This is a genomic window from Pseudomonas sp. DG56-2, assembly GCF_004803755.1.
In the GTDB taxonomy this organism is placed as follows: domain Bacteria; phylum Pseudomonadota; class Gammaproteobacteria; order Pseudomonadales; family Pseudomonadaceae; genus Aquipseudomonas; species Aquipseudomonas auratipiscis.
This window is the reverse complement of sequence record NZ_CP032311.1, coordinates 408,789-524,131: the sequence shown is the minus strand read 5'-3', so window position 1 is coordinate 524,131 and position 115,343 is coordinate 408,789. Positions and strand designations below refer to the sequence as shown.

Annotated in this window: 98 protein-coding genes, 7 tRNA genes and 3 rRNA genes (2 of these 108 cut by a window edge); 48 read left to right on the top strand and 60 right to left on the bottom strand. The window is 57.3% G+C overall.

Features of this window, described 5'->3' with window-relative positions; genetic code table 11:
• The 21 genes from rpoB to tyrS all read right to left on the bottom strand — a co-directional run.
• Positions 1-3,476: the 5' portion of a DNA-directed RNA polymerase subunit beta gene (rpoB, locus tag D3Z90_RS02395; protein ID WP_136474252.1), read on the bottom strand. It extends 598 nt beyond the left edge of the window; the window shows 3,476 of its 4,074 coding nt (coding positions 1-3,476); its start codon is at positions 3,474-3,476; the stop codon falls past the left edge of the window.
• A 219-nt stretch (positions 3,477-3,695) separates the two neighbouring features.
• On the bottom strand, positions 3,696-4,061 hold the full coding sequence (gene rplL, locus D3Z90_RS02390) for a 50S ribosomal protein L7/L12 (RefSeq protein ID WP_043861936.1): 366 nt from the start codon (positions 4,059-4,061) through the stop codon (positions 3,696-3,698).
• 78 nt (positions 4,062-4,139) lie between these two features.
• The gene (rplJ, locus tag D3Z90_RS02385; RefSeq protein ID WP_045190247.1) at positions 4,140-4,640 is read right to left on the bottom strand and encodes a 50S ribosomal protein L10; all 501 of its coding nucleotides are present in this window, start codon (positions 4,638-4,640) and stop codon (positions 4,140-4,142) included.
• A 199-nt stretch (positions 4,641-4,839) separates the two neighbouring features.
• Positions 4,840-5,535, bottom strand: a complete 696-nt coding sequence (gene rplA, locus D3Z90_RS02380) for a 50S ribosomal protein L1 (protein ID WP_136474251.1) — start codon at positions 5,533-5,535, stop codon at positions 4,840-4,842.
• Entirely contained in the window at positions 5,535-5,966 is a 432-nt protein-coding gene (gene rplK, locus D3Z90_RS02375; protein WP_028944937.1) for a 50S ribosomal protein L11, read from the bottom strand. Before rplK ends, rplA begins: the two co-directional genes overlap by 1 nt.
• A 121-nt stretch (positions 5,967-6,087) precedes the next feature.
• Positions 6,088-6,621 carry a transcription termination/antitermination protein NusG gene (gene nusG / locus D3Z90_RS02370; protein ID WP_136474250.1) on the bottom strand — a complete coding sequence of 178 codons (534 nt, stop codon included), beginning with the start codon at positions 6,619-6,621 and terminating at the stop codon, positions 6,088-6,090.
• A 9-nt stretch (positions 6,622-6,630) separates the two neighbouring features.
• A complete protein-coding gene (gene secE / locus D3Z90_RS02365) occupies positions 6,631-6,999 on the bottom strand; it encodes a preprotein translocase subunit SecE (RefSeq protein WP_136474249.1) in 369 nt (122 codons plus the stop codon).
• A gap of 45 nt (positions 7,000-7,044) precedes the next feature.
• A tRNA-Trp gene (locus D3Z90_RS02360) sits at positions 7,045-7,120 on the bottom strand.
• 53 nt (positions 7,121-7,173) lie between these two features.
• Positions 7,174-8,367, bottom strand: coding sequence for an elongation factor Tu (gene tuf / locus D3Z90_RS02355; protein WP_105642145.1), 1,194 nt, complete (start codon positions 8,365-8,367; stop codon positions 7,174-7,176).
• An 85-nt stretch (positions 8,368-8,452) separates the two neighbouring features.
• Positions 8,453-8,528, bottom strand: a tRNA-Thr gene (locus tag D3Z90_RS02350).
• A 26-nt stretch (positions 8,529-8,554) separates the two neighbouring features.
• Positions 8,555-8,628 (bottom strand) — tRNA-Gly (locus D3Z90_RS02345).
• 23 nt (positions 8,629-8,651) lie between these two features.
• A tRNA-Tyr gene (locus D3Z90_RS02340) sits at positions 8,652-8,736 on the bottom strand.
• Positions 8,737-8,879: 143 nt separating this feature from the next.
• Positions 8,880-9,308 (bottom strand): hypothetical protein, encoded by a 429-nt coding sequence (locus D3Z90_RS02335; protein WP_136474248.1) that lies wholly within the window; start codon positions 9,306-9,308, stop codon positions 8,880-8,882.
• A 7-nt stretch (positions 9,309-9,315) separates the two neighbouring features.
• On the bottom strand, positions 9,316-10,062 hold the full coding sequence (locus D3Z90_RS02330) for a pantothenate kinase (RefSeq protein ID WP_136474247.1): 747 nt from the start codon (positions 10,060-10,062) through the stop codon (positions 9,316-9,318).
• Complete coding sequence (gene birA / locus D3Z90_RS02325; protein WP_136474246.1) at positions 10,052-11,011, bottom strand: bifunctional biotin--[acetyl-CoA-carboxylase] ligase/biotin operon repressor BirA; 960 nt, start codon at positions 11,009-11,011, stop codon at positions 10,052-10,054. Before birA ends, D3Z90_RS02330 begins: the two co-directional genes overlap by 11 nt.
• Before the next feature lie 190 nt (positions 11,012-11,201).
• A 5S ribosomal RNA gene (gene rrf, locus D3Z90_RS02320) occupies positions 11,202-11,317 on the bottom strand.
• A 138-nt stretch (positions 11,318-11,455) separates the two neighbouring features.
• Positions 11,456-14,345, bottom strand: a 23S ribosomal RNA gene (locus tag D3Z90_RS02315).
• 235 nt (positions 14,346-14,580) lie between these two features.
• A tRNA-Ala gene (locus D3Z90_RS02310) sits at positions 14,581-14,656 on the bottom strand.
• Positions 14,657-14,666: 10 nt separating this feature from the next.
• Positions 14,667-14,743 (bottom strand) — tRNA-Ile (locus D3Z90_RS02305).
• An 84-nt stretch (positions 14,744-14,827) separates the two neighbouring features.
• Positions 14,828-16,364, bottom strand: a 16S ribosomal RNA gene (locus D3Z90_RS02300).
• Together the 16S, 23S and 5S rRNA genes with 2 tRNA genes alongside form the textbook arrangement of a ribosomal RNA operon.
• A 589-nt stretch (positions 16,365-16,953) precedes the next feature.
• Positions 16,954-18,153, bottom strand: a complete 1,200-nt coding sequence (tyrS, locus tag D3Z90_RS02290; protein ID WP_136474245.1) for a tyrosine--tRNA ligase — start codon at positions 18,151-18,153, stop codon at positions 16,954-16,956.
• A 209-nt stretch (positions 18,154-18,362) separates the two neighbouring features.
• On the opposite strand from tyrS, the gene D3Z90_RS02280 reads away from it, so the two are divergent.
• Both D3Z90_RS02280 and D3Z90_RS02275 read left to right on the top strand, forming a co-directional pair.
• The gene (locus D3Z90_RS02280) at positions 18,363-19,787 is read left to right on the top strand and encodes a peptidoglycan DD-metalloendopeptidase family protein (protein WP_136474244.1); all 1,425 of its coding nucleotides are present in this window, start codon (positions 18,363-18,365) and stop codon (positions 19,785-19,787) included.
• Positions 19,788-19,790: 3 nt separating this feature from the next.
• Positions 19,791-20,882: an anhydro-N-acetylmuramic acid kinase gene (locus tag D3Z90_RS02275; RefSeq protein ID WP_136474243.1), complete on the top strand. Its 1,092-nt coding sequence runs from the start codon at positions 19,791-19,793 to the stop codon at positions 20,880-20,882.
• A gap of 60 nt (positions 20,883-20,942) precedes the next feature.
• Here D3Z90_RS02275 and erpA read toward each other — a convergent pair whose 3' ends face one another.
• Together erpA and argC are read right to left on the bottom strand one after the other, a co-directional pair.
• On the bottom strand, positions 20,943-21,293 hold the full coding sequence (erpA, locus tag D3Z90_RS02270; protein WP_028942121.1) for an iron-sulfur cluster insertion protein ErpA: 351 nt from the start codon (positions 21,291-21,293) through the stop codon (positions 20,943-20,945).
• Between the two features lie 156 nt (positions 21,294-21,449).
• Positions 21,450-22,484, bottom strand: coding sequence for an N-acetyl-gamma-glutamyl-phosphate reductase (argC, locus tag D3Z90_RS02265; protein WP_136474242.1), 1,035 nt, complete (start codon positions 22,482-22,484; stop codon positions 21,450-21,452).
• A gap of 142 nt (positions 22,485-22,626) precedes the next feature.
• On the opposite strand from argC, the gene hemJ reads away from it, so the two are divergent.
• The 6 genes from hemJ to D3Z90_RS02235 all read left to right on the top strand — a co-directional run bounded on the left by hemJ (position 22,627) and on the right by D3Z90_RS02235 (position 27,033).
• Positions 22,627-23,052, top strand: a complete 426-nt coding sequence (gene hemJ / locus D3Z90_RS02260) for a protoporphyrinogen oxidase HemJ (RefSeq protein ID WP_136474241.1) — start codon at positions 22,627-22,629, stop codon at positions 23,050-23,052.
• A gap of 33 nt (positions 23,053-23,085) precedes the next feature.
• Positions 23,086-24,051 (top strand): nitronate monooxygenase family protein, encoded by a 966-nt coding sequence (locus D3Z90_RS02255; RefSeq protein ID WP_136474240.1) that lies wholly within the window; start codon positions 23,086-23,088, stop codon positions 24,049-24,051.
• Positions 24,052-24,087: 36 nt separating this feature from the next.
• Positions 24,088-24,861 (top strand): SDR family oxidoreductase, encoded by a 774-nt coding sequence (locus D3Z90_RS02250; RefSeq protein ID WP_136474239.1) that lies wholly within the window; start codon positions 24,088-24,090, stop codon positions 24,859-24,861.
• A 71-nt stretch (positions 24,862-24,932) separates the two neighbouring features.
• Positions 24,933-25,271, top strand: a complete 339-nt coding sequence (locus D3Z90_RS02245) for a histidine triad nucleotide-binding protein (RefSeq protein ID WP_136474238.1) — start codon at positions 24,933-24,935, stop codon at positions 25,269-25,271.
• A gap of 65 nt (positions 25,272-25,336) precedes the next feature.
• Positions 25,337-25,984: a 2-polyprenyl-3-methyl-6-methoxy-1,4-benzoquinone monooxygenase gene (gene coq7, locus D3Z90_RS02240; protein ID WP_136474237.1), complete on the top strand. Its 648-nt coding sequence runs from the start codon at positions 25,337-25,339 to the stop codon at positions 25,982-25,984.
• An 8-nt stretch (positions 25,985-25,992) separates the two neighbouring features.
• A complete protein-coding gene (locus D3Z90_RS02235) occupies positions 25,993-27,033 on the top strand; it encodes a DUF2157 domain-containing protein (protein ID WP_136474236.1) in 1,041 nt (346 codons plus the stop codon).
• 101 nt (positions 27,034-27,134) lie between these two features.
• Here D3Z90_RS02235 and D3Z90_RS02230 read toward each other — a convergent pair whose 3' ends face one another.
• Positions 27,135-27,557, bottom strand: coding sequence for an OsmC family protein (locus tag D3Z90_RS02230; protein ID WP_038616192.1), 423 nt, complete (start codon positions 27,555-27,557; stop codon positions 27,135-27,137).
• A 190-nt stretch (positions 27,558-27,747) separates the two neighbouring features.
• Here D3Z90_RS02230 and crp point away from each other — a divergent pair, with 190 nt between their 5' ends.
• Positions 27,748-28,392, top strand: coding sequence for a cAMP-activated global transcriptional regulator CRP (crp, locus tag D3Z90_RS02225; RefSeq protein WP_136474235.1), 645 nt, complete (start codon positions 27,748-27,750; stop codon positions 28,390-28,392).
• Here the strand turns inward: crp and D3Z90_RS02220 are convergent.
• The 13 genes from D3Z90_RS02220 to D3Z90_RS02160 form a co-directional block, all read right to left on the bottom strand.
• Complete coding sequence (locus tag D3Z90_RS02220) at positions 28,389-29,093, bottom strand: lipoate--protein ligase family protein (protein ID WP_136474234.1); 705 nt, start codon at positions 29,091-29,093, stop codon at positions 28,389-28,391. The two genes, crp and D3Z90_RS02220, sit on opposite strands and share 4 nt — an antisense overlap.
• A gap of 54 nt (positions 29,094-29,147) precedes the next feature.
• Positions 29,148-29,984: an indole-3-glycerol phosphate synthase TrpC gene (gene trpC / locus D3Z90_RS02215; protein WP_136474233.1), complete on the bottom strand. Its 837-nt coding sequence runs from the start codon at positions 29,982-29,984 to the stop codon at positions 29,148-29,150.
• The gene (gene trpD, locus D3Z90_RS02210) at positions 29,981-31,030 is read right to left on the bottom strand and encodes an anthranilate phosphoribosyltransferase (RefSeq protein WP_136474232.1); all 1,050 of its coding nucleotides are present in this window, start codon (positions 31,028-31,030) and stop codon (positions 29,981-29,983) included. Before trpD ends, trpC begins: the two co-directional genes overlap by 4 nt.
• A gap of 9 nt (positions 31,031-31,039) precedes the next feature.
• Positions 31,040-31,633, bottom strand: a complete 594-nt coding sequence (locus D3Z90_RS02205; protein ID WP_136474231.1) for an aminodeoxychorismate/anthranilate synthase component II — start codon at positions 31,631-31,633, stop codon at positions 31,040-31,042.
• A gap of 76 nt (positions 31,634-31,709) precedes the next feature.
• Positions 31,710-33,191, bottom strand: coding sequence for an anthranilate synthase component I (trpE, locus tag D3Z90_RS02200; RefSeq protein ID WP_136474230.1), 1,482 nt, complete (start codon positions 33,189-33,191; stop codon positions 31,710-31,712).
• Positions 33,192-33,260: 69 nt separating this feature from the next.
• Positions 33,261-34,079 carry a phosphoglycolate phosphatase gene (locus tag D3Z90_RS02195; protein WP_136474229.1) on the bottom strand — a complete coding sequence of 273 codons (819 nt, stop codon included), beginning with the start codon at positions 34,077-34,079 and terminating at the stop codon, positions 33,261-33,263.
• Positions 34,076-34,750, bottom strand: coding sequence for a ribulose-phosphate 3-epimerase (gene rpe / locus D3Z90_RS02190; protein ID WP_136474228.1), 675 nt, complete (start codon positions 34,748-34,750; stop codon positions 34,076-34,078). Before rpe ends, D3Z90_RS02195 begins: the two co-directional genes overlap by 4 nt.
• A gap of 133 nt (positions 34,751-34,883) precedes the next feature.
• A complete protein-coding gene (locus tag D3Z90_RS02185; protein WP_136474227.1) occupies positions 34,884-35,711 on the bottom strand; it encodes an ABC transporter permease in 828 nt (275 codons plus the stop codon).
• An 11-nt stretch (positions 35,712-35,722) separates the two neighbouring features.
• Positions 35,723-36,970 carry an ABC transporter permease gene (locus D3Z90_RS02180; protein ID WP_136474226.1) on the bottom strand — a complete coding sequence of 416 codons (1,248 nt, stop codon included), beginning with the start codon at positions 36,968-36,970 and terminating at the stop codon, positions 35,723-35,725.
• A 64-nt stretch (positions 36,971-37,034) separates the two neighbouring features.
• A complete protein-coding gene (locus tag D3Z90_RS02175) occupies positions 37,035-38,069 on the bottom strand; it encodes an ABC transporter substrate-binding protein (protein ID WP_136474225.1) in 1,035 nt (344 codons plus the stop codon).
• A gap of 40 nt (positions 38,070-38,109) precedes the next feature.
• Complete coding sequence (locus tag D3Z90_RS02170; protein WP_136474224.1) at positions 38,110-39,234, bottom strand: ABC transporter ATP-binding protein; 1,125 nt, start codon at positions 39,232-39,234, stop codon at positions 38,110-38,112.
• 257 nt (positions 39,235-39,491) lie between these two features.
• Positions 39,492-40,121 (bottom strand): response regulator transcription factor, encoded by a 630-nt coding sequence (locus tag D3Z90_RS02165; protein ID WP_136474223.1) that lies wholly within the window; start codon positions 40,119-40,121, stop codon positions 39,492-39,494.
• Position 40,122: 1 nt separating this feature from the next.
• Positions 40,123-42,522 (bottom strand): PAS domain S-box protein, encoded by a 2,400-nt coding sequence (locus D3Z90_RS02160; RefSeq protein ID WP_136474222.1) that lies wholly within the window; start codon positions 42,520-42,522, stop codon positions 40,123-40,125.
• Positions 42,523-42,616: 94 nt separating this feature from the next.
• On the opposite strand from D3Z90_RS02160, the gene D3Z90_RS02155 reads away from it, so the two are divergent.
• Positions 42,617-43,621 (top strand): alpha/beta hydrolase family protein, encoded by a 1,005-nt coding sequence (locus D3Z90_RS02155; protein WP_136474221.1) that lies wholly within the window; start codon positions 42,617-42,619, stop codon positions 43,619-43,621.
• Here the strand turns inward: D3Z90_RS02155 and D3Z90_RS02150 are convergent.
• From D3Z90_RS02150 to D3Z90_RS02140, 3 genes are read right to left on the bottom strand one after another with little or no spacing between them, the layout of a single operon-like run.
• Entirely contained in the window at positions 43,618-44,382 is a 765-nt protein-coding gene (locus D3Z90_RS02150; RefSeq protein WP_136474220.1) for a TerB family tellurite resistance protein, read from the bottom strand. The genes D3Z90_RS02155 and D3Z90_RS02150 overlap by 4 nt on opposite strands.
• A gap of 1 nt (position 44,383) precedes the next feature.
• Complete coding sequence (gene murU / locus D3Z90_RS02145) at positions 44,384-45,055, bottom strand: N-acetylmuramate alpha-1-phosphate uridylyltransferase MurU (protein ID WP_136474219.1); 672 nt, start codon at positions 45,053-45,055, stop codon at positions 44,384-44,386.
• Positions 45,052-46,077 (bottom strand): aminoglycoside phosphotransferase family protein, encoded by a 1,026-nt coding sequence (locus D3Z90_RS02140; RefSeq protein ID WP_136474218.1) that lies wholly within the window; start codon positions 46,075-46,077, stop codon positions 45,052-45,054. Before D3Z90_RS02140 ends, murU begins: the two co-directional genes overlap by 4 nt.
• A gap of 130 nt (positions 46,078-46,207) precedes the next feature.
• Between D3Z90_RS02140 and D3Z90_RS02135 the strand changes: the two genes are divergently transcribed.
• The 11 genes from D3Z90_RS02135 to D3Z90_RS02085 all read left to right on the top strand — a co-directional run bounded on the left by D3Z90_RS02135 (position 46,208) and on the right by D3Z90_RS02085 (position 60,229).
• On the top strand, positions 46,208-48,985 hold the full coding sequence (locus tag D3Z90_RS02135; protein ID WP_136474217.1) for an LPS-assembly protein LptD: 2,778 nt from the start codon (positions 46,208-46,210) through the stop codon (positions 48,983-48,985).
• Positions 48,966-50,282, top strand: a complete 1,317-nt coding sequence (locus D3Z90_RS02130; RefSeq protein WP_136474216.1) for a peptidylprolyl isomerase — start codon at positions 48,966-48,968, stop codon at positions 50,280-50,282. The genes D3Z90_RS02135 and D3Z90_RS02130 overlap by 20 nt, the downstream gene beginning before the upstream one ends.
• Positions 50,279-51,268, top strand: a complete 990-nt coding sequence (pdxA, locus tag D3Z90_RS02125; protein WP_136474215.1) for a 4-hydroxythreonine-4-phosphate dehydrogenase PdxA — start codon at positions 50,279-50,281, stop codon at positions 51,266-51,268. The genes D3Z90_RS02130 and pdxA overlap by 4 nt, the downstream gene beginning before the upstream one ends.
• Positions 51,265-52,068 carry a 16S rRNA (adenine(1518)-N(6)/adenine(1519)-N(6))-dimethyltransferase RsmA gene (rsmA, locus tag D3Z90_RS02120; RefSeq protein ID WP_136474214.1) on the top strand — a complete coding sequence of 268 codons (804 nt, stop codon included), beginning with the start codon at positions 51,265-51,267 and terminating at the stop codon, positions 52,066-52,068. Before pdxA ends, rsmA begins: the two co-directional genes overlap by 4 nt.
• Before the next feature lie 107 nt (positions 52,069-52,175).
• On the top strand, positions 52,176-52,556 hold the full coding sequence (apaG, locus tag D3Z90_RS02115) for a Co2+/Mg2+ efflux protein ApaG (protein ID WP_136474213.1): 381 nt from the start codon (positions 52,176-52,178) through the stop codon (positions 52,554-52,556).
• A complete protein-coding gene (locus D3Z90_RS02110; protein ID WP_136474212.1) occupies positions 52,556-53,431 on the top strand; it encodes a symmetrical bis(5'-nucleosyl)-tetraphosphatase in 876 nt (291 codons plus the stop codon). The genes apaG and D3Z90_RS02110 overlap by 1 nt, the downstream gene beginning before the upstream one ends.
• 14 nt (positions 53,432-53,445) lie before the next feature.
• Positions 53,446-53,775: a thiosulfate sulfurtransferase GlpE gene (glpE, locus tag D3Z90_RS02105; RefSeq protein ID WP_136474211.1), complete on the top strand. Its 330-nt coding sequence runs from the start codon at positions 53,446-53,448 to the stop codon at positions 53,773-53,775.
• Between the two features lie 282 nt (positions 53,776-54,057).
• Entirely contained in the window at positions 54,058-55,980 is a 1,923-nt protein-coding gene (locus tag D3Z90_RS02100) for a PrkA family serine protein kinase (protein WP_136474210.1), read from the top strand.
• Positions 55,981-56,115: 135 nt separating this feature from the next.
• Positions 56,116-57,387, top strand: a complete 1,272-nt coding sequence (locus tag D3Z90_RS02095) for a YeaH/YhbH family protein (RefSeq protein WP_136474209.1) — start codon at positions 56,116-56,118, stop codon at positions 57,385-57,387.
• Positions 57,384-58,946, top strand: coding sequence for a SpoVR family protein (locus D3Z90_RS02090; RefSeq protein WP_136474208.1), 1,563 nt, complete (start codon positions 57,384-57,386; stop codon positions 58,944-58,946). Before D3Z90_RS02095 ends, D3Z90_RS02090 begins: the two co-directional genes overlap by 4 nt.
• A 56-nt stretch (positions 58,947-59,002) precedes the next feature.
• The gene (locus D3Z90_RS02085) at positions 59,003-60,229 is read left to right on the top strand and encodes a multifunctional CCA addition/repair protein (RefSeq protein WP_136474207.1); all 1,227 of its coding nucleotides are present in this window, start codon (positions 59,003-59,005) and stop codon (positions 60,227-60,229) included.
• 68 nt (positions 60,230-60,297) lie between these two features.
• Here D3Z90_RS02085 and folK read toward each other — a convergent pair whose 3' ends face one another.
• Complete coding sequence (folK, locus tag D3Z90_RS02080; protein WP_136474206.1) at positions 60,298-60,807, bottom strand: 2-amino-4-hydroxy-6-hydroxymethyldihydropteridine diphosphokinase; 510 nt, start codon at positions 60,805-60,807, stop codon at positions 60,298-60,300.
• Complete coding sequence (gene folB, locus D3Z90_RS02075; protein ID WP_136474205.1) at positions 60,798-61,151, bottom strand: dihydroneopterin aldolase; 354 nt, start codon at positions 61,149-61,151, stop codon at positions 60,798-60,800. Before folB ends, folK begins: the two co-directional genes overlap by 10 nt.
• A 74-nt stretch (positions 61,152-61,225) precedes the next feature.
• On the opposite strand from folB, the gene plsY reads away from it, so the two are divergent.
• The gene (gene plsY / locus D3Z90_RS02070; protein ID WP_136474204.1) at positions 61,226-61,795 is read left to right on the top strand and encodes a glycerol-3-phosphate 1-O-acyltransferase PlsY; all 570 of its coding nucleotides are present in this window, start codon (positions 61,226-61,228) and stop codon (positions 61,793-61,795) included.
• Between the two features lie 23 nt (positions 61,796-61,818).
• On the opposite strand, the gene tsaD is transcribed toward plsY, so the two are convergent.
• Positions 61,819-62,844: a tRNA (adenosine(37)-N6)-threonylcarbamoyltransferase complex transferase subunit TsaD gene (tsaD, locus tag D3Z90_RS02065; protein ID WP_136474203.1), complete on the bottom strand. Its 1,026-nt coding sequence runs from the start codon at positions 62,842-62,844 to the stop codon at positions 61,819-61,821.
• 202 nt (positions 62,845-63,046) lie between these two features.
• On the opposite strand from tsaD, the gene rpsU reads away from it, so the two are divergent.
• The 5 genes from rpsU (at position 63,047) to D3Z90_RS02040 (ending at position 71,412) form a co-directional block, all read left to right on the top strand.
• Positions 63,047-63,262 (top strand): 30S ribosomal protein S21, encoded by a 216-nt coding sequence (gene rpsU, locus D3Z90_RS02060; protein WP_002551877.1) that lies wholly within the window; start codon positions 63,047-63,049, stop codon positions 63,260-63,262.
• Positions 63,263-63,565: 303 nt separating this feature from the next.
• Entirely contained in the window at positions 63,566-65,536 is a 1,971-nt protein-coding gene (dnaG, locus tag D3Z90_RS02055; RefSeq protein WP_136474202.1) for a DNA primase, read from the top strand.
• Positions 65,537-65,603: 67 nt separating this feature from the next.
• Positions 65,604-67,451 (top strand): RNA polymerase sigma factor RpoD, encoded by a 1,848-nt coding sequence (rpoD, locus tag D3Z90_RS02050; RefSeq protein ID WP_136474201.1) that lies wholly within the window; start codon positions 65,604-65,606, stop codon positions 67,449-67,451.
• A gap of 127 nt (positions 67,452-67,578) precedes the next feature.
• On the top strand, positions 67,579-71,322 hold the full coding sequence (locus tag D3Z90_RS02045) for an EAL domain-containing protein (RefSeq protein ID WP_136474200.1): 3,744 nt from the start codon (positions 67,579-67,581) through the stop codon (positions 71,320-71,322).
• 13 nt (positions 71,323-71,335) lie between these two features.
• Positions 71,336-71,412, top strand: a tRNA-Ile gene (locus D3Z90_RS02040).
• A 285-nt stretch (positions 71,413-71,697) separates the two neighbouring features.
• Here D3Z90_RS02040 and D3Z90_RS02035 read toward each other — a convergent pair.
• Positions 71,698-72,330, bottom strand: coding sequence for a tyrosine-type recombinase/integrase (locus tag D3Z90_RS02035; RefSeq protein ID WP_256658309.1), 633 nt, complete (start codon positions 72,328-72,330; stop codon positions 71,698-71,700).
• 40 nt (positions 72,331-72,370) lie between these two features.
• Here D3Z90_RS02035 and D3Z90_RS02030 point away from each other — a divergent pair, with 40 nt between their 5' ends.
• The gene (locus D3Z90_RS02030) at positions 72,371-73,174 is read left to right on the top strand and encodes a hypothetical protein (RefSeq protein ID WP_256658308.1); all 804 of its coding nucleotides are present in this window, start codon (positions 72,371-72,373) and stop codon (positions 73,172-73,174) included.
• A 17-nt stretch (positions 73,175-73,191) separates the two neighbouring features.
• Here D3Z90_RS02030 and D3Z90_RS02025 read toward each other — a convergent pair whose 3' ends face one another.
• Together D3Z90_RS02025 and D3Z90_RS02020 are read right to left on the bottom strand one after the other, a co-directional pair.
• Positions 73,192-73,812 (bottom strand): hypothetical protein, encoded by a 621-nt coding sequence (locus tag D3Z90_RS02025; protein WP_136474197.1) that lies wholly within the window; start codon positions 73,810-73,812, stop codon positions 73,192-73,194.
• 12 nt (positions 73,813-73,824) lie between these two features.
• Positions 73,825-75,606 carry a DUF4209 domain-containing protein gene (locus D3Z90_RS02020; RefSeq protein WP_136474196.1) on the bottom strand — a complete coding sequence of 594 codons (1,782 nt, stop codon included), beginning with the start codon at positions 75,604-75,606 and terminating at the stop codon, positions 73,825-73,827.
• Positions 75,607-76,196: 590 nt separating this feature from the next.
• Here D3Z90_RS02020 and D3Z90_RS02015 point away from each other — a divergent pair.
• Entirely contained in the window at positions 76,197-76,823 is a 627-nt protein-coding gene (locus tag D3Z90_RS02015) for a hypothetical protein (protein WP_136474195.1), read from the top strand.
• A 616-nt stretch (positions 76,824-77,439) separates the two neighbouring features.
• Positions 77,440-78,360 carry a glycosyltransferase gene (locus tag D3Z90_RS02010; protein ID WP_136474194.1) on the top strand — a complete coding sequence of 307 codons (921 nt, stop codon included), beginning with the start codon at positions 77,440-77,442 and terminating at the stop codon, positions 78,358-78,360.
• On the opposite strand, the gene D3Z90_RS02005 is transcribed toward D3Z90_RS02010, so the two are convergent.
• The gene (locus D3Z90_RS02005) at positions 78,320-79,522 is read right to left on the bottom strand and encodes an O-antigen ligase family protein (RefSeq protein ID WP_136474193.1); all 1,203 of its coding nucleotides are present in this window, start codon (positions 79,520-79,522) and stop codon (positions 78,320-78,322) included. The genes D3Z90_RS02010 and D3Z90_RS02005 overlap by 41 nt on opposite strands.
• A 189-nt stretch (positions 79,523-79,711) precedes the next feature.
• Here D3Z90_RS02005 and D3Z90_RS02000 point away from each other — a divergent pair, with 189 nt between their 5' ends.
• From D3Z90_RS02000 to D3Z90_RS01955, 10 genes are all read left to right on the top strand, one after another.
• The gene (locus D3Z90_RS02000) at positions 79,712-80,170 is read left to right on the top strand and encodes an Lrp/AsnC family transcriptional regulator (protein ID WP_136474192.1); all 459 of its coding nucleotides are present in this window, start codon (positions 79,712-79,714) and stop codon (positions 80,168-80,170) included.
• 185 nt (positions 80,171-80,355) lie between these two features.
• Positions 80,356-82,038, top strand: coding sequence for an NAD(P)/FAD-dependent oxidoreductase (locus tag D3Z90_RS01995; protein WP_136474191.1), 1,683 nt, complete (start codon positions 80,356-80,358; stop codon positions 82,036-82,038).
• Positions 82,039-82,051: 13 nt separating this feature from the next.
• A complete protein-coding gene (locus D3Z90_RS01990; RefSeq protein ID WP_136474190.1) occupies positions 82,052-82,855 on the top strand; it encodes a carbon-nitrogen hydrolase family protein in 804 nt (267 codons plus the stop codon).
• Positions 82,856-82,893: 38 nt separating this feature from the next.
• On the top strand, positions 82,894-85,245 hold the full coding sequence (gene pqqF / locus D3Z90_RS01985) for a pyrroloquinoline quinone biosynthesis protein PqqF (protein ID WP_136474189.1): 2,352 nt from the start codon (positions 82,894-82,896) through the stop codon (positions 85,243-85,245).
• A 159-nt stretch (positions 85,246-85,404) separates the two neighbouring features.
• Positions 85,405-85,476: a pyrroloquinoline quinone precursor peptide PqqA gene (pqqA, locus tag D3Z90_RS01980; RefSeq protein ID WP_008365141.1), complete on the top strand. Its 72-nt coding sequence runs from the start codon at positions 85,405-85,407 to the stop codon at positions 85,474-85,476.
• 67 nt (positions 85,477-85,543) lie between these two features.
• Positions 85,544-86,455 carry a pyrroloquinoline quinone biosynthesis protein PqqB gene (gene pqqB / locus D3Z90_RS01975; protein WP_136474188.1) on the top strand — a complete coding sequence of 304 codons (912 nt, stop codon included), beginning with the start codon at positions 85,544-85,546 and terminating at the stop codon, positions 86,453-86,455.
• Positions 86,456-86,466: 11 nt separating this feature from the next.
• A complete protein-coding gene (gene pqqC / locus D3Z90_RS01970) occupies positions 86,467-87,222 on the top strand; it encodes a pyrroloquinoline-quinone synthase PqqC (RefSeq protein ID WP_136474187.1) in 756 nt (251 codons plus the stop codon).
• Positions 87,219-87,494 (top strand): pyrroloquinoline quinone biosynthesis peptide chaperone PqqD, encoded by a 276-nt coding sequence (gene pqqD, locus D3Z90_RS01965; RefSeq protein WP_136474186.1) that lies wholly within the window; start codon positions 87,219-87,221, stop codon positions 87,492-87,494. The genes pqqC and pqqD overlap by 4 nt, the downstream gene beginning before the upstream one ends.
• Positions 87,466-88,626, top strand: coding sequence for a pyrroloquinoline quinone biosynthesis protein PqqE (pqqE, locus tag D3Z90_RS01960; protein WP_136474185.1), 1,161 nt, complete (start codon positions 87,466-87,468; stop codon positions 88,624-88,626). The genes pqqD and pqqE overlap by 29 nt, the downstream gene beginning before the upstream one ends.
• Entirely contained in the window at positions 88,592-90,430 is a 1,839-nt protein-coding gene (locus tag D3Z90_RS01955; protein ID WP_136474184.1) for a S9 family peptidase, read from the top strand. Before pqqE ends, D3Z90_RS01955 begins: the two co-directional genes overlap by 35 nt.
• Positions 90,431-90,473: 43 nt before the next feature.
• Here D3Z90_RS01955 and D3Z90_RS01950 read toward each other — a convergent pair whose 3' ends face one another.
• Both D3Z90_RS01950 and D3Z90_RS01945 read right to left on the bottom strand, forming a co-directional pair.
• Complete coding sequence (locus D3Z90_RS01950) at positions 90,474-90,632, bottom strand: YqaE/Pmp3 family membrane protein (protein ID WP_003177654.1); 159 nt, start codon at positions 90,630-90,632, stop codon at positions 90,474-90,476.
• Between the two features lie 161 nt (positions 90,633-90,793).
• Positions 90,794-92,071 carry an aspartate aminotransferase family protein gene (locus D3Z90_RS01945; protein WP_136474183.1) on the bottom strand — a complete coding sequence of 426 codons (1,278 nt, stop codon included), beginning with the start codon at positions 92,069-92,071 and terminating at the stop codon, positions 90,794-90,796.
• Between the two features lie 158 nt (positions 92,072-92,229).
• Here D3Z90_RS01945 and D3Z90_RS01940 point away from each other — a divergent pair, with 158 nt between their 5' ends.
• Positions 92,230-93,153 (top strand): LysR family transcriptional regulator, encoded by a 924-nt coding sequence (locus D3Z90_RS01940; RefSeq protein WP_136474182.1) that lies wholly within the window; start codon positions 92,230-92,232, stop codon positions 93,151-93,153.
• A 238-nt stretch (positions 93,154-93,391) separates the two neighbouring features.
• On the opposite strand, the gene D3Z90_RS01935 is transcribed toward D3Z90_RS01940, so the two are convergent.
• The 9 genes from D3Z90_RS01935 to bioB all read right to left on the bottom strand — a co-directional run bounded on the left by D3Z90_RS01935 (position 93,392) and on the right by bioB (position 103,741).
• Positions 93,392-95,170 carry an acyl-CoA dehydrogenase C-terminal domain-containing protein gene (locus D3Z90_RS01935; protein ID WP_136474181.1) on the bottom strand — a complete coding sequence of 593 codons (1,779 nt, stop codon included), beginning with the start codon at positions 95,168-95,170 and terminating at the stop codon, positions 93,392-93,394.
• A 123-nt stretch (positions 95,171-95,293) separates the two neighbouring features.
• Positions 95,294-96,577: a GGDEF domain-containing protein gene (locus tag D3Z90_RS01930; protein ID WP_136474180.1), complete on the bottom strand. Its 1,284-nt coding sequence runs from the start codon at positions 96,575-96,577 to the stop codon at positions 95,294-95,296.
• Positions 96,578-96,800: 223 nt separating this feature from the next.
• Positions 96,801-98,606, bottom strand: a complete 1,806-nt coding sequence (locus tag D3Z90_RS01925) for a phenylacyl-CoA dehydrogenase (protein WP_136474179.1) — start codon at positions 98,604-98,606, stop codon at positions 96,801-96,803.
• Between the two features lie 268 nt (positions 98,607-98,874).
• The gene (locus D3Z90_RS01920; protein ID WP_136474178.1) at positions 98,875-99,171 is read right to left on the bottom strand and encodes a pyrroloquinoline quinone biosynthesis protein PqqE; all 297 of its coding nucleotides are present in this window, start codon (positions 99,169-99,171) and stop codon (positions 98,875-98,877) included.
• Positions 99,172-99,279: 108 nt separating this feature from the next.
• Positions 99,280-99,960 (bottom strand): dethiobiotin synthase, encoded by a 681-nt coding sequence (gene bioD, locus D3Z90_RS01915; protein WP_136474177.1) that lies wholly within the window; start codon positions 99,958-99,960, stop codon positions 99,280-99,282.
• Between the two features lies 1 nt (position 99,961).
• Positions 99,962-100,786 (bottom strand): malonyl-ACP O-methyltransferase BioC, encoded by an 825-nt coding sequence (bioC, locus tag D3Z90_RS01910; protein ID WP_136474176.1) that lies wholly within the window; start codon positions 100,784-100,786, stop codon positions 99,962-99,964.
• Positions 100,779-101,510, bottom strand: a complete 732-nt coding sequence (locus D3Z90_RS01905; protein ID WP_136474175.1) for an alpha/beta fold hydrolase — start codon at positions 101,508-101,510, stop codon at positions 100,779-100,781. The genes bioC and D3Z90_RS01905 overlap by 8 nt, the downstream gene beginning before the upstream one ends.
• Entirely contained in the window at positions 101,503-102,675 is a 1,173-nt protein-coding gene (gene bioF / locus D3Z90_RS01900; RefSeq protein ID WP_136474174.1) for an 8-amino-7-oxononanoate synthase, read from the bottom strand. The genes D3Z90_RS01905 and bioF overlap by 8 nt, the downstream gene beginning before the upstream one ends.
• Positions 102,676-102,682: 7 nt before the next feature.
• On the bottom strand, positions 102,683-103,741 hold the full coding sequence (bioB, locus tag D3Z90_RS01895) for a biotin synthase BioB (protein WP_136474173.1): 1,059 nt from the start codon (positions 103,739-103,741) through the stop codon (positions 102,683-102,685).
• 88 nt (positions 103,742-103,829) lie between these two features.
• On the opposite strand from bioB, the gene D3Z90_RS01890 reads away from it, so the two are divergent.
• The 5 genes from D3Z90_RS01890 to rarD all read left to right on the top strand — a co-directional run bounded on the left by D3Z90_RS01890 (position 103,830) and on the right by rarD (position 109,347).
• Complete coding sequence (locus D3Z90_RS01890) at positions 103,830-104,567, top strand: ComF family protein (protein ID WP_136474172.1); 738 nt, start codon at positions 103,830-103,832, stop codon at positions 104,565-104,567.
• 60 nt (positions 104,568-104,627) lie between these two features.
• Positions 104,628-105,392, top strand: coding sequence for a TOBE domain-containing protein (locus D3Z90_RS01885; RefSeq protein WP_136474171.1), 765 nt, complete (start codon positions 104,628-104,630; stop codon positions 105,390-105,392).
• Between the two features lie 64 nt (positions 105,393-105,456).
• The gene (locus D3Z90_RS01880; RefSeq protein WP_136474170.1) at positions 105,457-107,358 is read left to right on the top strand and encodes a PhoX family phosphatase; all 1,902 of its coding nucleotides are present in this window, start codon (positions 105,457-105,459) and stop codon (positions 107,356-107,358) included.
• A 63-nt stretch (positions 107,359-107,421) separates the two neighbouring features.
• Entirely contained in the window at positions 107,422-108,396 is a 975-nt protein-coding gene (locus D3Z90_RS01875; protein WP_136474169.1) for a serine/threonine protein kinase, read from the top strand.
• Between the two features lie 63 nt (positions 108,397-108,459).
• Positions 108,460-109,347, top strand: coding sequence for an EamA family transporter RarD (gene rarD, locus D3Z90_RS01870; protein WP_136474168.1), 888 nt, complete (start codon positions 108,460-108,462; stop codon positions 109,345-109,347).
• A gap of 211 nt (positions 109,348-109,558) precedes the next feature.
• Here the strand turns inward: rarD and D3Z90_RS01865 are convergent, their stop codons facing one another.
• The gene (locus D3Z90_RS01865; protein WP_136474167.1) at positions 109,559-110,077 is read right to left on the bottom strand and encodes a glycine cleavage system protein R; all 519 of its coding nucleotides are present in this window, start codon (positions 110,075-110,077) and stop codon (positions 109,559-109,561) included.
• Between the two features lie 438 nt (positions 110,078-110,515).
• On the opposite strand from D3Z90_RS01865, the gene D3Z90_RS01860 reads away from it, so the two are divergent.
• A complete protein-coding gene (locus tag D3Z90_RS01860; protein ID WP_136474166.1) occupies positions 110,516-112,693 on the top strand; it encodes a malate synthase G in 2,178 nt (725 codons plus the stop codon).
• A 65-nt stretch (positions 112,694-112,758) separates the two neighbouring features.
• On the opposite strand, the gene D3Z90_RS01855 is transcribed toward D3Z90_RS01860, so the two are convergent.
• Positions 112,759-113,202, bottom strand: a complete 444-nt coding sequence (locus D3Z90_RS01855; RefSeq protein ID WP_136474165.1) for a response regulator — start codon at positions 113,200-113,202, stop codon at positions 112,759-112,761.
• A gap of 236 nt (positions 113,203-113,438) precedes the next feature.
• On the opposite strand from D3Z90_RS01855, the gene D3Z90_RS01850 reads away from it, so the two are divergent.
• On the top strand, positions 113,439-115,343 hold the 5' portion of the coding sequence (locus D3Z90_RS01850) for a DUF294 nucleotidyltransferase-like domain-containing protein (RefSeq protein ID WP_136474164.1). The gene runs 33 nt beyond the window's last position; the window shows 1,905 of its 1,938 coding nt (coding positions 1-1,905); it begins with the start codon at positions 113,439-113,441; its stop codon lies off the right edge, out of view.

Here is a 115,343-nt window from a genome sequence, read left to right as displayed (position 1 = left end):
CGCAGCTCGATGACCTTGCGCTGCTCTTCGAGCATGCGGTTGATCTTCTCACCCAAGCCTTTGGCAGCGAGGCCAAGGTGGGTTTCGAGGATCTGACCGACGTTCATACGCGATGGTACACCCAGCGGGTTGAGCACCACGTCGACCGGGGTACCGTTGGCATCGTGCGGCATGTCTTCTACCGGCATGATCACCGAGACAACACCCTTGTTACCGTGACGACCGGCCATCTTGTCACCCGGCTGGATGCGACGGCGGATTGCCAGGTAAACCTTGACGATCTTCAGTACGCCCGGAGCCAGGTCATCGCCCTGTTGCAGCTTGCGTTTCTTGTCTTCGAACTTGTCGTCCAGCAGACGGCGACGATCAACGATGTAGGCCTGAGCCTTCTCGAGTTGCTCGTTCAGCGCGTCCTCGGCCATACGCAGCTTGAACCACTGGCCGTGCTCCAGACCGTCCAGTACTTCGTTGGTGATCACAGTGCCTTTCTTAAGACCTGCACCACCATCGACGACCTGGCCGTTCAAGGCAGAACGCAGACGCTCGAAGGTTGCGCCTTCAACGATACGGAACTCTTCGTTCAGATCCTTACGGATCTCGTCGAGTTGCATTTTCTCGATGGACAGAGCTCGGCTATCGCGCTCAACGCCGTCACGAGTGAAGACTTGTACGTCGATGACAGTACCTTTGGTGCCGGTAGGCACGCGCAGGGAGGTGTCTTTGACGTCGCTCGCCTTCTCACCGAAGATTGCACGCAGCAGCTTCTCTTCTGGAGTGAGCTGGGTTTCGCCTTTTGGCGTGACCTTGCCGACCAGAATGTCACCCGCGCAGACTTCAGCACCAACGTAGACGATACCCGCCTCGTCCAGCTTGTTCAGCGCAGCTTCACCAACGTTCGGGATGTCCGCGGTGATTTCCTCTGGGCCAAGCTTGGTGTCACGAGCCACACAGGTGAGTTCCTGAATGTGGATCGTGGTGAAGCGATCTTCCTGAACCACGCGCTCAGACAGGCAGATGGAGTCTTCGAAGTTGAAGCCGTTCCACGCCATGAATGCGATGCGCATGTTCTGACCCAGCGCCAATTCACCCATATCGGTGGACGGGCCGTCAGCCATGATGTCACTACGCTGAACCACATCACCTTTGCTCACCAGCGGACGCTGGTTGATGCAGGTGTTCTGGTTCGAACGGGTGTATTTGGTCAGGTTGTAGATGTCGACACCGGCTTCGCCAGTTTCAACTTCGTCATCCGCAACACGAACAACGATACGGCTGGCATCGACGGAGTCGATCACACCGCCACGACGAGCTACGACGCAAACGCCGGAGTCACGCGCAACGTTGCGCTCCATACCGGTACCGACCAGCGGCTTGTCGGCACGCAGTGTTGGTACAGCCTGACGCTGCATGTTCGAACCCATCAACGCACGGTTGGCGTCGTCGTGCTCGAGGAACGGAATCAGCGACGCTGCAACCGAAACTACCTGCTTCGGCGAAACGTCCATCAAGGTGACGTCTTCTGGGGCCTTGACAGTGAATTCGTTCAGGTGACGAACGGCTACCAGTTCGTCGATCAGGTGCTTCTTCTCGTCCATCGTGGCCGAAGCCTGAGCGATAACGTGATCAGCTTCTTCGATCGCCGACAGGAACACGATATCGTCGGTGACAATACCCTCTTTCACTACACGGTACGGGCTTTCCAGGAAGCCATACTGGTTAGTGCGAGCGTACGCCGCCAGGGAGTTGATCAGACCGATGTTCGGACCTTCAGGCGTCTCGATCGGGCACACGCGGCCATAATGGGTCGGGTGTACGTCACGGACTTCGAAGCCGGCACGCTCACGGGTCAAACCACCAGGGCCAAGTGCAGAAACACGGCGCTTGTGGGTAATTTCGGAGAGCGGGTTGTTCTGGTCCATGAACTGCGAAAGCTGGCTGGAACCGAAGAACTCTTTCACCGCCGCCGCAACCGGCTTGGCGTTGATCAGGTCCTGAGGCATCAGGCCTTCGCTTTCTGCCATCGACAGACGCTCTTTGACCGCACGCTCAACACGCACCAGGCCCACACGGAACTGGTTCTCGGCCATTTCACCAACGCAGCGAACACGACGGTTACCCAGGTGGTCGATGTCGTCGACGATGCCTTTGCCGTTACGGATATCGACCAGGGTCTTGAGGACCTCGACGATATCTTCCTTGCTCAGCACGCCCGAACCTTCGATCTCGGTACGACCGATACGACGGTTGAACTTCATGCGGCCTACGGCAGACAGATCGTAGCGCTCAGCACTGAAGAACAGGTTGTTGAACAGGGTTTCGGCTGCGTCCTTGGTTGGCGGCTCGCCAGGACGCATCATGCGATAGATTTCGACCAGCGCTTCCAGTTGGTTGCTGGTGGAGTCGATCTTCAGGGTATCCGAGATGAACGGACCACAGTCGATGTCGTTGGTGTACAGCGTCTCGATGCGAACAACCTGAGCCTTGGCGATCTTCACCAAAACATCAGTGCTCAGCTCGGTGTTGCACTCAGCCAGGATTTCACCGGTAGCTGGGTGCACGATCGCCTTGGCGGTGGTGCGCCCCAGGACGTATTCCAGCGGAACGTCCAGTTGCTTGACGCCGGCTTTTTCCAGCTGATTGATGTGACGAGCAGTGATACGACGACCTTGCTCGACAATAACCTTGCCAGAGTCATCATGGATATCCATGACTGCAACTTCACCACGCAGACGCTGAGGTACCAGCTCCAGGCTGAGCTTCTCGCCCGAGACGTGGAATACGTTGGTGGTGTAGAAAGCGTCCAGCACTTCTTCCGTGCTGTAACCCAGCGCACGCAGCAATACCGATGCAGGCAGCTTGCGACGACGGTCGATACGGACGAATACACAGTCTTTCGGATCGAATTCGAAGTCCAGCCACGAGCCGCGGTAAGGAATGATCCGCGCCGAGTACAGCAGTTTGCCAGAGCTGTGCGTCTTGCCGCGGTCGTGATCGAAGAACACGCCCGGCGAACGGTGCAACTGGGAAACGATAACACGCTCGGTACCGTTGATTACGAAGGTACCGTTTTCAGTCATCAGGGGGATTTCACCCATGTAGACTTCTTGCTCTTTGATGTCCTTGATCGCTTTGTTCGACGATTCTTTGTCGAAAATGATCAGGCGGACTTTCACCCGCAGCGGAACCGCGTAGGTCACGCCACGCAGTACACATTCTTTGACATCAAAAGCCGGTTCGCCCAGACGATAGCCAACATACTCCAGGGCAGCATTGCCGGAGTAGCTGATGATCGGGAAAACCGATTTGAAGGCCGCATGCAGGCCCACGTCGCGGAACTGATCTTTGGTCGCTCCCGCTTGCAAGAATTCACGATACGAATCCAGCTGGATGGCCAGGAGGTAAGGCACATCCATGACGTCCGGCAACTTGCTAAAGTCCTTGCGGATACGTTTTTTCTCAGTGTATGAGTAAGCCATCAGCGTTCCCCAGCTTGGTCACCTGCTTGTTTGGCTTCTCCCGACGGGAGCAGCCAGAAAATCGTGCAAACCCCTTGGTTTGCGCCACCGTCATCGGTGGTTACCGCTCGTCACTGGTGCCGACCTGGTCGGCCACCAATAACGGAAAAAGGCCGGTGGCAAGAGCCACCAGCCATCAGCCTTTCGCTTATCGCTCGGGCTGGAGACGCACAGTCGAAATTACTTCAGTTCGACAGTAGCGCCTGCTGCTTCCAGGTCAGCCTTGGCTTTGTCAGCAGCTTCTTTCGAAACGCCTTCAGCAACGACTTGAGGAGCGGTATCAACCTTTTCCTTGGCTTCTTTCAGGCCCAGGCCGGTCAGTTCACGAACAGCCTTGATCACGTTTACTTTCTTGTCGCCAGCGGCAACCAGAACAACGTTGAACTCGGTTTGTTCTTCAACAACGGCAGCAGCAGCAGCTGGGCCAGCAGCGGCAACAGCAGCGGTAACGCCGAAGGTTTCTTCCATTGCTTTGATCAGCTCAACAACTTCCAGAACGGTTTTCTGGCCGATTGCTTCGATGATTTGCTCGTTAGTCAGAGACATGACTTAAATCCTGTATTGGGGTGACAGCCTACGCAGCCATCAAATTAAACGTATGATTTCGAAAGCGCTTTCTGTGCCTTAGGCAGCAGCAGCTTCTTTCTGGTCGCGAACGGCTGCCAAAGTACGAGCCAGCTTGCTGGTAGCGCCTTGGATCACGCTCATCAGCTTCGCAATAGCCTCGTCGCGAGTTGGCAGAGAAGCCAACACGTCGATCTGGTTTGCGGCAAGGAACTTGCCGTCGAACGCAGCTGCCTTGATCTCGAACTTGCTCTGACCCTTGGCGAACTCAGCGAACAGACGGGCAGCAGCGCCCGGGTGCTCGTTGGAGAATGCAATCAGGGTAGGGCCGGTGAAGGCGTCGTTGAGGACACTGAATTCAGTGTCAGCAACAGCGCGCTTGAGCAGGGTGTTACGTACAACACGTACGTAAACGCCAGCTTCACGAGCCTCTTTACGGAGTCCGGTCATTGCGCCTACAGTCACGCCACGGGCATCAGCCACGACAGCAGACAGAGCGACTTTGGCAGCCTCGTTGACTTCAGCGACGATGGCCTTCTTGTCTTCGAGTTTAATTGCCACGGGTAAAACTCCTGCTTGTTACCGTTTCATCCAGCCGAAGCCGGATGTCGTTTTGGTGTCTGATTCGCTAAAGAACCAGGGGCACCATCTGCGTAGGCTTGTGGTTTAAGACTTGCGTCGCCTACGGTCTTGGATAGCCCCCGCCAGGCAGGGACCCCAATTTTTTAAACCGACGCGATCGCTCGCGTCGATTTTTGTCTTACGCGTTCAGCGAGCCTTGGTCGATGACCAAGCCTGGACCCATGGTGGTGCTCAGGGTAACGCGCTTAACGTAGATACCTTTCGAAGAAGCTGGCTTGATACGCTTCAGGTCAGCGATCAGGGCTTCAACGTTTTCCTTCAGCTTGCCGGCTTCAAAGCCGATTTTGCCAACGGAGGTGTGGATGATGCCGTTTTTGTCGGTGCGATAACGAACCTGACCAGCCTTGGCGTTTTTAACCGCGGTAGCTACGTCGGGAGTCACGGTACCAACTTTCGGGTTAGGCATCAGGCCACGAGGACCCAGAACCTGACCCAACTGACCTACAACACGCATTGCGTCCGGGGAAGCAATAACGACGTCATAGTTCAGGTCGCCGGCTTTCATTTCAGCAGCCAGATCGTCCATACCTACACGGTCAGCGCCGGCAGCCAGAGCGGCCTCAGCAGCTGGACCCTGGGTGAAGACAGCAACACGTACAGTCTTGCCAGTGCCGTGTGGCAGCACAGTAGCGCTACGAACAACCTGGTCAGATTTACGTGGGTCAACGCCGAGGTTGACAGCAATGTCGAAGGACTCGCTGAACTTCACGGTGGACAGTTCGGCCAGCAGCACTGCTGCGTCTTCGAAGTTGTAGACTTTGCCAGCTTCGAGCTTCGAAGCAATGGCCTTTTGGCGCTTAGTCAGCTTAGCCATTACACACCCTCCACGTTGAGGCCCATGCTACGAGCAGAACCGGCGATAGTACGCACGGCTGCTTCCATGTCAGCGGCAGTCAGATCAGCATTTTTGGTTTTTGCGATCTCTTCCAGCTGAGCACGGGTCACAGTACCGACTTTAACGGTGTTAGGACGTGCGGAGCCGCTGGTCAGGCCAGCTGCTTTCTTCAGCAGAACCGAAGCAGGGGTGCTTTTGGTTTCGAAGGTGAAGCTGCGGTCACTGTAAACAGTGATGATCACAGGAGTCGGCAGACCGGCTTCTTGACCCTGAGTACGGGCGTTGAAGGCCTTGCAGAATTCCATGATGTTCACACCGTGTTGACCCAGAGCTGGACCAACGGGTGGGCTTGGGTTGGCCTGGCCGGCCTTTACTTGCAGCTTGATGTAAGCCTGAATCTTCTTAGCCATGAGCTACTCCAATATCGGGTACGAACGCCAAAAAGGCTCCCCGGATTACTTGCGTTTTATCCCAGTGACGACAAAACCCCGCAGCACATAGGGCTGCGGGGTAATGGGATGCGTTGTTCGGCTAGACCTTTTCGACCTGGCTGAACTCGAGCTCCACCGGAGTAGAGCGACCGAAAATGAGTACGGCCACTTGGATCCGACTCTTCTCGTAGTTAACTTCTTCAACAGTACCGTTGAAGTCTGCAAACGGGCCATCGATAACACGGACGACTTCGCCCGGCTCGAACAGCGTCTTTGGCTTAGGCTTGTCGCTACCATCAGCAACACGACGCAAAATGGCCTCGGCTTCTTTATCAGTGATAGGTGCAGGCTTATCTGCAGTACCACCAATGAAGCCCATGACGCGAGGGGTGTCCTTGACCAAGTGCCAAGTCCCTTCGTTCATTTCCATTTGCACCAGCACATAACCTGGGAAGAATTTACGTTCGCTTTTGCGCTTCTGGCCATTGCGCATCTCAACCACTTCTTCAGTGGGGACCAGAATCTCGCCGAACCCGTCTTCCATGCCAGCCAGCTTTACGCGCTCGATCAGCGAGCGCATTACATGCTTCTCGTAACCCGAGTAAGCATGCACAACATACCAACGCTTAGCCACGGGACACCCTTAGCCAACAATCAAGGAAATCAACCAACCGAGCAGGGAGTCGAGACCCCACAGCAGCAGCGCCATAACCAGAACAACAGCAACCACAATGAGCGTGGTCTGCATGGTTTCTTGACGGGTTGGCCATACGACTTTACGAATCTCGGTGCGCGCTTCCTTTACCAGCGTAAAGAACGACCTGCCTTTAGCAGTCTGCAGGGCAATAAAGCCAGCAACAGCAGCAAGAGCAAGCAGTGCGAGTACGCGATACAGAATCGGCGAAGCAGAGTAATAAAGATTACCTACAACACCTACAACCACCAAAGCGACAACAGCCAGCCACTTGAGCAGATCAAAACGAGAGTCTTGGGCTTCAGCCTTGGGAGTCATCTAGGAAGATCCTGTGAAAAGAAAGCCAGACACACGAGGTGAATCTGGCAGGTCAGGAGGGAATCGAACCCCCAACCTACGGTTTTGGAGACCGTCGCTCTGCCAATTGAGCTACTGACCTAAAAGCTTATCAGGCCGGCCATTATGCCGGCCTGATCGAGAGAAATCAACTACTTATTCGATAATCTTTGCTACGACGCCAGCGCCGACGGTACGACCGCCTTCACGGATAGCGAAGCGCAGACCATCTTCCATTGCGATAGTTTTGATCAGAGTGACAGTCATCTGGATGTTGTCACCTGGCATTACCATTTCAACGCCTTCTGGCAGCTCGCAGTTACCAGTCACGTCAGTAGTACGGAAGTAGAACTGTGGACGGTAGCCTTTGAAGAACGGAGTATGACGGCCGCCTTCTTCCTTGCTCAGAACGTATACTTCTGCGGTGAACTTGGTGTGCGGCTTAACCGAACCTGGCTTGACCAGAACCTGACCACGCTCAACGTCGTCACGCTTGGTACCACGCAGCAGAACGCCGCAGTTCTCGCCAGCACGACCTTCGTCCAGCAGCTTGCGGAACATCTCAACACCGGTGCAGGTGGTGGTGGTGGTGTCACGCAGACCAACGATTTCCAGGGCGTCCTGAACGCGGACGATACCACGCTCGATACGACCGGTAACAACGGTACCACGACCCGAGATCGAGAATACGTCTTCGATTGGCATCAGGAACGGCTTGTCGATAGCACGCTCTGGCTCTGGGATGTAGCTGTCCAGAGTTTCAACCAGACGCTTGACAGCGGTGGTGCCCATTTCGTTGTCGTCTTTGCCTTCCAGCGCCATACGAGCCGAACCAATGATGATCGGAGTGTCGTCGCCTGGGAAGTCGTAGGTGGACAGCAGGTCGCGAACTTCCATCTCAACCAGTTCCAGCAGCTCAGCGTCGTCTACCAGGTCAGCCTTGTTCAGGAAGACCACGATGTACGGAACGCCAACCTGACGGGACAGCAGGATGTGCTCACGAGTTTGTGGCATCGGACCATCAGCGGCCGAGCAAACCAGGATCGCGCCGTCCATCTGGGCAGCACCAGTGATCATGTTCTTCACGTAGTCAGCGTGACCTGGGCAGTCAACGTGAGCGTAGTGACGAATGTTCGAGTTGTACTCAACGTGTGCGGTGTTGATGGTGATACCGCGAGCTTTCTCTTCTGGAGCGCTGTCGATCTTGTCGAATTCGACGACGGCCGAACCGAAAACTTCGGAGCAGACGCGAGTCAGAGCTGCGGTCAGCGTGGTCTTGCCATGGTCAACGTGACCAATGGTGCCGACGTTCACGTGCGGCAAACTACGATCGAACTTTTCCTTAGCCATCGAGACAATCCTCAGCAAGAAGAAATAAGCAAGTTAATGCAGCCATTAAAACAAAGGCAGATATTTTCATATCTGCCTTGTTATATGGAGCTCTTGAGCGGATTTGAACCGCTGACCTCACCCTTACCAAGGGTGTGCTCTACCAACTGAGCTACAAGAGCGTAACACTGTGCAACAACAGCAAACTTGGAGCGGGTAGCGGGAATCGAACCCGCATCATCAGCTTGGAAGGCTGAGGTTCTACCACTAAACTATACCCGCGGAGCTTGCAGCTCTCGCTAAAATGGTGGAGGGGGAAGGATTCGAACCTTCGAAGTCGTAGACGTCAGATTTACAGTCTGATCCCTTTGGCCGCTCGGGAACCCCTCCTGAGCTGGGCGGCATTTTCAACTCTTGCCGTCCTACTGTCAAGCTTTTTCTCATTAAAATCTTGAGGTTAGCTAATTTGACAGCTACTTCACAGTGTTGCCACTTAGTGGTCATCCCTGTGAAGCGGGCGCCATTCTATCAAGCTATTCACCAGTTGCAATACCCTCGCACAACTTTATTTTATGTTTTAAGTCTTTGAAATCTCGAGAAAGTGTCCCGAGCAGGGATTGATCAAGCAAACGCTGGCTGTCCGGCTGAATTTGCAACCAAAGCCCCGCCTCATCTTCAAGCCTGCCCGTAACAGGAACCGAGGCCACATCCAAACTCAAGAGTCGCTGCCGCAAGGCTCCGAGCTGCTCTTGACCGCTTACCCCACCTACGTACAGACACTCACGACCACTCGCTGGAACCTGCGCATTCTGATGCGACTCACTCAACAGACGTATACCCTGCTGGTTGCCCTTATAAAGCGAAAGTGGCGCGACCTCCTTGACCCTCAAAGGAGCCTCCTGCTGATGCCATACGTAATAAGCAGCATTGAGCACCACCAATAACAGAAACAACCAACGCATAGTCACCTCAATCCAGGGGGCAGGCCATCGCCAGGCCGACAAACACCAAATCAGGCACTACACGTGCAGTTGGCGCAGCCTCTTGCACCAGCGGCGCATCACCACCGGTCAGCAAAACCGAGAAATCCTCACCCCACAGCTCCCGCGCGTGATCGAGCTGGGAACGAACGAAGCCTTGAAGCATATGCACACATCCACGCTCAACCGCTTCGACCGTAGAGCGCCCAGGGGCCATGCTTGATAGCGCTCGCTCAGCGGAGGCATCGTCGTATCGAATCCTGCGAGTGTGCGTACGCAACTGGCTACGCATCAAAGGCATTCCCGGACAGATAAAGCCCCCCAGGTGCTCGCCATCCGCTGCAACGAAGTCCGCCTTGGCTGCAGTCCCAAAGTCCATGACCAGACACGCCCCACCCGACAAACGATATGCACCCAATACAGCGAGCCAGCGATCCAGACCGAGACGCTGATAGTCTTCATATCCGTTGCGCACACCTGCAACCTCTTTGGCCGGTTGCGCGACGAAAACCCGAAGCCCGAAACACTGATGTAAAAGTGCGGATAAACTTATCGTTTCCTCCTCACTGCGCACACTGACCAAGCGACACTGCTTAGGCGGCAGCGCAAGCGCACTGACCGCATCGACCAGGGCCATATCGGAGTCGACCACCCCGCTACCGACAATCGACAAGTCCGTGTCGCGAATTACGCGCCACTTGATAAAGCTGTTACCGCAATCGAGCTCAAGAATCATCACGCAACCTCAAACTGAGCTCACCACCGCTGAAGCTCTTTTCTACTCCATCGACTTCAAGGCGCAATGCACCTTGGCCATCGATCCCCAAAACAGTACCGTCGACCTTGTTGGTCCCGGCAATCAGCGATACAGCTCGCCCCTGCCACAGGTGCGCCTGCTCCCACTCTGCCTGAAACCCAGCGAAGCCGGTTTCACGGTGGCGCTCGAGGTCCACCTGCAGATTGCGGTTCAACCTGGCCACTAGCAAGTTGCGATCAATTGAACTTCCCACCTCACGGCGCACGGAGGTCCATGGCTGATCAACCTCTTTAGCCGCCTGCATGTTGACGTTGATACCTATACCCAGCACCACATGACAGACATCAGCCGGATCACCCACTAATTCCAACAAAATCCCGGCAATCTTCTGATTATTGACCAGCACATCATTAGGCCACTTCAATCCGGCATTCACGACACCAAATGACTGCAGCGCGCGCATGACCGCGAGGCCTACAACCAGGCTCAAACCCTCGAGCTGGCGCATGCCACCCTCAATACGCAACACCAGGCTGTAGTAGAGGTTGTCTGCAAATGGACTTACCCATTGTCGCCCGCGCCGACCCCGCCCCGCGGTTTGACGCTCGGCAACCACCAGGAAGGGCGCACGCTGCCCTGCTGCAATTGCGCGCAAGGCTTGCGCATTCGTCGAGTCGATGGACTCAAAGACCAGCACCGGCCAAGGCTCGCCCTGCGAATGCTCAGCTATCTCGTGCTCCTGCAGCAGGACCAAGGGCGAGGCTAACTGATAGCCGCGGCCGCGCACCTTATGAATGGGTAGATTCAACTCGGCCTCAAGGTGCTGTAGCTGTTTCCAGACAGCACTGCGACTTATGCCAAGGGCATTCCCCAGATCCTGCCCGGAATGGAATCGGCCATCCTTGAGGAGCTCTAACAACTTCAGCATGCCAATCTCGACTCTTGATGAGGCTGGCATGATAGCCATGCAGGTAGGGATTGCATAGAAAACAGATGAAGCAGAGGCGCCGAATTGGACGGTATCGCGGGCAAACCTCGCCCCGGCAGCGGCGAAGTGTGCGATGCCGGAAAAGACAAAACCCCTACCTGCATGTGCAGATAGGGGTTTCGGAATTTAATCTTGACGATGACCTACTCTCACATGGGGAAACCCCACACTACCATCGGCGATGCATCGTTTCACTACTGAGTTCGGGATGGGATCAGGTGGTTCCAATGCTCTATGGTCGTCAAGAAATTCTGTTGCCAGAAGGTCTTGTTCAGACACTCCAGCGAATCGGGTATGTGATGTTTGTGAGTTGCAAACTTTCGGTTTGTTTCGTCTTCACAACACCGCAATCTGGTCGTTCGACGCAAATTGCTTGGGTGTTATATGGTCAAGCCTCACGGGCAATTAGTATTGGTTAGCTCAACGCCTCACAGCGCTTACACACCCAACCTATCAACGTCGTAGTCTTCGACGGCCCTTCAGGGAGCTCAAGGCTCCAGTGAGATCTCATCTTGAGGCAAGTTTCCCGCTTAGATGCTTTCAGCGGTTATCTCTCCCGAACATAGCTACCCGGCAATGCCACTGGCGTGACAACCGGAACACCAGAGGTTCGTCCACTCCGGTCCTCTCGTACTAGGAGCAGCCCCTCTCAAATCTCAAACGTCCACGGCAGATAGGGACCGAACTGTCTCACGACGTTCTAAACCCAGCTCGCGTACCACTTTAAATGGCGAACAGCCATACCCTTGGGACCGGCTTCAGCCCCAGGATGTGATGAGCCGACATCGAGGTGCCAAACACCGCCGTCGATATGAACTCTTGGGCGGTATCAGCCTGTTATCCCCGGAGTACCTTTTATCCGTTGAGCGATGGCCCTTCCATACAGAACCACCGGATCACTAAGACCTACTTTCGTACCTGCTCGACGTGTCTGTCTCGCAGTCAAGCGCGCTTTTGCCTTTATACTCTACGACCGATTTCCGACCGGTCTGAGCGCACCTTCGTACTCCTCCGTTACTCTTTAGGAGGAGACCGCCCCAGTCAAACTACCCACCATACACTGTCCTCGATCCGGATAACGGACCTGAGTTAGAACCTCAAAGTTGCCAGGGTGGTATTTCAAGATTGGCTCCACGCGAACTGGCGTCCACGCTTCAAAGCCTCCCACCTATCCTACACAAGCAAATTCAAAGTCCAGTGCAAAGCTATAGTAAAGGTTCACGGGGTCTTTCCGTCTAGCCGCGGATACACTGCATCTTCACAGCGATTTCAATTTCACTGAGTCTCGGGTGGAGACAGCGCCGCCATCGTTACGCCATTCGTGCAGGTCGGAACTTACCCGACAAGGAATTTCGCTACCTTAGGACCGTTATAGTTACGGCCGCCGTTTACCGGGGCTTCGATCAAGAGCTTCGCGTTAGCTAACCCCATCAATTAACCTTCCGGCACCGGGCAGGCGTCACACCCTATACGTCCACTTTCGTGTTTGCAGAGTGCTGTGTTTTTAATAAACAGTCGCAGCGGCCTGGTATCTTCGACCGGCATGAGCTTACGGAGCAAGTCCTTCACCCTCACCGGCGCACCTTCTCCCGAAGTTACGGTGCCATTTTGCCTAGTTCCTTCACCCGAGTTCTCTCAAGCGCCTTGGTATTCTCTACCCAACCACCTGTGTCGGTTTGGGGTACGGTTCCTAGTTATCTGAAGCTTAGAAGCTTTTCTTGGAAGCATGGCATCAACCACTTCGTCGCCTAAAGGCAACTCGTCATCAGCTCTCGGCCTTAAGATCCCGGATTTACCTAAGATCTCAGCCTACCACCTTAAACTTGGACAACCAACGCCAAGCTGGCCTAGCCTTCTCCGTCCCTCCATCGCAATAACTAGAAGTACAGGAATATTAACCTGTTTTCCATCGACTACGCTTTTCAGCCTCGCCTTAGGGACCGACTAACCCTGCGTCGATTAACGTTGCGCAGGAAACCTTGGTCTTTCGGCGTGGGAGTTTTTCACTCCCATTGTCGTTACTCATGTCAGCATTCGCACTTCTGATACCTCCAGCAAGCTTCTCAACTCACCTTCACAGGCTTACAGAACGCTCCTCTACCGCGTCACCTAAGTGACACCCGTAGCTTCGGTGTATGGTTTGAGCCCCGTTACATCTTCCGCGCAGGCCGACTCGACTAGTGAGCTATTACGCTTTCTTTAAAGGGTGGCTGCTTCTAAGCCAACCTCCTAGCTGTCTAAGCCTTCCCACATCGTTTCCCACTTAACCATAACTTTGGGACCTTAGCTGACGGTCTGGGTTGTTTCCCTTTTCACGACGGACGTTAGCACCCGCCGTGTGTCTCCCATGCTCGGCACTTGTAGGTATTCGGAGTTTGCATCGGTTTGGTAAGTCGGGATGACCCCCTAGCCGAAACAGTGCTCTACCCCCTACAGTGATACATGAGGCGCTACCTAAATAGCTTTCGAGGAGAACCAGCTATCTCCGAGCTTGATTAGCCTTTCACTCCGATCCACAGGTCATCCGCTAACTTTTCAACGGTAGTCGGTTCGGTCCTCCAGTCAGTGTTACCTAACCTTCAACCTGCCCATGGATAGATCGCCCGGTTTCGGGTCTATACCCAGCGACTAAACGCGCTATTAACACTCGCTTTCGCTACGCCTCCCCTATTCGGTTAAGCTCGCCACTGAATATAAGTCGCTGACCCATTATACAAAAGGTACGCAGTCACCTAACAAGTAGGCTCCCACTGCTTGTACGCATACGGTTTCAGGATCTATTTCACTCCCCTCTCCGGGGTTCTTTTCGCCTTTCCCTCACGGTACTGGTTCACTATCGGTCAGTCAGTAGTATTTAGCCTTGGAGGATGGTCCCCCCATATTCAGACAAAGTTTCTCGTGCTCCGTCCTACTCGATTTCATGACTAAGAGATTTTCGCGTACAGGGCTATCACCCACTATGGCCGCACTTTCCAGAGCGTTCCGCTAATCTCAAAGCCACTTAAGGGCTAGTCCCCGTTCGCTCGCCACTACTAAGGGAATCTCGGTTGATTTCTTTTCCTCAGGGTACTTAGATGTTTCAGTTCCCCTGGTTCGCCTCTTGCACCTATGTATTCAGTACAAGATACCCAGCTTATGCTGAGTGGGTTCCCCCATTCAGAGATCTCCGGATCAAAGTCTGTTTGCCGACTCCCCGAAGCTTATCGCAGGCTACCACGTCTTTCATCGCCTCTGACTGCCAAGGCATCCACCGTATGCGCTTCTTCACTTGACCATATAACCCCAAGCAATCTGGTTATACTGTGAAGACGACATTCGCCGAAAATTCGCAAAACTCTTAAGAGTCACTCACAAATTTTACCTTAGCCTGAACAACACCAGTGAAAGTGCTATCCAGTCTATCTTTCTATCACATACCCAAATTTTTAAAGAACGATTCTGAAAAAGTTCAGAAATCAATATTCGACCCGAATATTCATTTCTAAGCTTTGACATGGTAACGAAGGGGGTGGTGGAGCCAAGCGGGATCGAACCGCTGACCTCCTGCGTGCAAGGCAGGCGCTCTCCCAGCTGAGCTATGGCCCCAACAAGAAACTGGTGGGTCTGGGCAGATTCGAACTGCCGACCTCACCCTTATCAGGGGTGCGCTCTAACCAACTGAGCTACAGACCCAGTCAAGAGCTGTTACCGATATCGTCTTCTTCAATGAATCAAGCAATTCGTGTGGGAGCTTATGAAACAGCTGATGTCGTCGATTAAGGAGGTGATCCAGCCGCAGGTTCCCCTACGGCTACCTTGTTACGACTTCACCCCAGTCATGAATCACACCGTGGTAACCGTCCCCCCGAAGGTTAGACTAGCTACTTCTGGTGCAACCCACTCCCATGGTGTGACGGGCGGTGTGTACAAGGCCCGGGAACGTATTCACCGCGACATTCTGATTCGCGATTACTAGCGATTCCGACTTCACGCAGTCGAGTTGCAGACTGCGATCCGGACTACGATCGGTTTTGTGAGATTAGCTCCACCTCGCGGCTTGGCAACCCTCTGTACCGACCATTGTAGCACGTGTGTAGCCCAGGCCGTAAGGGCCATGATGACTTGACGTCATCCCCACCTTCCTCCGGTTTGTCACCGGCAGTCTCCTTAGAGTGCCCACCATTACGTGCTGGTAACTAAGGACAAGGGTTGCGCTCGTTACGGGACTTAACCCAACATCTCACGACACGAGCTGACGACAGCCATGCAGCACCTGTCTCAATGTTCCCGAAGGCACCAATCCATCTCTGGAAAGTTCATTGGATGTCAAGGCCTGGTAAGGTTCTTCGCGTTGCTTCGAATTAAACCACATGCTCCACCGCTTGTGCGGGCCCCCGTCAATTCATTTGAGTTTTAACCTTGCGGCCGTACTCCCCAGGCGGTCAACTTAATGCGTTAGCTGCGCCACTAAAATCTCAAGGATTCCAACGGCTAGTTGACATCGTTTACGGCGTGGACTACCAGGGTATCTAATCCTGTTTGCTCCCCACGCTTTCGCACCTCAGTGTCAGTATGAGCCCAGGTGGTCGCCTTCGCCACTGGTGTTCCTTCCTATATCTACGCATTTCACCGCTACACAGGAAATTCCACCACCCTCTGCCCTACTCTAGCTCGCCAGTTTTGGATGCAGTTCCCAGGTTGAGCCCGGGGATTTCACATCCAACTTAACGAACCACCTACGCGCGCTTTACGCCCAGTAATTCCGATTAACGCTTGCACCCTCTGTATTACCGCGGCTGCTGGCACAGAGTTAGCCGGTGCTTATTCTGTCGGTAACGTCAAAACACTAACGTATTAGGTTAATGCCCTTCCTCCCAACTTAAAGTGCTTTACAATCCGAAGACCTTCTTCACACACGCGGCATGGCTGGATCAGGCTTTCGCCCATTGTCCAATATTCCCCACTGCTGCCTCCCGTAGGAGTCTGGACCGTGTCTCAGTTCCAGTGTGACTGATCATCCTCTCAGACCAGTTACGGATCGTCGCCTTGGTGAGCCATTACCTCACCAACTAGCTAATCCGACCTAGGCTCATCTGATAGCGCAAGGCCCGAAGGTCCCCTGCTTTCTCCCGTAGGACGTATGCGGTATTAGCGTTCCTTTCGAAACGTTGTCCCCCACTACCAGGCAGATTCCTAGGTATTACTCACCCGTCCGCCGCTGAATCAAGGAGCAAGCTCCCGTCATCCGCTCGACTTGCATGTGTTAGGCCTGCCGCCAGCGTTCAATCTGAGCCATGATCAAACTCTTCAGTTCAATACTGCTTGGGTTTTGAGAAAACCCTAAACTTGGCTCAGCAATCTCAAATGACTAATTCGAAGTCTTTCGACTTCTCGTGCAGTCACTTGTGATGCTGATAATCTTTTTGACTATCAGTCTGAGTCACAAGCACCCACACGAATTGCTTGATTCGATTGTTAAAGAGCGTTGGTTGAAGTCTTTCGCTTCAACCGAGGCGCGCATTCTACGCTTTCCTCAGAGTGTGTCAAGCGTTTATTTTGAAGTTTTTCAGAATTTCTCTTTCAACTTCAACCGCTTAACGCGCTGCGATCTCTCGCCAGCGGGAGGCGAATTCTACAGCGTTTCAATTCGCTGTCAACCACCTTTTTCACCGCTGCCGATCTTTCGATCGAAGCACTTCCAGCCCTACCTGAAACATCTAACTCATTGAATATCAAGGGGTTTTCAGTTCCGACTACGCCAGAAGTGGGGCGAATTATAGAGAGATCCGCAGGGGCGTCAAGGACTTATTACGACTTTGTTTCAGGAGGGGCGTTTTGGCTATAAGAGGCAAGCTGCAAGTAAAAGCACGAACACCGCGCCTCCCCTTACAGCTTGCCGCCCGTTAAATAGCCTTGAGGGTAATACGAGCGAAGGCCTTCTTGCCGGCCTGGCAAACATGGGTAGCACCCAAGGCAAATACGAAGCCACGGTCAACTACCTCGCCATCGACTCGTACGCCACCAGCAGCAAGTAGGTCGCGCGCTGCTGCCGAATTCTTGACCAGGCCTGCTTTATTAAGGACAGCAGAGATAGGCATCTCCTCGCTCCCTTGCACTTCTACTTCCGGCAGGTCTTCCGGCAGCTCGCCTTCTTTCATACGGTTGCCGGCGCCGCGATGGGCATTTGCAGCAGCCTCTTCACCATGGAAGCGCGCAACGATCTCTTCAGCCAGCTTGATCTTGATGTCGCGCGGATTCGCGCCAGCTGCAACATCCGCACGAAACGCGTCGATTTCTTCCATCGAGCGGAAGCTCAGCAATTCGAAGTAACGCCACATCAGCGTGTCGGGAATCGATACAAGCTTGCTGTACATCACCCCCGGCGCTTCCTGGATGCCTACATAATTACCCAGGGACTTGGACATCTTCTTGACGCCATCCAAGCCTTCGAGCAGCGGCATGGTCACGATATTCTGGGCTTCCTGGCCGTAGGAGCGCTGCAGCTCGCGCCCCATCAGCAGGTTGAACTTCTGATCGGTACCACCGAGCTCGACATCCGCCTTGAGCGCCACAGAGTCATAACCCTGTACCAACGGATAGAGGAACTCGTGAATAGCAATCGGCTGATTGGTGGTATAGCGCTTGTCGAAGTCATCGCGCTCAAGCATGCGCGCCACGGTGTATTGCGAAGCCAGTCGAATGAAGTCCGCAGGCGAGAGCTTGTCCATCCAGGTAGAGTTGAACGCGACCTCAGTCTTGGCCGGATCAAGAATCTTGAATACCTGCTGCTTATAGGTTTCGGCGTTATCGAGCACCTGCTCGCGCGTAAGCGGCGGGCGTGTGGCACTTTTGCCACTCGGATCACCAATCATGCCGGTGAAGTCACCGATCAGGAAGATCACCTGATGCCCCAGATCCTGGAACTGGCGCAGCTTATTAATAAGGACGGTATGCCCCAGGTGCAGGTCGGGCGCGGTAGGGTCGAAACCCGCCTTGATCCGCAGCGGCTGCCCACGCTTGAGCTTCTCGACCAATTCGGACTCGACCAATACCTCTTCCGCACCACGCTTGATCAGCGCTAGCTGCTCTTCAACCGACTTCATAACAGACCCGCAGGCTCGAATTCAAAGGGACCCAACCATACAAGATCAGCCATCAATTACAAGTTTTTGCCCCGGATGTGACCCCGTAGCCGACTGATGACGTCTGCGCGCTTGCGCTGAAAGGGTTTTGGTTATATTTTATACAGTTATTTCATCTTCATCATGTCATTCATCTTTTCCAATTCATCTATTTCAAAGTCAATTCATCTATGACCAACGAACCGCCTAAAGCGCCCCCGCTTTATCCGAAGAGCCACCTGTTGGCCGCCAGCGGCATTGCCGCCTTACTCAGTCTGGCCTTGCTGGTATTTCCATCCAGCGAGGTGGAAGCCAAGAAAACCACCCTGAACCTCGAGCTTGAAAGCCCTGCCGAGCAGCTCAAGCAGGAACAGGAAGCCCCGCTGACCCAAAGCGCCGAAGCTTCTGCCGCTTCTCCGTTTGCCCAAATCGACAACAGCAGTTCGCCTACCGAGGAAACCGCCAAAGTCGAGGCAGCTCCAGCCGCTGCATCTGCCGTCCCAGCTAAAGACGATGGTCACCGTGAGGTCACTGTAAGCCGCGGCGATACGCTTTCTACCCTGTTTGCCAAGGTCGGCTTGCCAGCCGCCACAGTTCACGAGGTACTGACCAGCAACAAGCAGGCAAAGCAGTTCAGCCAGCTTAAAAGCGGCCAAGTACTTCAGATTGAGCTGGACAAGGACGGTCAACTCGCCAGCTTGCACAGCAAGGTCAGCGATCTGGAAACCATTCGCCTGACTAAAAGCGCAAACGGTTACGCATTCAATCGCGAGGTCAGCAAACCAGTAATCCGCTCGGCCTACAGCCACGGCGTGATCAAAAGCTCGCTGTCAGCCTCCGGCCAGCGTGCGGGCCTGCCCCACAGCCTGACCATGGATATGGCGCGGATCTTCGGCTATGACATCGACTTTGCCCAGGATATTCGCCAGGGCGATGAGTTCGACGTGATCTACGAGCAGAAGATCATGAACGGCAAAGTGGTAGGCAACGGTAATATTCTTTCGGCACGCTTCACCAACCGCGGCAAGACCTACACCGCAGTCCGCTATACCAACAAGCAAGGCAACACCAATTACTACACCGCTGATGGCAATAGCATGCGCAAGGCGTTCATCCGTACTCCGGTTGATTTCGCCCGCATCAGCTCGCGTTTTTCTGCAGGTCGTAAACATCCGATCCTGAACAAGATCCGCGCGCACAAGGGTGTTGACTACGCAGCGCCACGAGGCACGCCAATCAAGGCTGCCGGTGACGGCAAGGTCCTGCTGGCAGGACGTCGCGGAGGTTATGGCAATACGGTCATCATCCAACACGGCAATCGCTATCAGACCCTCTACGGTCACATGCAGGGTTTCGCCAAGGGTGTGAAGACCGGTGGTTCTGTCAAACAGGGTCAGGTCATCGGTTATATCGGCACTACTGGCCTGTCCACGGGCCCGCATTTGCACTATGAGTTCCAGGTCAACGGCGTACACGTCGATCCGCTGGGGCAGAAGCTGCCTATGGCCGACCCGATTGCCAAAGCCGAGCGGCAGCGCTTCCTGCAGCAGAGCCAACCCCTGGTTGCTCGCATGAATCAGGAAAAAGCCACCATGCTCGCGTCCAACAAGCGCTAAACAGTGGCTCTTTATCTGGGTGTGATGTCCGGGACCAGCCTCGACGGCCTGGACATCGCCTTGATCGAGCAGGAGCATCACACCCGCCTGCTTGCGACTCACTACATCCCGATGCCCTCCAACTTGCGCCAGGATCTCCTGGCGCTGTGCAGCAGCGGTTCGGATGAAATTGCTCGCGCCGCGCTAGCAGAAGCAAAATGGGTCGAGCTAGCGGCACAGGGCATCGCTGATCTGCTCCACAGACAGAACCTTAAGGCGACTGATGTTTGCGCCATCGGCAGCCATGGCCAAACTATTCGCCATGAGCCTGCGCGTGGTTTCACGGTACAGATAGGCAACCCAGCCTTATTGGCCGAACTCACCGGAATCTGCGTTGTAAGCGACTTCAGGCGCCGCGATGTAGCGGCTGGAGGCCAAGGCGCGCCATTGGTTCCAGCGTTCCATGAGGCGCTGTTCGAGCTCCAGGGCCAGCGATTGGCCGTTTTGAATGTCGGCGGATTCAGCAACCTCAGCCTGATCGAACAGGACAAACCTGTCAGCGGTTTCGACTGTGGCCCGGGCAACGTGTTGCTCGACGCCTGGATTCAGCAGAAGCAAGGCCACAGCTATGACGCTGACGGCGCTTGGGCAGCTACCGGCCAAGTTAATGCCAACCTGCTCAATAGCCTGTTGAGCGATCCATTCTTCGCTGGCACAGGCCCGAAAAGCACCGGCAGGGAAGTGTTCAACCTACCTTGGCTGATGCAGCACCTGGTCAAACAGCCGCTGATTGCCGATGCCGATGTGCAGGCCACTCTGCTGGAAGTTACCGCTCACAGCATAGTCAGCTCGCTGCAGGCGGCACAGGAAGATACCCAGGCGCTCCTGGTCTGCGGCGGCGGCGCCCACAACGGAGCCCTGATGCGTCGCCTGGCAGCCCTTCTACCCGGCGCATTTGTCAGCAGCACAGCCGCCCACGGCGTAGATCCAGACTGGGTTGAAGCGATGGCATTCGCCTGGCTGGCTCATTGCTGCCTACAGGGTATACCGGGCAATCGCCCCAGCGTTACCGGTGCCCGTGGCCCCCGAGTACTGGGCGCCATCTACCCAGCCTGAGGCACATAGCAAAACGCCGCGCTTGTGCGCGGCGTTTGCAAGTACTCACCTAACTGGCGATCAAATCGAGAACGACGAGCCGCAACCACAGGTGGTGCTGGCGTTCGGGTTCTTGATGACGAAGCGCGAGCCTTCCAGACCTTCCTGGTAATCCACTTCGGCTCCTGCCAGGTACTGAAAACTCATTGGGTCGACCACCAGGGCAACACCTTCGCGCTCGACGATGGTGTCGTCTTCGGCGACATCTTCATCGAAAGTAAAACCATATTGAAAACCCGAGCAACCACCACCTGTCACGAACACTCGCAACTTCAGGCGATCGTTGCCTTCTTCATCGACCAGGGTCTTCACCTTGTGAGCTGCACCCTCAGTGAACTGCAAAGCTACAGGGGTGAAGGATTCTACGCTCATGCTGACTATCTCCCGGCGCTATGCCGCCATAATGCGTGATGGTGCGCATTATCCGCTTCTCCGAGAAAATCGGTCAACAATACAAAAGCTGCAAGGGGCAAGCTGCAAGCTATAAGGGGGCGGTGCAGCTCGCTACTACAGCTTGCAGCTAGAGGTTCAAGGCAGCAGGCCCGCGTGAGAAAGCCCCATGCGCTCATCCAGGCCGAAAAGGATATTGAGGTTCTGCACAGCCTGGCCCGATGCGCCTTTGACCAAATTGTCGATTACCGAAAGGACCACGACCAGGTCGCCATCCTGAGGACGGTGTACGGCGATTCGGCAAACGTTGGCACCGCGAACGCTTCGGGTTTCCGGGTGGCTGCCCGCAGGCATTACGTCGACGAACGGCTCATTGGCATAGCGCTTCTCGAAGAGCGCCTGCAGATCGACCGATCTGTCGGCAACTGTGGCGTAGAGCGTGGAGTGAATTCCGCGGATCATCGGCGTGAGATGCGGAACGAAGGTCAGGCCGACATCGCCGCCTGCAGCCCGACGCAGGCCCTGGGTAATTTCTGGCAAGTGACGGTGACCTTTGACCGCGTAGGCCTTCATGCTTTCACCTGCCTCACAGAACAGCGAACCAACCGCAGCGCCACGACCTGCACCACTGACACCTGACTTACAGTCGGCAATCAGGCGCGAGGCATCAGCGATGCCGGCCTCCAGCAGCGGAAGGAAGCCCAGCTGGGTTGCGGTCGGGTAACAGCCCGGTACGGCGATCAAACGAGCCTGGCGGATTTGTTCACGATTCACCTCAGGCAAGCCATAGACGGCATCCTTGAGCAACTCCGGCGCACCATGTGGCTGGCCGTACCATTTGGCCCACTCATCAGAGTCCTGCAGGCGAAAGTCCGCAGACAGGTCGATGACCTTGGTTCCTGCCGCCAGCAACTCGCCCGCCAGCGCATGAGCGACGCCGTGAGGGGTGGCGAAGAATACGACGTCGCAGGCCGCCAGGGTTTTCGCGTCAGGCACGCTGAACGCCAGGCCGTCGTAGTGGCCGCGCAGGTTTGGGTACATGTCGGCAACCGCCAGGCCAGCCTCGGAGCGCGAAGTGATTACCGCCACTTCTGCTTGTGGATGCTGTGCCAACAGACGCAGCAGCTCGACGCCGGTGTAACCCGTGCCGCCAACGATACCGACCTTGACCATAACGCGTGCCCCTTATCAACGAACCAACAGGAAAGCCCACGATAATAGGGGGCCGCAAACACGCCCACAACTGTTGAGATGGCCCACAAGGCGCCTAGCCTCTACTATCTGACGACCGTGAACCCTGAAGGAACTCAACACAATGCTTTTTCTCTGGATCAAAGCGCTGCATATCGTCAGCGTGGTCTGCTGGTTTGCCGGGCTGTTCTACCTACCGCGCTTGTTCGTCTACCACGCGCAAAGCCAGGACAACATCAGCCAGGAACGCTTCATGGTCATGGAGCGCAAGCTGTATCGCGGCATCATGCTTCCGTCGATGATCGCGACCCTGGTCTTCGGAATCTGGCTGATGAGCCTGACACCAGGTTTCCTCAGCCAAGGCTGGATGCACGCCAAGCTCACCCTGGTCATTCTGTTGATTGGTTACCACCACATGTGCGGCGCGCAGCTCAAGCGTTTCGCCCGTGGTGAAAACACACGCAGCCATGTGTTCTACCGTTGGTTCAACGAAGTTCCGGTCCTGATCCTGCTGGCCATCGTAATTCTGGTGGTGGTCAAACCGTTCTAATCTCAAACTTTATTCAGCCTCGGGAAACCTGCCATGTCTCTGCCTTCACAGCTCGACCAACATCTGCGTCTGCCAGTAGTGGCGGCGCCGATGTTTCTGATCTCCAACCCGCAACTGGTACTGGCCTGTTGCGCCAATGGCGTCATTGGCAGTTTTCCTGCGCTGAACCAGCGTGACAGCCATGGCTTCAAAGCCTGGCTGGAGGAGATCGAAGCGGGCCTGGCAATACTGAAGAACCCCGCACCCTATGCAGTCAATTTGATCGTGCATCAGAGCAACCCACGCCTGCAGGCGGACCTGGCGCTATGTGTGGAGCACAAGGTTCCGATCGTTATCACCAGTCTGGGTGCAGTAAAAGAGGTCGTCGATACAGTGCACAGCTATGGCGGCCTGGTGTTTCATGACGTAACTACACGGCGCCACGCTGAAAAAGCCGCTGAAGCGGGGGTCGACGGATTGATCGCCGTCGCGGCGGGCGCTGGTGGCCACGCAGGCACCTGGAGCCCGTTCGCCCTGGTGGCCGAAATTCGGCAGTTCTTCAATAAAACCCTACTGCTCGCCGGCAGCATCAATCATGGCCATGAAATACTCGCCGCCCAGTTGCTTGGCGCAGACCTGGCCTATTTGGGAACCCGATTCATTGCCACCCACGAAAGCCATGCTTCAGGTCCCTACAAAGAAATGGTGCTAGAGGCCAAGGCAGCCGATATCATCCACACCGCTGCGGTTTCCGGGGTGCCTGCCAGTTTTATGCGCCAAAGCCTGGAAAGCGCCGGCTTCGATATGGCAGCACTGCGCAGCCATACAGAAATCAAGCTCAAACCCATAGATGACGAAGCCAAGGCCTGGAAGACTGTCTGGTCTGCAGGACAAGGCGTCGGCACCATTGACGCACTTTGCTCGGTAGAACAACTGATAGCCCGCTTGGATGCCGAGTATCGTCAGGCGCAATGTTCAGCCGTAGCCCTTGGCCAGCGCTGGCCTGCTGGACGCCTGTAAACTCGACCTTTTGCCCCTTCCCGCCTGGAGAACTGCATGACCCGTTACGCCATGATCACCGGTGCTTCCAGCGGCCTAGGCCTGGCACTGGCCGAGGCGCTGGCACGTCGGGGACGCAATCTGATCCTGGTGGCCCGCCAACGCGACCCTTTGGAAAGCATTGCTATCGAGCTGACCCAACGCTTTGGTGTCGAGGTACTGTTTCGCGCCTGTGATCTAGGCGAACCTCTGCGCTTGTCGGGATTCCTTCTGGAACTTGAAGAAAGCGAGCGATACATCGATTTGCTGGTCAATTGCGCGGGCATTCGCAGCTACGGACCATTCCTGGCTCAGGAATGGGGCGACGAGCAAGACCTGATCGAGGTAAACATCCTCGCCCTGACACGCCTTTGCCACGCCTTGGGCAATGCAATGGCCGTACAAGGTGGGGGACAAATCCTCAATGTCGCATCTTTGGCAGCCTTTGCTCCCGGTCCATGGATGAGCAGCTACGCCGCAAGCAAGGCCTACGTGCTGCACTTCTCCGAAGGTCTTCGTGAAGAACTCAGGCGCACGGGTATAAAAGTCTCGGTACTGTGCCCAGGCCCAGTGCGCTCACCGTTACGTCGAGTCCCTCGCCTGGAAAAGGGCCATCGCGCCCTGAGTCCTGAAGAGGTTGCGCTGCATACCGTGCGCGCCTTGGACAAAAATCGCGCACTGATCATACCGGGTCGGCGCAACCGCTGGCTGGCATTCGCGCCGCGCCTGTTGTCGCGCTGGATCACACGCAAACTGGCCGGTGCCATCAATCAAGCCTATAGCCCACGCTGACCGCACAGGGCTGGGCGCCGACTCCCAGCCTGAGTACACTCAGGCACGACCCCTTACATGGAGCAACCGTAGTGGAAACTCTGTTCACCAAGATCATCAACCGGGAAATCCCGGCCAAGATCATCTACGAGGACGACCAGGTTCTGGCCTTCCACGATATCGCCCCGCAGGCACCCGTGCATTTTCTGGTCATTCCGAAAAAGCCGATTCGCACCCTCAACGACCTTACCGAGGACGACAAGGCGCTGGCCGGACACATTTTGTTTACCGCCCAGCGACTCGCCAAGGAACAGGGCTGCGAAGACGGCTTCCGCGTGGTCATGAACTGCAACGAGCTGGGTGGCCAGACTGTCTACCACATTCATATGCATGTGCTTGGCCAGCGCCAAATGCATTGGCCGCCGGGCTGATCCAGAACAAGAACGATCATCTCGATTGCGGTAAACTGTCGGGCACATTCTTGCGGAGGTGCCCGATGGCTACCGAACGTCACTATTCGCCGCTCGACCGCTTGTTGCTGCAGGCCGACACTGCCATGCGCACCTTGCTGCCCTTCAGCGGCCAACCATCCCGCCCGTCACCGGCAATCATCCAGCCGGACTCAAGCCTGGACGATACCCAAACCCGCCATGTCGCCGGACTGATGCGTATCAACCATACTGGCGAAGTCTGTGCACAGGCGCTGTATCAGGGCCAGGCCTTGACTGCCAAGTTGCCTCAAGTGCGCAAGGCGATGGAGCACGCTGCTGAAGAAGAGATCGACCACCTGGCCTGGTGCGAACAACGCATTCGTCAGCTTGGCAGCCATCCGAGCGTTCTCAATCCACTGTTCTATGGCATGTCATTCGGTATTGGAGCGCTGGCCGGCCTGGTCAGCGACAAAGTCAGCCTCGGTTTCGTTGCTGCCACCGAGCACCAAGTGTGCAAGCATCTAGATGAGCATCTGGAGCAAATTCCGGCCGAGGACGAAAAATCCCGGGCTATTCTTGAGCAAATGCGTGTCGACGAAGAACAGCACGCGGAGTCGGCACTGGAAGCCGGTGGTTTCCGCTTCCCTGCTCCAGTGCGTTTTGGCATGAGTCTGATGGCCAAGGTCATGACCAAGAGCACTTACCGTATCTAGGACACACTATGGCAGAACGCTTCGATGCCAAGGACCTGGCCCGCGCTGTTAGCGCAGGCGTTCTGAACCCGGGTCAGGACCAGGCCCTACTCGACTTCCTCAAGCGCCAACCTGCGACTCAGGCCAGCTTTCAACTGGCCCATGTTGCCTTCTATTTCGGCGCTTTGCTGATAATGGGCGCCATGGGCTGGCTGCTCAGCGAAGCCTGGATGCGCATCGGCGACAGCGCATTATTGTTGATTGCGCTGATCTATATCGGTGGCTTTACCTCGGCTGGCCTGCTCATGCAGCGCCGTGGTCAAATCGTCCCCGCCGGTGTACTCGGCGCAGTAGCGGTGAGCATCGTGCCGCTGGCGGTGTTTGCTGTAGAGCGCCTGACGGGCTTCTGGCCACTTGAAGACTCGCAAAGCAAGTATCACAACTACTACACCTATGTGCAGGGCGGCTGGCTGCTCATGGAGGCGGCTACGGTTGTTGCTGGCCTTTTGATGCTACGCCTGATCCCCTTCCCTTTTATCATCATGCCAATTGCCGTGGCCCTGTGGTTCATGTCGATGGATCTGAGCGAGTGGTTCTACGGTGACAGCTTCGATTGGGACCAACGGCTCACGGTATCGCTGTGGTTCGGCCTCGCTGTGCTCCTGGCCTTTCTCCTGATCGATGGACGAACCCGCCAAGACTATGCCTTTTGGGGCTACTTGGCTGGACTGCTGGCGTTCTGGTTGGGGCTGAGCATGATGGAAAGCGACAGTGAATTGAGCAAAGCGCTTTATTGCCTGATCAATCTAGGCCTGATGGCATTGGCGGTGTTGTTGCGCAGAGCGATGTTCATGGTCTTTGGCGCCATGGGCGTGGCGGCGTACCTGGGCTACCTGTCGTACGACGTATTTGCCGAGTCACTGCTGTTTCCAGTGGTATTGACCTTGATCGGGCTGGGCGTGATTGCTCTGGGCGTGTTTTACCAGAAACATCGTGAGGCGCTGAGTATTCGGCTTCGCGCGCTGATGCCTGATGGTCTGCTGCAATTGTTGCCTGCCCTGCGCCGTTGAAGACTCGATGATTGGCCTTGTCAATGGGCCTGGAGACGCGGCGGACAGCGGACAGGCCCGCTCCCACAGTGGTTGAGTTCACCTCTGGGAGCGGGAGCTTTTCAACCGAGTTCGACGATCTCGTAGCTGTGGGTGATTTCGACACCCGCTCGACCAAGCATGATCGATGCAGAGCAGTACTTCTCCGCCGAAAGCTCCACGGCACGCTTCACTTGGGCGTCCTTGAGTCCGCGGCCCTTGACCACGAAGTTCAGGTGGATCTTGGTAAAGACCTTCGGGTCTTCGCTGGCGCGCTCGGCTTCCAGGAAAGCTTCGCAGCTTTCCACTGCCTGCCGGGATTTTTTCAGAATGCTGACTACATCAAAGTTGCTGCAGCCACCGAGCCCCAGCAAGAGCATTTCCATGGGCCGCACACCTAGATTGCGACCGCCAGCCTCGGGTGGTCCGTCCATCACCACGACATGACCGCTGCCCGATTCGCCCAGAAACATGGCTTCACCTGCCCACTGGATACGCGCCTTCATCTTCCGGACTCCCTTGTTTGAAAAAAGGCTGCCAGCTTAGACCCAGAAGGGCCCGCGGAAAAGCTCAAGCATGAGAGTAAATCTGCCGATACAACAACAAGTGTCTGATAAGCTGGCGCCAAATCACTGGCGCACGCCGCCAGACTACCTATAAAAGTGCACAAGCGTCGCCTCTTACCGGGATTCAGCCATGGTTGCCTCAGCCCTTCCAGCCAAGATCAAAAACATCGATAAGTTACTCGCTCATTGTCAGCGCCGGCGCTTTGCAGCCAAAAGCAATATCATTTGCGCCGGGGACAAATCCGATACGTTGTCGTTTATCGTCAAAGGCTCGGTAACGATCCTGATCGAAGACGACGATGGCCATGAAATGATCATTGCCTACCTCAACAGTGGCGACTTCTTCGGTGAGCTGGGTTTGTTCGAGCCGGTTGGCCAGGAACAACCTCGCAGCGCCTGGGTGCGGGCAAAGAGCGAATGTGAAGTGGCCGAGATCAGCTATGAGAAATTCCGCGAGCTGGCACGTCAGGATCCCGACATCCTTTATGCCTTGGGCAGTCAAATGGCGCAGCGCCTGCGCAATACCACGCGTAAGGTGGGTGACCTGGCGTTTTTCGATGTTACTGGGCGCGTGGCCCGCTGTTTGTTGGAACTGTGTAAGCAACCCGACGCAATGACTCACCCAGATGGCATGCAGATCAAGATCACCCGCCAGGAGATCGGCCGCATCGTAGGTTGTTCAAGGGAGATGGTTGGCCGCGTACTCAAAGATCTTGAAGAACGCAGCCTGGTTCACGTCAAAGGAAAAACGATGGTGGTTTTCGGCACTCGCTAGTCGCGTGCAATACCCTCGATGACATGGGTATAGGCCTGGCCAAGACGTTCAAGCAACGGAGCATCAGGCACGACTTCGTGCAGGGCAATGTGACTGTCGGCAAGGCAGCGCTGTTCCAGCTCACAGCATTCGTTGAAGCGATTGACTGCAGCCACCATCGACTCGCGCTCGTTATCGAGCAACAAGGCTCCATGCACCAGCACCACCGGACGCTTACCACCCAGCCCCTGGCGCCAGCGCTGGGCAGTGCCAACCAACTTGCGACCGTTCAGGTTGACGTTATAGCGGCCATCGCAAAATGCGCCCTCGATCTCGCCCACCGACGCTAATCCACCCCATTCGCGCAGTACCTCACACAGGGGCAGACACAAACGTTCGTAAGCGTTCTCGATGCGACCATGATCGCCTTCACTTCGCGGAGCCACGTAGATCAGCGCGATATTGATCACGGCAGGCGATTGCGGCACGGGCTCACCGCCGGTTTCGCGCAACAGGACCGGCCATCCAGCAATCGCAAGCTCTGCGCAAGCCGCCTCAAAGCCCTCCAGGCGACTCATGCGGCGGGGCATGACCAATGCACGATCGGTTGGGCGCCAAAACAATAAACCGTAATCTGTTTCACCCTTGCACACCGCCGCCAGCAATTCCTGCTCGGCCTGCAGCCCTGCCTCGACAGTCACATCCATTATTTGATCAGTCATTGGAATAACCTTGTAGATACAAAAAAGCCGGCAATTGCCGGCTTCAAAGTTGAATCAGTCCAGTCCTGGCACCAGGTTCTGTACGGCGCGCTCGGGGAAGAACAGACGCTGCAGCTCCAGGCCAGGATGCTCGGCGCGCATGAACGCTTCACCGACCAGGAACGAGTACACCTCGTTGATTTCCATTAACTCGACATCCGCGCGATTGAGGATACCGCTCTCGGTAATGGCCAGACGGTCGCGAGGAATTCGCGGCAGCAGGTCAAGCGTGGTTTCCAGACTGACCTCAAAAGTATGCAGGTTACGGTTGTTTACGCCGACCAGCGGCGTGTCGAGGGTTTTCAATGCCCGCTCCAGCTCATCGCCATCATGGACTTCGACCAGTACATCCAGACCGACACTTTTCGCAGTCGCGGCCAGCTCGGCCATCTTCACATCATCGAGCGCCGAAACGATCAACAATACACAATCTGCGCCCAGGGCACGTGCTTCAACGATCTGGTAAGGATCGACCATGAAGTCCTTGCGGATCACGGGTAACTTGCAAGCTGCACGGGCCTGCTGCAGGTAAACGTCGGCACCCTGGAAGTAGTCGATGTCTGTCAGCACCGACAGGCAGGTCGCACCGCCCTTCTCATAACTGACTGCGATGTCCGCGGGCACGAAGTTCTCACGAATGACACCCTTGCTCGGAGAGGCCTTCTTGATCTCGGCGATGACTGCCGGCTGCTTGCGCTTGGCCTGTTCGATCAGCGCATTGGCAAAGCCGCGCGGTGCATCCGCAGCGGCGGCAAGACGCTCGAGCTCGGCCAGGCTGACTCGCGCACTTCGCTCAGCGACTTCCTGAACTTTGCGCGCCAGGATGTTTTCCAGAACCGTCGGTACACTCATCCTTCATTCTCCAGCTTGAATACGGCGGTGAAAGCGCCCAGTTCTTCGAGTTTTTCCCGAGCAAGCCCAGTATGCAGTGCGTCATGGGCCAACTCGACACCTTGCTTGAGACTCATGGCATGGTCTGCGGCATAAAGCGCGGCGCCGGCATTGAGCACGATCATTTCCGCAGCCTTCTGCCCGTTCTCGGTCTTGCGGCGCCCCAAGGCATCGCGAATCAATTCCAGGGATTTCTCCGGGCTTTCCACTGCCAGGCCATGCAAACTTTGGCTTTTCATACCAAGATCTTCGGGCTCTACCCAATACTCGGTAATTTGATCATTCCTGAGTTCGGCAACGAAAGTCGGGGCTGCCAGGCTGAATTCGTCCAGGCCGTCCTTGGAGTGCACCACCAAGACATGCTTGCTACCTAGACGCTGCAACACTTCGGCCAGCGGCCGGCACAAGGCCTGGGTAAATACGCCGACCACCTGATGCTTCACACCGGCCGGATTCGTAAGCGGGCCAAGCATGTTGAAAAGCGTGCGCAGGCCAAGGTCTCGACGCGGCGCAGCGGCATATTTCATTGCTTTGTGGTGGGTCTGGGCAAACATGAACCCGATACCAACGCTGTCGATACAACGTGCAACCTGCACGGGCGTCAGGTTCAAGTAAATACCAGCCGCCTCAAGCAGGTCAGCGCTGCCGCTCTTTCCCGAAACAGCGCGGTTACCATGCTTGGCCACCGTGCAGCCGGAAGCGGCAACAACAAAAGCTGAAGCTGTAGATACGTTGAAGATGTTCGCACCGTCACCACCAGTACCAACAACATCAACCACCTGGTCGAGCGTGTTGAGTTCAACCTTGTCAGCCAGTTCCCGCATTACCGAGACCGCGCCAACGATTTCGTCGATGCTTTCGCTTTTCATGCGCATGCCCATCATGAACGCACCGATCTGCGCTTCACTGCACTGGCCGGTCATGATTTCGCGCATTACATCGCGCATCTCTTCGGTGCTCAAATCCAGATGACCGACAATACGGCCAAGGGCGCTCTTGATATCCATGATCGTTCCTTAGCGGTGGCCGCCGGTCTGTTTGAGGAAGTTGGCGAACAGCTCGTGGCCCTGCTCGGTAAGAATCGACTCAGGGTGAAACTGCACCCCTTCTATATTCAGTGTCTTGTGTCGCAAGCCCATGATCTCGTCGACCGAGCCATCTTCCAGCGCAGTCCAGGCGGTAAGCTCAAGGCACTCGGGCAGGGTTTCGCGCTTGACCACCAATGAATGGTAGCGAGTTACAGTCAACGGATTATTCAGGCCTGCAAATACGCCCAGATCCTTGTGAAAAACTGGGCTGGTCTTGCCGTGCATTACCTGGCGGGCACGCACTACGTCGCCGCCAAAGGCCTGGCCGATTGACTGGTGACCCAGGCATACGCCAAGAATCGGCAGTTTGCCTGCAAAGTGCAGAATGGCGTCGATGGAGACACCGGCTTCGGTCGGCGTGCACGGGCCCGGGGAAACCACTATGCGCTCGGGGTTCAGGGCTTCGATTTGAGCAATGGTCAATTCATCATTGCGAATGACTTTGACCTCTGCACCCAACTCGCCAAGGTACTGCACGACGTTGTAGGTGAAGGAGTCATAGTTGTCGATCATCAGTAGCATCTGGGTTCAACCTCTGGAATCAATTTCGCCGGGTGTACAGGCGCTAGGCGGCGCGCTTGGGGCGCCGCGATTTTGATTAGCTGCGTGGCGTCTGTTCCGCCAGCGCTACGGCCCGGAACATCGCCCGGCGCTTGTTGATGGTCTCTTCCCATTCCAGTGCAGGTACCGAGTCGGCAACAATGCCGCCGCCGGCCTGTACATGCAGCTCGCCATCCTTGATGACCGCAGTGCGAATCGCGATTGCTGTGTCCATATTGCCATTCCAGGCGAAGTAACCGACCGCACCGCCGTACACACCGCGTTTGACCGGTTCAAGTTCATCGATGATTTCCATCGCGCGAATCTTTGGCGCCCCGGACAAGGTGCCCGCAGGCAAGATTGCGCGCAGCGCATCCATGGCGCTGAGGCCTTCCTTCAGTTCACCGGTAACGTTGGAAACGATGTGCATAACGTTGGAATAACGCTCGATCACCATCTTCTCGGTGACCTTCACGGTGCCGGTGGTGGACACGCGACCAGCATCATTGCGGCCCAGGTCAATCAGCATCAGGTGCTCGGCGATTTCCTTGTCGTCCGACAACAAGTCTTCTTCAAGCGCCCGATCTGCCTCTTCAGTTGCACCACGTGGGCGAGTGCCTGCGATGGGACGAACAGTAACGAGGTTGTCTTCGACCCTTACCAACACTTCAGGTGAACTGCCGACGACATGGAAGTCGCCAAAGTTGAAGAAGTACATATAGGGTGTCGGGTTGAAACAACGCAGAGCGCGATAGAGATCAATCGGCGCTGCCTTGAAGTCGATAGACATCCGTTGAGAGGGCACGACCTGCATGCAATCGCCCGCCAGGATGTATTCCTTGATGGTATCGACTGCACGCTCATAGTCGTTCTGGGTAAAACTGGAGCGGAACGTCGGCTCAGCCGCTTGCGGACCACCCAGCTCCAGGCCGCGACGCGGAGTAATCGGCTGACGCAGTTGTTCAAGCAAGCCTTCCAAACGCTGCAGGCCGCTTTCGTAAGCCTGTTCCTGGGCTGGGTCGACCAGCACAATGGCGTGCATCTTGCCCGCCAGGTTATCGAACACCACGACGGCGTCGGAAACCATCAGCAAAATGTCTGGAACACCCAGCGGGTCAGGATTCGGGCACTTGCCCAGACGCTTCTCTACGTAGCGTACACAGTCATAGCCGAAGTAACCCACCAGGCCACCGTTGAAGCGCGGCAAACCGGCAATGGTCGGTACGTTGTAGCGTTCCTTGAAGGCCTCGACAAAGGCCAACGGATCGTCCACGTCGTGACGCTCGATCTCTACGCCATCATGGGTGATTCGTACTTGATGGTCATGCACGCGCAAGACTGTGCGGCAGGGCAAGCCAATAATCGAGTAACGCCCCCACTTCTCACCGCCCTGCACAGACTCGAGCAGGTAGGAGTTAGGTTGATCAGCCAGTTTCAGGTAGATCGACAGCGGCGTGTCGAAATCGGCCAGCGTCTCGCAGGCCAGAGGAATACGGTTGTAGCCGGCAGCAGCCAGGCGCAGGAACTCTTCGCGGGTCATGATAGCCTCGTGGCAAACAGCAAATGGGTCAGACAGGCAAACAGGCCGACATGGGTCGGCAGGGAACAGTCAGGCGCGCCAACGCCAACGGGCCAAGGCCTTGATGACTTTCATCCAGAGTTTGCTGGTAACCGCCACGATGGAATCTCTATCTTTGGGGGAATGAACGTCCGTCAACGTTATCCCAGTGGCCGCATCTAAGCAACCAGGCAACAGCGCGCGCAGGTCATCAATAACCAGGCAAGGAGCTTCATCGCTGATCGGGCGCCCATGGTTGTAACCATAGGTCAGACCTACGCACTTGACTCCAGCGGCCTTGGCCGCCAATACATCGCTGCGCGAGTCACCGACAAACAAAGCTTGCTCGGCGGACACGCCGGCCATTTTCATGACAAACAGCAAGGCTGCCGGGTCAGGCTTTTTCTGTGGCAGGGTGTCGCCACCGATGATCCAGCGAAAGTAACGGCCAATCTTCATTTGATCGAGCAACGGCGCAACGAAGCGCTCCGGCTTGTTGGTAATCAGGGCCATTTCCACGCCCTGCTTATGCAGCCATTTGAGCGTGTCCCTCACCCCGGGATAAACCACCGTCAGTTCGTGATTGTCAGCATAGGCCTGCATGAACAGCTCCAGGCCTTTCTCTGCTTCGTCCTCATCGACGGCGGTATCGTCCAGGCCACCCGCCAGGGCCCGACGCACAAGCACTGGGGCACCGTTTCCAACCCAGTGGCGCACGGCCTCCAGGCCTGCGGGCTTACGCCCCATTTCGAGCAGCATTCGATCCACCGCCGCAGCCAGATCTGGAACCGAATCGATCAGGGTACCGTCCAGATCGAACATGACCAGCCTGGGCAGCGCCCCGGGGAAAAGCTGCTCGAAGCCACTCATGGGCGAGCCAGGGCCAGTTCGGCACGCATTTTGGCGATAACCTCCTGGTAGTCCGGCGTATTGAAGATCGCCGAGCCGGCAACGAAGGTATCGGCACCAGCAGCAGCGATTTCGCGAATGTTGTTCACATTCACTCCGCCGTCGATCTCGAGGCGGATATCGCGGCCGCTGGCGTCGATCAGCGCACGGGCTTCGCGCAGCTTGTCGAGGGTGCCGGGAATGAACTTCTGACCGCCAAAGCCTGGGTTGACGCTCATCAACAGGATCATGTCGACCTTGTCCATCACGTACTTGAGGGAGTCGAGCGGGGTTGCCGGATTGAACACCAGACCAGCCTTGCAACCGCCGTCACGAATCAACTGTAGTGAACGATCGATGTGCAGGGTAGCTTCCGGATGGAAGGTAATGAAACTGGCACCTGCGTCGATGAAATCGCCGATGATACGGTCGACCGGGCTGACCATCAGGTGCACGTCGATCGGCGCGCTAACCCCGTACTTGCGCAGTGCGGTGCAGACCATAGGGCCGATGGTCAGGTTGGGAACGTAGTGGTTGTCCATCACATCGAAGTGAACAATGTCGGCACCAGCGGCCAGCACATTGTCGACTTCCTCACCCAGGCGGGCGAAATCGGCAGAAAGAATGGAGGGGGCAATAGCGTAGGGCTGCATGGCGCACCTGTTGGGCAGAATCACGGTGGCGCGCATTGTACCTCAGGGAAACGGTCACCGGCTGACCGGTATCAAACCGTACGACAGATGCAGCCCACTCCCACAACGGGAGCGGGCTTGCGACGCGATACCGTCAACCGGGCTGCTGAGTACGCAGTTTTTCACTACGCCCACGCAGCCATTCGAGGGTCAGCAGCAGCAGCACCGAAAATGCGATCAACAGGGTTGCCGCCGCGGCGATGGTCGGACTGAGGTTCTCGCGAATGCCGCTGAACATCTGCCGAGGCAAGGTCGCCTGTTCAGGGCCGGCCAGGAACAGCGTCACAACCACTTCATCGAACGAGGTGGCAAAAGCGAACAAGGCGCCAGAGATCACCCCAGGAGCAATCAACGGCAAAGTTACGCGGCGAAAAGTGGTAACGGGGGAAGCGCCGAGGCTGGCTGCCGCACGCACAAGGTTGTAGTTGAAGCCCTGCAACGTCGCCGAAACGGTGATGATGACAAACGGTACACCCAGTACCGCATGCACCAGAATCAGCGAAATGAAGCTGTTACCCAGGCCCAGCGGAGCAAAGAACAGATAGCTGGCCACGCCGATAATCACCACAGGCACCACCATCGGGGAAATGACCAGCGCCATGATCAGCGGTTTGCCGGGGAAATCGCCCCGGGTCAGGCCGATCGAAGCCAGGGTACCGAAGATCATCGCCAGCACGGTCGCCGCCGGGGCGACGATAATGCTGTTCTTCAGGGCCCGCATCCACTCGGCCGAGGCGAAGAAGTCGTGGTACCACTGCAGGGAAAAGCCCTGCAGTGGATAGACCAGGAAGCTGCCAGAGTTGAAAGACAGCGGAATGATCACCAGAACCGGCAACACCAGGAACAACAGGATCAGCCCGCAAAGGATGCGCAAGCTGTAGAACCAGACCCGCTCGACGGGCGACATGTAAGGACTCAGCATGACAACGCTCCTCAGCTCAGACGCAGACGGCTGGCGCCGACCAGCCAGCTATAGATCAGGTACAGAATGACGGTGGCGAGCAGCAACAGGCCACCCAGCGCGGTAGCCATGCCCCAGTTGATGCTGGTGTTGGTATAGAACGCCACGAAGTAGCTGACCATCTGGTCATTCGGACTGCCGAGCAACGCCGGGGTGATGTAGTAGCCGATGGCCAGGATGAACACCAGCAGACAGCCCGCACCTACGCCGGCGTAGGTCTGCGGGAAGTACACCCGCCAGAAGCTGGTGAAGGGGTGGCATCCCAGGGAGATTGCTGCACGCATGTACGTGGGTGAGATCCCTTTCATTACGCTGTAGATCGGCAGAATCATGAAAGGCAGCAGAATGTGAACCATGGAGATGTACACACCGGTGCGGTTGAACACCAGTTCCAGTGGTTTGTCGATGATACCCAGAGCCATCAATGCACTATTGATAAGACCGCCCGACTGCAGCAGCACAATCCAGGCCGCAACCCGCACAAGGATCGATGTCCAGAACGGCAGCAGCACCAGAATCATCAACAAGTTGCTTTGCCGAGTCGGCAGGTTGGCGAGCAAGTACGCCAGCGGATAGGCCAACACCAGGCAGATTGCGGTGATAACGAAGCCCATCCACAGAGTCCGGGTGAAAATATCCAGGTAGATGGACTGGTCCGGCGTAGCCTTGGCCAACTCGCCGAGGTCGTCGATGCGGTGGTCCACCGCCGCCAGCAGATAGAACGGTGTGACGCTACTGGTGTTACGGCGAATAGCCTGCCAATAGGCCGGATCCCCCCAACGCTCATCCAACTCCTGCAGCGCTTCTTTATAGGAAGCCGGCTCGGTCTTGAACGGCAAGGCGCGGGCGGTTTTCGCCAGCAGGCTGCGATAGCCGGCGAGCTCCATGTTAAGACGTTTGGACGTATCGCCAAGGGTCTGGTTCTTGCGCGCCTGCCCCAGGTCTTCACTCAATGCCTTGTACACCGACTCACCTGGCAGCCCTTTGCCGTCCCACTGCTCAACGGCTGCAACGGTCTGCGGCAAGCCAGTGACAACTTCCGGGTTGCCGACGCTTTTGTAGAGCAGCGCGGCGATGGGCACCAGAAAAATCAGCAGCAGGAACAGCGCCAGCGGTGCGATCAGGGCTTGCGCCTTCCAGCGGTTGACCCGCTCGGCACGCGCCAGACGCTGCTTGAGGGTGGAACCGGCGCCTTCATTCAGGGGCACTGCGATGGCCATAGCGAACTCCGAAATCTTGAGAACAGGAAGCGCCGGCAACAGGCCGACGCTTCATCAGCCGACCTTACTTGGCAGCCCAGGCGTTGAAGCGTTGTTCCAGCTGCTCACTGTTGTCAGCCCAGAAGGCGACATCGATCTGCACCTGGTTGGCGATGTTTTCCGGGGTGGTCGGCATGTCTTTCTTGACCTCGTCGGAGAGCAGGCTCACCGCTTTGGAGTTGGCCGGACCGTAGGCAATGTTTTGCGAGTAGGTCTTCTGTTGCTCAGGGTTGACCGAGAAGGCGATGAATTTCTTCGCGTCTTCAGCGTTCTTCGCACCTTTTGGAATGGCCCAGGCATCAAAGTCGTAGATGCCACCGTTCCACACCACTTTCAGGTTGCTTTCTTTCTGCACGGCGGCGATCCGGCCGTTATAGGCCGAGCTCATGACCACATCACCCGAGGCTAGATACTGAGGCGGTTGCGCCCCTGCTTCCCACCACTGGATGCTGGGCTTGAGTTCATCGAGTTTCTTGAAAGCGCGGTCCTGGCCTTCTTTGGTACCGAGCACCTTGTAGACATCCTTTGGCGCAACGCCGTCAGCCATCAAGGCAAACTCCAACGTGTACTTGGCGCCCTTGCGCAGCCCACGCTTACCTGGGAACTGCTTGGTGTCCCAGAAATCGGCCCAACTGGTCGGAGCGGTTTTCAGTTTGTCAGCGTTGTAGGCCATGACGGTGGACCAAACGAAGAAGCCGACGCCACAGGGCTGAATCGCACCAGGAACATAATCTGCCTCGTCACCGAACAGCGCCGGATCGAGCTCTTCGAACATCCCTTCATCGCAACCGCGGGCCAACTCTGGAGACTCGACTTCAACCAGGTTCCAGGACACGCTCTTGGTATCGACCATGGCTTTGATCTTGGCCATTTCACCGTTGTATTCGCCAGCAACGATCTTGCCGTTGCCCGCCTTTTCCCACGGCTCGTAAAATGCCTTGGTCTGGGCGGCCTTGTTGGCGCCGCCGAAAGAGATCACGGTCAGATCAGCCGCTGCCATGGCCTGGCCCGCTGCAAACAGCCCCAGCGTCAGAGCGGTCAACTTCAAGTGTTTGAGCATTATTATTCTCTCCACAGTACAGGGTTGGTGAAGCAAACCTTCAATTGGCTTCCAGAATCGGATCAAGCGCGCGGGCGTGCTCCACTTCCCAGCCAAGCGGTACCACATCGCCCACGGCCAGGGCCGGGTCGAGTTCGGCAATAGGCTGTTTCACGAAGAAATCGGCCTTGCCGCACACTTCCAGACGGACCCGTACGTGGTCGCCCAGGTAGATGAATTCGGCGACCCGACCAGAGAATCGGTTAACACAGCTCTCGCTATGACCGTTCAGGCGTACACGCTCGGGGCGAATGGAAAGGGTGACGGGCTCACCGCTCTGACCGATGTTGACGGCCAGCGCTTCGACCTTCTCACCGCGAGGAAGCTGCACCAGACAACGCTCTCCGTCCTGACTGATCAGGCGGCCATTGATACGGTTGTTTTCACCGATGAAGTTGGCGACGAAGGTGTTCTTCGGCTCTTCATAAAGGGTGCGCGGGTCGGCGATCTGCTGAATCTCACCTTGATGGAAAACCGCTACACGGTCAGACATAGTCAGCGCTTCGCCCTGATCATGGGTCACATAGACCACAGTGACACCGAGGCGCTGGTGCAGGTGCTTGATCTCCATCTGCATGTGTTCACGCAGTTGCTTGTCGAGCGCACCGAGCGGTTCATCCATCAGCACCAATTGCGGTTCGAACACCAGTGCCCGGGCCAGGGCCACACGCTGTTGCTGGCCACCCGACAGTTGACCGGGGTAGCGTTTGGCGAAGGCATCAAGCTGAACCATGTTCAGCACGCGTTTGACGCGTTCGCTGATGTCGGTTTTGCTCAAGTTGCGCACACTCAACGGGAAGGCCAGGTTCTCGGCCACGGTCATGTGCGGAAACAATGCGTAGTTCTGGAACACCATGCCGATGTCACGCTTGTGCGGCGGCACATTGTTGATCGAGCGACCTGCCAGTTGGATTTCTCCGGCGGTGGGCGTTTCAAAACCTGCGAGCATCATCAGGCTGGTGGTCTTGCCGGAGCCGGAGGGGCCGAGCAAGGTGAGGAACTCGCCTTTGCGAATATCCAGATTGAGGTCTTTGACGATCAGCGATTCGCCGTCGTAGCTCTTCTGCACACCACGGAAGCTGACCAGCACTTCGCCGGCTGCAGCGCTCGAATTCACCTCACTCATACCTGTACCTTCTTGTTGGATGACTGCCGTGTTCACAGCCTAGTGAAGGGACCGACGGCCGCAAATCGGCACTGAGGAGAGATTTCCATCAGCAAGATGGAAGGGATGGGGTAGGGATTGCCCTACAAAGATGACGTTTTTGGATATGTGCCAGTGGCCTAAAAGCTATCGCGGGGCAGGTCCGCTCCCATGACAGCCGATCTGCAGGAACGGGCTTGCCCCACGATTCAGTAGACCCAGCGTCGCTTCTGGAACAATCAGAGCAGCTTATGCTCCATGGCGTACTTCACCAGCTCCGCCAGCGAGTTCACATTGAGCTTCTGCATCAGACGCGCCTTATGGGTGCTGATGGTCTTGTTGCTTAACGCCAGTTGCTGGGCGATGTCGTTGACATTAGCGCCCTGGGCCAGGCGCTCGAATACCGAGAACTCTCGCTCCGACAGCAGAGAGTGCAATGGCCGGGAGTCAGTCAATCCGACTTCGAAGACCATGCGGTCGGCCAAGTCCGGATCGATGTATCGCCCGCCCCCAGCGACCCGCCGAATCGCAGTCAGCAACAGCGCCGGGTCGCTGTCCTTGGTGGCGTAGCCTGCGGCACCCACCTTCAGCGCCCGCGCGGCCATCTGGGCTTCGTCGTGCATCGACAGCACCAGGATCGCTGGGGGATTGTTCAACGCACGTATACGCGGAATCGCCTCAAGGCCATTGACCCCCGGCATGGAAATATCCAGCAGCACGACTTCACAGTCGGTATGACGCAGGGTTTCCAGCAGTTGTTCACCGTTAGCGGCCTCCCCTGCTACCTGCATGTCCTTGGCCAGCCCAATCAGTTGCTTGATGCCTTCACGGACAATGGTGTGGTCTTCGGCAACCAGAACTCGAATCACATTACTGCTCCTGTTTCAGGGGAATTCCCACACTCAGGCTGGTGCCCTCGCCGGGTTCACTCTCAAGGATCATTTGCCCGCCCAGCATCAATACGCGCTCACGCATGCCCACCAAGCCGAAAGACGTCGGACGACTTTCGTCCGGGGCAAAACCAATGCCGTCGTCAATGACCGTCAAACGCAATATCTGACTGTCCAGGCTCAGGCTGATCTGCACAGTATGCGCTTGCGCGTGGCGCATGATGTTGGTCAGCGCCTCCTGCAAGATGCGAAACAGGCCAATGGCCTTGGCATCGCTCAACGCCGGCAAGTTTTCCGGCACCTGCACCAGACACGGTATCTGCGTACGCGCCTCGAACCGCCGCGCCTGCCACTCGATTGCCGACGCGATGCCGGCATCCAGAATCGGTGGGCGTAGCGCCGTGGCGACATCGCGAACCAATTGGAACAATTGAGCAATCAATCGCTTCATGCTGGACAGGCGCTCATTGAGACCAGGATCGAGATCGGCGTAGGCCAGCTCACACATGGACGTTTCCAACTTCAGCACTGTGAGCATCTGTCCCAATTCATCATGTACTTCTCGGGCAATTCGCGCTTTCTCCTCCTCACGTACACTTTCCATGTGCGCCGACAGTTCACGCAATTGCTCCTGGGAGCGGGCCAGTTGCAGTTCGATGCGTTTGCTGGGGGTGATGTCCCAGACCACGCCATCCCAGACCACACGGCCATCGCCCAGGCTTCGAGTACTGGCTTTGATATCGGCCCAGCGCTGCTCACCGTCGCGGGTCAAAATTCGTCCTTGCCAGGACCAGTCGCGATCGGTGGCCAGGGCCAGGTCCTGGACTTTGTGGTAGTCCGCGCGATCCTGCGGATGCACCAGGTTGCGCAACCCCATGTCCGGGTGCTGTAACTCAGCTGGGGTGTAACCAACCAACGCCTCGCTGCCTTCGCTGATATAAGGAAATTCCAAATCGCCCTCAGCGGGGTTACGTTCAAGCCGAAAAACCAGGCCCGGAACGTTGCCAGCTATACCTTTGAGCCTGGCCTCACTTTCGCGCAAGGCTGCCAGCGCCCGCCGACGCTCGGTGACATCGGTAAGAAACACCACCAGGTATTCGGCGTCGCGAAAGCGTAGAAAACTCAGCGATACGTCCACTGGCAGAACACTGCCATCAGCGCGCACGCATTGAGTTTCGAAGTGCTGAGCGACGTCGTTGCTGCTACGCGCGCCTTTCCACAGTTCAAGCCAGCGATCCATATGCAAACCGGGCTCGAAATCGATCAGAGGTCGGTCGACCACGGCACCCTCGCTGTAGCCGAGCATGCTTTCAGCTGCCCGGTTGGCGTAACGCACATGACTGTCCCAATTGACCCAAAGAATGCCTACAGTGCTCTGGTCGATGGAGAATTGGCTCAAGCGCAGCGCCTCTTCCCGCGCCCGGCGCTGGTTGATGGTTTCCCGTGCGGTCAGTAGGTTGTGTTCCAGCTGATGCAACTGGCGTCGCTGCCAAATCACAATAGCCATGCTGCTGAACAGCAAAGCGGCAAACAACAGGCTCAGGTTTTGCCAGAAACCCGGCGACTCACTCAGTCTTGGATACTTTGGCTCGAGCCAGCGTTGATGCAACTGCTCCAGGTCCTTGGCCGGAATGGCCTGCAGGCCGCGCTCAAGAATTTCCGCCAACAACGGCCAATCGCGCCGTGAAGCGACCCGCAAAAGTTGGGGCAAACCAATGTCACCGACAACCGCCAGGTCGCTGAACTCACTCTCGCGCGAGAGCCTGCTCAACTGCGCCTCATCGATCACTGCATAACGGGCTTGCTCGCTGAGCACCAGTTGCAGCGCCTCGCGTTCTTGGGGAACACCTTGCAAGTTGAGGTTCGAGTACGTGGCCCGCAGATAGTCAGCTATAGCGCCCGGCATACGTACCGCGACGCGTTCGTTGTCGGTGAGTTTTTCCAGATCAACTGCCACAGCGCCCGTTCGCGGCCCGACAATCAACTGCGGCACACGCATGTACGGATCACTGAACAACCACAAACGTAAACCAGCCGGTGTCTGGGTCAGGCCGGGGGCCAGATCGATCTCTCCGGCGCGCAATGCTTGCTCCAGGGCGGCTTGATCGGTGAAGTTGCGCCACGTCAGATCCAGCCCCAACGACTGCCCCAGCCAGTTCATCAGCTGCACATTGACCCCGTACAGTTGCTGGAGACGACGATCGAACTGAGCAAAAGGCGCCTGCAGCACCAAGCCTACCCGCAGACTTCGATGCTGCTCGAGCCACTGCTGCTGCGCAGGCTCGAGAACCACAGCAGGCGGCGTGACTGCAGGGGCAGCCCACGCGATCAAGGACCAGCAGAAACAGCCGATAAGCAACAGGCAGCGCACTGATTTCATCTAAACGCTCATCAAGCAATGGATGGCCACCGAACATGGCCGTCCCGGACAAATACTATTAGGCTGCCGGTATAACTCTGGCCTGGATCAATCCATGTTCGCACTTTATCGCACGACGCTACCGGCGTTTTGCCTTTCATTGATACTACCTTGTAGCGCACAAGCAGCCGCGGGCGAAACTCCGCAAGCATCGACCAATGAGCAGCCGCCGGTTGTCCAGCGCCAGCCATTGGCCGAGCGTAGCCAGGAAGATGCCCTGGCACTGGAACGACAAGTGCCCCGCGACGAGCAGCAAACGCTGCAAGCAGGCAGTGACAGTTTTCTCGCCTTGTGGAAACCCGCTAACACCAGCGAGCCGGAGGGCGCGTTGATTATCCTCGCCGGTGCTGGAGAGACTGCTGACTGGCCGAAAACTGTCGGCCCCTTGCGCCGCAAGTTTCCGGATGGTGGCTGGCACAGCCTGAGCTTGAGCCTGCCAGATCTTCTGGTCGACAGCCCGCAAGCCCGCGTCGAAACTGCGCCAGCACCGAGCCAGCCGGTGGCCCAGGGTCAAAGCGCGCCGGCCAAGGATACCCCTGACAACGCCAATGCCAGTGTCGAACAAGCGACAGCCGCAGAAGGGGAAACCAGCGAGAGCGCCACCCAGCCTGCAGCCTCCAACAGTGATGACAAAGCGGATGCTGAACGAATTTTCGCGCGTTTGGATGCAGCCGTTGCCTACGCCCAGCAACACAATGCGCGCAGTGTCGTGCTGCTTGGCAATGGCAGTGGAGCCTACTGGGCCGCGCGCTATATCAATGAACGGCAACCTGCGCAGATCCAGAAGCTGGTGATGGTCGCAGCGCAGACACCGGCGCGGGCCGAACTGAGCCTGGAGGTGCTGGCACCTTCACTGAAAGTGCCTACGGCAGACTTCTTCTATACAAATCAGGAACAGGCACGGCGGGCAGCAGCCCTGCGCTTGAAAGCCAGTAAACGCCTCAAGGACAACAACTATCACCAGGTTGGATTGACCGCCATGCCTGGCAATAACACGGCGGAGCAAGAGCAACTGTACCGTCGGATCCGAGGTTGGCTTAGCCCGGAAAAAACCGACTAAAAACCACGGCGCTGGCGGATGACCGCGTATGCCTGATGCAAATCACGTGTGCGATCGGTGGCTTCACGCACTTGGGACGGGCTGGCGCCGCTACCCACCAATTTGTCCGGGTGGTGGCGGCTGAGCAACCGGCGATAGGCCTGTTTGATCTGGCCTGGCTCCGTATGCTGCTCGACGCCCAGCAAGCGCAAGGCTTGCTGATAGCCGAGGCCTGCGTCGGACAAACCATGCCGCTGAGGTTCATACTCCAGGGCCAGCGCCTGGACTTTGGCCGCCGACCATCCCAGCTTCTGCCCCCAGTCGAGCAACAGCTCGCGTTCGTGGCGCCCTGCCCGGCCATCGGCCCAGGCCATACGCCAGCAAGCCCGCAGCATTCCTTCGGCAGCATGGGGCTGCTGCTTCAGGCGCACCAGGTAATTACTCAGGCGGTCGCTGCCATTCTTGCCACGGTTGAACGCGGCGATGGCCCGCCGACGCTCAGGCTCGCCCATCTCCAAGCGATACATCTCCTGCCGCGCTTGCTGGATGTGCCCCTCGCCCACGCGGCCATCGCTCTTGGCCAAACGACCAAGCAGAACGAATAGCACTTCGTCGTCACGTAATACCGGACGCCCACCCAAGCGCTCACGAACATGGGCCCAACTGTGCAACTGCATGCGGCGATCCATCGCCTGACCCAGCAGCGCCCCCAGCAATGCCCCAGGAATACTGGCAATGGCGAAGCCGGCTCCGGCACCAATCACTGTGCTCGGCCACAACATATTAGCGACGCCCTTTGATCAATTGCTCGACTTCGGCCAAGCGCTCCAGGGTGCCGACATCCACCCAACATCCTGAATAGTGCTCGCCAGTCACCCGGCCCGCGCGCATCGCATCGCGCAGCAACGGTGCCAACTTAAAGGCACCTGCCTCACAGCCATCGAACAAGGCCGGATCGATCACGGCAATGCCGCTGTAGGTCAAGGTGGCAGCGCCATCCGCCCCATCACTGACAAGTCCTTGCTGCAGGCAAAAATCACCTTGGCCATGGTGGCCGGGGTTGTCGACCAGTACTAGATGGGCAAGGCCGGCAGGTGTTTTCGGTAGCCTGGAGAAATCGTATTCAGTCCAGACATCGCCATTAACCAACACGAAAGGTTGCTTACCCAACAGGGGCAGCGCCTTGAAGATGCCACCCCCCGTCTCCAGCGGCTCACCCTCCGCCGAGTAGCTGATGCTCAACCCCCAGCCAGCGCCATTGCCCAGGTGAGCCTCAATCTGTGCCCCCAGCCAGGCATGATTGATCACCACTTCCTTGAAACCCGCTGCCGCCAGGCCACGCAAGTGGTACTCGATCAGCGGCACGCCGGCCACCGGCACCAAGGGTTTCGGCGTATGCAAGGTCAGCGGACGCATCCGTTCACCCTTTCCCGCCGCCAAAATCATTGCCTTCATGGACGTGCTCCTGCAGCGACCTGCAGACTTTCAATCAGCTCATCCAGCTCGGCCAGCTCTGGGCGGCGAGAGATGACTTCGTCTATATAGGCAAAGAAGCGCGGCACATCGCCCAGGTAGCGTGGCTTGCCATCACGGTGGCAGATTCGCGCAAAAATCCCGATGACTTTGAGGTGGCGCTGTACGCCCATCAAGTCGCTGGCACGATGGAAATCCTCGAAATCAGCCTGGACCGGGATGCCCTTGGCTTGGGCCCGTTGCCAGTAATCTTTGAGCCACCCCTGCACGCGCGCTTGCGGCCAGCTCAGGAAGGCGTCCTTGAACAGGCAAGTGATGTCATAGGTGACTGGGCCGTAAACGGCATCCTGAAAGTCCAGCACACCCGGATTGGGCACGCTTTGCATAAGATTGCGTGGCATATAGTCGCGATGCACCAGCACTTTCGGCTGGGCCAGTGCGCTGTCGATCAACACAGTGCTGATCCGCTGCCAGGCCGCCAGTTGTGCATCGGTGAACGCCACGCCCAATTCACGGCCCACGTACCACTCGGGAAACAACTCAAGCTCGCGACGCAACAGTGCCACATCGTAGCTTGGCAACGGTGCTTGCATCGGCAGTTGCTGAAATGCCAGCAACGCTTCGATGGCGGCATCGAACAAGCCATCGGCGTTATCCGCGTTGATTACATCCAGGTACGTCTGGGTGCCCAGATCGCTGAGCAAAAGAAAACCACGCTCAAGATCCTGCGCGTGAATAACCGGAACATTGACCTTGGCAGTGGCCAGCAAGTGATCGATATCGACAAAAGGACGGCAGTTTTCTTGAGGGGGCGGCGCATCCATCACCACAAAACTACGGCCATCAGCCTGCCAGCGAAAGTAGCGACGAAAGCTGGCATCGCTGCTGGCAGCGGTCAGGCTAGCGCTCGGAACAGTACCCCAGCCCTGTTTCTGAAACAGATTCGCCAGTTGTTCTTCGAGCCAGACAGTAAGGTGTTGCAGGCGTACATCATGATCAGGCATTACAAGGGTCTCCGACGGCCCTAGCCGTCAAGCGGGTCATGCTTTATTATCCAGCATCTTTTTCAGACCATCGAGAGGCGTGCGGCCCCACACGCGGGCAGATGGCACGCAGGAAGCCCGGACTAATAAGATGGCATTGAAATCCCCCGCGTTTCGTAAAAAATTCCCGTTGCTGGTCACCGGCGGTCTGCTGGCACTGCAACCTCTGGCAACCTCGTACGTGGTCGCTGCAGAGCAGTTCGACTGCCAAGTGTCCGCTGCCGGAGGCTGGGACTGCAAGCCCAAGACCAACGCTGCCACGCTGCCACCACGCCCGGTGCACCCTGGTGCAGCCGTCAGCGCGGCAGGTGAAGCCACCGGTGAGGCCGGCGAAGCTGCTGCTGAATCCGGCAAAGGCCAGATGCTCGTTACCGAGAGCAAGGGCCGTGGCCTCAAGTCCCGCAGTGAAGATTACAGCCACCTGGACTGGGTTCCGCGTGACCAACTGACGCCTGCGCAACTTGCCGAAACCGGCCCGTACTGTGCGGGGGCCTATATCGAGCCCACCCGTCCTGGCATGACTGACACCACGCCAAAGGACGAAGCACCGACCTTTATCGGCGCCAAGGTTTCCCGCTACCAGCAGGAGCAGCAGATCGCCACCCTCGCAGGTGACGTGGTCATGCGCCAGGGCAGCATGCAGGTCGAGGCCGACGAGGCCAACTTGTATCAAGCCGAAAACCGAGGCGAGCTGAGCGGTAACGTCAAGATCCGCGACAATGGATCACTGGTTGTGGGCGATCATGCCGACATTCAGCTCGACACCGGCGAAGCCAAGGTCGACAACGCCGAATACGTCATGCACAAGTCGCGTATTCGCGGTAACGCGCTTTACGCCAAGCGTGCCGAGAACGCCATCATCCGCCTCAAGGATGGTACCTACACCACCTGTGAGCCGAACAGCAACGCCTGGCAGCTCAAGGGCAACAACATCACCCTGAACCCGGCCACCGGCTTCGGTACCGCGACCAACGTCACACTGCGGGTCAAGGATATTCCGGTGTTCTACACACCTTATATCTACTTCCCGATCGACGACCGTCGCCAGTCCGGCTTCCTGCCGCCATCGTTCAGTACCAGCAGCGACACCGGCTTCATGCTGGTTACGCCGTACTACTTCAACCTGGCGCCAAACTACGACGCCACCTTGTATCCACGCTACATGGCCAAACGTGGCATGTTGATGGAAGGCGAGTTCCGCTACCTGACCAAGTCCAGTGAAGGTCAGTTTGGTGGGGCTTACCTTAATGACAAGAATGATGATCGTAAGCTGCAATCCGATTACGAGGATCAGCGCTGGATGGTCAACTGGCAGCACAAAGGCGGGCTGGATGAGCGCCTCATGGCTGAAGTTGACTACACCGACATCAGCGACCCGTATTACTTCCAGGATCTGGAGTCGGATCAGATTGGCGTAGAAAGCCAAGACTATGTCAATCAACAGGGTGCTCTGAACTACCGTGGTGATAACTACACCGCACGGCTGAATCTGCAGGGCTATAAACTGGCGACGATCAGCAAGATCACACCATACGACCGTCTGCCGCAGATCACCTTCAATGGCAAGCTGCCATATGAGCCGGGCGGGCTGAACTTCGCTTACAACACTGAGTTCGTGCGTTTCGACCGCGACCTGCGTAAAGGTGATTTCACCGACGAAGATGGCGTCTCCACCCCGTGGTACGACACCCGTGTGGCTGGTTTGGCGCGATCCAATGGTGACCGTATCAATCTGGCACCTTCGATCAGCCTGCCGATGAATGCTTCTTATGGCTACGTCAAACCGTCGCTGAAGTACGTCTACACGAACTATCAGTTGGACCTGGATCAACGAGGCAAACAGACACTTGCTCCCGATGAGCAATTCAGTAGCTCACAAGATCGCAGCGTGCCTGTATTCAGCGTTGATAGTGGGTTGTATTTCGACCGAAATACCCAATGGTTCGGTAAAAACTACCGCCAGACTCTTGAGCCGCGACTGTACTACCTGTACGTGCCTTACGAGGATCAGACAGATATTCCAGTTTTCGACACCGGCGAATCGACCTTCAGTTACTCGTCGCTGTTCCGCGACAATCGCTTCAGCGGCTCCGATCGAATCGGTGACGAAAACAAACTATCGCTGGGCGTGACCAACCGCTGGATCGAGGAGAACGGCTTCGAGCGTCAACGCCTTAGCGTCGGCCAAGCCCTGTACTTCAAGGATCGCAAGGTTCAGTTGCCACGAATCGATTACCGCACACGTGAAGACTCAAAATCCGATGTCTCCCCGTATGCCCTTGAATACCTGTACCGTTTCAACCGTGACTGGCGCCTCAACGCTGACTTTAACTGGGACCCAGACAGCCGTAGCACTCGCTCCGGCAGCACCATGTTCCACTATCAGCCAGAAGACAACGTCAACAAAATCGTTAACCTTGGCTATCGCTATCGTAACGACATGGTCCGCTACGACCAGAGCACCGGTCGTTGGCAGGTTGGCGGTGGCGACTACGGCACCCCTGGTAGCCCGAACTACATCAAGGACTACTACAAGATCCAGCAGCATGACTTCTCTGTCATGTGGCCGATTGTCCCGCAGTGGACCGCGATCGCACGCTGGCAGCATGACTACAACCGCAACCGCACCCTGGAAGCCATGGGTGGTTTTGAATATGACAACTGCTGCTGGAAACTGCGCCTGATCAATCGCTATTGGATCGATTACGACGAATTCAGCCAGGACGCACCATCCAACGAAAAAGGCGACCATGGCGTCTTCCTACAGATCGTGCTGAAAGGCCTCGGTGGTGTAGTTGGCAGCAAGGTCGATTCTTTCCTCGACGAAGGCATTCAAGGTTATCGTACACGTGAAGACCAAGCTTACTGATTGTCTGCGCCCGCTATTGCTGGGCGCTGTATTGCTGAGCAGCACGGCGCATGCCGCCGTGCAACCTCTGGATAGCGTTGTGGCCATCGTCGATAACGATGTGGTCATGAAAAGCCAGCTGGACCAGCGCGTGCGCGAAGTCGAGCAGACCATCGCCAAGCGCGGTGGCTCTGCCCCGCCTCCCGGCGTGCTCGACCAGCAGGTGCTTGAGCGCCTGATCGTCGAGAATCTGCAACTGCAGATCGGCGATCGCTCAGGTATTCGCATCACCGACGAGGAGCTCAACCAGGCCATTGGCACCATTGCCCAACGCAACGGTATGAGTATTGAACAGTTCCGCTCGGCCCTGGCGCGTGACGGTCTGTCCTATGACGATGCCCGCGAACAGGTTCGTCGCGAGATGATCATCAGCCGCGTGCGTCAGCGCCGAGTCGCTGAGCGCATTCAGGTCTCGGAGCAGGAAGTGAAGAACTTCCTCGCCTCGGACATGGGCAAGATGCAACTGTCCGAAGAGTACCGCCTGGCCAACATCCTTATCCCGACCCCGGAGCGCGCCGATTCGGCCGCAATCCAGGCCGCGGCCAAGCAAGCCGGTGAGGTTTACCAGCAGCTCAAACAAGGCGCCGACTTTGCCCAACTGGCGATCGCCCGCTCGGCAAGCGAAACCGCGCTGGAAGGTGGCGAGATGGGCTGGCGTAAAGCGGCTCAATTGCCTCCTCCGTTCGACCGCCTGCTCAGCTCCATGTCGGCTGGCGAAGTGACCGAGCCGGTTCGCACCCCAGGCGGCTTCATCATTCTCAAGCTGCAGGAAAAACGTGGCGGCCAGAGCATGGTGCGTGACGAGGTGCATGTCCGCCATATTCTGATCAAGCCAAGCGAAATTCGCAGTGAAGCGGCTACCAAGGAACTGGCAGACAAGCTCTATGAGCGCATCCAGAACGGCGAAGACTTTGCTCAGTTGGCCAAAAGCTACTCCGAGGACCCAGGTTCGGCCCTTAACGGTGGCGATCTGAACTGGATCGATCCGAACGCCCTGGTCCCGGAATTCCGCGAAGAAATGGCCAGCGCCCAACAAGGCCAGGTCACCAAGCCATTCAAGACACAATACGGCTGGCACGTTCTTGAAGTCCTTGGCCGCCGCGCCACGGACAGCACCGAGCAAGCGCGTGAGCAACAGGCAATGAACGTACTGCGCAACCGCAAGTACGATGAAGAGCTGCAGACCTGGCTGCGTCAGATCCGTGACGAAGCCTACGTCGAAATCAAGCTTCCTGGCGTCGACCAGGGCGCACAGTGAGCGCCCAGCGCTTTGCTCTCACCCCCGGCGAGCCAGCCGGCATAGGTCCAGACCTGTGCCTGCTGCTCGCCACGCAAGCCCAGCCTCACCCCCTGATTGCCATTACCAGTTGTGACCTGCTCGCTGAGCGGGCCACGCAACTGGGTGTGGCCATCAACCTGGTGCCGGTGCTACCCGAACGCTTTCCCGACCAGCCTGCCCCAGCCGGTAGCCTGTATGTATGGGACACGCCGCTGCAGCAGCCGGTAATGGCTGGCCAGTTGAATGAAGCTAACGCTGCTTTCGTGCTGGAGACCCTGACGCGAGCAGGACAAGGCTGCCTGGACGGACACTTTTCCGGGATGATCACCGCACCTGTGCATAAGGGCGTGATCAACGAGAGTGGTATCGCCTTCTCCGGCCATACTGAATTTCTTGCCGACCTGACCCATACCGCCCAGGTGGTCATGATGCTTGCCACGCGCGGCCTTCGCGTAGCGCTGGTGACGACTCACCTGCCTTTGCGTGAGGTAGCCGACGCCATCACGCCGGAACGCCTGGAGCGCGTCACGCGAATACTGCATGCCGATCTGCAACAAAAATTCGGCATCGCCAACCCGCGCATCCTGGTGTGCGGCCTCAATCCGCATGCCGGTGAAGGTGGCCATTTGGGCCATGAAGAAATCGACATCATCGAACCCACATTGGCACGCTTGCGCAACGAAGGCATGGACCTACGCGGCCCACTGCCTGCCGATACCCTGTTTACCCCAAAATATCTGGAGCACTGCGACGCGGTGCTGGCGATGTACCACGACCAAGGCCTGCCCGTGCTCAAGTACAAAGGCTTTGGCGCCGCAGTCAACGTGACCCTGGGCCTGCCGATCATCCGTACATCGGTCGATCACGGCACCGCCCTGGATCTGGCCGGCAGCGGCAAGATCGACACCGGCAGCCTTCAAGTCGCCCTGGAAACCGCCTACCAGATGGCCGAGACCCGAATATGAGTGAGCAATACCAACACCGGGCGCGCAAGCGCTTTGGCCAGAACTTCCTTCACGACGCTGGCGTCATCGACCGCATATTGCGCTCGATTCATGCCAAGGCGGGTGAGCGCATGCTGGAAATCGGCCCGGGCCAAGGCGCCCTGACCGAAGGCCTGCTCAATAGCGGCGCCCAGCTTGACGTGGTCGAACTGGACAAGGACCTGGTGCCGATCCTCAATCAGCAATTTGCGGGTCGTGAAAACTTCAACCTGCACCAGGGTGACGCCCTGAAGTTCGACTTCACCACCCTGGGCGCTGCGCCAAACAGCCTGCGCGTGGTTGGCAACCTGCCATACAACATCTCCACACCGCTGATTTTCCATCTGCTGTCCAACGCCGAGCTGATCCGCGACATGCATTTCATGTTGCAGAAGGAAGTAGTCGAGCGCCTGGCTGCCGGCCCTGGCGGCGGCGATTGGGGCCGTCTGTCGATCATGGTTCAGTATCACTGCCGGGTCGAACACCTGTTCAACGTCGGCCCTGGCGCATTCAATCCGCCACCGAAAGTCGACTCGGCAATCGTTCGTCTGGTTCCACACCAGACCTTGCCGTTCCCGGCCAAGGACCACCGACTGCTTGAGCGCATCGTTCGCGAAGCCTTCAATCAACGCCGCAAAACCTTGCGCAACACGCTCAAGGCCCTGCTCAGCAGCGAAGCTATCGAAGCCGCAGGCGTCGATGGCAGCTTGCGCCCCGAGCAGCTGGACCTTGCCGCTTTTGTCCGCCTCGCCGACAAACTGGCCGAGCAGCAAGGCGCCTGACAAGCGCTGCAATGGCCAGTCATGCCTGCATGACTGGCCGGCAACCCCGCCAATAGCCTAGACTGGACGCCATTGCCGTATTAGCGTCTGTTTCCAAGGCCCCTTGCATGTCAGATCCCCGCTACCAGATCGACGTCAGCGTCGTCACCCGCTTTCTCAAAGAACAATCCGATCCAGAGATCGACCGTTTCGCCTTTGCCTACACCATCACCGTGCACAACAACGGATCCATTCCAGCCAAATTAATGTCACGTCACTGGCTAATCACCAATGGCGATGGCCAGGTTGAAGAAGTAAAGGGCGCCGGCGTGATAGGCCAGCAACCACGGATCGAACCGGGCAACAAGCATACCTACAGCAGTGGCGCGGTCATCAGCACCCAGGTGGGTACCATGCAAGGCACTTATCAAATGCTGGCCGACGACGGCAAGCGCTTTGATGCCACCATCGCCCCCTTCCGCCTGGCCGTTCCTGGGGCTCTGCATTAATGGCTGTCTATGCAGTCGGCGACTTGCAGGGGTGCCTGCAGCCGCTGAAATGCCTCCTTGAGCGCGTCAACTTCAACCCGGCAGTCGACCGCCTGTGGCTAGTAGGCGATCTGGTCAACCGCGGCCCGGAGTCCCTGGAAACCCTGCGTTTCTTGTATTCGATACGTGATTCGCTGGTCTGCGTCCTTGGCAACCACGACCTGCACCTGCTGGCAGCGTGGCATAACATTGAGCGCCTGAAGAAGAACGACACCCTGCGCGAGATTCTCCAGGCGCCAGACGCTGGCGAACTCCTGGAATGGCTGCGGCAGCAAAAGCTGCTGCACTATGATGAACAACGTGGTGTGGTGCTGGTGCATGCAGGCATTCCCCCGCAATGGACATTGGGTAAAGCCCTGGAGCATGCCAGCGAAGTAGAAGAAGCCCTGCGCGATGACAATCGCCTCAAGCTTTATCTCGATGGCATGTACGGCAACGAGCCGAACAAGTGGAGCAAGAACCTCAGCGGCGTAACTCGCCTGCGGGTGATCACCAACTACTTCACTCGCATGCGCTTCTGCACCAGCGAGGGCAAACTCGATCTCAAAGGCAAGGAAGGCGCAGACACTGCACCGCCTGGCTACAAGCCCTGGTTCGCCCATAAGGGCCGTCGCTCACGCCATGTGAAAATCATCTTCGGCCACTGGGCCGCCCTCGAAGGCCGCTGCAACGAGCCTGGTGTCATTGCCCTGGACACGGGATGTGTATGGGGCGGTGCCATGACGCTGTACAACGTCGACAGTGGCGAACTGCATCGTTGTGAATGCACCGACGAAGGCACTCCCAAGCCACAGCCAAGCTCCACACCACCGACTAAACTGAACGACCAGACCTGAAGGAAAGCCGCCCCATGAGCGAATTCAAACGCATCCCTCCCGAGCAGGCCCAAGCGCTGCGTGAGCAAGGTGCGGTCGTGGTCGATATTCGCGACCCGCAAACCTATGCCCTCGGTCATATCACCGGGTCCACTCATCTGGACAACCATTCGGTAGCCGAATTCATCCGCGGCGCCGACCTCGATGCGCCAACCGTGGTCGTCTGCTACCACGGCAACTCAAGTCAAAGCGCCGCGGCATATCTGGTCAGCCAGGGTTTTTCCGACGTTTATAGTCTCGATGGCGGATTCGAGCTATGGCGTGGCACCTATCCAGCTGAAACGGCTCAGGGCGGCACCGAGTAATTTTTTTTCTTCTCCTGCAGCCCGCGCCCCGCGCGGGCTCGCGCCGTACCTGACGAACGGTCACCTGCAACAATTCATCCAACCGCCCTTGACCTCGCCGAGAACCAACTATCCTTAAGCCCAGGCCATCCAAAAAGGGGAGAGCCGGTACACCGGCGTGCGGGTCATCGGTAGCGATTCACAGGTGTTCTGGGGGGTATACAGCAATCGGTAGTGCCGATTGCATGCCAGCATCAGCTGACTGATCCGGCGTCGGCTCCACGTATCGAGCGAGGTGACGTCATGAGTATTTTTAGCCACTTCCAGCAACGTTTCGAGTCCACCCGTCAGGAAGAACTTTCGCTGCAAGAGTATCTGGAGCTCTGCAAAAGCGATCGCAGTGCTTACGCGTCGGCGGCCGAACGCCTGTTGATGGCCATCGGTGAGCCGGAACTGGTCGACACCTCGAGTAACTCAAGGCTGTCGCGCATCTTCTCCAACAAAGTAATCCGTCGCTATCCAGCCTTTGAAGATTTTCATGGCATGGAAGAGTGCATCGATCAGATCGTCTCCTACTTCCGCCATGCTGCCCAGGGACTGGAAGAAAAGAAGCAGATTCTCTATCTGCTCGGACCGGTGGGTGGCGGTAAGTCCTCGCTGGCAGAGAAGCTCAAGCAACTGATGGAGAAAGTGCCCTTCTATGCAATCAAGGGCTCTCCTGTCTTCGAGTCGCCTCTGGGACTGTTCAACGCCACAGAAGATGGTGCGATCCTGGAAGAAGACTTTGGCATTCCACGGCGTTATCTGAACACCATTATGTCGCCTTGGGCGACCAAGCGATTGGCCGAATTCGGGGGCGATATCAGCCAATTCAAGGTGGTCAAGCTGCACCCATCGATTCTCAACCAGATCGCCATAGCCAAAACCGAGCCGGGTGACGAGAACAACCAGGATATTTCCGCCCTGGTGGGTAAAGTCGATATCCGTAAACTCGAGGAATATCCGCAGAACGACGCCGACGCCTACAGCTACTCAGGTGCGCTTTGCCGGGCCAACCAGGGTTTGATGGAATTCGTCGAGATGTTCAAGGCGCCCATCAAGGTTCTGCACCCGTTGCTCACCGCCACCCAGGAAGGTAACTACAACAGCACCGAAGGCTTGGGCTCGATCCCCTACTCCGGGATTCTGTTGGCCCACTCCAACGAATCGGAATGGCATAGTTTCCGCAACAACAAGAACAACGAAGCGTTCATCGACCGGATCTACATCGTCAAAGTCCCGTACTGCCTGAGGGTCAGCGACGAGATCAAGATCTACGACAAACTGCTGTTCAACAGTTCCCTGGCCAAGGCTCATTGCGCCCCGGACACCTTGAAAATGCTCGCCCAGTTCACCGTGCTTTCGCGCCTGAAAGAGCCGGAAAACTCGAACATTTACTCGAAAATGCGCGTTTACGACGGCGAAAACCTCAAGGATACCGACCCCAAGGCCAAGTCGATTCAGGAATACCGTGACTCCGCAGGTGTCGACGAGGGCATGAATGGCCTTTCGACTCGATTTGCCTTCAAGATCCTGTCGAAAGTCTTCAACTTCGATCCGCACGAAATTGCCGCCAACCCGGTGCATTTGCTGTATGTGCTTGAACAGCAGATCGAACAGGAGCAGTTCCCGGCCGAGGTGCGTGAACGCTATCTGCGTTACCTGAAAGAATACCTGGCGCCGCGCTACATCGAGTTCATTGGCAAGGAAATCCAGACTGCCTACCTTGAATCCTACAGCGAATACGGCCAGAACATTTTCGACCGCTACGTGCTGTACGCCGATTTCTGGATTCAGGATCAGGAATACCGCGATCCGGAGACTGGCGAAATCCTCAACCGCATCGCCCTCAACGAAGAACTGGAGAAGATCGAGAAGCCGGCAGGTATCAGCAATCCGAAGGACTTCCGCAACGAGATCGTCAACTTCGTGTTGCGTGCTCGCGCCAACAACAACGGCAAGAACCCAACCTGGCTCAGCTATGAAAAACTGCGGGTAGTGATCGAGAAGAAAATGTTCTCCAACACCGAGGATCTGCTACCGGTCATCAGTTTCAACGCCAAGGCGAGCAAAGAGGACCAACAGAAACACAACGACTTTGTTACCCGAATGGTGGAACGCGGTTACACAGACAAGCAAGTTCGGCTGCTATCGGAATGGTACCTGCGGGTCAGGAAATCCCAATAAGCGGCAAGCTGCACGCTGTCAGCTGCAAGTCCGGCGCATACATCCGCTATGCGCCTGGCTGGCGGCGGCAGCGATGCCCTTTCTTGCCACTTGAAGTTTGCAGCTTGCAGCTACCGCCTACTCCCGGAGGGGCCTATGAGCTATGTAATCGACCGACGCCTGAACGGCAAGAACAAGAGCACGGTCAACCGCCAGCGTTTTCTACGGCGTTACCGTGACCACATCAAAAAAGCCGTAGAGGAAGCCGTAAGTCGCCGCTCCATCACTGACATGGAGCATGGTGAGCAAATCAGTATTCCAGGCCGCGATATCGACGAGCCGGTGCTTCATCATGGTCGGGGTGGCAAACAGACCGTGGTGCATCCTGGCAACAAGGAGTTCACCGCCGGTGAGCACATCGCCCGACCTCAAGGTGGCGGCGGTGGCGGTGGTCGCGGCAAGGCAGGCAACTCTGGCGAAGGGATGGATGAGTTCGTCTTCCAGATCACCCAGGAGGAGTTCCTCGAATTCATGTTCGAGGATCTGGAGCTGCCCAACCTGGTAAAGCGTCACCTGACCGGGACCGACACCTTCAAAACCGTGCGCGCGGGGATCAGTAACGAAGGCAATCCCTCACGCATCAACATCATTCGCACTTTGCGCTCAGCTCACGCGCGTCGCATCGCCCTCTCCGGCAGCAGCCGCGCAAAGTTGCGCCTGGCTCAGGAGGAACTGGCGCGCCTAAAGCGGGAAGAACCAGACAACTTCGGCGATATTCAGGAAACCGAAGCCGAAATTGAACGGTTGAGTGCACGCATTCACCGCGTGCCCTTCCTGGATACTTTCGACCTCAAATACAACTTGCTGGTCAAACAACCCAACCCTAGCTCCAAAGCGGTGATGTTCTGCTTGATGGACGTTTCCGGGTCGATGACCCAAGCCACCAAAGACATTGCCAAGCGCTTTTTCATCCTTCTGTATCTGTTCCTCAAGCGCAATTACGACAAGATCGAAGTGGTGTTCATTCGCCACCACACCAGTGCTCGCGAAGTCGACGAAGAGGAGTTTTTCTATTCTCGGGAAACCGGCGGCACCATCGTTTCCAGCGCGCTGAAATTGATGCAAGAGGTCATGAGCGAACGTTATCCGGCCAATGAATGGAACATCTATGCGGCCCAAGCCTCGGATGGTGACAACTGGAATGATGACTCGCCGATCTGCCGCGAGATTCTGACCAAGCAGATCATGCCGTTCGTCCAGTACTACACTTACGTTGAGATCACTCCACGCGAGCATCAAGCACTGTGGTTCGAATATGAACGTATCGGCGAAGCCTTTGCCGACACGTTCGCCCAGCAACAACTGGTATCGGCCGGTGATATTTATCCGGTCTTCCGTGAACTCTTCCAGCGCAGGTTAGTGACATGACCGCTAGAGAGCAGAAGCGCCAACCGCTATCCACCGGGTCCGAATGGACATTCGAACTGATCCAGGCCTACGACCGGGAAATCAGCCGCCTGGCCGAGCGCTATGCCCTGGACACTTACCCTAACCAAATCGAAGTGATAACGGCTGAACAGATGATGGACGCCTATGCGTCTGTCGGCATGCCACTTGGCTATCACCATTGGTCATACGGTAAACACTTCCTCAGCACAGAGAAGTCGTACAGCCGAGGCCAGATGGGGCTGGCCTACGAGATCGTGATCAACTCCGACCCCTGCATCGCTTACCTGATGGAGGAAAACACCATCTGCATGCAGGCACTGGTGGTAGCTCACGCCTGCTACGGCCACAACAGTTTCTTCAAGGGCAATTATCTGTTCCGCACCTGGACGGATGCCAGTTCGATCATCGACTACCTGGTGTTCGCCAAGCAGTACATCACCCAATGCGAAGAACGCCACGGAATCGACGCGGTAGAGGATCTGCTCGACTCCTGTCACGCCCTGATGAATTACGGTGTAGACCGCTACAAGCGACCCTACCCGATTTCTGCCGAAGAGGAACGGCGTCGGCAAAAAGAGCGTGAAGAGCATCTGCAAAAACAGATCAATGACCTGTGGCGAACCATCCCCAAAAGCGCAGACAAGAACAGCGACCGCGATAACGCCCGCTTCCCGGCCGAACCCCAGGAGAACATTCTCTACTTCATCGAGAAACATGCCCCGCTACTGGAACCCTGGCAGCGCGAGATCGTACGCATCGTGCGTAAGATCGCTCAGTATTTTTATCCGCAACGCCAGACCCAGGTAATGAACGAGGGCTGGGCGACGTTCTGGCACTACACCCTGATGAATGACCTGTACGACGAAGGCTTGGTCACCGAAGGCTTCATGATGGAGTTCCTGCAATCGCACACCAGCGTAGTGTTCCAACCCGGCTTCGACAGCCCCTACTACAGCGGCATCAACCCCTACGCCTTGGGCTTCGCCATGTACCGGGACATCCGACGCATGTGTGAGAACCCTACCGAGGAAGACCGTCGCTGGTTCCCTGATATCGCTGGCAGTGACTGGTTGTCGTCCATCAAATTCGCCATGAGCAGCTTCAAGGACGAGAGCTTCATCCTGCAGTACCTTTCTCCAACAGTGATCCGCGACCTCAAGCTGTTCAGCATTCTCGATGATGATCAGCGCGATGACCTGCTGGTGCCAGCCATTCATGACGAAAGCGGCTATCGGATCATCCGAGAAACGCTCGCTGCCCAATACAACCTTGGCAACCGTGAGCCCAACGTGCAGATCTGGAGCATCGACCGTCGCGGTGATCGCTCCCTGACCCTGCGTCACCAACAACACGACCGCAAACCACTAGGCGACTCGACCGAGGAGGTTCTCAAGCACCTGCACCGCCTGTGGGGCTTTGATATCCATCTGGAGACCCTGCAGGGTGACCAGATCATGAAAACTCACCATGTGCCGCCCAGAGGCGAGCATAGTGAAGCAGAGTACGGGCGCCTGGACCTGGCGGTCGTGCATCTGTAGACGCATCCTCCGTTGCGGCCAGACAGGTTATTCTGTGGCATCAACGGAGGATTTTCATGCAGATCTACAAAGTCGGCGGCGCCGTACGTGACCGCTTGCTCGGCCAACCGGTCAGTGATATCGACTGGGTCGTGGTAGGCGCGAGCGCTGAGCAAATGCAGGCGTTGGGCTATCGACCTGTGGGTACCGACTTCCCGGTGTTCATCCATCCCAAAAGCGGCGAAGAGTACGCTTTGGCGCGTACCGAACGTAAAAGTGGGCGCGGTTACGGTGGCTTCACTTTCCACGCAAGCCCTGAAGTAACGCTCGAAGAAGACCTGACCCGACGCGACCTGACGATCAACGCCATGGCCGAAGATGAACAGGGAAACATTTGCGATCCCTATAACGGCCAAAAAGATCTTGAAGCTCGAATTTTACGCCATGTATCACCGGCATTCGCCGAAGATCCCCTGCGCGTCCTGCGTGTCGCACGGTTTGCCGCACGCTACGCTGGACTGGGCTTCAAGGTAGCCGCGCAAACCAACGATTTGATGCGTCAACTCAGTGAGTCCGGCGAACTTCAGGCGCTTACCGCCGAACGCAGCTGGAAGGAAATTGCCCGCGCACTGATGGAAGACCAACCGCAGGTTTTCATCCAGGTTCTGCGCGATTGCGCTGCGCTAAAAGAATTGATTCCAGAGCTGGACGCATTGTTTGGCGTACCTCAGCCACCCGCCCATCACCCCGAAATCGACTGCGGCATACACACCCTGGCTGTTCTCGAGCAAGCGGCACGGCACAAGCAGCCGCTGAGCGTGCGCTGGGCCTGCCTGCTCCACGATCTGGGCAAGGGGCTTACCCCTGAGGAAGAATGGCCCAGGCACATCGCTCACGAGCACCGCGGGCTCAAACTCATCAAGGCGGTAAACCAGCGCTTCAAAGTGCCACGCGATTGCCAGGAACTGGCATTGCTGGTCGGCGAATTCCACACCCATTGCCACCGTGCCCTGGAACTCAAGGCATCGACCCTGCTGGGTTTACTGCAAAGCTTTGACGTTTACCGACGGCCGCAGCGTTTTGAGGAGTTCATTGCAGCCTGCGAGATGGATGCACGAGGACGCAAAGGGCTGGAGCAGCGCGAATATCCACAGGCTGACTACCTGCGTGGCGCCGCAGCGGCCGCGCGGGCGGTGCAAGTGCAGCCTCTGGTACAGAAAGGTCTCACCGGACAAGCGCTGGGAGAGGCGTTGAAGGGTGAGCGACTGAAAGCCTTGAAAGCTTACGTCAGCGTTGAACCTTGATCGCAAGTCAAGCTCCCCCCTGCTCACGGCATGACCGTTAGGAGCGGTCTTGTCCTGCGATAGCCACGTCAGAGGCTGGTCAGTTGCTGCCCACGCCACTCAAACGGCACCGGTGCCAGCACCTGATCAATCCTTGCCTCATTCCACAGTTGCCCCATGGTTTTCCCGGCACCCGGATGCCACAACTCCGGCGCAATCAATGCCAGCGGCCAGAGTACGAAAGCATTCTTGAGAATTTCGGCGCGCGGCAGCAGCAAACCATCGAAACTGCCATGCATGTCGTTGTACATCAGCACGTCGATATCCAGCGGCAAGCCTTTGCGATCCGGCGCATAACGGCCATTATCCGCCTCGATGAACTTGAGCCGGCGATCCAGTTCCATCAGCGGCAAATCAGTAAGTCCGGTGACTACCAAATTGATAAATGGACCACTCTTGATCCCGACAGCCTGGCTTTCGAAAACCGGCGAACAGCGCATGTCCTGGAGAAAACCAGCCAGGGCGTCGAGCCCCGCACACAGATTCCGCTCACGCTCGACATTGCTGCCAAGACCAAGGTAAACCCGGTTCAGAGACATCCGCGCTCGATCTCCACGCCGACTCCTGTGGCTGCCGAAACGGCACCAGGTTTGGTCAACTTGAGCTGCAACCAGGGAATCTGGAACTCACTCATCAGCAGCGCGGCAAGGCGCTCGGCGAACGTCTCGACCAACTGAAACTCCGCCTGCTCGGCAAACGCCTGAATACGTGCGGTAACACTGGCGTAGTCCAGCGCCAGGGTCAGATCGTCTCCGGCTGCAGCCGGACGGTTGTCCCAGGCAAAACGCAGGTCCAGACGCAGGCACTGGCGAATACCACGCTCCCAGTCATAGGCACCAATAACGGTGTCGACTTCCAGGCCCTCGATGAACACTCTGTCCAAGCACTTCTCTCCACTGCACGACAAGGGCGACTTGCGCCGCTAGAATCAGGGCGTCCTCGCCCGGAATAGTTAGCATGTTTTGGTTACTGGCGCTGCTCGCCTACCTGCTTGGCTCGCTGTCCTTTGCCATTCTCCTGAGTCGCCTCAATGGCAGTCCGGACCCTCGCATGAGCGGTTCTGGCAATGCCGGGGCAACCAACATGCTGCGCCTGGCCGGCCGCAAGCTCGCGGTCCTGACCCTGCTTGGCGATTTGTGCAAGGGCGTATTGCCCGTGCTAATTGCCAATTATGCCGGCCTTGATCTGCAACAACAGGCCTGGATTGGCTTGTGTGCGGTCATCGGCCATTTGTTTCCGGTGTACTTCTGCTTTCGTGGCGGCAAAGGTGTAGCCACAGCCGCCGGCCTCCTTCTGGGCCTGTACCCGCCAGCAGCGCTATTGGCTGTGAGCGCTTGGCTGCTGACGTTCTACCTGACCCGTACCAGCTCCCTGGCCGCGCTGATCGCCACACCGCTGACGCTACCATTGCTGGCCTGGCGCGAACCTGAGGCGCTCTTGCCAATCAGTGTGCTGACGGTACTGATTGTCTGGCGACACCGCGGCAATTTACGCGACCTTTTTGCCGGCCGCGAACGGCATTTCTGAATCATCTGCATGAGCGAGGCTCATCACAGCGGCGCCAACTGCTCCATTGGCCAACGTGCCTGCACGCTGATAGCAAGGCTTTCCTGCTGCCCCGCCGCCAGTCGCTGGCAACCGGCATAGGCGATCATTGCGCCATTATCGGTGCAAAACTGCGGGCGAGCGTAGTACACATTGCCCTTGAGGCTGGCGAGCATCTCCTCCAACGAAGTACGCAGCGCTTTGTTGGCGCTCACCCCACCTGCGATCACCAGACGCTTGAGTCCGGTCTGTTTCAAAGCACGCTTGCACTTGATGGTCAAAGTTTCCACCACCGCCTGCTGGAAGGCCAGCGCCACGTCGCAACGGGTTTGCTCGCCGTCGTCTCCAGCCTTCTGGCACTGCTGCCAGGTATTGAGGGCAAACGTCTTCAGGCCGCTGAAGCTGAAGTCCAGGCCCGGACGATCGGTCATCGGCCGTGGAAAAACAAAGCGTCCCGGCACACCTCGAGTGGCCAGCAGGGCGATTTCCGGGCCGCCCGGATAGTTCAGTCCCATCAACTTGGCAGTCTTGTCGAACGCTTCGCCTGCCGCGTCATCCAAGGTCTCGCCCAGCAACTCGTATTGACCTATGCCATCCACACGCACCAACTGTGTGTGCCCACCGGACACCAGCAACGCGACGAACGGGAACTCAGGCGGCTGCTCCTCGAGCATCGGCGCAAGCAAATGGCCTTCCATGTGGTGTACGCCCAACGCCGGGATACCCCAGGCGAAAGCCAAGGCCTGGGCACACGAAGCGCCGACCAGCAACGCGCCTACCAACCCCGGACCTGCGGTATAGGCAATGGCATCGATTTCGGTGGCGACACAGTCGGCTTCGGCCAGCACCTGGCGGATCAACGGCAGCATACGCTTGACGTGATCGCGCGAGGCGAGCTCCGGCACCACGCCGCCATAGGCACGGTGCAAGTCGATTTGACTGAACAATGCATCGGCCAAAAGACCGCGTTCACTGTCGTATAATGCGACGCCGGTTTCGTCGCAGGATGTTTCTAATCCCAGTACTAGCATGGGTCTGCGCCTTGTTTAGGCTGAATTCGAAGGCGCGCATGATAGTCCCCACTCCCGATGCCGACCAGCGGTTTTCGATCAGAGGCTTTGCATTCCTGCTGGCTAAGGGTTAACATCCGCAACCCTTAAAAACCGACGTTCTCCAGTGCACAGTTTTGCCACGAGTTCGTTGACCCCCGGTAATGAATGAAGGTAGCTCTGGATGCCAGCCGTCAAAGTTAAAGAGAATGAACCCTTCGACGTAGCTCTGCGTCGTTTCAAGCGCTCCTGCGAAAAAGCCGGTGTTCTGGCTGAAGTTCGTAGCCGCGAATTTTACGAGAAGCCGACTTCTGAGCGTAAGCGCAAAGCAGCAGCCGCTGTTAAACGTCACGCCAAGAAAGTTCAGCGCGAACAGCGCCGCGCCGTTCGCCTGTACTAATACAGACGTCCGTCGCAAGCTTCTGCCTCGCCCGGCCTTCAAGCCGGGCTGCTGGCAGTAGTTGTTTTATCCTCAGGTCTGAGCGCCCGAGGCGTCCCATTGCCCTGCAATGTGACAACCTGCCTGAATCGTCAGAACTGGTTTTATACCAGCTGTGCGCGTCGGTACTGACGAGCCTTAACCGGCTGCAGACGAGCACGTCTTTCCGAATTTTGTGTTTACCCATTCGACATCGCTCGAACGCGAAGCCGTCCCTGCAGCATTAGCGATTACACTTGCTTATCGCCTGATGATGAGAGCGCCATGGCCGGGCTGATTCCCCAAAGTTTCATCGACGACCTCCTCAACCGCACCGACATCGTCGACGTGGTGAGCTCGCGCGTGCAACTGAAAAAAGCAGGCAAAAACCTCACAGCCTGTTGCCCGTTCCACAAGGAAAAAACCCCGTCGTTCAGCGTGAGCCCCGACAAGCAGTTTTATTACTGCTTCGGCTGCGGCGCGGGGGGCAATGCCTTGGGCTTCATCATGGACCACGACAACCTGGACTTCCCCCAGGCCGTCGAGGAACTGGCCAAGGCCGCCGGCATGGAAGTACCTCGCGAAGAAGGTGGTCGCGGGCACAAGCCTCGGCAACCCACCGACTCTCCGCTTTATCCGCTGCTGGAAGCGGCTGGCGAATTTTATCGTCAGGCCTTGAAAAGCCACCCGACACGCCGCTCAGCCGTGGAGTACCTCAAAGGCCGCGGGCTGTCCGGCGAGATCGCTCGAGATTTCGGTCTGGGCTACGCCCCGCCAGGCTGGGATAACCTGTTCAAGCACTTGAGCAGCGACACACTACAACAAAAGGCCATGATCGATGCCGGCCTGCTGATCGAGAACGCTGAGTCAGGCAAGCGCTACGACCGCTTCCGTGACCGGGTCATGTTTCCGATTCGCGACAGTCGTGGCCGGGTTATCGCATTTGGTGGTCGGGTGCTCGGCGACGACAAGCCCAAGTACCTGAACTCCCCGGAAACACCCGTGTTTCACAAAGGCCAAGAGCTGTATGGCCTGTACGAGGCACGAAAATTCAACCGCAACCTCGATGAAATCATCGTGGTCGAAGGCTACATGGACGTTATCGCCCTGGCCCAGCAAGGCCTGCGCAATGCGGTAGCAACACTCGGCACAGCCACAAGCGAAGAACACCTCAAGCGTCTTTTTCGCGTTGTGCCCAGCGTGCTGTTCTGCTTCGACGGCGATCAGGCAGGGCGCAATGCTGCCTGGCGCGCCCTGGAAGCCACCCTCTCGAGTTTGCAGGACGGTCGCAAAGCACGCTTTTTGTTCCTGCCCGAGGGCGAAGACCCAGACACCCTTATTCGCGCGGAAGGCACCGATGCGTTTCGCGCTCGAATCAACCAGCATGCCCAGCCCTTGGCCGACTACTTTTTCCAGCAGTTGACCGAAGAAGCCGACCCTCGCTCACTTGAGGGCAAGGCGCACATGGCAACGCTGGCAGCACCGTTGATCGAAAAAGTGCCGGGGGCCAACCTACGCGCATTGATGCGCAATCGGCTCAAGGAAATCACCGGCCTGGATAATCACCAGGTCGAGCAACTGAGTCACAGCGCTCCTGCCGAAGCGCCGCCAAGCTACGACCCTGGCATCGATTACGATGCCATTCCCGACTACAACCCCGACTACGGCGACTTCCACCAGCCCGACTACACGCCAGTGCAACAACAGTGGACGCCAAGCAAGGGAGGCAAGAAGAAGTGGGAAGGCAAGCCATGGGACAAAAAAGGCAAGCCGTGGGAGCGTAACGGCCAACGCCAGGATGCACCACCGCGCGTACCAACCTCGGTAGAACCTCCGACCTTGAGCGCCCTGCGCACCTTGCTACACCACCCGCAGCTAGCCAAAAAGGTCGAGGATGCTGGCCATTTCGCAGCGGAAGAACATGTCTACGCCCAACTGCTGGTGGCCTTGCTGGAGGCGTTGCAAAAGAATCCTGAGCTACGCTCACTACAGCTGATTGCACGCTGGCACGGCACTGAACAAGGCCGCTTGCTACGCGCACTGGCTGAAAAGGAATGGCTAATCGATGCCGACAACCTTGAACAACAGTTTTTCGACACTATAACTAGCTTGTCAGCTCGCCAACGCGAGCGAAGCCTGGAACATCTGCTCAGGAAAGCACGTCAAAGTGAGTTGAGCGCAGAGGAAAAAAATCAGCTGCGCGACCTGTTAAGCCGGAATGTTCACGCACAAACCCCGACCTCAACTGGCGCGTGAGGTCCTAGCTCGGGTATAATCCTCGGCTTGTTTTTTGCCCGCCAAGACCTTCAGTGGATAGGGTGTTATGTCCGGAAAAGCGCAACAGCAGTCTCGCATCAAAGAGTTGATCACCCGCGGTCGTGAGCAGGGCTACCTGACTTACGCGGAGGTCAACGACCATCTGCCAGAGGATATTTCAGATCCGGAGCAGGTGGAAGACATCATCCGCATGATCAACGACATGGGGATCAACGTATTCGAGAGTGCTCCGGATGCGGATGCCCTTTTGTTGGCCGAAGCCGACACTGACGAAGCCGCAGCTGAAGAAGCTGCTGCTGCGTTGGCGGCTGTGGAAACCGATATTGGTCGTACGACCGACCCGGTCCGCATGTACATGCGTGAAATGGGAACCGTCGAGCTTCTGACCCGTGAAGGCGAAATCGAAATCGCCAAGCGTATCGAAGAAGGTATTCGCGAGGTCATGGGAGCTATCTCCCATTTCCCGGGTACTGTCGACTACATCCTCAGCGAATACGATCGAGTAACCGCCGAAGGCGGTCGCCTGTCTGACGTTCTCAGTGGCTACATCGACCCGGACGACGGCATTGCCCCTCCGGCCGAAGTTCCGCCGCCTGTCGATCCGAAAGCTCCGGCCAAGGCCGAGAGTGACGACGAAGACGAAGAGAAAGAAGAAGCCGAGGAAGAGGAAGAAGCCGAAAGCGGTCCCGATCCAGTCATTGCCCAGCAGCGCTTCGGTGCCGTTCAGGAGCAACTGAACGCCACCCTCAAAGTGTTGAAGAAGAACGGTCGCCAGCACAAGGACAGCATCAAGGCGATGCTTGAACTGGCTGAGCTGTTCATGCCGATCAAGCTGGTGCCAAAGCAGTTCGAAGTATTGGTCGAGCGTGTTCGCAGTGCTCTTGATCGTCTGCGCCAGCAAGAACGCGCGATCATGCAACTGTGTGTACGTGATGCACGTATGCCTCGTGCCGACTTCCTGCGCCTGTTCCCAAGCAACGAAACGGACCAGACCTGGAGCGGTGATCTTTCCAAGCGCAGCACCAAGTGGGCTGCAGCGCTGGGCGAGAAAAACGATGCCATCGTCGCTTGCCAGCAGAAGCTGATCGACCTGGAGAACGAAACCGGCCTGACTATCGCCGAGATCAAGGACATTAACCGTCGCATGTCGATCGGTGAAGCCAAGGCTCGTCGTGCGAAGAAAGAAATGGTCGAGGCCAACCTTCGTCTGGTTATCTCCATCGCCAAGAAGTACACCAACCGCGGTCTGCAATTCCTCGATCTGATCCAGGAAGGCAACATCGGTTTGATGAAGGCAGTGGACAAGTTCGAATACCGTCGCGGTTACAAGTTCTCGACCTATGCCACCTGGTGGATTCGTCAAGCGATCACCCGTTCGATCGCCGACCAGGCTCGCACCATCCGTATTCCGGTGCACATGATCGAGACGATCAACAAGCTCAACCGTATCTCCCGGCAGATGCTGCAGGAAATGGGCCGTGAACCGACCCCGGAAGAGCTGGGTGAGCGCATGGAAATGCCTGAGGACAAGATCCGCAAGGTATTGAAGATCGCCAAAGAGCCGATCTCCATGGAAACCCCGATCGGTGACGACGAAGATTCGCACTTGGGTGACTTCATCGAAGACTCGACCATGCAGTCGCCAATCGATGTAGCCACGGTTGAAAGCCTCAAGGAAGCGACTCGTGACGTGCTCTCCGGTCTGACCGCACGCGAAGCCAAAGTGCTGCGCATGCGTTTCGGTATCGACATGAACACCGATCACACCCTCGAAGAGGTCGGCAAACAGTTCGACGTGACCCGTGAACGGATCCGTCAAATTGAAGCCAAGGCGCTGCGCAAGCTGCGCCACCCGACGCGAAGCGAGCATTTGCGCTCCTTCCTCGACGAGTGATGACAAACCCCGGCCCAGTCCGGGGTTTTTCTTTTGTGCAAACCACTCTTTTTCATCCCCTCGCCACACCCTATCGTAGAAATGCCCGTCTACACTCGAATCAGTTCACCTGTGTGACGAGGCCGATATGCCCAAAATGCCGGCCCTTCTGTTGGTGTTCCAACTGATTTGGAGCACAACGGCCGGCGCCTTGACCCTGACAGAGGAAGAAAAAGCCTGGCTCAGCGCCCACCCTCAGCTGCGCCTAGGCGTCGACGCATCCTGGCCACCGTTTGAATACCGCGACCAGGAGGGTCGCTACCAGGGATTGGCTGCCGACTACATTGCTCTGTTTCAAGAGCGGCTGGACATAACCTTCAAGTTGGTCGAGCCGGCCACCTGGACGGCTGTGCTGGAACAGGCCAAACAGAACAAACTGGATCTGCTCCCCGGCATCATGTCGACACCGGAACGCCAGAATTTCCTGGCCTTCACCCGTCCCTACCTGGATTTCCCAATCGTCATTCTGGCCCATAAGGGTGGCCCACAGCCGCGCAAACTCAACGACCTCTATGGGCTGAAAGTGGCCGTTGTAGAAAACTATGCCCCCCATGAATTGCTGCGCAGCCATCATCCCGACCTGAACCTGGTCGCGATGCCTAACGTCAATTCCGCACTGCAGGCCCTGGCCATCGATGAAGTGGATGCCGTTGTTGGCGATCTGGCATCAAGTATCTGGAGCTTGCGCCAGCTCAAGCTCGATGGGCTGTATGTAAGCGGCGACACCTCTTACCGATATCAATTGGCTATGGCGGTACCTCGAGAACAGAAAATCCTCGTCGGTATCCTCGATAAAGTCATGGCAGACATGAGTGCGGGTGAAGTCAGCGATATTCAGGAGCGATGGGTTGGCAAGGTGCTCGACCATCGGACCTTCTGGACTGACTTATTGATCTACGGACTACCCGGCATCTTGTTGCTGGTCGCCCTGTTGCTGGCGGTGATTCGGGTCAATCGGCGGTTGAGCTCCGAAATTTCCCGACGTATCGCCCTGGAGCAGGAGTTGCGCAGCAGCGAATACCATTATCGGGGCCTTATCGAAAGCCTGTCGGCAATCGCCTGGGAAGCTGACGCCAATGACTTCAAGTACAGCTACGTCTCACCCCACGCGGAGGATCTGCTTGGGTATCCGCTGGGCCAATGGCTACGTCCGGGCTTCTGGCGCAGCATCATTCATCCCGACGATGCACTTTGGGCGCAGGCCTACTGCGACACTGAAACTGCTGCCGGACGCGACCACAGCCTCGAATACAGGGTCATTCGTGCCGACGGCCGTAGCCTTTGGGTGCGCGACATCGTCAGCCTGATCGAGCATGGACACAAGCCAGTAATGCGCGGGCTGATGATTGATATCAGCGAAACCAAGAACGCCGAAGATGCCCTGCGTCTCTCCGAGCAGAAATTTGCCTCCGTTTTCCAGCAGTGCCCGGACATCCTTTTGATTGCCCGCCTCAGCGACGGCTGCTTGCTGGAGGTCAATGAAGCATTTGAAGAGCAAATCGGCCTGAGTGCAGCAGAGGTAATCGGGCGTACAACCACGGACCTGAACATTTGGGGGACCAATGGCATCGGCCCCGGGCTACTGCTGCGCTTGCAGTCAGGTAGCATCCGCAACCTGGAAACGCTGTTCCGTCGCAGCAACGGCCAGCTGTTCACCGGCCTGATATCGGCAGAAACGTTCGAGCTCGACAGCACACCTGCGCTGGTGGTGGCCGTGCGTGATATCAGTCAGCTCAAGGAAACCCAGGAGCAGCTGCAAACCTCCGAAGAAAAATTTGCCAAGGCATTCCACGCATCGCCCGATGGCCTGCTGCTCTCGCGCCAACGTGACGGCATGCTGCTCGAGGTAAACGACGGATTTTGCCGCCTGACCGGTTTCGACAGTCGCATGTCGCTGGATCACACTTCCCTGGACCTGGGTATATGGGTAGACCTCAACGAACGTCGCCGGCTGCTGGAACTGCTGAAAAAAGACGGCTTCGTGCGGGATTTCAGTTGTCATATCCGACGCAGTGACGGGCAGATCCGCCTGTGTGAACTATCTGCCCGCCCCTTACCGATCGGCAGTGAAGACTGCATGCTGACCATCGCCCGGGACATCACCGAGCGCCACCTGATGCAGGAAAAACTGCAACTGGCCGCAACGGTGTTCGAGAACACTGCTGAGGGTGTGCTGATCACCGACACCGACCAGCACATCAGCGCCGTGAACAGGGCCTTCAGCGAAATAACCGGGTACAGCGAGTTCGAAGCCCTGGGGCAAACGCCACGCCTGCTCGCCTCGGGCCAACACGACAGCGCGTTTTACGTGTCGATGTGGCACCAGTTGACCGCTGAAGGGCATTGGCAAGGCGAAATCCAGAACCGCCGCAAAAATGGCGAGCTGTACCCTAGCTGGCTGACTATCAGTGCCGTGCGCAACAACGAGCGGGTCATCACCCATTTCGTCGCGGTATTTGCCGACATCTCGAGCCTCAAGCATGCCCAGGCGAAACTCGACTACCAGGCGCACCATGATCCGCTGACCGGATTGCCAAACCGCACCCTGTTCGAAAGCCGACTGCAAGCCGCCCTTACCTGCGCGCAGACCTCCAAACGCCAGGGAGCCGTATTGTTCCTCGACCTGGACCGCTTCAAACACATCAACGACAGCCTGGGCCATCCCGTCGGTGACCTGCTGCTAAAAGGTATTGCCCAGCGCCTGAAAGAACAGGTTCGAGACATCGACACCGTGGCCCGACTGGGCGGTGACGAGTTCATCATTCTCTTGCCCGGTCTGCATCAACCTAGCGATGCAAGCCACATTGCCAACAAGTTGCTGGCCTGCTTCAGCGCTCCTTTCCAGGCCGGCGAACACGAGTTTTTTACCAGCGCCAGCATCGGCACCAGCCTCTACCCGCAGGACGGCAGCGACGTTGCTTCTCTGATCCGCAACGCCGACGCAGCGATGTATCGATCCAAAGCCAAGGGGCGCAATAGGGTGGAATCCTACACCCGCGACCTGACCGCCCAGGCCAGTGAACGCATCGCCCTGGAGCATGAACTGCGCCGGGCAATCGAGCGTAACGAGCTGAGCCTAAACTTCCAACCAAAGTTCAGCCTGAAAACTCAGAGTCTTGTTGGCGCCGAAGCACTGATTCGCTGGACCCATCCGCTGTTTGGTGAAGTCCCGCCTGAGCACTTCATCGCCCTGGCCGAAGAAAACGGCATGATCCTGCAATTGGGAGATTGGGTCCTGGAAAAAGCCTGCCAGCAGATGCAGGCCTGGAAAAAACATTACCTGCCGTTCGGCCCCTTGTCGGTCAACCTCGCCGGCGCCCAACTTCGCCAACCAAGCCTGATCAAGCGTATCGAGCAACTGTTGAAGACCCATCAACTCAAAGCCGGCGACCTGCAACTGGAGATCACCGAAAACTTCATCATGAGCCAGGCTGAAGAAGCCTTGGCCATCCTCCATCAACTCAAACACCTGGGCGTACAACTGGCCATTGATGACTTCGGCACAGGCTACTCCTCCCTGAGTTACCTCAAGCGCCTGCCGCTGGACATCCTCAAGATCGACCAGTCGTTCATTCGCGGGCTACCAGATGACCCCCACGATGCCGCCATCGCCCGAGCCATCATCGCCCTGGGACGCAGCATGCAATTGACCATCATCGCCGAAGGCGTCGAGAACCTGGCCCAGCAACGATTCCTCACCGCCGAAGGCTGCGAACAGATCCAGGGCTACATCATCAGCCTGCCATTAGCAGCCGACGAATTCGCCACAACGTTTCTTCGTATAGCAGTTTCGGATCTTTCGGATGGCACAGCCCGCAAACCCTCGTTATAATCCGCGACCACTGGGGCCTATAGCTCAGTTGGTTAGAGCAGAGGACTCATAATCCTTTGGTCCACGGTTCAAGTCCGTGTGGGCCCACCAAACAGAAAGCCGCGCATTGCGCGGCTTTCACGTTTCTGACTGTCGCTTCATGGACGTTTCAAAACATTAAACTGTCCACAAAATGTCCACTCCTTCACAGAGACAAAAGAAAATCTCGCAGATCTTGACCTGGGATAGGGTTCAAATAGATCGAAGTGCCGCTCTTCAAGTGAATGACAGCACCTTGCAGCCAATCATTGCTGTAGGGGTTCAACGTCGTAATGTGGTCGATGTTAATAACGTGTTTTTGTTCGTTTCTATCTACGATCGAGACAAACTTGCTCATCAGGAGCCTCTCTGCTGATTGGAAAGTGGATTCAGATTCACTACGTCAGCCAAGTGACCTGGGCTGAAATGTGCGTATTTCTGAGTCATCGCAAGGGTGGCGTGACCTAGCACCCGCTGCAAGGTGAGGATATCACCACCGTTCGTCATGTAATGACTCGCAAAAGTATGCCGTAACACATGCGTTAGCTGGCCTGCGGGCAGATCCAGTTCAATAGCATCGACAGCCCGGCGGAAAGTCTCGTAGCTGTCTTTGAATGGAAGCGCTTGTTGAAGGCGTTTTTCCAGATCAGGGGCCACTGGTACCGAGCGATTTTTACTCGACTTAGTTTTGCTGTAGTGCACAAGCCCCTTGCGGACTTGACGCGGCTGCAGCTTCTCAGCTTCCCCCCAACGCGCACCGGTGGCCAAACAAACCTCCGAGATCAGACGAGCATCGCCCCCCAGCTCCTGGAGCTTGTCCAACAGGAGGCCGATTTGATCCGAAAGGAGGTACACCATCTCAACCTCATCGAACTTCAACCCCCGCACATTCGCTAACGGATTCGGTGCGTGCCACTCCCCTAACCGCTCCAGTTCGTTGAACACCGCCCTCAGATAGGCCAGCTCATGATTGAGCATATTGGCGCTCACAGGCCGGCCTGGTTGCCCCGCTTTCGTGTATCGCGAGTGCATGCCTGCAGCACGCTCGGCCCGGTACGTTGCAAAGTGGGATGCGTTGAACGCCGAGGCCTTCGGGTTGCCCATACGCTCGACCATCAACAACAGCAGATCCCGCCTTGAATCACCTGTCTTGAGCGTTTGTGGCCTGCCGCACAAGCCTTTCATTCAGCAGATTCTGCCGCACGGGCTGAGTCTGCCCCGGGTGCCGAAAGGCGATCAGGTCTGGCAGCACAGTGAGGCCTGCCAGCAACGTGTCGACGCCGACGGTAACTGGCTCCGCCAGACTGATGGAAAGATTCAAGATAAGGCGATCGAGCGAGAGGTGGAGGCCATGAACAACACCGAGCGCTTCCAGAGCCACACCAGGAACGTGGACGACCATTCGACCGAGTCAGTGGGTGGGGTGAAGAAGATCGAGGCTCTGGGAGCACTCAAGCTGCTTTCCGGGGGATCGGCCAGCCTGGCTGCTGTGGACGATCTGCACCAGGCCACAGGCCGCGACTTCAACCTGGTGGTCGGCCAGAAGCACAACGCAACAGTCGGCGGGGATATGCAGGAGCAGATCCAGGGCCTGCGCCGCAGCGTGGTCAAAATCAGTCAGCAGCTCCAGGCACCTAAGACTTGGATAGGGTCCGAGGGAGTGAATTTATTGAAGGTCGTGTGTGATCTTCTCGACTTGGTGCAACAGATGAATGCACAGCTCGCTGGCCACACACATGGACCTACGCCAACTCCTAATAATTCTAGTTATTTTAGTACAGCATCAACCCAGACCCAAGTACTTGGAATTACACTTAAAGAAATCACCTTATAGGCATTATAAAGTCCAGCTCACTCATACGAGTTAGACTTGTTATATATATCGATTTGCTCATCGTCAAACCCTAGGTTTTTGAGTAAATCCGGCACCTCACCCCGAGAGGGTTCTTTATAGAATAAATCACAAACCCCAACGCAATACGCGCTAGCCTCTAAAGTCTCCAGCGCTGCCATAAACATCGGAACACCTGCCTCGGAGGCAATAAGCTTCTCCGATAAGTGTTCCACTTTCTTGGTGTGAGAGAGCAACTCCTTCAGATAATACCTTTCATTTACAGAGTACTTTAAAGCTACCTGAGGGAAAAATTCTTTTAGCAAGGGCGCCTTGTATCCAGGTGGTAGTCGAGTGCTACTGGGCTTCCCTCCCTTGTAAATGGAGAGAATTACATTCATGCTTTCAGACGCGCAAACTTCAAATAAATTTCTGAGCCGATGAACCTCCTCATCAACGCATATTATCTTTTTAGCGTTTGAGGTCTTGTCTTTAATTTTGTCACGAATCACGTTAATAACAAAACCCACGACCACACCAATCAGCGCCCCACCGTAAGGCAAAAGCATCTCAAACGTGCTTTTCTTCTGTTTGATTAGCTCTACATAAGAAAGGCACTGAGCGAATTCCAGAACATCCACTTTCAATTGCTCCTAGTTATTTATCGATCGAAATTCAGGGAATTGAGAGAACAAGTTTTCACCGTATCGACGAAGCCAATATTTATAATAGGGGAATGTTACTATCCTAAGCGTGATCCACCACAGAACTACAGCCGCATCATCATTCATTTGATAACTGGAAATTGAGCCATGAGATACTGAGTGCCTCAGGCCTCCGTAAACCCTGTCAATTAAAACCGCTCTCAATGTATATAGGATGTCAGGGCCGAATGCACTTATGATTTTTGGGTGGTCCAGTAAGAATTTTATGCCATCTCTTTCTTGGTCGCCATTACCGTGCAGTGTTGTGGGTTCCGCGTCTAGCTGTTCCAAGCAGTATCTTAATGAGTTTTCAATTTGCGGTATGAGTAGATGACTGGATATTAAGAAGTCACCCTGCAGTCCTGCAGTGAGCCCTCGAGCAAAAAAGTCTATGTGATCTCGAGGGACGAAAGGATTGTTTTCCAGGAGAGGCATCCATGCTTCTTTATCAAAATAAAATGTATTTGCAATTTCCTCCATAGCTGGAAGTATTGAAGAGTGGACCATAGACCTGTGTTCAAGTCTGAGTGCTTGCATTAAGAAACTTTCAAGAGCGGCATTATCCTCACCTTCGCCAAGGCCAGGAGTTCTCGCGATGGTTAGACCGTCTGAGTCTATATGGTCTGCCCCCAAATCAGCAAAAATACTATTCTCAATATTTTCTTGTACAACCTTCTTCAGCTTATTTATCTGAATCGGATTTGTTACCGCCAAAGCCAACCGAAAAATACTGTCTTGAAAATCGAGACCTTGAACCATTTTTTCGGCTGCTTTTACCCTATCTGAAATGTCACCAGAGGAAAAAGTCACAGTCTTCATTTGATGCTTCAGTTCGCGCTGATGCGTTCGCATTTTGACGTACAAATCTTCCTGCTTTTCTCGGGTGCCCGGGATATTTCTAAGAGCGTCAATAGACGCCTTAAGGCACCCAGCTGCTAGTAAGCTTGGATGGTGCTCCGCTTCTTTTTCATGGCACAAGGCAATTGCTTCAATTGCTTTATATTCTTTTTGTTTGTCATTCATTGCTACAGCGCAGGCCTGAGAGGCCTCAAGCAATGAGACAGCCCGTCTGAATTGCTTATCAGCAACTAACTCATTAGACAAGTCGAATGCGGTTTCGTATAAAAAATTATCATCTTTTATTCCAAACTCTGCGGCAAGCCGTATAAGTGCCACCGGATACTCGACCAAATCTTTTTTCTCAAGTAGCCATATCGCGAACTCATTTACCAGACTTGCATTTTTTGCACCGCCGCGACGCAATGAATAATTTAATCGAAGTGCGCGCTCAAGCCGTGTTACTGCCGAAAACTTCTCACCCTTTGAATCAAGATTTCTAGCAGAATCAATATAGGATGCTACTGCTATGTGTGCCTGCTCAATGCCTCCAGCTTTCTCGCACCAGACATAATCGCTTAGCCTTGCCCTGAGTTCGCTATTCACTATGTTGGATGTTATCGATGACATGCAGAAAACCTGAGTTCTGCTGGCGTTTCCAATGCAAAAACTTGCACCCTCCCCGAATCTAATCATAGGGTTAAACGGCGTTCTCGGACTAGAAGGCTTCAGCATCATGGACGTTATTAGCTTGAGAAGCTGCCCAGCAGCTCCAGTCTCAACATGGGCAAGCATTGAGTAAACTGCCGTGCAATCGTCTGCCTCAATGAGGCTTGGGTCATTTGCCACAGCGAGCAGCTCAAGTGGTGAGACTTCTAAGTTATTAGTATCCATTAATGGCCCATCTAGTCTTACGCGAAGGTGTGCTGACAAAACTGCCATGGGTAAGAAAAATTTGCATGAAAAATCACTTATCCCCCTCCCGCCGACGTGCTCTGCGTTCGATTTTTGTGCAAACCGACTAAGTAGTGCAAACCGGGCCCCAGCCCAGGCCAGCTACGGGGTTTATGAGGCGCTCGGCAGTTGCACGGTATGCAAAGTTTTGCAAAGAAATGTAGAGGCCTTGCACTAGACCGAGAGCGAGCCAAGTCGGGAGTGGATTGCTGGAGGCCCCGGTTCACAAGGCATCATGCCCAGAAAAACATGGCAGCGGAGGGTTTTCAAATTATGAGCGGGTCACATCAGGTGTGGTATTTGGTTCAATAGGAAGGGCCGCCATAACGGCTGTGAGTCAAGACAGCCGGGGCTTCCCCAGCATTTCACTCACTTCACAAGCTAGCCAAAATTTAAAGCTTCGAACCGCAGCATGCTGAGTGTTTGAAAAACACCGGAAAGGGAGGTGAGGTTCGTGCAATATCGTCACAACCTACCATGAGCACCAGCGAATTTTGCGTCACTCGGAACCAAGCTAGGGGATAGACGAAATGTGGGAGTTTTTTGCTTCGGATATGGGGAAAGTCGCGTTAGGGGGCCTGATCGCCATTTCCGGCCAGCTCATAGTGTTCATATTGGGATGGATAAAGGAGTCACTTCTTTCGTGGAAAAAGCGAGAAATCGAAGCTCAGCACCTTAGTATTCGATTGGTGCTCGCGCTGGAAAAGCTGGTGGGTGACTGCTACAACGCGGTAAACGACCCACTCTATACAGATGAAAATGGGTACACCCGCAGCTCGGTCCCAAACCCGGAATTCGCACTTCCTGAAGGCGGTGACTATCGAGCGCTGCCAACCCAACTTATGTACGACATCATGTCGATGCCAAATCGGCTCGAGGGAATCAAAGAAGGATTGGCATCTGCTCGGGAGAACGCTTCCCCTCCGGACTATGACGAATACCACCTCTACCGACGCGAGACACTTTCCACGCTCGGTTTAAAAGCTATAGCGCAGATAGAGTCTCTTTGCGCGACGTACAAGATTCCCCTCCCTGAACGGCCCAGTTTTTACGACCCAAAGCAAGGCCTCCGCGATCAACTCGCAAGAATTGAAGAATTCCATAAAAGGAATTTGCAATCTTGGCAATCCATCATAGGTAGCTCTGAAAGCCCCTAGGGGGGATAGAGAATGTCCACAAAACGTCCACACCCTCTAGAAAATTAACGGGATATAAGCCCATATATTCCTTTAAAAACGGGCTGACCTGGCCATCCCTCTGTGCTTTCCTGGCTTGAGTTTGGACTCATAATCCTTTGGTCCACGGTTCGAGTCCGTGTGGGCCCACCAGTTTCAAAGCCGCGCACCGCGCGGCTTTTTTATGCCCGTAAGAAATATTCCGCCGCTCCCAGTTTAGGCGCCTCTCGAATCGTCCCGGATTCGTCTTACAAGCACATGAAAAGTGCGACGCACGCATTGCTAACTCGTTGATTCAAGACATCTTTCAATGAAGCAATTGGCCATCAGCGCCACGGATGGCTGATATCCCGGTAGAATGCCTTTCGCGTGCCTGCGATCTGCCAATGCAGCAGGGACCATGCGTTCACAGCACAGTAGTTTTGGTGACAGGGGACTCCATGGAGGTCGCCAGAACGACGATTGCAAGACACGTGCGGTACACGTGCAATCCATTAGCTAAGATCAAGATGAGGGCTCGTACGCTTGAGCGCGCCCTCTGCAGATGTGAGCTGCGAAGTACTCATGCGGTACGGTACAAACTTAGGGGTTTTTGTTTATGTCTGCTCAGCGTCACGATGCTACTGATTCGCCGTTGGTGACAGTGATCATCGCGTCCTACAATCATGCGCGATATATCGAAACGTGCATTAATAGCGTTATCAACCAGACTTATAAGAATATAGAGCTGCTGGTCATCGACGATGGTTCCAAGGACGACAGCCAGGCAATTTTGCAGCGACTGCAAGCGCAGCACGGTTTCGATTTGAAGTTGCAGGCCAACCAAGGCCTGGCTCGCACCCTGAATGATGCCATTGAACGCGCGCGCGGTGAGCTGATCGTGCCATTCGGTTCCGACGACATTATGTTCCCCCATCGCATCGCCACCCAGGTCGAGTACATGCGTGGCAAGCCTGAGGTGGGAATCTGCTCGGCCAACATCGAGACCATCGACCAGGATGGCAAGGTGATGGGCCCCCGCGAACAGCGTAAGCGCAATCTGCCCTTTCGCCGCCTGGATTTCGATGATCTGTTTCTCGACCGCAAGCCTGGGCCAATGGCTGCAACGTTGATGCTGCGTCGTGAAGCCTTGGATAAAGTGGGCGGTTTCAATGCCAATATCCGCCTGGAAGACGTCTACATCGAGCTGGCAATCACCCGCGCCGGTTACTTTATCGACGTGCTCGGCGAGGTGCTGGCTCAATACCGTGACCACCCGAGCAATACCTTCAAGAACGGCCGCTTCATGGTGGATAACGTACTACGGACATATGAGGTGTTCTGCGATCATCCACGCTATGAGTGGGTGTGCATGAACTTTCGTAACTCCATGCTGCTCAAGTACGCCAACCGCGATAAGGCCCTTGCCCGAGAGATCCTGGCGGAAATCCCGGTCAAGTTCTGGAACAAGAAAACCTTCCGCGGTATGTGGCGACTGATCAGCTCAGCGAAGATGCGCGGTCACGCTTCCAGTAAATGAGCGATTGCCCGTAAACCATTGCCAGCGGCAACCAGATCAAGAACCAATGTTCTTTAGGGCGTGACATGAAGGCGCTGCCTTCAGTCAGGCCCGAAGCAAAACCGAACACCAGCCAGGTGGCCGCCAGGGTAACGGTTGGATGCTTTCGATAGATCCAGCTGAAATACATCGCCAGGCCATATAGCGTCATCCACAGCACCAATCCTACGATACCGCCCGCGTACAACACCCCCAACTCAATGTTGTGGGGATCGGAAAGCTTGCGTATTCCGGGAATGGCCACCGTCATGGGGCTGTCGTATCCATGGCCCAGCCATGGGTGCTCGCCAATCTGGCGCAACGCATCCATCCAAATGGCCGGGCGGTAGGAGATGCCGCGCTGAGTGATCGCTTCAGGGTGAAGAATCGCAACGCCCACCAAAGTCAGCGCCGCCAACCCCAGCGCAATCATCCCGCGGCGTCGATCGCCGACGATCAGCAACCAGATCAGCGCCCCCGCAAGACCAACCAAGGGTGTCCGTGAGCCAGTGGCAAGGATCGCGGCGCCTAGCAGCGCCAGGCAAATAATCGGCAAAGGACTCAGTGGGCTCCGCGCCTGAAACCACGAAGCCAGCCAGAATGCGGCGAATGCCCCAAAGACGTGACCGGTGAGGAGCGGGTTGTAGAGCGCGCCGTACCCAGTCAGTCGGTAACGAAAGATGGAGGGGGTGTTGAAGGCGAAATACAGAAGCGAAAGCCCCGCAGCCACAGCAGCGATGATAGCTGCCAGGCGTGTGAGCTGCCCAAGGCGCTCAGGAGTACGCAGGGCGATGATGCCTGCGGCAAACATCAGCATGGCAATGTACAGCGGGCGCTTGAGCAAGCTGCCGACCGAATTCTCGGTATCGGACCAGGCAAGACTCAGCATGGTGTAGGCGCTGAAGGTCAGGAAAGCAATAAATAAAGGGTTGCTCGTGAGGGGCTTGAGCAAGCGCGGACGCAGGATCAAGGCCAGCAGAGTTGGAAAGGCGAGAAAGATATAAAAGGATTTATGGTAGTGCGGGCGCTCCCAGGCCCAGAACATTCCTGTCAGCGTGACAAGCCAGCCAAGCGGCAGCAAGTAGCTGATGATTAGATTCCCCAAGCGTTGGGGGGTGGATTGAGTCAATACATCCGTTGACATGAAGCGTGCTCGTCAAGTTGAGAGGCTAGATTGTATGTGCTGAGCGAATTTGTAGCGAGGCTGAAGCCGCACAAGCCTGCTCCAGCGCAGTTGTTCACCGCGCGGGAAGCTTGCCGGGTAGCATGGGGTGTGGATAGGCTAACGGGTTTACCTCGTCCGCCACGCTACGCGCCAACCCAGAGAATACCCATGTCCGACAGTCGCCCCATCGCCCTCGATGAAATCGACCGCCAACTGATTTCGCTCTTGCAGATCAACGCCCGCGAAAGCGTTGCCATGCTTGCCCGGCAGTTGGGCATTGCCCGCACGACAGTCACCTCGCGCCTGGCGCGGCTGGAGAAAACCAAAGTTATCAGCGGCTATGGTGTGCGCCTTGGGCAGCGCTTGATTGATGGCGGGTTACAAGCCTATGTCGGGATCAAGGTGCAGCCGCGCTCGGGCAAGGAAGTGGTACGCCGCCTTGGTGCCATGGGGCAAGTGCAGCAGCTCTGTGCAGTGAGTGGTGAGTTTGATTATGTGGCCTGGCTGCGCAGTGATTCGCCGGAACAACTGGATCAGTTGCTTGATCAGATCGGCAGCGTCGAGGGTGTGGAGAAGACCACTACTTCGATCATTCTCAGTAGCAAGGTGGATCGTGGCTGGAACTGATCACGGGGCCAGCCCGTCCCCAGCGCAGACGTCATTATGACGATGACTGGAGACAAATAGACGATTTGGCGAGCAAATAGACGACACTCTGCTTCTTAATTACGTAACTCACACGCTCTAAACTGACCGCCAGCGTTTTCTATACTCAAGCTTCGCGTGCAGCGCAGCCCTGGCAAGGTCATCTCATGAATAAGAATAATCGTCATCCAGCCGACGGCAAAAAACCTGTCACCATTTTTGGCCCGGATTTCCCTTTCGCGTTTGATGACTGGATCGAACACCCAGCCGGCCTGGGCAGTATTCCTGTCGAACGTCACGGTGAAGAAGTGGCCATTGTGGGTGCCGGCATTGCCGGCCTGGTAGCGGCATACGAGCTGATGAAGCTGGGCCTTAAACCCGTGGTGTACGAAGCGTCGAAGATGGGTGGCCGACTGCGCTCGCAAAGCTTCGAAGGCACCGATGGAATCATCGCTGAACTGGGCGGCATGCGATTCCCCGTGTCCTCCACCGCGTTCTACCACTATGTAGACAAGCTGGGCCTGCAAACCAAGCCTTTCCCTAACCCGCTGACGCCAGCTTCGGGTAGCACGGTCATCGACCTTGAAGGCCAGACCCACTACGCCGAAAAGCTCTCGGACCTGCCGCAACTGTTCCAGGAAGTTGCCGATGCCTGGGCCGATGCCCTGGAGGATGGCTCCCGTTTCGCAGAGATCCAACAAGCGATCCGCGACCGTGATGTGCCGCGTCTCAAGGAACTCTGGAACACCCTGGTGCCGCTTTGGGACGACCGCACCTTCTACGACTTCGTCGCCACCTCCAAAGCCTTTGCCAAACTCAGCTTTCTGCATCGGGAAGTGTTCGGCCAGGTCGGATTCGGAACCGGTGGCTGGGACTCGGACTTCCCTAACTCGATGCTGGAAATCTTCCGCGTGGTAATGACCAACTGCGACGATCACCAGCATTTGGTGGTAGGTGGCGTCGAGCAGGTTCCGCTGGGCATCTGGCGCCATGTGCCCCAACGCTGCGCCCACTGGCCGGAAGGCACCAGTCTCAGCTCCCTGCACCGGGGAGCGCCGCGCCCGGGGGTCAAGAGCATTGCTCGCCATGCCGATGGACGCCTGGCGGTCACTGACAACTGGGGCGACACGCGCCACTATGGTGCCGTGCTGACTACCTGCCAGAGCTGGCTGCTGACCACCCAGATCGAATGCGAGGAATCGCTGTTCTCGCAAAAAATGTGGATGGCCCTGGACCGTACCCGTTATATGCAGTCGTCGAAGACCTTCGTCATGGTCGATCGACCATTCTGGAAAGATAAAGACCCAGAAACCGGCCGTGATTTGATGAGCATGACCCTCACCGACCGCCTGACCCGTGGTACTTACCTGTTCGACAACGGTGACGACAAGCCGGGCGTGATCTGCCTGTCCTATTCCTGGATGAGCGACGCCCTGAAGATGCTTCCACACCCGGTGGAAAAGCGGGTGAAGCTAGCCCTTGATGCATTGAAGAAAATCTATCCAAAAGTGGACATCGCCGGGCACATCATCGGTGATCCGATCACCGTGTCCTGGGAAGCCGATCCGCATTTCCTCGGTGCCTTCAAAGGCGCCCTGCCGGGTCACTACCGTTACAACCAACGCATGTACGCGCACTTCATGCAGCAGGATTTGCCTAGCGAGCAACGCGGCATCTTCATCGCCGGTGATGACGTGTCCTGGACCCCCGCCTGGGTCGAAGGCGCCGTGCAAACGTCGCTCAATGCAGTGTGGGGTATCATGACTCACTTCGGGGGTCATACCCATCCAGATAACCCCGGTCCAGGCGATGTGTTCCATGAAATCGGCCCCATCGCCCTGGCCGACTGACGGGAGTAACGTCATGCGCATCGCGCTGTATCAAGGTGCACCGCAGCCATTGGATGTACCCGGCAACCTCGAGCGCCTGCACCAGCAGGCGCTGTTGGCAGCCGCCCGCGGTGCCGAGTTGCTGGTATGTCCGGAAATGTTCCTGACCGGCTACAACATTGGCAGCGAAGCAGTGGCACGTTTGGCCGAGGCCGAGGACGGGCCGTCGGCCATGGCCGTGGTAGAGATAGCCCAGAGCAATCGCATCGCCATTGCCTATGGTTATCCGGAACTGTCCGAGGATGGTCGGGTGTACAACGCTGTGCAACTGATCGACGCTCACGGCAGCAGTTTGTGCAACTACCGCAAGACCCATCTGTTCGGCGGTCTGGACCGGGCAATGTTCAGTCCAGGGCCGGACCACTTTCCGGTCGTGGAGCTGAACGGATGGCGCCTGGGTGTGTTGATCTGCTACGACATCGAGTTTCCGGAGAACGCTCGGCGCCTGGCCTTGGCCGGCGCCGAACTGATTCTGGTGCCTACTGCGAACATGGTTCCCTACGATTTCGTTGCCCAGGTGACCGTGCGCGCCCGTGCTTACGAAAACCAGTGCTACCTGGTGTATGCCAACTACTGTGCAGCAGAAGACGAGATCCACTATTGCGGGCAAAGCAGCATCGTCGGCCCCGACGGCAGCATTCTGGCCATGGCCAGTCGCGACCCGTGCCTGTTGATGGCAGACCTGGACCTGCAACGGGTACATGAAGGTCGCGCCAACACCCCTTACCTGCATGACCTGCGACCTGAACTGTATGGCGATCCGCGCAATCGCGGATAATCCGCTAGCATGACGGTTCGCGCTACAACGGAACCGTCATGCCCAGCACTGTGCAACACCTCACCCTCGACAATGGCTTGCAAGTCACGCTACGCCATGCCCCGCAGCTCAAGCGCTGCGCCGCCGCGATACGGGTGATGGCAGGCAGTCATGACGCCCCACGTGCTCATCCGGGCCTGGCCCACTTTCTTGAGCACCTGCTGTTTCTCGGCAATGACCGCTTCCCCCTCGACGATGGCCTGATGCGCTATGTGCAACGTCACGGCGGGCAGGTCAATGCAAGCACCCGCGAGCGCACTACTGACTACTTTTTCGAAGTCCCGCAGGCAGCATTTGCCGGTGGGCTCGAGCGCTTGTGCGAAATGCTCGCCCGTCCGCTGTTTGATTTGCAGCGTCAGTCCCGCGAGCGCGAAGTGATTCATGCCGAATTCATCGCCTGGTCGCGCAATCCTCAAGCTCAGCTGCAGTTTGCATTGCTGCAGCAGGTTTCCAGGGGGCACCCGCTGAGTGCTTTCCATGCAGGCAATCGCTATAGCCTGCCGATCCACAGTCACGCCTTTCAGACGGCCTTGCGAACGTATCACCAACGTTTCTACCAAGCCGGACAAATGGTCCTGAGCCTGAGCGGGCCACAAAGTCTTGAGCAGCTACAAACCATGGCATGCGCCGCCGCCCGCAATTTCACCCCAGGTGAACGAATAGAGCAGGCGGCAGTGGCGAGACTTGTCGATGACAAGCTCACAGCACAGCGCAGTGGACAACACCTGGACCTTTTGCACGCCATCGAAAACCAGCCTGCGGGGATGGAACAGGCGATCGAATTTCTCGCCACCTGGCTCACCGATGCGCGCCCCGGCGGGCTGCTCTCGGCGCTTCGTCGGCGAGGCTGGGGACAAGCACTCGAGTTCAACGCCCTTTACAGCTTTGCGGGGCAGGCACTGCTGCTCACCCGCCTTAAGCTTGACGGTGGTGCTACTGATGAACAACTGCGAGGGCTGTTTACGGATTGGTTGAGGTTTTTCCGCGACGTCGACCGAACCTCGATAAAACAGGAGTACGTAAACTTGCAGTGCCGTCGTGCACACGCCGCGTCGGCCTTGGAGTTAGCCTGTCGAGACAGCGCCTCTCGCCCCTATCAGGCCTTGGACGACCAAGCCGAGCAAGTCTTGAACAGTTTGCTCGAGGCGCTTGTGCACAACACCTTGCCGTTGGCCCTCGAACGGTGGCACTTGCCTGCTGCAGAACCGTTGCTCGCGATACATCAGCCTGTCGATCAGCGCACCCGCGTAACGCCTACAGGCTTATCCATCAGTTCGCTGCTGCCGCCGACACGCCAGCAAGGTTTCGTTTATGTGCGCTGGCAAGTGAGCGCGGGAATCGATGAACGACTCTGGCAGGTGCTCGACCACGCGCTGCAGCCATTGCGCGAACGTGCGCAAAGGGCTGGGGTCACGTTGCAGTTCGATTCCTGTGCCAGGTTCTGGCAATTACGCTGTGCGGGCAGCCCTGACGCTGTCGTTGCGGTAATGGCGGAAACACTGCAGGTACTGCAGCATCCAGATGCCTTCAGCTGGACTGCGAGGTCTGCCCGTGAAGTCAATAAGATGCCAATCCGCGCCTTGCTCCAGCAACTTCCCGAGCAACTCATCGGCGGCCCCGACGCCTCCCTGCACGCAGGCGATGTTCGTCAAAGCGATCTCCAACGGCTCTGGACGCACGCACGATGGCAGGCAATGGCAACAGGGCTGGACCAGCCTGCGCAGCAAGCCCTCAACAGAGTGCTGCAACACGTACCTGGGGATCCGGGCCTGCTTTACCCCGCGTCTGCACGAACCGAGCGCGTTTGGAAAATGCTGCCACCTGCGGCCAGTGAACAGGCACTGCTGCTGTTCTGCCCGTTATCCACCGATGACGAGGCCTGCGCACGCTTGTTGGCGCAGCACATTCAAGGGCCGTTTTATCAACGCTTGCGCGTCGAATTGCAGCTGGGCTACGCCGTTTTCAGCGCCTTCCGTCAGATCCAGGGTATAAACGGCCTGGTGTTCGGCGTGCAGTCGCCGAATGCCAGCCATGAGCAAATCATCGAGCATATCCATGGGTTTCTCACCCCGCTACCTTCTACCCTGCACTGCGACGCCGAGATCCGTCAGGCACTGGCCGAGCAAATGAGTGAGCCGGCAATGGGCAACGCCGAGGTCGCCGAATGGGCCTGGCAGGCGCTCCTGGCTGGGCGTAGCAAGGCGTCTTTGCACGCACTTCAACAGCAGATTCACGCAGTCGATGAGGCAATGCTGCGCCAGTGTGCAGATGATCTGGTACAGGCCAAACGAGGCTGGCTGTGCTTGGCAAATGGTCCTGCCGCTCTTTGTGGCGACTGGTCGAAGCCCTGATTCTTACTGAATATGTAACGACGTTTATCGAGGATTTAACCATTCAGTACGTAGAATTTTAGTAAGATAGCGCAATCCCAGCTATTTGAACCCCTCATGACCCATGAGGACTAAATAGGTAGCTGTCAAACCCCAGCCCCATCCGGAAGGAGTCAATCCATGTGGACAAAACCTGCTTACACTGATCTGCGTATCGGCTTTGAAGTGACCATGTATTTCGCAAGCCGCTGAATCCGCCTGCGGTGCAACGCCTCGGTCAACCGGGGCGTTTTTATTTCAAGAGCCGGCAGGAGTAGCCATGTACATCCAGATTCTAGGTTCCGCCGCAGGTGGCGGTTTCCCGCAGTGGAACTGCAACTGCGTGAACTGCAAAGGCTTTCGCGACGGCACGTTGCGAGCCACGGCGCGCACCCAATCGTCGATCGCCCTGTCTGACGACGGTATTCACTGGGTACTGTGCAACGCCTCGCCGGATATTCGTGCACAACTGCAGGCGTTCGCGCCCATGCAGCCCGCGCGCGCCTTGCGCGACAGTGGCATCAACGCCATTGTCCTGCTCGACAGCCAGATCGATCACACCACCGGCCTGCTGAGCCTGCGTGAAGGCTGCCCGCATCAGGTGTGGTGCACCGAGATGGTCCATCAAGACCTCTCCACCGGTTTTCCCTTGTTCACCATGCTCAGTCATTGGAATGGCGGCCTGCAGTGGAACCGCATCGAACTGCAAGGCAGCTTTGTCGTCGAAGCATGCCCGAACCTGCGCTTTACCCCCTTCCCGCTGCGCAGCGCAGCCCCGCCCTACTCGCCACACCGTTTCGACCCTCATCCAGGCGACAACCTCGGCCTGATGATCGAAGACCTGCGTACGGGTGGCAAACTGTTCTACGCCCCGGGGCTGGGCCAAGTGGACGACCATCTGCTGCAGATGATGGGTGACGCCGATTGCCTGCTGGTGGATGGCACCTTGTGGGAGGACGATGAAATGCAGCGCCGTGGTGTCGGCACTCGCACCGGCCGCGAAATGGGTCATTTGGCGCAGAATGGACCGGGTGGGATGCTGGAAGTCCTTGAGGGTTTTCCAACCCAACGCAAGGTGCTTATCCACATCAACAACACCAACCCGATTCTCGATGAAGATTCGGCCGAACGCGCCGAACTGGATCGCCGTGGCGTCGAAGTAGCCTTCGACGGCATGAGCATCACCCTTTAGCAGGAGCTGACATGAGCGACGCCACAGCGCTGTCCCCCGCCGAATTCGAACATGCCCTGCGCGCCAAAGGCGCGTACTACCACATCCATCACCCCTATCATGTGGCGATGTACGAAGGCCGGGCCAGCCGCGAACAGATTCAGGGTTGGGTAGCCAACCGGTTCTACTACCAGGTCAACATCCCCCTCAAGGATGCGGCAATTCTGGCCAACTGCCCGGACCGCGAGATTCGTCGAGAGTGGATCCAGCGCCTGCTCGACCATGACGGTGCACCTGGCGAGGACGGTGGCATCGAGGCGTGGCTGCGCCTGGGCCAGGCGGTAGGGCTGGATCCCGAGCAGTTGCGCTCCCAAGAGCTGGTGCTTCCCGGTGTGCGCTTTGCTGTGGACGCCTATGTGAATTTTGCTCGCCGTGCCAGCTGGCAGGAAGCCGCCAGCAGTTCGCTGACCGAACTGTTTGCCCCGCAGATCCACCAATCGCGCCTGGACAGCTGGCCGCAACACTATCCCTGGATCGACCCGGCTGGTTACGAGTACTTCCGTACGCGCCTGGGCCAGGCGCGCCGGGATGTCGAACATGGGCTGGCAATCACGCTGCAGCACTACACTACTGTTGAGGGCCAGCAGCGCATGCTGGAGATCCTGCAGTTCAAGCTGGATATTTTGTGGAGCATGCTCGACGCCATGAGCATGGCCTATGAGCTGAACCGTCCGCCCTACCACAGCGTTACCAGCGAACGGGTCTGGCACAAAGGAATCACCTTATGAGTTTTGATCGTACGCAAACCCCAAAATGGCGGCCGGGCTACCGCTTCCAATACGAGCCAGCGCAAAAGGGACATGTCTTGCTCTATCCCGAAGGCATGATCAAACTGAATGAAAGTGCAGCCCTGATCGGTGGGCTGATCGATGGCCAGCGTGATGTTGCTGGAATCATTGCCGAGCTGGACAAGCAATTCCCCGGGGTACCCGAGCTCGGTGATGATATCGAGCAGTTCATGGAGGTCGCCCGTGCCGAACACTGGATCGTCCTTGAGTGAAGTAGCGGCCAAGCCTGAGGTCGGGTTACCGCTGTGGCTGCTCGCCGAGCTGACCTACCGCTGCCCACTGCAATGCCCCTACTGCTCGAACCCGTTGGATTTCGCCACCCAAGGCCAGGAACTGAGCACCGAGCAGTGGTTCAAGGTTATGGCCGAGGCCCGGGAAATGGGCGCCGCACAGCTGGGGTTTTCCGGTGGCGAGCCGCTGGTGCGCCAGGACCTGGCCGAGTTGATCGGCGAAGGCCGGCGCCTGGGCTACTACACCAACTTGATCACCTCCGGCATCGGGCTTACCGAGCAAAAAATAGCGACCTTCAAAGAAGCTGGCCTGGACCATATCCAGATCAGTTTTCAGGCCAGCGATGAGCAGGTGAACAATTTGCTGGCCGGTTCGAAAAAGGCTTTTGCGCAAAAGCTCGAGATGGCTCGAGCGGTGAAAGCTCATGGCTATCCGATGGTGCTCAATTTCGTCACCCACCGTCACAACATCGACAAGATCGATCGCATCATCGAGCTGTGTATCGCGCTTGAGGCCGATTTTGTCGAACTGGCCACCTGTCAGTTCTACGGCTGGGCCCATTTGAACCGGGTCGGTCTGCTGCCAACCCGAGCGCAGTTGGAGCGAGCCGAACGCATCACCAACGAGTACCGCGAGCGGCTCAAGGCCGCCGGTAACCCGTGCAAGCTGATTTTTGTCACGCCCGACTACTACGAAGAACGTCCCAAAGGCTGCATGAACGGTTGGGGTAGCGTGTTCCTTACCGTCACACCGGATGGCACCGCCTTGCCTTGCCACGGCGCGCGACAACTACCGGTGCAGTTTCCCAATGTGCGCGATCACAGCATGCAACACATCTGGTACGACTCGTTCGGTTTCAACCGCTTCCGCGGTTACGACTGGATGCCTGAGCCGTGCCGCTCCTGCGATGAAAAGGAAAAGGACTTCGGCGGCTGCCGCTGCCAGGCCTACATGCTCACCGGCGACGCCAGTAACGCTGACCCGGTCTGCGCCAAATCTGCGGACCATGGGATCATTCTCAAGGCCCGCGAGGAAGCCGAGCACGCCCAGTTGAACATTGATGAGTTGACCTTTCGCAATGAGCGTAACTCCCGAGTCATCTTCCGCAGCTGAGCGATTCAGCGCCGAACAGGCAGTAGCTGCCGGCACCGACTTCGCCGAATTGAAGGTTGGGCCGCAAGGCCTGTTCTGGAACGAGTTCCGTCCCCGCGATGGCGCTTGCCGCGTCTGGCAGTGGCGCGACGGCCAGGCGCACTGCCTGACGCCGGATGGCTTTAGCGTTCGCAGTCGCGTCTATGAATACGGCGGCGGCAGCTTTTGCCTGAACGATGAAGGCCTGGTGTTCGTCAACGAGGCCGACCAACAACTCTACACCCAGGATCTGCTCGGCGGCCTGCCCCAACCGCTGACCCAGGGCGAGCGCCGTTACGGTGATCTGCGCTGGGCTGCTGGCAAGGTTCTGGCCGTTGAAGAAACCCATTGCGCAGATCACGTGGAACATCGCCTGGTGGCAATATCCGCGCAGTGGCGTGAGGTGTTGGCCGAAGGTGCGGATTTTTATGCCGCACCGACCTTGAGCGATGATGGCTCGCGACTGGCGTGGATCGAATGGAGCAGGCCCAACCAGCCCTGGACCGCCACGCGCTTGCTTTGCAGTGAACGCAAATCGAATAGCCAGTGGGGCCCGCCACGCTGCATCGCCGGCAACCAAGGGCCGGCGCAATCCCTGCAGCAGCCACGTTTCGATAGCGTCGGCCGTTTGTATTGTCTGTCAGATCGCAACGGCTTCTGGCAACCCTGGGCAGAAACCGCACAGGGCTGGAGCGCCCTGCCCGCCGCACATGCCGATCATGCTGCAGCACCGTGGCAAATGGGTGCCTGCACTTGGCTTGAAGTGGATGAACACCACTATCTGGCCACGTGGTTCGAAGACGGTTTCAGTCGTTTGGGCCAGTACCACATCGATGGTTCGCGGCACCTGATCGACACGCCCTACAGCCGTTTTCGCTGCCTGGACCTGGATCAGAACTCTTTCTACGCCATCGCTGCATCACCGACCTGCCCGTCGGCGGTCATTGCCATTGATCGCATCAACCACAACGTAAAGGTCCTGGCGGGTGGCGCACGGCCCTTGCCTGCTGAACGCATCAGTTGTCCACAGCCTTTGCGCTATCCCAGCGGTAACGGCGTCGCCCACGGTTTCTTCTATCCGGCAATGGACAATGTACAGCGCCCGCCCCTGATCGTCTTTGTGCATGGTGGCCCAACCTCGGCCTGCTACCCGGCGCTTGATCCGCGTATTCAATACTGGACCCAACGCGGCTTCGCCGTGGCCGACCTCAACTACCGCGGCAGCAGCGGCTACGGTCGCGCCTACCGCCAGGCCCTGCACCTGCGCTGGGGGGAAATCGACGTCGAAGATGCGTGCTCGGTAGTCGAGCACTTGGCCGCACGTGGCTTGATCGATCCGACCAAGGCATTCATTCGCGGCGGCAGCGCCGGGGGTTACACCACGCTTTGCGCGCTGGCCTTTCACTCTGTTTTCCGCGCTGGCGCCAGTCTTTATGGTGTCAGTGATCCCCAGGCCCTGGCTCGCGCAACGCACAAATTCGAAGGTGACTACCTGGACTGGCTGATCGGTGATCCGCTCAAGGATGCCGAGCGCTACCAACAACGTACACCGTTGTTGCACGCAGCGAACATCAAGGTACCGGTGATTTTCTTTCAGGGCGAACTGGATGCCGTGGTAATGCCAGAACAGACCCGCTCAATGCTTGCTGCGCTCAAAGCCAACGGTATTCGTGCCGAGGGGCATTTCTACCCCTCGGAACGCCACGGCTTTCGCACGGCGGCCAACCTTGCCCATGCGCTGGAAGAGGAATGGAAGTTTTATCGGCAGGTGCTGCAAGACACCTGAAGGGTTGGCTTGGCCTTGTGCGCACTGCCAGCAGCGTTGAAGGTTATCGCTTGGCGATGATGTACACCGCATGGACGATGCCCGGAATGTAGCCCAGCAACGTCAGCAGAATGTTGAGCCAGAAGGCGCCGCCAAAGCCGACCTGCAGGAATACGCCAAGTGGCGGCAGGAGAATGGCGATGATGATGCGAATAAAGTCCATTGGGCAGTTCCCTTCAATGATGTACTAGAACTGACTGTAGCGCTGCACAAGGGTTCAACCCACCCAACGCAGATAAAAAAACGCCCCAGGCCAAAAACTGCAGGCCCGGGGCGATGCGCAGGAACGCGAGACGGTTCGGTTACTTCACCAAAGGTGAAAAATCAGGCAGTGGCTTCACGCCGCTGATGCTGTTGCGCCGAATGCACCCGGGCAAAAGCCCTGGCCAGACGCAACAGCATTTCATCGATATTGCCCTTGCTTACGGTCAGTGCCGGCGACAACCGCAGCACATCGGCTTGCGGTGCATTGAGTAGCAGACCTTCATGCAGCGCGGCCTTGACCAGTTCAGCGGCATTGTCTTCGCTAAGCTGTAGCGCCCACAGCAGGCCCTGGCCGCGTACTTCACGCTGTCCGTAGCGGCCAGCGAGGCGGCTCAAGCCATCACGTAGGTGCCGGCCGGAATCCTGGACGTGTTCAAAAAAGCCCGGTTCCAGCACAGTCTCCAATACCGCAAGACCGGCAGCAGTCATCAGCGCATTGCCATGGTGGCTGCCTTCCAGCTCGCCCGCTTCGGCGCAGCAAGCACTGCCACGGGCCAGCAACGCGGCCAGGGGTACACCACCCCCCAAACCCTTGCCCAAGGTGATGATGTCGGCGCGCACGTCGTAGGTTTGCTCGGCAAGCAGTGCGCCACAGCGGCCGACACCGGTCTGCACTTCATCGAGTATCAACAGAATGCCTAACTCACGGCACAGGCGTTCGACGCCCTTGAGGTAGGCAGCAGTCGCCGGAATGACTCCGGCTTCGCCCTGAATAGGCTCAAGCATGATCGCCACGGTGCGCGAATCGACAGCGGCGTGCAGTGCCTCCAGATCATTGAAGGGTACCTTGCTGAAGCCTGGCAGTTCCGGCTCACAGCGAATGCACTGTGAAGGATCGGAAGCCGACAACGCGCCCAGGCTCCGGCCGTGGCAGCTCTGGCTTGCAGTAATGATGTGGTAGGCGCCGTTACGGTGCAACTGCCCCCATTTACGCGCCAGCTTGATCGCCCCTTCGCAGGCTTCGGCCCCACTGTTGAGCAGATAGGCCTGATCACTGCCCGTACTCTGGCAAAGAAGACTTACCAACTTGAGCAAGCCACGGTTGTGAAAACCTGCACCCGGGTTGATCAGCGCCTGAGCCTGACTGCCCAAGGCTTTCACCAGCACACTCGGGCTATGGCCGAGGCTGTTGACTGCACAGCCTTGAGTGAAATCGAGATAAGCGTGGCCTTCGCTGTCCCATAGCCAGGAACCCTGGCCGCGGACAAAAACCTGCGCTGCACGTTCAGTGACAGGCATCAGGTAATCAACAGGAGGTGCTTCGGGGTTGGCAGCAGCCGGCACCGGCTTGGGCTCGGCTACAACAGGCGCTGGACGTCGAAAATTGAACAAATTCATACTTTCGACCCTTTTGCCAAGCCTATGTAAACAACATCCAGATACACGGTGTTCATCGCGCCTTGTGGCCCTGCAAGCCTTGGGAATACGGGATAGACTAGGCGTAATAGCGGCTAACAGCCATTTGGTTTTTCGAGCATTTTTGATAAGTATTAGTTATGGATTTTCGCCAACTGCGTTATTTCGTCGCGGTGTATGAAGAAGGCCATGTCGGCCGGGCCGCCGAGCGACTTTCCTTGTCGCAACCGGCGCTCTCGCAACAGATTCGGCAACTGGAACACAGCCTGGATGTCAGCCTGTTCGAACGCAGCAACAAGCGCTTGCTGCCGACCCTCGCGGCGCACACGTTGTACAACCATGCCCTGCCCCTGCTCGACGGACTGCAAAGGGCCCGCGAGGCGCTGCGCAATTTCAAGGGACAATCACTGCGTACCCTGGCCATTGGTGTATTGCAGATCGTAAGGCCGAGCCTGGTGCCACAGCTTCTGGACCGTGTGCGTAAGGCTCAACCTAACTTGGTGGTACAGATTTACGAGTTGTCGGGGCTGGAGGTCGAAAGGCGCTTGCTCAATGGCACGCTGGACATCGGCATCAGCTACCTGCCGCCACGCCAACCAGGCCTGCATGGATTGATGTTGTACGAAGATGAGCTACAGCTTGTAATCCCCAAGACTCACCCCCTGCGGGAATTCAAGAAAGTCTCGCTGAAACAAGCGGCGGAGTTACCCATGCTGCTGCTTGGCGAAGAGTTTCAGGTGCGCCAGATCTGGCAGACACAACTGGCCAACCTGGGACGTCGGCCGCAGGTGCAGGCCGAAATGAACAACATGGCCGGTATTCTCGACAGTCTCGGTCACACCGCCCTCGCAACGGTACTGCCCGGGCGCGCCAAGGAAGTGGTCGAAGATGATCAGGAACTGCTGTGGAAACCGCTGAGCGAGCCTCGCGTGCCGCTCAAGATTGGTCTGGTGTTCCGAGATGCACAGCGCCAGCAAGCAACTGTCGAACTGTTGCGCACACTGCTGGAAGAAGAAGCTGATCCGCGGCAGATGGGTGTATCACCGCTGGATGTGCTGGGCTGACGTGAACCCGGACTTTTCTGCGGGCAAAAGAAAACCCCGCCGAAGCGGGGCTTTGCAGACTGTTTCCCTGACATCCATTTCGCCCCACCATCCTGGCAGGAATCCTTCGTGTCCGTGTTCTATCCTTGGCGCTTCCTGCGCTACGTCCATGCAAGTAGATTAGCTGTGGATCCAATCTTTCGATAGAGGCGAAAAGTCACCACGTCGTGTAGGAAAAAGCTTACACGACGTGCGGCTGTCAGAACTGTGCGGCATCCAGCAGATACAGTGATTCGCTTCCGGCTTTCACCGAGGCACTGAGCGAATGAATCCGCGGCAGTAAGCGAGCGAAATAGAAGCGAGCAGTGCCCAGCTTACTGGCATAGAAATCATCTTCACCTTGCTTGGCCATCGCCGTGCGCGCCATGAGCGCCCACATGTAGGCGTAGGCGGTATAGCCAAAGGCTTGCAGGTATTCCACCGATGCAGCGCCGATTTCGTTGGGGTTGTTCTTCGCCCGATCGAGCACCCAGGCCGTCAGGTCATCCAGATTGTCCAGGGCAGCGTTCAGCGGCGTGACGAACTCGCTCAATTCATTGCCAGCAGTGGCGGTGAAATGGCGAATTTCGTCGGCGAACAACTTGTACAGAGCACCGCCACTGCCTACTACTTTACGGCCCATCAGATCCAGCGCCTGAATACCGTTGGTGCCCTCATAGATCTGGGTAATGCGCACATCGCGAACCAGTTGCTCCTGGCCCCACTCACGAATGTAGCCGTGGCCGCCAAAGACTTGTTGGCCATGCACCGTGGTCTCAAGCCCCAGGTCGGTCAGGAAAGCCTTGGATACCGGGGTCAGCAACGCGACGAGTTCCTCGGCGCGCTTGCGGGTCGCTGCATCTTCGCTGTACTTGGCGGTGTCCAGCTGCATGGCGACATAGGTAGAGAACGCGCGACCACCTTCGTTGAACGCTTTCATCGTCAGCAGCATGCGACGTACGTCCGGATGCACGATGATCGGGTCGGCCGCCTTGTCCTGAGCCTGTGGCCCGGTAGGGGCACGACTCTGCAAACGGTCACGCGCGTATTCGATAGCATTTTGGTACGAGCGCTCTGCCGACGCCAGGCCCTGAATACCGACGCCAAGACGCTCGTAGTTCATCATGGTGAACATCGCTGCCAGGCCCTTGTTGGGCTCGCCAACCAGATAGCCTACGGCTTCGTCGAAGTTCATGACGCAGGTGGCCGAAGCCTGGATCCCCATCTTGTGTTCAATCGAACCACAGTTGGCCGGGTTGCGCGCACCCAGGCTGCCGTCGGCGTTGACCATGAACTTGGGCACCAGGAACAGGGAAATGCCCTTGGGACCCGCGGGTGCATCCGGAAGCTTGGCCAAGACCAGATGAATGATGTTTTCAGTCAGGTCGTGTTCGCCACCGGTAATGAATATTTTCGTGCCACTGACTTTGTAGCTGCCGTCAGCCTGGGGCTCCGCCTTGGTGCGGATAATGCCCAGGTCGGTACCTGCGTGAGGTTCGGTCAGGCACATCGAGCCGGCCCAGATACCGGCATACATGTTCGGCAGGTACTTTTCCTTGAGCGCTTCGCTGGCATGGGCGTTGATCGACAGGCAGGCGCCAGCGGTCAGCATCGGGTACAGGCCGAACGCCAGGCTCGAAGAGTTGACCATTTCCTCGACCTGGGCCGAGATCACCTTGGGCATTCCCATACCGCCATAGGCAGGATCACCACCAACGCCAACCCAGCCACCTTCGGCATAAGTCTTGTAGGCGTCGATGAAACCGGCTGGCGTGCGCACAGCGCCGTCGTCCCAGTGGCAGCCCTCTTCGTCGCCGCTGCGGCTCAGCGGCGCGATGCTCTTGCCAGTGACTTTGCCAGCCTCCTCCAGCACCGCCAGGGCGGTCTCCTCGTCAACCGCATCCGCCAAACCCGGCAACTGAGCCCAGAGCTTGGCGACTTCGAAGACTTCATTGAGGACGAAGCGCATATCACGCAGGGGCGCTTTATAGTCAGCCATGGCAACCTCTCACACTTGAGTCGGGGACGGTCCCGCAGGACCGCGTCACTGTTATGCAACCAGTGTAACCGAACAACTTTTGCGAGACATAGGGTCATCACATGACCGAATAGTCAGGTTAAGTCACGCTGTACGCACAGCCCCACGCTTGGCCTGGTAACCATAAGCCATGACGCAGTTGCGACCCGCGCCCTTGGCACTGTAGAGCGCCTGGTCCGCTGATTTAAGCACTGCATCGGGTGACCGATGGTCGATGAGGCGCTCGCTCACTCCAATGCTGATAGTCACCGACACGCTCGCTACGCCGGCCCCGCCGCGCCGTTGGCGACCTTGTTGATCGTCCTGAGGACGGTTGTCCTGGTTGCGCAACTGGATGTTGTAATTGGCGATCACTTCACGCACGGCTTCCAGGTGCGGCATGCATTCCTCGATGCTCTTGCCGGCAAACACCAAGGCGAACTCTTCCCCGCCATAGCGATAGGCCCGACCGCCGCCGGTAACTTTGGACAGCTTGCTGGCGACCAGACGTAGCACCTGGTCACCAACATCGTGACCGTGGGTATCGTTGAATTTCTTGAAGTGATCGACATCCGTCATGGCCAGCACGTAATTGCGGCCCAAGCGCTGCATACGCTCATTGAGCGCTCGACGGCCAGGCAACCCGGTCAGCTCATCACGGAAAGCCATTTGATATGCCTCGTGGGACACCGCGGCAGCGATCATCAACATCACCTGACTGCACATGATATTGAGGGTGAAGGGCAGGATGAACGTCTTCGGCAGCATCCAGAAAATACCGATCAGGCCTATGACCTGTGCAGCATGCAACGGCCTCGGCTCACGCAGGTACTGCACCACCAGCACCGCGAAGGCGATGAAGAACACCGGATAGGCCAACTGGATCAAGCTCATCCATTGACCGTGCAGGGCAGGCCAACGAATCTCGGCCAGCCAGCCCAGCAGTGCCTGGGGAAAACTCTGCTCCAACCCTAAAGCAACACTGCCAACAGCCAGCAGCACGGCGAAGCGTGCCACCATGTCCTGGAACAAATGAGTACGCTCCTGCCAGGCACCGTATAGCGCGAACATCAACGGCAGCAGCAAGCAGACCAGATGAAATACCACCACGGCGTCTTCACGAACAAGGCCATTGTCGCGGTAGAAATCGGTTTGGGTATCGAGCAAGAAATAGGCGATGTACACCGTGACCATCAGAAACAACTCACGCTGACGGCGATAAACAGCACAGTAGGCGCCGCCCAATAGCAGCACCAAGGTAGGCAGGACATTGAACAGCGAAGTAAAGAAGACGCTGAGGTCTCTGACATAAGCGGCAGCGAGCCCTGATACCAACAGGCAGACAGAAGGCAAAAAGTGGCTTGGTCGTACAGCGGATAAACGAAACAAGGGTAATCTCCGACCCGGCAGATCAATAATGGCATTGTGCCTTTAATCTATCGGCAGCGCATATGAATAGATGAATTCACTTGGTCGGAACTGCATAACTCTTTGCCTGAGCGCTTGCCCAACCCTCAGGTTTCACTGTCGCTGCGCGCTCACGCCTACCGGTTCATGCAGAAAAAAAAACGCCTGCCGATTAGGGCAGGCGTTTTTCGTAACAGCAGATGGCTTAGTACGAAAGACCGAAATGCTCTTCGTTCATGTCCATCAGGTTATTGGCACCGGACAGCATCGTGGCAACGTGAGTGCGAGTACGCGGCAGGATACGCTGGAAGTAGAAGCGTGCAGTCTGCAGCTTGGCGGTGTAGAACGCTTCATCGCTGGTACCGGCAGCCAGTTTCTCGGCAGCCAGACGAGCCATGTCGGCCCAGAAGTAAGCCAGGCAGGCGTAACCGGAATACATCAGGTAATCCACCGAGGCAGCACCGACTTCTTCACGATCCTTCATCGCAGCCATACCGACCTTCATGGTCAGCTCGCCCCACTCTTTGTTCAGTTGGGCCAGCGGTGCGACGAACTCGCTGATAGCTTCATTGCCTTCGTTGCCTTGGCAGAACTTGTGCACGATCTTGGTGAAGCCCTTGAGCGCTTCGCCTTGAGTCATCAACACTTTACGGCCGAGCAGGTCCAGTGCCTGGATGCCGGTGGTGCCTTCGTACAGCATCGAGATACGGCTGTCGCGAACGTTCTGCTCCATGCCCCACTCGGCGATGAAACCGTGGCCGCCATAGATCTGTACGCCGTGGTTGGCCGACTCAAAGCCGACTTCGGTCATGAATGCCTTGGCGATCGGCGTCATGAACGCCAGCAGGGCATCGGCTTTCTTCTTCTCTTCTTCGTCCTGGCTGTACTTGACGATGTCGACCTGCTTGGCAGTGAAGTAAACCATTGCGCGGTTACCTTCAGCGAAGGCCTTCATGGTCAACAGCATACGACGCACATCCGGGTGGACGATGATCGGGTCAGCAGCTTTTTCCGGTGCTTTGGGGCCCGTCAGCGAGCGCATTTGCAGGCGGTCGCGAGCGTATTTCAAGCCACCCTGGAACGCCACTTCGGCGTGAGCCAGGCCTTGCAGTGCGGTACCCAGGCGAGCCGTGTTCATGAAGGTGAACATGCAGTTCAGGCCTTTGTTGGCCGGACCGATCAGGTAGCCGGTAGCAGCGTCGAAGTTCATCACGCAGGTGGCATTACCGTGAATGCCCATCTTGTGCTCAATCGAACCACAGGACACTGCGTTGCGCTCACCCACAGTGCCTTCGGCAGTCGGCATGAACTTCGGCACGATGAACAGGGAAATGCCTTTGGTGCCAGCCGGTGCATCCGGCAGACGTGCCAGTACGATGTGGACGATGTTGTCGGCCATGTCGTGCTCACCGGCCGAGATGAAGATCTTGGTGCCGGTAACTTTGTAGGAACCGTCGGCCTGAGGCTCGGCTTTGGTGCGCAGCATGCCCAGGTCGGTACCGCAGTGAGGTTCGGTCAAGCACATGGTGCCGGTCCACTCGCCGGACACCAGCTTGGTCAGATAGGTTTCTTGCTGCTCGGGGGTACCGTGCTCGGAGATGGTGTTCATCGCCCCGTGGGACAGGCCAGGGTACATGCCCCACGACCAGTTCGACTCACCCACCATTTCGCTGACTGCCAGGCCCAGCGACTCAGGAAGACCCTGACCGCCGTGGTCGACATCATGCGCCAGACTCGGCCAGCCGCCTTCGACGAATTGCTTGTAGGCTTCCTTGAAACCGGTCGGGGTCTTCACGCCCGACTCACTCCAGGTACAGCCTTCCAGATCACCCACGCGGTTCAGCGGAGCCAGAACCTGTTCACAAAACTTGGCGCCCTCTTCAAGAATGGCGTTAACCATGTCTGGAGTGGCGTCCTGGCAAGCCGGCAGGCTCTGATAATGCGCTTCGTAACCCAGCAGCTCGTCACGAACGAAGCGAATATCACGCAAGGGGGCTTTGTAATCCGGCATAGCGATGAACCTCTGCTGATGAATCCTGGATAGGGAGACCGCGACAGACCGACCAGCGCTTGGCGACTTTCGGTCAAACAGTTGTTTGAAACATACGTTTACGTCGAAAACTTGTCAAGCGTCAACCAAACAGCGGTTTACGCGTGCAACACTGTCCCGTTCAGTCCGCAAAACGTTGCGCGCACGCGCAGGCAAGCACCTGGCAGCAAGGCCAAGGTGCTGATACTCAGGGATTAGATGGAATCGCTCTAAGCGCGCGGCGCGGCGCTCAGGCGTAGGTGTCGATCAGCGTGCCAAGCATTTCGTCGGATGCTTTGGCGACTTTGACGCCGAGTTCAACCTGATGCTTGCCCAAGGCCATTTCCACAGTACTGGTAGCCAGGTCCATCTGTTGGCTGCGATCAACCGCACGCAGGCGCTCGGCCTGATAGTCACTGGATTGGCTGGTGGCGGCACGTTCGACGGTAATATTGGCGATCTGGCTGGCGGCCTGATCAACGCGGTTCTGCCCGGCCTGGATCGTGCCGAGTCCTGCGTAGAATGCTGAGTTGCCTGAGATTTCCATGTCGAGACTCCATGCCGCAAAAAGGCGAACAGCCACTATTGAAACAAACAATCAGGCAAAAGGCCCGTTGAAATGAATAATGGCATGCTGCCATGTGATAGAGCCTGACTAGTCCAGCAGGTCCAGTTGCAGGTACTCCGCCACCGCCTCGGCGCTTGCCTGCTTGAGTTTAGGCACTCGACCAAGACAGGGCGCAGGCAAACGCTCAGCCAGGCTCGCCAGGTTTTCTTCCAGACGCGAAGTACGCGGGTCAACGATGTTGGCCACCCAGCCGGCCAGTTGCAGCCCGTCGCGAGCGATGGCTTCAGCGCTGAGCAAGGCATGGCTAATGCATCCCAGGCGAACACCCACTACCAGTATCACCGGCAGTTGCAAGGCAATGGCGAGGTCCGACAGGTTGGCCTGGTCGCAAAGCGGCACGCGCCACCCACCGGCACCTTCGATCAAGGTGAAGTCCGCGCCCTGCTCCAGAATCTGGCGCATGGGCGTCAGAAGCCCTTGCACACTTAACACCACCCCTGCCTCTCGAGCCGCCAAGTGAGGCGCAATGGCAGGTTCGAAAGCAAAGGGATTGACCTGCTCGTAGGGCAACTTGATCGAGCTTTGCGCAATCAGCGCCATGGCATCGTCGTTGCGTAGTCCTTTGGCGGTGGCAGTGCACCCCGATGCCACCGGCTTGGCACCGAGGGTAGTCAGGCCTGCCAATTGCGCGGCGTGCAGCAAGCCGGCAGCGACGGTGGTCTTGCCGACATCGGTATCGGTTCCCGCAATGAAGTAGCCCGGGCTCATATCACTTCCCTTCCATCAACGGTTTTTGCAGTATCCCGTAGACCACCTGATAAGTAGCTGGCAGCCCTTGGCTTTGACGAAACTGCTCGTAGGCACGTAACAGTCCTTGCATCCGCTCTCGACCGGTCAACCCCGCGGGTCGGCCCGGATTGAGATTATGCGCACCCAGGGCCTTGAGCTCGTGGGTCAGGCTGCGCACATCGCTGTAGTGCAAGACATGCGGCCGAACCTCCAGTGCCTGCACGTGCAGCCCGCTCGCGGCACACAGACGCTGATACTCCTGCATTGGGCGGAAGCGATTGACATGCACCATGCCATCCACTGCCTGCCAGCTTTCACGCAGCTCATGCAACGTGCCTGCACAAAGGCTGGTAAAAGCCAGCACGCCGCCAGGTTGCAAGACCCGTTTGGCTTCATCGAGCACCGCACCAAAATCGCTGCACCATTGCACTGCCAGGCTGGTAAAGATCAGTTCGACACTTGAGTCCTGAAGTGGCAGGCGTTCGGCATCGCCAACCACATGAGCATGGGCTCCACCCTGCGAACGTGCGTGCTGGAGCATGCCCTCAGCGATATCCACGGCAACACCTGCAGCTTGTGGAAAGCGCCGGTGCAAGGCACGACTGAAGTAGCCGGTGCCACTGCCAAGGTCCACCCAACGATGAGGTTCGAGGTGCCCGGGCAGTTGCTCGAGCAATGCATTGCCCACCGCCCGCTGCAACGCTGCAACGCTGTCGTAACTGGCGGCGGCGCGCGAGAACGAGGCGGCCACCTGACGCTTGTCGGGCAAGGCACCGGGCACGGCCGGCAGGGAAAGATCAGTCATCGCCACTCTCATGTACAAAGGCCTTAATGGCAGCTGCCAACTCATGAGGTGTTTCCATAACAAAACCATGAGCACTGTCTTCAAGCAGCCCGACTTCCACGTCGGGTAATTCCTCGAGCAATACACCGGCAACCTCCGCCGGAACCAGGCCGTCACGGCCTGCAAACAGATGCAACTGCGGGCCCGCGTAGGCTTGCAGGGCCGCTCGAGTATCCAGTTTGCCAAGCACTTCGAGCCCAGCTACCAGTTGTTCTGGAGCAGGTTCAGGCATGCTGGCACTGAGCAGTCGGGCCAGGCTGCGGGCGTCCTCCGCCCCTTGGCTGCACAGCGAAACAAAGCGCTTGAGCGTCACTTGGGTGTGATAGCGGCAGCCCTCGACGAACGTCTGGAACGTATCCACAGCCATGCCATGCTGCCAATCTGGACGACTGACAAAACTGAGGTTACTGCCTAGGGTGATCAGCCCGCAGCACTCATCCCCCCGCCGCGCAGCCAACTCGGCAGCCAGCATCCCGCCCAACGACCAACCGCCAAGCCAGACATTGCGCGGCAACTGCCGGTCGAGCTTGTCGAGCCAGTCATTGGGGTCGTTGGATACCAGGCTGGGCAAGTCCTGAATTTCAACCTGCAGGCCGGGGTCGATAGCACGCAACGTTGCCACCAACGGCTGTAATGCAGAACGGCCCAGGCCCCAGCCCGGCAGAAGTATCAATCGATTACGCATCAGCGGGCTCCAGCAGCGGATAACAGTCGGCCAATGCATCCAACAATAGCTGCACCTGGGCTTCACTGTGCGCCGCACTCAAGGTGACCCGCAGACGAGCGCTGCCAGCCGGTACTGTCGGTGGGCGAATTGCCGTGACCAGCAGGCCACGCCCTCGCAGCATCTGCGAGAGGCGCAAGGCTCGCGCACTGTCACCGATCAGGATCGGCTGAATCGGGGTAAAACTGTCCATCAACTGCAAACCGATTTGCTCTGCACCGCTGCGAAACTGTTGGATCAGCGCGGCCAGATGCTCGCGGCGCCAATGCTCGCTGCGCAACAGTTGCAGGCTGCGCAAAGTTGCGCACGCCAATGCCGGGGGCTGGCTGGTGGTATAGATGTAGGGACGCGCGAATTGAATCAGACACTCGATCAATTCCTCGCTACCCGCTACAAAGGCACCGGCCGTGCCGCAAGCCTTACCCAATGTGCCGATCAGTACCGGCACCTGCTCACAGCTCAAGCCGAAATGCTCGACGATCCCACCGCCGTTGCGGCCCAGCGTTCCCAGGCCATGTGCATCATCAACCATCAGCCAGGCATCGCGAGCCTTGGCTGTCGCCGCCAGCGCCGGCAGATCGGCAATGTCGCCGTCCATGCTGAAAACGCCGTCGGTAACGACCAACGTGTTGCCCACCGCCTTTTCCAGGCGACTGGCCAGGCTCTTGGCATCGTTATGCAGATAACGGTTGAAGCGGGCACCACTGAGCAACCCGGCATCGAGCAAAGAGGCGTGGTTGAGACGATCCTGCAGCACCGTGTCACCCTGGCCGACCAACGCCGTCAGTGCACCGAGGTTGGCCATGTAGCCTGTGGAGAACAGCAGCGCGCGTGGCCGGCCGGTAAGTTCGGCGAGCGCCTCTTCCACCTCGTGATGGGGAGTGCTGTGGCCGATCACCAGATGCGACGCACCACCGCCCACACCCCAGCGCTCGGCTCCGGCACGCCAGGCTGCGATGACCTCGGGATGATTGGCCAAGCCCAGATAATCGTTGCTGCAAAAAGCCAGCAATGGTTGACCATCAACCACTACATGCGGGCCTTGCGGGCTCTCCAGCAGTGGCCGCTGGCGATACAGGTCGGCAGCGCGACGCTGCTCCAGCCGCGCGCGCAAATCAAATGCCATGACCGCCTCAGGCCGAGGCGGCGTTGTAGAACAGCTCGCTGCTCTTCTGTTCGACCAGCGCCTGCTCGATGGCTGCCTGATGAACTTCGTCGGCATGCTCCTCCCGGGCTTCAGGCTGGATTCCCAGGCGGGCGAACAGCTGCATGTCCTTGTCGGCTTGCGGGTTGGCGGTGGTCAGTAGTTTCTCACCGTAGAAAATCGAGTTGGCACCGGCGAAGAAGGCCAAGGCCTGCATTTGCTCGTTCATTGCCTCACGACCCGCCGACAGGCGCACATGAGACTTCGGCATGAGGATCCGTGCGACCGCGAGCATGCGGATAAAGTCGAATGGGTCGACTTCCTCGGCGTTCTCCAGCGGCGTACCGGCAACCTTGACCAGCATGTTGATCGGTACCGACTCCGGATGCTCCGGCAGGTTAGCCAATTGAATCAGCAAGCCGGCACGGTCATCCAGCGACTCACCCATGCCCAGAATTCCGCCCGAGCAGATCTTCATTCCGGCGTCACGCACGTAGGACAGCGTTTGTAGTCGCTCGCTGTAGGTGCGGGTGGTAATGATGCTGCCGTAGAACTCAGGCGAGGTATCGAGGTTGTGGTTGTAGTAATCCAGCCCGGCCTGCGCTAACGCCTCGGTCTGCTCTTGGTCCAGCTTGCCCAGGGTCATGCAGGTTTCCAGGCCCATTGCCTTCACCCCTTTGACCATTTGCAGCACATAGGGCATGTCTTTGGCTGACGGGTGTTTCCAGGCGGCGCCCATGCAGAAACGGGTTGAACCAATGGCCTTGGCGCGGGCGGCCTCTTCGAGGACCTTCTGCACTTCCATCAACTTCTGCTTTTCCAGTCCGGTGTTGTAGTGGCCGGACTGTGGACAATATTTGCAATCCTCCGGGCAGGCGCCGGTCTTGATCGACAACAAAGTCGAAACCTGAACACGGTTGGCGTCGAAATGCGCACGGTGCACGGTCTGCGCCTGGAACATCAGGTCATTGAACGGCTGCTGGAACAGCGCCTTGACCTCGGCCAGGGTCCAGTCGTGACGTGTTGTTGCAGTTGTGCTGGCGCTCATCGGCGATTCCTTGTTTAGGCTTATCAAGCGCCGGACAAGGATTGCCCGCCAGCGCATCACGGATAGTTCGCATAGTTAAGGAAGCCAGATGCGCTGTCAACTGCAACTGAAACGCATGGTTTACAAGTGTACAAATATTAACCAGGCCTGTTTACTCTGCAACGAAACCACCGAGCAGCCTTACCCGCTCTGTGTGGCCTGCGAGATCGAACTGCCCTGGCTGGACGATGGCTGCCAGGTTTGCGCACTGCCGTTGCCCATGCATGGCTTGACCTGCGCACAGTGCACGCGTCGCGCACCCGCGTTCTACCGGGTTGAAACACCTTGGCATTACGGTTTTCCGCTGGATGCTCTGATCAGTCGGTTCAAGTACAACAGCCAGTGGCCAACAGGACGCCTGCTGGCTCAGTTGCTCGGTCGCTGGTTAACACATCGCTTTGGCGAAGGTCTACCGCGTCCGACGCTGCTTTTGCCTGTTCCCTTGAGCCGTCGCAAGTTGCGTCAGCGTGGCTATAACCAGGCCGCAATGCTGGCTCGCTGGTTGGCCACGCACACTGGAATTCCCTGCACAGAGCGAAGCCTCAAGCGTCTGGTCGATACGCCAGCACAGCAAGGACTGAAGGCCCGCGAGCGTAAGCGCAACCTGCACCAGGCCTTTGCCATTGAGGATACCCAGGCACTCGAAGGTCGACATGTGGCGCTCATAGACGATGTGCTAACTACCGGCGCCACTGCGCAAGCGATCGCCAGTGTGCTGCTCAAGGCTGGAGCCCGACGGGTCGATGTCTACTGCCTGGCGCGCACCGCCAAGCCCGGCAGCGCTTGACTTGCCGCCAGGGTGCGGGCACTTTCATGACAGATACCATCCTCGATACCTGTACAGCCCATGCCCTTGCCTGCCCTGCTCACTCAACACATCGTTCGTCGCCCCCAGCGCATTGCCTTGCTCCAGCACATTGCCGAGCAAGGCTCGATAACCCGTGCAGCAAAGAGTGCCGGCATGAGTTACAAGGCCGCCTGGGACGCCATTGACGAACTCAACAATCTCGCCGCAAGTCCATTGGTGGAACGCAGTGTTGGCGGCCGCGGCGGTGGCGGCGCGAAGCTGTCCAAGGAAGGTCTGCGCGTACTGCGCCTTTACCAGCGTCTGCAGGCATTGCAGGCGCAAATTCTTGAAGCGGCCGAAGACGCCAGCGATCTCGACCTGCTCGGCCGCCTGATGCTGCGCACCAGTGCTCGCAACCAGTTGCAGGGTCGCGTTCAAGCCATTCAGGCAGAAGGACAATACGACCGAATCTGCCTGGCCCTGGCCGGCGACCTGAACATTGAAGCGCTGATTACCCGTGACAGCACCCAGCGCCTTGAGCTTGCGCCCGGAGCAACTGTAATTGCCTTGATCAAGGCTGGCTGGTTGACCCTGCTGGCGCCTCAGGAAACCCTAGAAGAGGGTTACAACTGTTTGCAGGCCAGGGTCGAATCCTTGCTTGCAGAAGTTTCGTCGCCCACTGAAGTTCGCCTGACACTGACCAACGGACAAACGCTGTGTACCTTCGCCGAACCTGCCTGGCTCGACCGTCATGCCGTGGTTCCCGGGAGCGAGTTACGCGTTCAGTTTCAACCGTCCTACGTACTTATCGGAACGCCTGCATAAAAAGCGACACAAAACCGTCATAAGTGCTGACTAAGGTGACTGCCAAACCCGCAGGAAGCCTGTCATGAACCTATTAGAAGAACACCAACCAACCGATCTTGAACAACTGGCGAGCTTGAGTCGGCGCCGCTTCATCGGCGCCGGCGCCCTGTGCGGCGCCGCCTTGTTCCTGGGCGGCAACCTGCTTAGCCGCAGTGTAATGGCTGCCAGCGTCAGTACCGCCAATAGCAGCCTGCTCGGCTTTACCAGCATTCCCGCCGCAACCGCCGACAGCATCAGCCTGCCCGCCGGCTACAAGGCCTCAGTGCTGATCAGTTGGGGGCAACCGCTGCACGCCAATGCCCCCGCGTTCGACGTATCCGGACAAGGCACAGCCAAGGCTCAGGAAGTGCAGTTTGGTGACAACAATGACGGTATGAGCCTATTTCCCTTCCCGGGTGATGAAAATCGCGCGTTGATGGCCATCAACAACGAATACACCAACTACCGCTACCTGTACCCACACGGCGGTCAGCCGACTTCGGCTGAAGAGGTGCACAAGGCTCAGGCGGCCGAAGGTGTATCGGTAATCGAAATCCAGCGCAGCAACGGTCAATGGCAGTTTGTCCAGGACTCGCGCTACAACCGGCGCATCCACGGCAACTCACCGATCCGAATCAGCGGCCCTGCCGCTGGCGATGCGTGGCTCAAGACCGCTGCCGACAACAGCGGCCGCAAGGCCCTCGGCACGTTCCAGAATTGCGCCAACGGCAAGACGCCCTGGGGTACCTATCTGACCTGCGAAGAAAACTTCACCGACTGCTTCGGCAGCAGCGATCTGGCACAGCAATTCGATGCCGGGCAAAAGCGCTACGGTGCTTCGGTCAGCGGCAAAGAGATCGGCTGGCACCCCCACGACCCCCGCTTCGATCTGGCGAAGAACCCCAACGAACTAAACCGCCACGGCTGGGTGGTGGAAATCGACCCGTTCGATCCTGACTCAACTCCCATCAAGCGCACGGCGCTGGGTCGCTTCAAACATGAGAATGCGGCGCTGAGTGAAACCCGTGATGGCCGGGCTGTGGTCTACATGGGCGACGATGAGCGCGGCGAGTTCATTTACAAGTTCATCAGCCGCGACCGCATCGACCATAAGACACCCAGCGCCAACCGCAGCCTGCTTGATCACGGAACGCTCTATGTTGCTCGCTTCGACGACGGCGATCAGAACGCCGACCACCCGCGCGGTAAAGGCCAGTGGCTGGAAATGACCCACGGCAAGAATGGCCTGATCGCTGCCAATGGTTTCGCCAGTCAGGCACAGGTGCTGATCCATGCCCGTCTCGCCGCCAGCCTGCTCAAAGCAACGCGCATGGACCGCCCAGAGTGGATCGTTGTCAGTCCCAAGGACGGTCAGGTGTATTGCACCCTGACCAACAACGTCAAACGTGGAGAAGAAGGCCAGCCTGCTGGGGGCCCCAACCCGCGCGAAAAAAACCTCTATGGACAGATCCTGCGCTGGAAGGAAAGCGCTGACGATCATGGCGCCATGAGTTTCGACTGGGATCTGTTCGTAGTGGCTGGCAACCCATCAGTGCATCCGGATGATGCCAAGGCTGGTTCCAGCAACATCTCCCCGCAAAACATGTTCAACAGCCCCGATGGTCTGGGTTTCGATGCCGACGGTCGCTTATGGATCCTTACCGATGGCGACTACAGCAACAGCGATGATTTTGCCGGCATGGGCAACAACCAGATGCTTTGCGCCGACCCGGTCAGCGGCGAAATCCGTCGCTTCATGGTCGGCCCGGTGGCGTGTGAGGTAACCGGCATCGCTTTCGCTGCAGATCAGCGCACTCTGTTCGTGGGTATCCAGCATCCGGGTGAAACCGGCGGATCGACCTTCCCGGAGCACTTGGCCAATGGCAAGCCGCGCTCCTCGGTCATGGCTATCCGTCGAGAGGACGGCGGAATCGTCGGGACCTGAGTCGGGCTGAGCGCTAGGATGAATGTGCGATACCATGCACGGAACCGCAGAGCAGGAACCGACATGTCCCATCCCTTCGAAACGCTCACACCCGACCTGGTGCTCGACGCCGTAGAGAGCATCGGCTTTCTCAGCGATGCTCGCGTTCTGGCGCTCAACAGCTATGAGAACCGTGTCTATCAAGTGGGTATCGAAGATGCCGAGCCGCTGATCGCCAAGTTCTATCGCCCGGACCGCTGGAGCAACGCCGCGATTCTCGAAGAACACAGCTTCACCGCTGAATTGGCAGCGTGTGAAGTACCCGTGGTTGCGCCACTTATCCACAACGGTGAAACCCTGTTCGAACACAGCGGTTTCCGCTTTACCTTGTTTCCTCGCCGCGGTGGCCGCGCCCCGGAGCCAGGTAACCTGGACCAGCTCTATCGCCTCGGCCAATTGCTCGGTCGTTTGCACGCAGTCGGCGCCACTCGCCCGTTCCAGCACCGCGAAGCGCTGGCGGTGGATAACTTCGGACACGCCTCGCTGACCACGCTGCTCGAAGGCAACTTTGTACCCAAAAGCCTATTACCAGCCTTTGAATCAGTGGCCCGGGACATGCTCAAGCGGGTAGAAAACATTTACGCCAACACCCCACACAACACCATTCGCCTGCATGGTGACTGCCACCCCGGCAACATGATGTGCCGCGATGAGGTCTTCCACATCGTCGACCTTGACGATTGCCGCATGGGGCCAGCTGTCCAGGACCTGTGGATGATGCTCGCCGGTGATCGCCACGAGCGCCTCGGGCAACTGGCCGAGTTGATGGATGGCTACAACGAATTCCATGATTTCGATCCACGCGAACTGGCCTTGATCGAGCCCCTGCGGGCCCTGCGCCTGCTGCACTACAGCGCCTGGCTTGCCCGGCGTTGGGACGATCCGGCGTTTCCGCGCAGTTTCCCCTGGTTTGGTCAGGAGCGTTATTGGGGCGATCAGATACTCGCCTTGCGCGAGCAAATGGCCGCTCTGGACGAAGAACCACTGAAATTGTTCTGAAGTGCGCCCGAGTCTGTCTACAATAGCGGTGCTTTTAGTTAGCTGCCTAAGCAAGGAATCTGCATGCACGCTGCCAACCCCCGCCGCGGTTACATTCTGGGCCTGAGTGCCTACATCATTTGGGGTTTGTTTCCCCTTTATTTCAAAGCACTACAAAGCGTTCCGGCGGTGGAAATCATTGTCCATCGCGTGCTCTGGTCAGCCTTGTTCGGCTCCCTGCTTCTCTTGGTGTGGAAGCATCCAGGCTGGTGGCGCGAATTGCGCGAGAACCCCAAGCGCCTGGCAATCCTCGCCCTTAGCGGCTCGTTGATTGCCGGTAACTGGCTGACCTACGTCTGGTCGGTGAACAACGGGCGCATGCTCGAAGCCAGTCTGGGCTACTACATCAACCCACTGATCAACGTGCTTCTGGGCATGTTGCTCTTGGGTGAACGCCTGCGCCGCCTGCAATGGGTCGCCGTCGGCCTGGCAGCACTGGGGGTGGCTCAGCAGGTCTGGCAGGTTGGTAGCCTGCCCTGGGTTTCATTGGTGCTGGCGTTGAGCTTTGGCTTTTATGGGCTGATCCGCAAACAAGCGCCGGTCGCAGCCCTACCCGGGCTGGTGGTGGAAACCTGGATGCTGGTTCCCCTGGCAATCGGTTGGCTGCTTCTGAACCCCTTGGCAACAAGTGCCAGTCCAGACTTCTACACCAGCCGCGAAGCGCTCTGGCTGGTTGCCGCAGGCCCTGTCACGCTGATCCCGCTGGTATGTTTCAACGCTGCAGCCCGCCATCTGCCCTATACCACTCTAGGCTTCCTGCAGTACCTGGCACCGACCCTGGTTTTGCTGCAGGCGGTACTGCTTTTTGGTGAACATTTGTCGAGCAGCACACTGGTTGCCTTTATGTTCATCTGGGCAGGCCTCGCCCTCTACAGCGTCGATGCCTGGCTGAGCCTACGCCGACGCAGTTGATCAAAAATCATACAAACCTGTGCAGGCCACGCCAATCGTGGTCTGCAGCAACCTCTCCCAAGGTTATCCACACCCTCATCCCCGTGCTTTGTGCACAAGCTGCTGATTGTTGGTGGTTTTTTGCTCAACGTGCGTAGAGCTGCGGCCCGCTTGGGCTAGCGGAAGCTTCCCCCAGCTTATCCACAGGCCGGTCCCCGGCAAAACGGGATAACTATTCTTCCGGACGCAGCTTGAGTTCAACCATCAAATCGTCGGCCAGCGCTTCGAGCTTGGCTTGCAACGACTCCAACGAAAGGGTCAATGGCATCGCCAACAAAGCGTCGGCGTGAAACAGCGGCTCGCTGCTCATGGGCGCTGGTCGTACATCCGTGCTGAAGCGCTCCAGATTGACCCCCTGCTCGGCGAGCAGACGCGTTATATCCCTCACAATGCCCGGGCGGTCGTTGCCGACCAGTTCCATGGCGATCGGTTTCCAGGTGCATGAGGGTTCGATACCGCTCTCGGCGATCAACACGCGAATGTCGTACTTGCTTAATGCCTTTAGAGCGCCGACCAACTCGTCATAGGATTCGGCCGGCACCGCCACACGCAGGATGCCGGCGAACTGACCGGCCATTCGCGACATCCGGCTCTCCAGCCAGTTACCGTTGTGCTCGGCAATGCATTCGGCAATGCGTTCTACCTGGCCTGCCTTGTCCGGGGCGATTACTGTCAAAACGAGATGATCCACGCGCCATTCCTCTGCTGATTGCCTTGAAACGCCCAAAAACTCAGGGCGCGCAGAAAGTATAGGCAAGCCGCGGCAACCTGCCGCAGCAGCTTTTTCAAAGCAATCGTGTACTGTTTCAAGATTTATCTGGAACAATCCGTCACTTTTTTGAGAACATACTGTCTCCCGGCGTGAATTTCTGCGACTTATTGGTCGCGGAACGACGTATTTAGTCTGATTTTCACAACTGCGGCGCATCATGTAGTATGCCGCTGCGTGGACTACAAAACGTTCAAACCGATGTCTGCCAAGGCGCCTGCGAAAATACGCAACCGCCCGCCAGCCTGTCTGGCAGGCCGCACCCAGCCGCCCAAAGGGCAAGTCCTGGTGCCGTATTTAGAGAAGCGCGAAAGGCTTAAATAGAAGAGCAATAGCTGAGCAGAGAGAGTGAGGCAAGCAATGACTGAACACGTTCAAGTCGGTGGCCTTCAGGTCGCCAAAGTCCTGTTCGACTTCGTGAACAACGAAGCCATTCCTGGAACCGGCGTCAACGCCGAGCAGTTCTGGGTGGGGGCAGAAAAGATCATCAACGACCTCGCTCCAAAGAACAAAGCACTGCTGGCCAAACGTGACGCACTGCAGGCACAGATCGATGCCTGGCACCAGGCGCGTCAAGGCCAGGCTCACGATGCCGTGGCTTACAAAGCCTTCCTCCAGGACATCGGTTACCTGCTGCCAGAAGCAGCGGACTTCCAGGCTTCGACCCAGAACGTCGACGACGAAATTGCCCGCATGGCCGGTCCACAACTGGTTGTGCCAGTGATGAATGCGCGCTTTGCCCTGAACGCTTCCAACGCCCGCTGGGGCTCGCTGTACGATGCTCTGTACGGCACCGATGCCATCAGCGAAGCTGGCGGTGCGGAAAAAGGTAAAGGCTACAACAAGGTTCGCGGTGACAAGGTTATCGCCTTCGCCCGTGCCTTCCTCGATGAGTCCGCACCACTGACTGCCGGCTCGCATGTCGATTCCACTGCTTACCGCATCGAAGGCGGCAAACTGATCGTCGCCCTCAAAGGCGGCAGCAACAGCGGCCTGCGCGATGACGCACAACTGATCGGTTTCCTCGGCGACGCTTCGGCGCCAACCTCCATTCTGCTCAAGCACAATGGCCTGCACTTCGAAATCCAGTTCGATGCCAGCACTCCGGTCGGCCAGACCGACGCTGCCGGGATCAAGGACGTGCTGATGGAAGCCGCCCTGACCACCATCATGGACTGCGAAGACTCGGTTGCCGCTGTCGATGCCGACGACAAGGTAGTGATCTACCGCAACTGGCTCGGCCTGATGAAGGGCGACCTGTCGGAAAGCGTCAGCAAAGGCGGTCAGACCTTCACCCGGACCATGAACCCGGACCGCGAATACACCGCGCCTAACGGTGGAACGGTGACTCTGCACGGTCGCTCCCTGCTGTTCGTGCGCAACGTCGGCCACTTGATGACCATCGACGCGATCCTCGACAAAGATGGCAATGAAGTGCCAGAGGGTATTCTCGACGGCCTGATCACCAACCTTGCCGCGATTCACAACATCAACGGCAACACCAGCCGCAAGAACAGCCGTACCGGCTCGGTCTACATCGTTAAACCGAAGATGCATGGCCCGGAAGAAGCGGCGTTCACCAACGAGCTGTTCGGTCGTATCGAAGACGTTCTGGGTATGAAGCGTAATACCCTGAAGGTCGGCATCATGGATGAGGAGCGCCGTACCACGGTCAACCTCAAGGCCTGTATCAAAGCCGCCAGCGAGCGTGTGGTGTTCATCAACACCGGCTTCCTCGACCGCACCGGTGATGAAATCCACACCTCCATGGAAGCTGGCGCTGTCGTGCGCAAGGGCGCCATGAAAACCCAGAAGTGGATTGGCGCCTACGAGAACTCCAACGTCGATATCGGCCTGGCTACCGGTCTGCAAGGCCGCGCCCAGATCGGTAAAGGCATGTGGGCCATGCCTGATCTGATGGCCGATATGCTCGAGCAGAAAATCGCTCACCCGCTGGCAGGTGCCAACACCGCTTGGGTTCCGTCGCCGACTGCCGCAGCACTGCATGCGCTGCACTATCACAAGGTCGACGTATTCGCTCGCCAGGCCGAGCTGGCCAAGCGTACGCCTGCGTCGGTGGACGACATTCTGACCATCCCGCTGGCAACAGACACCAATTGGTCCGAAGAAGAAATCCGCAACGAGCTGGACAACAACGCCCAGGGCATCCTTGGCTACGTTGTGCGCTGGATCGACCAGGGTGTCGGCTGTTCGAAAGTGCCGGACATCAATGACGTCGGCCTGATGGAAGACCGCGCGACCCTGCGCATTTCCGCCCAGCTCCTGGCCAACTGGCTGCGTCATGGCATTGTCAACGAGGCTCAGGTGCTGGAAAGCCTCAAGCGCATGGCTCCGGTGGTCGACAAGCAGAACGCCAACGACCCGCTGTACCGTCCGCTGGCACCAAACTTCGACGACAATATCGCCTTCCAGGCGGCCGTCGAACTGGTGGTAGAAGGCACCAAGCAGCCGAACGGCTACACCGAGCCAGTCCTGCACCGTCGTCGTCGTGAGTTCAAGGCCAAGAACGGTCTGTAATCACGTCGCCTTATCGAGGAACAAGCCCGCTCCCACTGTGGAGCGGGCTTGTTCCTCGATTCGCTTCAACTAATCCCCAGTTCCTTACGCACCAGTTCCACCAGTTTGTCCAAATCAATCGGCTTGAGCAGAAAGTCGACGACACTCAAATGCATCGCCGCAATGGCATCGGGAACATCGGCATCACCGGAGACGATGATGATCGGCAGGGCCGCCTTTTCCGATTCGCGAATCTGGCGGATCAACTCCAGGCCATCGAGCGGCTGCATGCGCAAATCTGTAATCAACAAACCAATCCCGCGTTCACCCTTTAGGTACGCCAGCGCCCGCTCGGCATTTTCCGCTGTCACGCACTTGATTCCCTGGGCTTTGAGGTAACTGGCCAGCGCCTCACGAGCCAGCTCGTTGTCATCGACGATCAACACTTTCTGCGGGGCAGCCTTCGGCGCGGTAATCGTTGCCAGCGCTTCGCGCTCGGCATCACTCAGGATGTCGTCTTGGTCGGGCATAGCTCTCTCATCATCGATGACGCGGAAAAATCTCCCTTGAATCAAGTTCAGACCCCTTTTGATCGCCTTGCAACCCGCCTTTCGTCGGCATTTTGACAACCGTCGTGTTTCTCACCCTGCCCGTCGCATTGTTTAGACTTACGTCCAATGGGCACCGGGGACACTGCAACCGACCATGAAGGTCGAAAACAACAAGGTCGATGTATACAGCTCGACATAAATTTGCGGTAACGCTCATGAGCAAAATGGACGCCTTCACCCAGGCAGGAAAGACTGCAGTCATGCAGAACATCCAGGGGACCCTGCAGTTTTTGCAACGCTTTCCTCCTTTCAATCAGATGGAAAACGCTCACCTGGCGTTTCTCGTCGAACAGTGCCAACTGCGTTTCTATGCAGCCAATGACAGCATCATCACCCCCAATGACGGGCCGGTAGAGCACTTCTACATCGTCAAGCAGGGTCGAGTTATCGGCGAGCGCCAACATGAAACGCGCCCTGGTACTGAAACCACATTCGAGATCACCACTGGCGAGTGCTTTCCCCTCGCCGCGTTGCTTGGCGAACGTGCCACCCGCACTGAGCACCTGGCCGGCGAAGACACCTTTTGCCTGCAACTGAACAAAGCGGCATTCATTCGCCTGTTCGCGCTTTCCGAGGTTTTTCGCGACTTCGCCCTGCGTGGCGTCAGCAGCCTGCTCGATCAGGTCAACCAGCAGGTCCAGCGCCGTGCCGTGGAAACCCTCGGTACTCAGTACTCGCTCAACACCCGCCTCGGTGAGTTGGCCATGCGCCACCCGGTAACCTGCGAATCGAAAACACCCGTGCGCGAAGCCGTGGCACTGATGCATGAACAACAGGTCGGCAGCATTGTGATCGTCGACGGGCAGCGCTTCCCCGTCGGCATTTTCACCCTGCGCGACTTGCGCCAGGTGGTCGCCGATGCCAGCGCTGATGTCTCGGGTCCCATCGGCGAACACATGACCGCCGACCCGTTCTACCTGAGCCCGCAGGCCAGCGCTTTTGACGCCGCCATTGCCATGACCGAACGCCACATTGCGCATGTGTGCCTGGTCGAGGACCGACGCCTTTGCGGCGTGGTGTCGGAGCGCGATCTGTTCTCTCTGCAGCGTGTTGACCTGGTGCACCTGGCCCGCACCATTCGTCATGCCGCGCGAATCGAGAACCTGGTGTCGTTGCGTGGGGAAATCGGACAACTGGTCGAGCGCATGCTCGCCCACGGCGCCTCTTCGACGCAGATCACACAGATCATCACGTTGCTCAACGACCACACCGTATGCCGGGTGATCGAACTCGCGATACAGGACAAGGGCGATCCCGGCGTACCTTTCAGTTGGCTGTGTTTTGGCAGTGAGGGTCGGCGCGAGCAAACCCTGCACACCGACCAGGACAACGGAATTCTTTTTGAAGCCCGCGATGCAGCCCAGGCTGCGGAAATTCGCGGTCGCCTGCTGCCACTGGCCCAGTACATCAATCAGGGCCTGGCTCAATGCGGTTTTACCCTGTGCAAGGGCAACATCATGGCCGGCAATCCCGAGCTCTGCCTGTCGCGCTCGGAATGGGCACGCCGATTTGCCGCATTCATTCGCGAGGCCACGCCGGAAAATCTCCTGGCCTCCAGCATCTATTTTGACCTGCGAGTGGTCTGGGGCAATGAAAGCGCCTGCGAACAGCTACGCCAGAGCATTCTCGAGCAAGTAGCCGACAACCGTCTGTTCCAACGCATGATGGCTGGCAACGCCTTGCGCCAGCGTCCGCCCGTAGGCCGCTTCCGTGAATTCGTACTGACCCGCCAGGGCAGCGATAAAGCCGCCACGCTCGACCTCAAGGTTCAGGGGCTGACCCCCTTTGTCGACGGCGCCCGTCTTCTGGCATTGGCCAATGGCATCAGCGCCAACAATACCCTGGAACGCCTGCGCGAACTGGTGAGCCGTGAAGTGATCGACCCACTCGACGGAGCCGCGTATGAAGAGGCCTACCACTTCATCCAGCAAACCCGCATGCAGCAGCATCAGTTGCAAAGCCGGCAGAACCTGCCCTACTCCAACCGCGTTGACCCGGACAGCCTCAATCATCTGGACCGGCGTATCCTGCGCGAATCATTGCGCCAGGCGCAGCGACTG

Excerpts from the sequence above, each read along its gene's own strand:
- D3Z90_RS02180 (WP_136474226.1), bottom strand. The coding sequence starts at position 36,970 with ATGGCCATCGCAGTGCCCCTGAATGAAGGCGCCGGTTCCACCCTCAAG.
- D3Z90_RS02140 (WP_136474218.1), bottom strand. The coding sequence starts at position 46,077 with ATGCCTGATCATGATGTACGCCTGCAACACCTTACTGTCTGGCTCGAA.
- D3Z90_RS02280 (WP_136474244.1), top strand. The coding sequence starts at position 18,363 with ATGACCAACGAACCGCCTAAAGCGCCCCCGCTTTATCCGAAGAGCCAC.
- glpE (WP_136474211.1), top strand. The coding sequence starts at position 53,446 with ATGAGCGAATTCAAACGCATCCCTCCCGAGCAGGCCCAAGCGCTGCGT.
- erpA (WP_028942121.1), bottom strand. The coding sequence starts at position 21,293 with ATGAGCGTAGAATCCTTCACCCCTGTAGCTTTGCAGTTCACTGAGGGT.
- D3Z90_RS02160 (WP_136474222.1), bottom strand. The coding sequence starts at position 42,522 with ATGAAATCAGTGCGCTGCCTGTTGCTTATCGGCTGTTTCTGCTGGTCC.
- D3Z90_RS02185 (WP_136474227.1), bottom strand. The coding sequence starts at position 35,711 with ATGCTGAGTCCTTACATGTCGCCCGTCGAGCGGGTCTGGTTCTACAGC.
- D3Z90_RS01990 (WP_136474190.1), top strand. The coding sequence starts at position 82,052 with ATGCGCATCGCGCTGTATCAAGGTGCACCGCAGCCATTGGATGTACCC.
- D3Z90_RS02000 (WP_136474192.1), top strand. The coding sequence starts at position 79,712 with ATGTCCGACAGTCGCCCCATCGCCCTCGATGAAATCGACCGCCAACTG.
- D3Z90_RS02100 (WP_136474210.1), top strand. The coding sequence starts at position 54,058 with ATGAGTATTTTTAGCCACTTCCAGCAACGTTTCGAGTCCACCCGTCAG.
- bioC (WP_136474176.1), bottom strand. The coding sequence starts at position 100,786 with ATGACTGATCTTTCCCTGCCGGCCGTGCCCGGTGCCTTGCCCGACAAG.
- plsY (WP_136474204.1), top strand. The coding sequence starts at position 61,226 with ATGTTTTGGTTACTGGCGCTGCTCGCCTACCTGCTTGGCTCGCTGTCC.
- D3Z90_RS02085 (WP_136474207.1), top strand. The coding sequence starts at position 59,003 with ATGCAGATCTACAAAGTCGGCGGCGCCGTACGTGACCGCTTGCTCGGC.
- trpE (WP_136474230.1), bottom strand. The coding sequence starts at position 33,191 with ATGACCCGCGAAGAGTTCCTGCGCCTGGCTGCTGCCGGCTACAACCGT.
- D3Z90_RS02250 (WP_136474239.1), top strand. The coding sequence starts at position 24,088 with ATGACCCGTTACGCCATGATCACCGGTGCTTCCAGCGGCCTAGGCCTG.
- D3Z90_RS01890 (WP_136474172.1), top strand. The coding sequence starts at position 103,830 with ATGCGCTGTCAACTGCAACTGAAACGCATGGTTTACAAGTGTACAAAT.
- rplK (WP_028944937.1), bottom strand. The coding sequence starts at position 5,966 with ATGGCTAAGAAGATTCAGGCTTACATCAAGCTGCAAGTAAAGGCCGGC.
- D3Z90_RS01905 (WP_136474175.1), bottom strand. The coding sequence starts at position 101,510 with ATGCGTAATCGATTGATACTTCTGCCGGGCTGGGGCCTGGGCCGTTCT.
- dnaG (WP_136474202.1), top strand. The coding sequence starts at position 63,566 with ATGGCCGGGCTGATTCCCCAAAGTTTCATCGACGACCTCCTCAACCGC.
- pqqD (WP_136474186.1), top strand. The coding sequence starts at position 87,219 with ATGAGTTTTGATCGTACGCAAACCCCAAAATGGCGGCCGGGCTACCGC.
- D3Z90_RS02090 (WP_136474208.1), top strand. The coding sequence starts at position 57,384 with ATGACCGCTAGAGAGCAGAAGCGCCAACCGCTATCCACCGGGTCCGAA.
- D3Z90_RS02205 (WP_136474231.1), bottom strand. The coding sequence starts at position 31,633 with ATGCTACTGATGATCGACAACTATGACTCCTTCACCTACAACGTCGTG.
- D3Z90_RS02020 (WP_136474196.1), bottom strand. The coding sequence starts at position 75,606 with ATGGATACTAATAACTTAGAAGTCTCACCACTTGAGCTGCTCGCTGTG.
- D3Z90_RS01925 (WP_136474179.1), bottom strand. The coding sequence starts at position 98,606 with ATGCCGGATTACAAAGCCCCCTTGCGTGATATTCGCTTCGTTCGTGAC.
- D3Z90_RS02005 (WP_136474193.1), bottom strand. The coding sequence starts at position 79,522 with ATGTCAACGGATGTATTGACTCAATCCACCCCCCAACGCTTGGGGAAT.
- D3Z90_RS02135 (WP_136474217.1), top strand. The coding sequence starts at position 46,208 with ATGGCATTGAAATCCCCCGCGTTTCGTAAAAAATTCCCGTTGCTGGTC.
- pqqB (WP_136474188.1), top strand. The coding sequence starts at position 85,544 with ATGTACATCCAGATTCTAGGTTCCGCCGCAGGTGGCGGTTTCCCGCAG.
- bioD (WP_136474177.1), bottom strand. The coding sequence starts at position 99,960 with ATGAGCCCGGGCTACTTCATTGCGGGAACCGATACCGATGTCGGCAAG.
- tyrS (WP_136474245.1), bottom strand. The coding sequence starts at position 18,153 with ATGAAGTCGGTTGAAGAGCAGCTAGCGCTGATCAAGCGTGGTGCGGAA.
- D3Z90_RS02220 (WP_136474234.1), bottom strand. The coding sequence starts at position 29,093 with ATGACTGATCAAATAATGGATGTGACTGTCGAGGCAGGGCTGCAGGCC.
- D3Z90_RS01880 (WP_136474170.1), top strand. The coding sequence starts at position 105,457 with ATGAACCTATTAGAAGAACACCAACCAACCGATCTTGAACAACTGGCG.
- trpC (WP_136474233.1), bottom strand. The coding sequence starts at position 29,984 with ATGAGTGTACCGACGGTTCTGGAAAACATCCTGGCGCGCAAAGTTCAG.
- D3Z90_RS02015 (WP_136474195.1), top strand. The coding sequence starts at position 76,197 with ATGTGGGAGTTTTTTGCTTCGGATATGGGGAAAGTCGCGTTAGGGGGC.
- D3Z90_RS01950 (WP_003177654.1), bottom strand. The coding sequence starts at position 90,632 with ATGGACTTTATTCGCATCATCATCGCCATTCTCCTGCCGCCACTTGGC.
- rpoD (WP_136474201.1), top strand. The coding sequence starts at position 65,604 with ATGTCCGGAAAAGCGCAACAGCAGTCTCGCATCAAAGAGTTGATCACC.
- D3Z90_RS02010 (WP_136474194.1), top strand. The coding sequence starts at position 77,440 with ATGTCTGCTCAGCGTCACGATGCTACTGATTCGCCGTTGGTGACAGTG.
- rplL (WP_043861936.1), bottom strand. The coding sequence starts at position 4,061 with ATGTCTCTGACTAACGAGCAAATCATCGAAGCAATCGGCCAGAAAACC.
- D3Z90_RS01855 (WP_136474165.1), bottom strand. The coding sequence starts at position 113,202 with ATGCCCGACCAAGACGACATCCTGAGTGATGCCGAGCGCGAAGCGCTG.
- D3Z90_RS02095 (WP_136474209.1), top strand. The coding sequence starts at position 56,116 with ATGAGCTATGTAATCGACCGACGCCTGAACGGCAAGAACAAGAGCACG.
- trpD (WP_136474232.1), bottom strand. The coding sequence starts at position 31,030 with ATGGATATCAAGAGCGCCCTTGGCCGTATTGTCGGTCATCTGGATTTG.
- D3Z90_RS02195 (WP_136474229.1), bottom strand. The coding sequence starts at position 34,079 with ATGAGTGGCTTCGAGCAGCTTTTCCCCGGGGCGCTGCCCAGGCTGGTC.
- D3Z90_RS02030 (WP_256658308.1), top strand. The coding sequence starts at position 72,371 with ATGCCTGCAGCACGCTCGGCCCGGTACGTTGCAAAGTGGGATGCGTTG.
- D3Z90_RS01920 (WP_136474178.1), bottom strand. The coding sequence starts at position 99,171 with ATGGAAATCTCAGGCAACTCAGCATTCTACGCAGGACTCGGCACGATC.
- argC (WP_136474242.1), bottom strand. The coding sequence starts at position 22,484 with ATGGTCAAGGTCGGTATCGTTGGCGGCACGGGTTACACCGGCGTCGAG.
- D3Z90_RS01995 (WP_136474191.1), top strand. The coding sequence starts at position 80,356 with ATGAATAAGAATAATCGTCATCCAGCCGACGGCAAAAAACCTGTCACC.
- D3Z90_RS02255 (WP_136474240.1), top strand. The coding sequence starts at position 23,086 with ATGTCTCTGCCTTCACAGCTCGACCAACATCTGCGTCTGCCAGTAGTG.
- D3Z90_RS01955 (WP_136474184.1), top strand. The coding sequence starts at position 88,592 with ATGAGCGTAACTCCCGAGTCATCTTCCGCAGCTGAGCGATTCAGCGCC.
- tsaD (WP_136474203.1), bottom strand. The coding sequence starts at position 62,844 with ATGCTAGTACTGGGATTAGAAACATCCTGCGACGAAACCGGCGTCGCA.
- secE (WP_136474249.1), bottom strand. The coding sequence starts at position 6,999 with ATGACTCCCAAGGCTGAAGCCCAAGACTCTCGTTTTGATCTGCTCAAG.
- coq7 (WP_136474237.1), top strand. The coding sequence starts at position 25,337 with ATGGCTACCGAACGTCACTATTCGCCGCTCGACCGCTTGTTGCTGCAG.
- rplA (WP_136474251.1), bottom strand. The coding sequence starts at position 5,535 with ATGGCTAAGCTGACTAAGCGCCAAAAGGCCATTGCTTCGAAGCTCGAA.
- D3Z90_RS02335 (WP_136474248.1), bottom strand. The coding sequence starts at position 9,308 with ATGCGTTGGTTGTTTCTGTTATTGGTGGTGCTCAATGCTGCTTATTAC.
- D3Z90_RS02330 (WP_136474247.1), bottom strand. The coding sequence starts at position 10,062 with ATGATTCTTGAGCTCGATTGCGGTAACAGCTTTATCAAGTGGCGCGTA.
- D3Z90_RS02155 (WP_136474221.1), top strand. The coding sequence starts at position 42,617 with ATGTTCGCACTTTATCGCACGACGCTACCGGCGTTTTGCCTTTCATTG.
- D3Z90_RS01935 (WP_136474181.1), bottom strand. The coding sequence starts at position 95,170 with ATGGCTGACTATAAAGCGCCCCTGCGTGATATGCGCTTCGTCCTCAAT.
- tuf (WP_105642145.1), bottom strand. The coding sequence starts at position 8,367 with ATGGCTAAGGAAAAGTTCGATCGTAGTTTGCCGCACGTGAACGTCGGC.
- bioB (WP_136474173.1), bottom strand. The coding sequence starts at position 103,741 with ATGAGCGCCAGCACAACTGCAACAACACGTCACGACTGGACCCTGGCC.
- folK (WP_136474206.1), bottom strand. The coding sequence starts at position 60,807 with ATGTCTCTGAACCGGGTTTACCTTGGTCTTGGCAGCAATGTCGAGCGT.
- bioF (WP_136474174.1), bottom strand. The coding sequence starts at position 102,675 with ATGGCATTTGATTTGCGCGCGCGGCTGGAGCAGCGTCGCGCTGCCGAC.
- pqqF (WP_136474189.1), top strand. The coding sequence starts at position 82,894 with ATGCCCAGCACTGTGCAACACCTCACCCTCGACAATGGCTTGCAAGTC.
- D3Z90_RS01885 (WP_136474171.1), top strand. The coding sequence starts at position 104,628 with ATGCCCTTGCCTGCCCTGCTCACTCAACACATCGTTCGTCGCCCCCAG.
- murU (WP_136474219.1), bottom strand. The coding sequence starts at position 45,055 with ATGAAGGCAATGATTTTGGCGGCGGGAAAGGGTGAACGGATGCGTCCG.
- D3Z90_RS01860 (WP_136474166.1), top strand. The coding sequence starts at position 110,516 with ATGACTGAACACGTTCAAGTCGGTGGCCTTCAGGTCGCCAAAGTCCTG.
- D3Z90_RS02235 (WP_136474236.1), top strand. The coding sequence starts at position 25,993 with ATGGCAGAACGCTTCGATGCCAAGGACCTGGCCCGCGCTGTTAGCGCA.
- D3Z90_RS02175 (WP_136474225.1), bottom strand. The coding sequence starts at position 38,069 with ATGCTCAAACACTTGAAGTTGACCGCTCTGACGCTGGGGCTGTTTGCA.
- D3Z90_RS02170 (WP_136474224.1), bottom strand. The coding sequence starts at position 39,234 with ATGAGTGAGGTGAATTCGAGCGCTGCAGCCGGCGAAGTGCTGGTCAGC.
- D3Z90_RS02045 (WP_136474200.1), top strand. The coding sequence starts at position 67,579 with ATGCCCAAAATGCCGGCCCTTCTGTTGGTGTTCCAACTGATTTGGAGC.
- crp (WP_136474235.1), top strand. The coding sequence starts at position 27,748 with ATGGTTGCCTCAGCCCTTCCAGCCAAGATCAAAAACATCGATAAGTTA.
- D3Z90_RS01945 (WP_136474183.1), bottom strand. The coding sequence starts at position 92,071 with ATGAATTTGTTCAATTTTCGACGTCCAGCGCCTGTTGTAGCCGAGCCC.
- D3Z90_RS01875 (WP_136474169.1), top strand. The coding sequence starts at position 107,422 with ATGTCCCATCCCTTCGAAACGCTCACACCCGACCTGGTGCTCGACGCC.
- rsmA (WP_136474214.1), top strand. The coding sequence starts at position 51,265 with ATGAGTGAGCAATACCAACACCGGGCGCGCAAGCGCTTTGGCCAGAAC.
- rarD (WP_136474168.1), top strand. The coding sequence starts at position 108,460 with ATGCACGCTGCCAACCCCCGCCGCGGTTACATTCTGGGCCTGAGTGCC.
- apaG (WP_136474213.1), top strand. The coding sequence starts at position 52,176 with ATGTCAGATCCCCGCTACCAGATCGACGTCAGCGTCGTCACCCGCTTT.
- D3Z90_RS01940 (WP_136474182.1), top strand. The coding sequence starts at position 92,230 with ATGGATTTTCGCCAACTGCGTTATTTCGTCGCGGTGTATGAAGAAGGC.
- D3Z90_RS02110 (WP_136474212.1), top strand. The coding sequence starts at position 52,556 with ATGGCTGTCTATGCAGTCGGCGACTTGCAGGGGTGCCTGCAGCCGCTG.
- D3Z90_RS02230 (WP_038616192.1), bottom strand. The coding sequence starts at position 27,557 with ATGAAGGCGCGTATCCAGTGGGCAGGTGAAGCCATGTTTCTGGGCGAA.
- D3Z90_RS02150 (WP_136474220.1), bottom strand. The coding sequence starts at position 44,382 with ATGTTGTGGCCGAGCACAGTGATTGGTGCCGGAGCCGGCTTCGCCATT.
- birA (WP_136474246.1), bottom strand. The coding sequence starts at position 11,011 with ATGCTGAAGTTGTTAGAGCTCCTCAAGGATGGCCGATTCCATTCCGGG.
- rpe (WP_136474228.1), bottom strand. The coding sequence starts at position 34,750 with ATGCAGCCCTACGCTATTGCCCCCTCCATTCTTTCTGCCGATTTCGCC.
- rpsU (WP_002551877.1), top strand. The coding sequence starts at position 63,047 with ATGCCAGCCGTCAAAGTTAAAGAGAATGAACCCTTCGACGTAGCTCTG.
- hemJ (WP_136474241.1), top strand. The coding sequence starts at position 22,627 with ATGCTTTTTCTCTGGATCAAAGCGCTGCATATCGTCAGCGTGGTCTGC.
- pqqC (WP_136474187.1), top strand. The coding sequence starts at position 86,467 with ATGAGCGACGCCACAGCGCTGTCCCCCGCCGAATTCGAACATGCCCTG.